This is a genomic window from Corynebacterium sp. TUM25015 (genome assembly GCF_056393505.1).
This window is the reverse complement of sequence record NZ_CM150783.1, coordinates 692058-807400: the sequence shown is the minus strand read 5'-3', so window position 1 is coordinate 807400 and position 115343 is coordinate 692058. Positions and strand designations below refer to the sequence as shown.

The following is a 115343-nucleotide window of genomic DNA, read 5'->3' as shown; positions in this document are numbered from 1 at the left end:
CATCACCACAGCAGCTTCTGCACCCATCACGGCGATCTGCGCAGTCGGCCAGACCAGGTTTATGTCCGCGCCCAGGTTCTTCGAACCCATCACGGCATAACCACCACCGAAGGCCTTGCGCACCACCACGGTCACCTTCGGCACCGTGGCCTCCACCGTGGCAAAGCCCAGCTTTGCGCCGCGGTGAATCAGGCCGGCCTTTTCCTGCTCCACGCCCGGCATGTATCCGGGTGTGTCCACGACCCACACGAGGGGGACATTGTAGGCGTCACAAATACGGATAAAGCGCGCAGCCTTATCCGCAGCGTCGGCGTCCAAGCAACCGGCCAGTTCCATCGGCTGGTTGGCCACGACACCCACCGCATGGCCATCGATACGGGCGAAAGCCGTGACGACATTGGAACCGTAGTCGCCTTGGACCTCCAGCACATTGTCATCATCGAAGATGCGGGTGAGCACCTCCATGATGTCGTAACCCGCGTTCGGGTCATCCGGAATGATGTCGTTGAGCTCAAAGTCGCGCTCGGTCAGCTCGTCATTCGGCGCCCAGAACTCCGGGGTCTCGTCAAAGGTGCTGGCAGGTAGGAAATCCAGCAGATCCTTGACGTAGTTGAAGGCATCCTCTTCGCTGCTTGCGACGTAGGAAACATTGCCGTTGCGGGCTTGTTGACGCGCACCGCCGAGCTCTTCCATCGAGATCTTCTCGCCCGTCACTGATTCGATGACGGCTGGGCCAGTGACGAACATCTGCGTGCGACCTTCGACGGCCACCACGAAGTCGGTGGTCACGGGCGCATACACCGCGCCACCAGCTGAAGGGCCTAGCAGGATGGAGATCTGTGGGGACTGGCCACTTAGAGGTAGCTGTCGGCGCGAGATCTCGGAGTACATTGCCAGGGACATCACGGCATCCTGAATACGTGCACCACCGGAATCGTTGATGCCGATGACGGGGCAGCCGATGCGAATGGCCATGTCCATGACCTCGCAGACCTTCTTACCGAAGGTCTCACCCACAGAGCCGCCATATACCGTCTTATCGTGGGCATATACCGCGACGGTGCGTCCGCCAACCCGGCCATAGCCGGTGACCACGCCATCGCCGTAGGGAGCATCCTCTTCGCCTGGAGTGCGCCCCAGCGCCCCGATTTCCACGAACGTGCCCTCGTCGAGAAGCGCGTTGATGCGCTGGCGGGGAGTCGTCAATCCCGCCTTGTCGCGCCTGGCCTTTGCTTTCTCGGAGCCCGGATCCTGCGCCTGTTCCAGCCTGCGGTGCAGTTCCGCCAGCTTTTCGGCGGTAGCGCCGGTGGCTTCGGTGCCGTTTGCGGCGGTTGCTCCCTCATCGGCAGCAGTCACAGTGAAAGTCCCTTCGTGTTCGACAAGCCCTCTAAAGGAGCTATCTCGTTATTCGCCGTCTGCGTTTCAGCTCTAGGTCGGCGCTGGACCGACTAAGCGCCGTCCTCAATATGTGTGGCGATCACGCGTCCCACTTTAGAGATCTCTGGCTCGTCCACAATAGCTAGGTGGTCGCCACGCAGCTGAATGATCTCCAGGTCCTCGACGATCGCGCCCCAGCCACCGTCTGCGGCAATCTCGACGTACGCTGGCTCGAGCTCGATCGCACCGTCGTGCATCCGCTCCGCGCGGAACAGCGTGACCGGCGCTTTCACGTCGGCCCATGCACCGAAGTCCAGGGATTCCAGGATGCGATTATCCACGAAGCTGGCGCGCTGGTGCTCAAGAACGCCCGCGGGCAACCCCATACCCTTCGCTTCCGGCGATGCCAGGAACTGCTGGAAGAGTTGCATCATCACGCCCTCGCCCTGCTGATCCAGCAGTTCGTGCGGAACCTCTAACGGCAGACCATACGTCTTTTGGGCAAAGGCCGCATAGCGATCCCACCGCGCGTGCATTTCTTCCTTAGTATCCGGAGCGGGGTTCTTTGGCTGCACGGTATCCAGCAGCACAATCCGCTGGATCTCCACGCTCGGCTCCCCCGCGGCAGCACGCTTACCTAACTGGTGAGCGACTTCATAAGCCAGGGCACCACCGAAGCTCCAACCGCCCAACACGACCGGCTGGCCGTCGGCTAGCTCGATGATCTCCTCCAGGTAGGAGGCCGCACGATCAGCCAGCTCGCCTTCCAGACGCTCCACGCCGTACACCGGAACGTCCTCCGGCAGGCGGCGCATCAGGGGCGCATACACAACAGAGGATCCGCCTGCCGGGTGGAACAGGAACACCGCAGGTCGAGTACTGCCCTCAGGGCGTGCACGCAGGACACGGATATTGCCCTCGACTTCGCTTTCCAGGCTGCTGCGCACCTTCTCACTCAGCGGTTCCAAAGTGTCGGCGGCCAGTACATCTTCCGCGCTGACCTTTGCACCCGAACGCTCGGAAAGACGTTCCGCGATGCCACGAGCCTGTTCCTCGTCGATACTCGGTAGCTCACTAGTCACGCCCGGAGCAGCCTTGCCGGTTACCTTTGCCCAGGTAGCGAAGACAAGTCGCTCGCTGGCGTCGCGCGGCGCTACGCCACCGCCCGTCGCGGTGTAATCGGTCGCTGCGTCACTGTCGTTGTCTCTGCCGTCGCTGTCTTCACCATTGTTATTGGCGACGCCACCTTCTCCGCCGGCAGCCTTGTCAGCAGTACCGGCAGCAGCATCCTCACCCGAGTGACGTTCCGCGATCATCTGCTCTACAAGCGCAATCACGTCGTCCACCGAACCATCGCGCAGTGCCTGAACCTGCAGTGGAGGCAGATCGAAATCGTATTCCACGCGGTTCTTAATACGCATGCCCATCAGGGAATCGAGCCCCAGATCGATCAACGGCAGCTCACCAGGCAGGTCCTCAATGTCATAACCCATGGATTCGGAGACAATCGCGCGCAGGCGATCACCGGCGGACTCGCCGGAATTCGGATCCCAGCGATCCGCAGTCTCATCGACCTCCGGGAGTGTGTTGCCTGCGCTCTCCTTTGCCAGTGCCTGGGCTGCGGGAGCTGCCGGCGCCTCGCCGGAATCGGCGGTTCCTGGCGCCTTGGTGGCGTCCATTCCAATACCCTCAGCTACACCACCAAGAGTGGCGATGAATACCTCCGCAACCAGCGGCATTGCCTGCGCACCGGGCGCATCGGCAGCATAGATCGACAGCGACCAACCGCCCAACGAACCGGAGGCGATGGTCGTGAGCTGGCCGGCAGTCGGCAACGGGGCGTGGTCGCGGGTGGCGGCTACGGTGGCCTGTCCTGCATCGCCACCGGTCAGCGCCTCAGCCGCGGCCTCGGCCAGCAGCGCAATGCTGGGCACGTCCTCGGCGGGCACGCTGAAGACCACACGACCGTCGGGCAGGTTCACGCGGGTGCCCGGCAAGTCCACAGCGGGCCCGGAGGAGGGGCGGGCGCTGGTCCAGTGGCGCTGCAGGTTCCATTGCGTACCCGGCACCTTCGGCAGCGGGCTACGCGCACCGGCCTTAACCGTCGCCAGATCCTGCGGGGTACGGGACCCAGCGGCCAGGGCCTTCAGGTTGAGATCCGCGCCTTGCACATAAAGCTCCGCGAGGGTGGATAGCAAGGTCTGGGACACTGGCTCCTTGCGCTTGAGCAGGAACAATAGCTTGGAATCGCTGGCGTTGTGGGCGAAGGAGTTATTCATCAAAGGCATTAGCGCCACCGGGTTCGGGGAGAACTCGATAAAGGTGCGATAACCATCGTCGAACTGCTTACCGGTTGCCTCAGAGAACCAGACCGGCTGGCGCGTGCAGCGCAGGAAGTACTCGGCGTCGTGAACGACCTCGCCCGGGGTGTACACACGGCCACGATCCACGGTGGAGTACAGAGGCGTGTGGATGGGCTGCGGATCCAGGTCGCTGATCTCGTAGTGCAGCTCGCCCAGGATCGGATCCAGCATCGAGGTATGCCCCGCGCCCTTTACCTTCAGCAGGCGGGCAAACTTGCCCTCGCCTTCCAGGTATTCGACGAGCTTCTGCACCGGCTCGGCGGGCCCACCGACGGTGGTCATGCCCGGCGCGGTGTACACAGCAGGCTCTACCTGGGAGTATTCCGGGTGTTCGGCGGTAAAGGTGGCTAGCTCCTCTACTCCGAACTCGACAACCGCCATGGCGCCCTGCTTGTCCTCTGGGAGGAGGCGCTCGCCCTCGCCCATAAGGCGGGCACGGTGGCAAGCGGTTCGTACGGCCTCTTCGGCGGTGATTCCGCCCACGGCGTAGGCCGCTGCGATCTCACCCATCGACTGGCCGACAACAGCGGCGGGCTTCGTGCCCAGCGCTCGCATTAGGTCATTCAGCGCAATCTGGACGCAGGTGATGCCCACCTGGGCGCGCTCAGTGTCGTAGTTCTGTTCATCGTCCAGCACCATGTCGGTGAAAGACCAGCCGGATTCGGCCAGCACGACCTTATCCAGCTCATCCAGGCGCGCGGCGAAGAACTCAGATAGCTCGTACAAATCCTTGGCCATCTTGCGGAACTGGGAACCGAAGCCGGAGAACACCCACACCGGGCCGTTGGCCGACGGAGAGTCAGCTGTCTTAGCCGTCGCGTTCTGCTTACCTGCAGCGATGCGCTGTAGCCCGGCGATGGCCTCCCCGACCGTCGCTGCGGAAACCACGCCACGAGAGCGGCCATGATTGTGGCCTGCCAGCGCCATGGCCACCCCACGAAGCTGCTCTGGCTCGGCAAAGGATTCCTGGTTCTGCTCCAGGTACTCGGCCAGCGCTGCGGCGGCTTCGCGGCGTCGGGAAGGCAGCAAACCACTCACAGGCAGCAGAACGCGCGGGGCCTCACCCGCTGCGTCTGCATGGTCTAGACCGATCGGAGCAACGCCGACGGTGCCCGCGGTGCTGCCCACGCCCGCCGCCGCTTCCTCTTCTAGGTCCGGTGCGGCGATCACGACGTGCGCATTTGTACCGCCGAAGCCAAAACCGGACACGCCTGCAACGGCGCGGCCGGAATACTCTGGCCATTCGCGCGGATCCTCCACGACTTCCAAGTGCTCGCGGTCAAAGTCAATATAGGGGTTTGGCCCCGTGTAGTTCAGGCTCGGCGGCAGCACACCCTCGCGCATTGCCATCACGACCTTCATTACGCCCGCGACACCCGCGGCAGCCTCCGTGTGTCCGAAGTTCGTCTTCGCACTTCCCAGCAGCAGAGGTTCAGCAATGTCGCGTTCGCGCCCCAAAACGGTACCCAACGCAGTTGCTTCAATCGGGTCGCCCAGGATCGTTCCGGTGCCGTGGGCTTCCACATAGTCCACGGACTGCGGGGCGATCCGTGCATCGGCGTATGCACTGCGCAGCACGTCGACCTGTGCATCCGGGTTCGGGGCGGTCAGGCCGTTGGAACGTCCATCGGAGTTCACCGCCGAGCCCTTAATCACAGCCAGCACGTCATCGCCATCGCGGCGCGCATCCTCCAGTCGCTTCAGCACGACCACACCAGCGCCGTCGGAACGCACAATCCCGTCCGCGTCATCACTGAACGCACGAATACCACCCGTCGGGCTGAGCACTCCAAGCTCGGAAAACGCCACCGTTGCAAAGGGACTGCATAGGAGGTTGACGCCACCCGCTACAGCAACATCAGACTCACCATCGCGTAAGGAGCGCACCGCCTGGTGAATTGCTACTAGCGACGACGAGCAGGCCGTATCCATTGCCACGGAAGGCCCCCGGAAATCGAAGGCATAGGACACGCGGTTAGCGATGATGGAACTGGAATTACCCGTCAGGGCATAAGGGTGCGCCTCCGCCGGGTCGGCGGAGATCAACATGCCGTAGTCGTTATTGGTGTTACCCATGAACACGCCGACCTGCTTACCGCGCAGCTGGTTGGCAGGGATATGTGCATCTTCCAATGCCTCCCACGTCAGCTGTAGGATCATGCGCTGCTGCGGATCCATATTCGCAGCCTCCAATGGAGACAGGCCGAAGAATTCCGCGTCGAAGGAGGCAATATCTTCGATATAGCCACCGGTCAGCTGTGCTTGCTCCATGCGGCGCGTCATTTCCGGATCACGGGAATACTCCGACCAGCGACCGGCGGGCAGTTCGCCCACGCCGGAGCGGTAGCTGGAGAACATCTCCCACATCTCATCCGCATTCTCGGCGCCGGGGTAGCGGCCAGCCATGCCAACCACGGCAATATCGCGCTGGCCAAGCGGCAATGGCCCGCCTGCGGCGGAAGCACCGGTTACGGAGCCTGCGGCGTCGCTACCCACAACCGCACCAGTACCGCGACCATTCATCAGGTGCTCTGCCAGTGCGGCGATGGTGTTGAACTCGTAGGCAATCGTGGCGTCTAGGTGGGCGCCAAGCAGGCGCTCAAGGTCACCGGAGAGGACGACGACATCGCGAGAGGATAAGCCGAAATCCTGCATTGAACGCTCATCGGCGATCTCCGTGGCGTCCAGACCAGTGGTATCCGCGACCCAGGTGCGTAACCAGTCCCGCATCTGTTGGATCGTTGCGGGGCGAGAGTGCTGGTCCGCCGAGGGGGCGTCCTGCTGGTTGTCTGCCATGGAAAGTCGCCGATTCCTTTCGTACCTAATGCCTTCGATAAGGCTTAGTGTGGGTCGTGAGTGAGTCCTAACGTAGCGCCATATTTTAACGCGCCGAAGTCGCTTTATGGATTAAGCGTCCAGCGTGCCCTCCAGATACGCCTTCGCTGCCACGCGGCGGGCGATCTTGTTGGCGGAGGAACGCGGCAAAGCGCCCGGCGCGATGATGCGCACATCCGAGGGCTGCACGCCGTGGGTGGCAGTGACGGCAGCGCGCATAGCCTCAATAGCCTCCGCGTCGTCCGCCTCCGTGGCCTCCGGGTCGCGCTCGGCGATGATGACTAGCCCCTCAACGGATTCCCCGTCGGCACCTGCGCCCACCGTTCCAGCGTCCCCGGCCTGCACGGCAAAAGCGGCGATGACGGCCGGGGCGGTCTGCTCCGTCGCCTCGTCTGCGGTGGCCTCGATGTCCTGGGGGTAGTGGTTACGACCAGCGACGATGATGAGGTCTTTCAGGCGACCAGTGATAAATAGGTGCCCGTCCACAATGACGGCCAGGTCGCCAGTGCGCATCCACTTGTCCTCCGGGACATCGGCTGCACGGCTACCGGACTCCAGCCGGTTGGCCATAGGCAGGTGGTTGCGGAAAGTCTCCTCGGTCTCCTCAGGACGGTTCAGATAACCCGCGGCCATGTTGTCGCCGTGTACCCAGATCTCGCCCACCTGGCCATCGGCAAGTTCCTTGCCCGACTCCGGATCCACAATGGCGATTGCCTGCGGTTCGCACACCTGGCCGAGGGAAACTAGGGAGAGGCTGTCTGTGTCGTCCTCCGAGCCCTCCACTACCGTGCCCGCGGACAACTCATCGCGCTTGAACCACTTCGTCAGCGGACGCTCATCGGTCTGTGGGGTGGTGACGATCAGGGTTGCCTCGGCCAGTCCATAGGACGGGCGCATTGCTTCCCTCTTGAGCCCATAAGGGGCGAAGGTATCCAGGAATTTCTGTACGGAGCTGTGGTGCACTGGTTCCGAGCCATTGATGATGCCATCGATGGTGGACAGGTCGACTTCACCCAAGTCGGCGACCTTTGCCGGGTCGGCATAGCGCACTGCCAGCTCCAACGCGAAGTTGGGAACGACGGTGTAGACGTTCTCGTCCTCGCTTTTCCGGTTAAGCTGACGAACCCAGCGGGCCGGATCTTGGATGAAGTCGCGTGGGGACATCAGATCAAAGGGCAGCCCCAGGATGATGACGAACGCAGACAGGATCACGCCCATGTCATGGTGTAACGGTAGCCAGGTCACCAGACGTAGCGGGGACTTCAGGTTCACGGCTTTAAAGATCTGCAACACATTAGTGACGATCGACTTGTGCGTAAGCACCACGCCCGCCGGGGTACGGGTGGAGCCGGAGGTGTACTGCAAGAAGGCTTCTTCACTGGACTTTGGAGCCAGTGACGGATCCGCCATGATGGCGGCCATCGGGTTGACCCAGTCTTCCGCCAGTGCATCCGGCAGGGCGTCAATCGTCAGCACGCGCGGGCGTTCGGTGGCGGGAATGGAGGCAAAGTGCTTGCGCACTGCCGTGGCGGAGCGCTTGTTCGTCAGTACAACGGTCGGCTCAGAGGAACCCAGCACAGCTGTCAGGTGACCGGTGTGACCCGGCTCGTTCGGATCGTAGAGCGGAACCGGCACCATGCGGGCGTACATGGCGCCAAGGAAGGCGTACATGTACTCAGGGGAGTTATTCGCCAAAATGGCCACACGGTCGCCGGGCTTGGCGATCTGCTGCAGGCGTACGCACACAGCCTTGATGCGAGTATTGACCTGCGCGCGGGTAATCTCATGCACCTTGCCCTCGCGCGATTCGGAGAAGTCCCAGTAGCGGATCAACACGTTTTCTGCTGTACCGTCCATCTGCGCCATGGTGTACAGCATCTCGCACATGCCGGAAAGGGTCATCTGATCAGGGACGTTGATGTTGCCCTGCTCGTCATAAAACTGCCCCATTGCTGCAGTGATATCCACGTGGTCTCCTCTACTTGTTATCTACTTGCTGTCCGCTTGTCGTTCGCTTGTTGTCCGCTTGCTTTAACTAGTTTCTCGCTAGTCGCATAGCTCTAACGCAATAAGCATTTAGTTTTACTTGTAAAACACATCGTACCGGCAGGCAGGATCGTTACCCTGCAAATTCGAACTGCCGTGTCACGGTTGCCCCCGCACCGAAACGCCAGCAAGCGCTAACGCGACCAAGGCACCACAGTCGCGGGGTGCCGAGCTACTTCCCCAGCCGCTCGTTAATCAGGCCGCGAGCCCAACCCACGATATGCTGCGGCACGGTCTGCCCCTCCACGACCTTTCCATTCGTCGCATACTCAGCGTGCACCGCGTTGGCGGCCACCAAATCCTTGGCTCGGACGATAGCGTTGCCCAGATTCGCTGGGGCGTCACAAATAAGATCGGCAGGGGCACAGTAGTTGTTCACTCGATCGTTGAGTTCGCCAAAGCCATCCGGCCGCGGGCCGCGCATCGTCGCCCCGGGGACGATCCCCTGGATAAGACCGCTTACCGGGTTCAGTGCGATCTCCGCACCCGTCCCGCGAATCCCCTTCGCACCCACAAGGTTGCCCTTGTCGAGCTCCTGGCGACCATCAGCGATCAGCGATACACCCAAAACAGAATTGGCCGGAACCGAGCCACGCCCATTGCCGATCTCTCCCGCCAAATCACCAGCGATCACAGCACCCTGGCTAAAGCCGACAAGCACAAAGGACGTTGCTGGGCAGGCCTTATGAGTTGCGCGCAGCTCCTCCCTCATCCGGCCGAAGCCTTCATTGCGCGAATCGTCATAGCTCTTCTCACCCTGCGCATTCATATTGCGGAACTGGGCAGTGTAAGGCAGAGTCCATACCTTCACCTTGCTGGGGTCGAACTCATCAGCCAGCGGGCGGGTGACGTTCAGCAGCAGCGACCGCGGATGTGAGTGAGGCGCCAACGGGTCGTCATTGGGCGACGACTCCCAAGTACCCGGCGCAGCCAGTACTTCGACATCCACGCAACCGGGCGGGTTCTGCGCCTCCGAGCTAGGCGGCGGCGTCGGCTTCCCCGGCTTAGGACCGCCGGAGCCGTCATTTGTAAGCAGCCAATTCCCCACGCCCACGACAATGAGCGCAAGGACGACCAGAGCAGCAAGGATCGTTAAGACCTTTTTCATAACTTCCTAGTTGTAAGGCAAGTCGGTTAATGGGATACAAGTGACCATTAACAATACGCTGATTTCGCAGCCTCGCGGATTGCGTCTTCGGCCTTCTTCGGGTCTCCGTCGATCACGCCATTAGTCTGCAATTGGCCTGCAGCTAGCGGAGTGTAGACGTCCTCCTTGCCGCCGCCTTCCGCGGTGCAGTGCGCGTGACCAGCGGCAATAACCTGGTCCTCCAGGCCACCGATGTCTGCTGCATCATCAGCCTTTGCCAGGTCGACACCGCCGTCCTTCAAGCGCTTCAGGAAGTCCTTGTCTTTATCGCTGCGCTGCGTGCCAGACGGGATTTCATCTACCTCATCAACGGCGCCATCATGTGCCGGTGCGCCACCGCCCTCAGCAGCGGACGACGGGGCGTCGCTACTGTCCGAAGAGTCAGAATCATCGTCCTTAGACTTGTCTGACTTGTCCGACTCATCAGACTCTCCAGACTTTGCAGTCTCCGAGGTGGACTCCGTCACCGAAGGTACCGTTGTCGAGTCAGCTGAGTTATCGACCGTCTCATCACCACCGCAGGCCGTCAAAGTGCTGAGCGACAGCAGCGCCGCGCATGCAGCACCGGCGATTGCAGTTGCCTTCCTATTCTTTGTGACGCCCACAGTTAGCGCACCTCAACGCGTCCGTTGACTTCGCGGATCTCGCCGTGCTGGAACTTGATCTGGGTTCCGCCCGCCGGGATGTCCTCGTGGTCGCTGGTCGGGTAGCCGAGCTTGCCCTGCTCCCAGCCGTTCTTACCCCACTCGTCGAACACGTTTCCGTAGTAGATCACGTGCGCGCCGGTGGTCGGGGACCAGTAGATGTTGCCGTGCTCGAACTGAGTGAAGCGACCGCCCTTGATGGCCAGTTCGCCACTGGTCGGGTTGCCCAGCTTGGAGGTCACGCCGCCCAGCTGCAGGTACTTCTCAGCGATCTTGCCCTGGACGTAGTTGGTCTTGTTGTCCTTGTTGCGAACGATGACGCCGTTCTGGAACTTCTGCATGTAGCTGTCGCCGACCTTCTCAACGTCTGCGATCGGGAAGCCCAGCGGGCCGTTCTCCCACTTGGTCTTGCCCCACTCGTCGATGAAGTCCTTCGGTACTGCGAAGGCGCCGGTCTCTGCGGTCCAGTAGATCGCGCCGTTCTCGAAGGAGGTGAAGCGGCCGCGGCCACCAGCGATGACGTGTTCCTCGGAGGTCGGGTAGCCCAGCCAGGACTCCGGGCCGTTCATGGAAGCGTAGCGGGCGCCGATGCGGCCCCATACGAAGTGGGCACCGGTCTTCGGGGACCAGTAGGCGCGGCCACCGCGGAAGTCCTGTACCTTGCCGCCATCCTTAGCGTCGTACTCGTTGGAGATGCAGGCACCCATGTTCGGGACCTTCTTAATGTTCTCCGCAATAGCACCGCCGACCTTGCACCTTGCACCTCGGTCAGCTTCCGGAATGCCCAGAGCGTCCGCGATGTGCGGCCATGCCTGAATCATCTCGTACTGCCAGTACGGCCAGTCGTGAGTACCCGAGGGGCGGAAAGCAGTGATCGGCTTGATGCCGGCCTTCTTGGCACGCTTCACGAAAGTCTCGGTGGTCATGCGGGACATTGCCTCCAGGCCGAAGCCTGCCATGTTGGCGGGCAGGCCGGGGATGGAGCCCGGCTTGTCATACTTACCCGCGTTGCCGTTACCCGCAGAGACATAAACGGTCATGTCCTTTAGAGCGTCCACACCCAGCTTCGGGTCGTGGTCGATCCAGTCCTGTGAGCCGTAATCGCCCCACATCTTCCTTGCGTCGTAGCCGTTGCCGTCCTTAGTGGCGTAGGCGATAGCTTCCGGCATGCCATAGGAGGTCGTGTCCAGGTAGCCAGAGAAGGAACCTACGAACTTCCACATCTTCGGGAAGCGCTCAGCCAGGTTCATTGCGGCGGTGCCGCCCATGGAAAGGCCAGTGATCGCGCGGTCTTCGTTGGCACGCCAACCCTCGCGCAGCACAGCGGGCAGCTCCTTGGTCAGGAAGGTCTCCCACTTGTAGTGCTTGCCATTATCCGGCTCCTGCCAGTCGGTGTAGAAGGAGGACTCGCCGCCGACGGGCAGGACCACGTTGACGTTACGGTCGGCGTACTGGGAGGCGATGTTGGTGGACAGGGTCCAGCCGGACTCGTCCTCTCGGGCGCGCAGGCCGTCCAGAGCCCAAACGGTCGGGAACTTACGGTCTGGCTGGGAGTACCAGTCGCGAGCCAGCAGAATCTGTACCTTGATCGGCTTGCCCGGCATTGCGGCGGAATTGATATAGACATTGGCCCAGCGCTCAGTGATCCACTCGACGCGATCCACACTGACGCCTTCCGGCAGGCCCTGCAGGTTCTGCTCGGTGACCTGGCGCGGCGTACGCTTCGGAATGCTGTCCGGGTCCAGGTAGCTCGTGCCGGAGCCCGGGCCCATCGAGCCGCCAAGCGGGCTCTGAGCAGTAACGGATGGCATCAGTGGCATTGCCAGTGCAACGGAAAGCGGCAGAGCCAGGAGGGCCGTACTCTTACGGCCAAGGATGCTGCTGTTCTTGCTACCGGTCTTGCTGCTGGCGGAGCGAGTGCGACGGGAGAGGTTCGCTGCAAGGCGCATAGTCTTTATTCTTTCTGTTGCTTCTTCTGAGTGTGTTGAATTGTGGTCTGGCTAGGTCGGGCGCGCTTCAGCGCTACTTCTAGCCTGTGTTGGCCGTGATTAGCCGTGTGAGGTTTGAAGTGCTGTTTTCAGCGAGTGCGGCCGGAGCAGGTTCCCCTCCTGCTTCGACTTCACCGATCGCTTTTGTGGCCATTCTCTATTCACGTTTTCGTCTATCGCGATCTGTGGGGGTTCTACTTTTTGATTTGTAGCTGGCACCCACAGTTTCGCTGCTAGCACGTGAGCAATTATGGCAAGCAAAAGCGTTTTCACATGGACAACACGCGGAACATTTAAAGTTTTACTTTAGGGTTAGCCTAGCATGTTGCCATTGTTGCTCATGTGGCTCTTGTGATTCTTTCTTTTGACGCCACCACGCATCCGCCGCACCCGAATGTCGTTAAAGCGGGAATCTGTTACAGCCAATCATTTTCACCACCATAAAACCGCAGGTCAGCACGTTGAGCCAATCGCATACACACTGTGCAGGCGTGGCACTTTCCCGTTCTAGCGATATTCCCCCTTTTACCCCGCTCAACACCCCACCCATACATACAAACCCAGGCATACAAAAAAGCCACCCCCAAAGGCACCTGACCTTAAAGGTCAGCACCTCAGGCGGCGGCTTTAAATAGCGCCTGTAGGTAACTCCAGGCTATGCACCCAGTGCGCGCAGGATGTGCGGGCGAGCCTTGGACAGCTCCGCATCCCAGTAAGGCCATGCGTGCAGGCCGGTCATTGGGTAGCTCACGACCGGGCGTGCGCCAACTGCACGGGCAGCCATCTCAAACTTCGCAGTGGACGTACGTGCCATCCACTCCAAGCCGATGCCCGCTGCAACGCCCCGCGGGTTCTCCAGGAACTTCTCGCCACGAGACGGCACACCACCGGAAGCAGCCAGGTACAGCGGCATACCGCTGAAACGACCAGCCTGAACCGTCGGGTCATTGCGGAAACGGCGCGGATCAACCGGGCTGCCCCACATGTCCCAGATGTTGGCACCCTTAGCAGCATCATTCATTGCGTACTGGATTCCGGCGTACATACCCGGCCAAGTCGGGTTCAGGTAACCAGACAGGGAGGTAGCCTGCTTGAACTGATTACGGTGCCATGCCGCCAGGTTCATCGCAGCGGTACCGCCCATGGACAGACCAACAATGGAGTTGCGGGTCGGGCTCACGCCGAAGTTGCGCTGCAGGTAGCCCGGCAGCTCGCGAGTCAGGAAGGTCTCCCAACGCGGCTTCTTCGGACCACCAGTGCCGCGGTACGGCCCCATCCAGTCCGTGTAGAACTGCGCCTGACCACCGACCGGCATAACCAGGGTCACGTTGTCGTTGACGAACTTCTTTACAGCATTACCGGACCAAACCCATGCGTTGTAGTCCTGGCGTGCGCGCAGACCATCCAGCATGTAGACGCCAGCGCTACCACCACGGGAAGCAGGCTTGATCTGCACCTGGATCTTCTGGCCCATTGCCGGGGAGTAAACCCAGCAGTTCTGCAGGTAGTACTTGTGCTTGCTCCAGTGGCAGCCCGGACGCAGGTAGCCACGGTTATCAGCTGCAGCCGAAGGAGCCGTGACCACTGCCATACCCAGCGCAGTGGCAACTGCAACCAGGAAGGCGGTGAGCTTGGCTCCCAGACCCTTAGTCTTCATAGTCGTGTTCATGTAGTCCTAAACAGTCGCGAAACAACAGTCTTGAAACGAAAAAATCACGGAGCCAGAGGGCGACCCCGAAACCTAAGATGGGTGTACGTTACCAAATCTTTACGTTCTCCCTCAAAGTAATAATCGATTCCCGCCCCCAAAGCGCTACATCTTCCGAATCTCTTTTTCTCCCCCTTCTCCCCCATGCTCCTGAGTCACACAGAGCACATCTGCCGCAGGATGTCACCGAATTTTACCCCTGAATGTGTTAAACGCCGACTGCCCGCGGCGGACAAGTCGGCGTCAAAAAACCTAAAGAAGTACCTAGAACAGCGGCACGATGTACACCGCCATCGCCACGCAGAACAGCCATGCCAGTGCCAGCAGCTGCAGAGTGCGATCCTCCAGAGCGATCTCATCCGGGGCGCCACCCTCACCGCGGTCAACATCAGCCGCGTAGCGCAGAATCGCGATCGTAAACGGCACCATCGAGACCTGGTACCACACAGCCGCCACGCCAGACTCCACCGTCTGCGCCAGACCAAAGCCCCATAGCGCGTAGCTCAGCACCACTGCGGTGGCGGCCAAAGTCCAGACAAAGCGCAGGTAGGTCGGGGTGTAGCTCTCCAGCGACTTGCGGATCTTCGCGCCCGAACGCAGAGAAAGCTTCAGCTCCGCATAGCGCTTACCTGCAGCCATGAACAGGGAACCAAACGCCGCGACCAGCAGGAACCACTGCGACAACAGAATCGCCGCCGCCACGCCACCGGCCATCGCGCGCAGCATAAATCCGGAGCTCACCAGCGCAATATCGATCACCGGCTGGTGCTTCCAGCCGAAGCAATAACCCAGCTGCAGCGCAATATACACAGCCACCACGATCGCCAGGTTCGTACCCGACGAGGCCAGCAGCGAGCCGCCGATCGCCGCGATGATCAGCACCACTGACATCGCATACGCCAGCCCCACCGGCAGCACGCCTGCTGCAATCGGGCGGAAGCGCTTGGTCGGGTGCGCGCGGTCTGCCTCCACGTCGCGGGCATCGTTGATCAGGTAGATGGAGCTGGCCGCCAGGCAGAAAGCCACAAAGGCGATCAGCACATCCAGCAGAACGCGGGTGTGGAAGAGCATGTCGCCACCGGCAGCTGCAGGAGCCGCGATCACCAGGACATTCTTCACCCACTGCTTCGGGCGCAGAGCTTTAATCATCGCCTCCGGCAGATTGCGCGGCGGGCGCAACTTCTTCGTGTCGGTGGCGGTGCTGGTCGCCTGGTTCGGATCTTCCAGCCCGGACGTGTGCGGCTCCGCGCCGATCAGCGGCTCTGGTCGGCCTTCGCTACGCTGTTCGCTCACTGGCTTTTCTCCTCACTGTTCTTCTTTGTGACGCCCCCACGTCCCCCATCGACAACCCTGCGCACGGCAATGGCCGTGGCAGCACCGATGCAACTTCCGAGAGCTACGTCAGAGGGATAGTGTACGCCCAACACCATGCGGGACAGCGCCATCGCTGGGATACCAACCAGGGCTAGCGCCCCTGTGTGGTTGTTCGCCGACTGGGCAAAGGCCACGAGGGCCGCGGTGGAGCTGGTCGCGTGCGACGAGGGGAAGCTCAACTTCGAGGGTGTTCCGACGCCGATCTTAATCCGCGGATCATGCGGGCGTGGACGGCGGACGATGCGCTTGAGCACCACGCTTGCCGCATGGGCGATAAAGGCGCTGACACCCATGGTCAGCCAGCCGCGGCGTTCCGGGCCATCGGCGGGCTTGTTTCGGACAGTGGCCAGGCTGTACCCTAGGGCAGCGGTGCCCATCCAGCCGAGGGCGTGCTCGCCGAAATGGCTCATCCCCCGAGCGACTGGGAGAACTCCCGGCTTATCAGTCAGCTGCTTCTGCAGCGCAACCAGGAGTTCGGATTCGCCCAGTGGGTCGCCGCTTACGCGTGTGGAGCTCATTGTCTTTGCGATGTCCTTAGCTTTTGTCGCGGGGGTTGGGTTATTCGAGTTTGGGTTGGTCGGGCCTGCCTAGGCTTGCTCGGTGGCAGCGGGCTCGGGCTCGAAGATCTGCGCCCAGCCCTCTTGGCTGGTCAGGTACGGGTGGGCCGCACGATAAGCATTGCGCAGTTCGTCAAAGCGGTCATAAACCTGCTTTTCCAGGCGCGCAAACTCCTTGACCAGTGCCAACATCTGACCGCGGTCACGCTTGCGGTAGAACACGCCCTTGCCATCAGCAGTGGTCACGGTCGCGCCGTCGATGCGGGAAAGGCTGAACCAACGAGCCTCGACAGGGGGGAGGTTCACCTGCGGTGCGTGGTGGTGACGGGCATCGGCAGGCTTGGCGTTGTTCAACAGCCCCTTGGCGAGCGTGACGATTTTCGCCTTCTTGCTCAGCGGAATGCGCGTCAGGTCCGCCGGGCCGCCCGTTGCTGGGGGCAGCTCCGTGGCGGAAGGGACGACCACCGCATCGGAGTAGTTCTTGCGCAGCTTCGCGATGCGCGGCAGGGAGGTATCCAGAATGTCGAAAAGCTGATCCGGGCCGGCCAGGAAGTCCTTCATCGCCTCAATATGCAGGGCGACGGTGGAGTATTCCAGGCACAGCAGGTGCTTGGCTGCAGCCTTGGCCAGGGAAGTCAGCAGGCCACGCGGGGAGCCCTCCAGCTGCATAGCTGCCACGATCAGGCGATTGCGGATGTGGAAATAAGCCTGCCAGTCGATAGCATCGTCCTTGTTTGCCCAGGCCATGTGCCAAATTGCAATGCCCGGCCAGGAGGCCGTGGGGAAGCCAGCGTCCTTTGCGCGCAGGCCGTACTCGGCGTCATCCCACTTGATAAAGAGCGGCAGGGGCTGGCCAATACGATCAGCGACAAAGCGCGGGATCAGGCACATCCACCAGCCGTTGTAATCAACGTCAATGCGGCGGTGCAGATCCTTGGAATTCTCCGCATTGTTTGGGGTGCCGTAGCCCTTGTTGATCACGTCCCGGGCCACAGGCGCGATGGGCTGACCTGCCGCATTGTGGGCAGTGCCATCGCCCAGGTCGCGGAGCGGGTGGCGGTAAAAATCGTGAGTGTAGTGGGTGTGCGGTGCGGCACCCCACATAAATACGTCGCGGTGGACGACCTCGCCCATGCTGTGCAGGTAGCTGCGCTCCTGGAGGTCCAGCATCTGGCCGCCGATCAGCATCGGAGACTTCGCGTAGCGAGCGGCCGCCAGGGCACGCAATACGCTATCGGGCTCGATGGCGATGTCGTCGTCCATGTACAGGATGTACGGGCTGGTGGTGCCGCGCTCGGGGTGGCGAGCCTCGTACATGATGCGGGAGTAGCCACCGGAGCCGCCGAGGTTGCCCTGGCTGACAATGCGCAGACGGTCGCCGAAGTGCTCCGCAACCTCGTCGAAGTCCGGCTCGTCGGCGGGGTGCTTGTCGCCCTGGTCGGGCATGATGATGGCCTCGATGCGACCGTCAACCTCCGGGTCGGAAGCCAGCGCGTGCAGCGCAGCCACAGCGTCCGTCGGACGGTTGAAGGTCGGGATGCCGATGGTGACGCTTGGCTCGGTGACCGGCAGCGTTTCGCCCTCGAAGGTCTGCTCGCCGGCCTCGACGGTGGCGAACCAACCTGCTGAGTGCAGGCGGGTTTCCTTCTCACAGGTCAGGTCGAACCAAATCCAGCCGCCGTCTTCGAACGGAGCCAGGGAGATGGTGAACTCAGCGATACCGTGGCCGTTTTCGTCGGTTTCGATCTGGGCTCCCTCGATACCAATGCGGGAACCGTCGTACTTGGAGCGGTACAGGTCTACGCGTGCCTCACCGGTGATTTCGATACGAAGCTTGACCTCGTCCAGCTGGGACCAGCGGCGCCAGTAGGAGGCGGGGAAGGCGTTGAAGTAGGTCTCGAAAGAAATCTCACTGCCTGCGGGAAGAATTGCCTCGGTACGGGAAACGGCGTTGACGCGGCCAGGGGTGGTGGCCTCGTTCTCCACGATGTACAGCGAGCGCACATTGCGGGGCTCGCCACGCTTCGGCAGCAGGATGCGCGCCAAGCGGGTGGCGTCGAACTGAGAATCGGACTGGGCTTTCACTGGCTGAGCGTTCATACGCTGAACACAGACCTCCGCATAGGAATTAAAGACATTGGAATATATCCGATTATCCATGAAAGCCGGGCGCAAGGGCTTGCGCGACACAGCCCCAGTTCAGCCCAAGTTGGACTCTTAGCCGAGGAGCGCACGCTTAGCAGCTGATAACTTCACACCTAACATAACACTGTGGGATGTTAAGCGGGAAGCTAGGTGTTATGCTGTCGCTGCACCCTCATCTAGCTGCAGTTTTCCACTCTTTTCCACTATCTACCAGGGTTCTTCCGATCTTCGAGCATTCGATAACGCTGCTTCGGGCTCCGCGCAGGTTCCGTGCGCTCTACCAAACCTTCACCAATCAGAGCATTGACTGCTTTTTGAACAGCTGTCCGGCTCAACTGGGTTTTCCCTACAATTTCGCTAGTCGAAGAAGAGGACCCTTCTTTTAGAATTGCCAGAACATGGTCCCGCGCCGTTGTATACCTCTCCTGGGTAGCAACCCGCCGACGGTGGAATATTATTGTGAAACTACCAAGCCGATTAATGTACTCAGGTTTTGGCATAAGAGCGTCTTCCAAGGACTGATTAATCGTTGCGATACCCGTACCACGATTTTCCGCCACGTGCCCCGCCTGATTCCCTTCACCCGGCAGGGACACTTCCTCCAAGAAACTTGAAATCCGTTGATTACGAGTGGAGCTAACCCCGGGTTCCCCCAAATGACGAACCGTTACACCACCATATAGGCCGCCTGGACTTGTAATCTCTAGCCGATCTATAAACATATTGATCTGCACCTGACTCCCTTGAGCTGATGGCGAGTAATCTCGGTGCATCAGCGCGTTCACTAAAGCCTCACGTACGGCAATTGGCGGATAGTCAGGAAGATCGGTCCGAAACTTTTCACTAATCATGGCCCCAGTGCGCATATTCCGCTTGACTATATCGACACCGGCGTCAACAAGTTCGGGGATAGTCCCCGTCAGCCTTGCACTGTCGAGAAGCCTCAAACCAGTGGTTACGCTACCTTTACTTGCCCCTGGAAAGAGCGCAAATGTAACAGTCAAGCGTGGGAAGAACTCTTGAGGGTAGTCCCCCATGACCAACAAGGCAGCCAAGGTAGCACTCCCATCCTTGGTGATTCTGAGCCTTCTTAGCGCTACTTCACGACCTTCTTTGAAAGTCTTGGGGCGCTGCCGCTGCTGCACCTGCAGATATTCTCCGAGCACCTCTGGATCTAGATCCTCTACAGTGGCCTCGGGAACTGGCCTTTCGTCCCATTTTTGCTGGGTATGCTCTTCGAGAAGCTTGTCGATTTCGTAATTTGAAAGCTTGGTATCCCCCTCCCCCGTACGAATGTAGCTTCCTCCGTATCGGCCTTGATCCGTTACGTAGCAAGGTTTGTCGAAGGGGCTGAATTCCTCCAGTTCCGCCGCGACGATACGGCCTCCTTCAAAAGGAAGCACCGATATTTGCGGTCGCACTGGTGGCGTCACTTGCCTGCAGCGCGTCTCTAGCGCATCCTGCGCTTTGAGAGCATCGAATTTGTCTACTGGAACAAATCCAGCATTTTCGTCAAGCCCGACAATGATGAGACCGCCACCAGCATTAGCAAAGGCACTCAGAGTTTCACGAATACTCTTGCCGACGTTGCCCTTAACCTCAACAGCTTGAGTGTCTGAACCTACCAGGCGTAGATTCGCGACGATTTCCTTCAAAGAACCTTCGTCCATGGTGGCTCCACCTAAATCAACTTCCCACTCATCTTCACACCTAACATAACACTGTGGGATGTTAGGTGGGAAGCTAGGTGTTATGCTTCTCTTCTCATTCAGTGCAAGAATGACAGAACTCGCCGCAAGAAGCCTGCACTGTTTCACATTGGTGAAGCTGTGAACAGATCCTGCGGAGGCAGAATGACTTTGTTTCAGTTCTGTGCATAAAGGGGCGGCGTCAGATCCTGAGATTCCTGGGCTCCGCGCCAGGTAATAACCGCGCCGGCTGTCGCGATCAGGACGATGCCCATCACCATGGACCAAGTGAGCTGGTCTCCGGAAAAAGCCCAGCCCAGGATTGCTCCGATCACAGGATCCAGCGCGAAGAGCGTGCCGACAACCGCCGCCGAGACAATTCCAGCAGCGATCGTATCCACTACATAGGGAACAACGGCGCCGATGAAACCAGAGATGACGATGATGCCCCACATCGAGCCGTCAACATGCGGCACCGCCGGGACAGAGAACGGCGCGAGCACAAGTGCCGCGACAACCACAGACAGCGCCAAATCCGCCATGCCACCACCCTCGGTCTTGCCAACACGGGCTGCAAACAGCGTGTATGCGCCGAAGAAAACCGCACCGACAGCGCCGAATCCAATACCGACGATATCCAGGTCATTGGAGGGCTGCGCGATCAGAGCAACGCCCACGAAAGCGGCGATGGCCCACAGGCGGGAGCGCCACATGGTCAACCCCAGAAAAGACACGACGCAGGGGCCAAGGAAGTCGATAGTGACGGCGACGCCTTGGGGCAGCCGAGCGATGGCTGCATAAACCATCATGTTCATCATGCCAATGGCGATGCCGTAGACCACGATGTTGAGGGCGCGGGTGCGCGTCATGCCAGACAGCTTCGGGCGGAAGATGACCACCATGATGATGGCGGCGGCGGTCATACGCAGGCCCGATACGCCCGGCGCGCCGACCGTTGAAAGCATGTCTGTGACCAGTACCGCCGCGGTTTGGGTGCCGATCGAGCCGATGAGAACCAGGAGGACCGGTGCCACTGGCAGGGTGAGGAACTTGCTCACTCGCCGCGGCGATGGCTCTTGCTGGCTTTCCTTTGTTTGGGTTTTCTCACGCGGCACTCGTGCAATATTAGTGCAGCTTCCTCTAGTTGAGGCAATCGAGATCTAGCAACAAAATAGTAAAGATAGTAAAAATAGTAAAGATAGTAAGAGATAGTAAGGAGGCAAGATGCCGCCCACTCCAGCTCGACCTAAGAACCCCTTCACGGCAACAGTCGGGAAGACGCCGCTGGTGCTTGCGGGACGCAGTGAATACCTCCACGACTTCGATGCCGCCATCCAGGATGGCCCCGGAAGCCATGAACGTATCTCCATCATTACCGGCCCTAGGGGTATCGGCAAGACTGTTTTGTTAAATGAATTCGAAGCGGTCGCGAAGACGCACTCATGGCACGTCATCTCCGAAACCACGACTCGTGGTTTCAACGACCGCATTTGTGACCGTGCCTTCAACCTCCTTCAGGATCTTTCCGACGAGCCCACACGTCGCCTGTCCGGCATCAATCTCTCTTACCTCGGCTTCGAGACCGAAGCTATTCCCTCCTTTACGCCCACACCGACGTTGAGGTCGGTACTCGAAGAGCTTTTCGACCGACAGGCTGAGCTTGACACCCGACTCAACCAAGAACCAGTCGGCCTACTTATCACCCTGGATGAGCTGCACTACGCCCACATGGACGAAATCATTGAGTTCGGGACAACCATTCAACATCTCGTCCGCGAAGACCGGGAGATTGCGATTGCGATGGCTGGCATTCCTGGTGCTGTAAAACCACTTCTTGCCGCTGACGAAGGTCGTAACCCTGTGACCTTCTTGCGTCGCGCGAATAAAATTGAAACCGGAATGGTGCCGATTGAAGAAGTACGCACAGCGCTTGAAAAGACCACCGAACAAGTCGGGGTCTCGTGGACCCTTCAAGCACTCGACAACGCAACCAAGGCGACCGGTGGCTACCCCTTCATGATTCAGCTAGTTGGGCAACACGCTTTCCGTAACTACACCGGCAACGCGATCGACGAAGAAGCAGTATCTCGCGGAGTTGGTGCCGCCCGGAGAAAGCTCGGACAGCTCGTGCACGAGCCTTCGATTGCGGATCTCTCTGAGGTCGACCGGACTTTTCTCATCGCAATGTCGACCGACGATGGCCCCTCTCGCATGTCGGACATCGCGACTCGAATGGGCGTAGATGCGCAGTACGCAGGAAACTACCGCAAACGCCTCATTGATGCAGAGATGATCCGCCCAACAGCCCACGGGTTCGTCGATTACGAGCTGCCATATATGCGCGAGTATCTACGCTCCCACCACGCGACCGATGCAATGGAGCAGTTCTCCATCTGGCCGGAGTAACCTCCAAACCGGCACCTAGTGCCCGCGCTCCTGCTCGATCGCCTGGCCATCGTTGAAGTACGGCGCCAGCTTGTTGTCGTACATCGACAGCGCAGCGCCGATGGCCATGTGCATGTCCAGGTACTGGTAGGTTCCCAGGCGGCCGCCGAACAGCACCTTGTTCTGTGCGGCTTCCTCAGCGGCCAGCTTGCGGTAGGCCTCCAGCTTCTCGCGGTCCTCCGGAGTGTTGATCGGGTAGTACGGCTCGTCGCCCTCCTCCGCGAAGCGGGAGAACTCCTTCATGATGACCGTCTTGTCATTCGGGTACTTGTCGCCCCGCTCCGGGTGGAAGTGGCGGAACTCGTGGATGCGGGTGTAGGGGAACTCGGCATCGTTGTAGTTCATCACCGGGGTGCCCTGGAAATCACCGGTGTTCAGCACCTCGGTCTCGAAGTCGAGGGTGCGCCAGCCCAGGTGGCCTTCGGCGTAGTCGAAGTAGCGGTCCAGCGGGCCGGTGTACACCACGGGCGCGTCCGGGTTGGCTGCGCGGATCTCATCGCGGATCTCGAACCAGTCGGTATCCAGGCGCACCTCGATCTTCTCGTCGGCTGCCATGTTCTCCAGCCACGCGGTGTAGCCTTCCACCGGCAGGCCCTCGTAGGTGTCGTTGAAGTAGCGGTTGTTGAAGGTGTAGCGCACCGGCAGGCGGGAGATGTTGGAAGCGGGCAGGTCCTTCGGGTCGGTCTGCCACTGCTTGGCGGTGTAATCGCGCACAAAAGCCTCGTACAGCGGGCGACCGATCAGGGAAATTCCCTTTTCCTCCAGGTTCTTCGCCTCTGCTGGATCCAGCCCGTCGGTCTGGTCCTTAATCAGCTGGCGTGCCTCATCCGGGCTGTAGTACTTGCCGAAGAACTGGTTGATTAGACCCAGCCCCATCGGGAACTGGTAGGCCGTGCCCTTGTGCATGGCAAACACGCGGTGCTGATAGTCGGTGAAATCGGTGAATTGATTGACGTAATCCCACACGCGCTTGTTGGAGGTGTGGAACAGGTGCGCACCGTACTTGTGGACCTCGATGCCCGTTTCCGGCTCGGCCTCGGAGTATGCATTGCCGCCGATGTGGGCTCGCTTCTCCACCACCAGCACGTTCTTGCCGGCCTGGGTTGCCGCGCGCTCGGCCACGGTGAGGCCGAAGAAGCCGCTGCCGACAACGATGAGGTCGTAGTTCTGTCCGCTGTGTGTCTGCTCAGTCATGTCTGCCAGGGTACCGCGCTCACTCGTGGTTGTTTGGGCACGACGCCACCTCGGTGTGCCGCCCGGCTAAAGGCCTCAAGCTAGCGGTTTTTAAACCCGGCCCAGTCGGGAAGCGTATTCACCCAGTCCGCCAACCAGGGTTCCGCCAAGCTAAGCATTCCGGTGTTCCACATGATCCAGAAGATGCCGGTGAACACCACGGCGCAGCCCAGCAAGAAGATCACTAGAATCAGGGCTTTCATCCCCTTGCCTTGGCGCTTCCAATACTCCTCGGCGCTGTCGTATTTCCGTAGTCCATAGTCCAGCAGCCGGTTAGGCCAGGTCAGTTCGAAGGAGAGCACCCCGATGCCGAAGAAAAGTAGAAACCACCCCGGCCCGGGCGTAGGAATGATGAGGATGCCGACGACCACAAATAGCCAGCCCGCTAGGAGGGTCAGCGGACGAACTAGGAAACCATAGCTGCGCTTTTTCAGCCCCTCGTGATGTACCTGCAGTTCGGAAACTTTCCGACGGACGTTTTCGCTCAGCTTCGACATGGGACTAGAACCACCGCTCAAGTACGGCGGCTACACCGTCCTCATCATTGGTCAGGGTGACTTCATCGGCGATGCCCTTCAAGGACTCCTCGGCATTGCCCATGGCCACCCCGTGGCCGGCCCATGAGAGCATTTCTGTGTCGTTCGGCATGTCCCCAAAAGCGATGGCCTGAGAGGCTTCCACCCCGATCTGTTCCGCTATCCACTCCAACGCGGAGCGCTTGGAGATCCCCGCCGCCGCGACCTCGACCAGCCCACCTTCATAGCTGTATGTCGCTTTCGCTTGGGTGGCGTCAATAAAAGGACTCACCGCGGCGTAGAGTTCGGCAGAGGTACGGCGGGGGTCGCGCACCAGCAGCTTCACCACCGGGGTGGCCGCGAGTTCGTCAATATTCTGTACGGCGTGCTCGGTGGAGTCCCAGGCATGGTCATAGCCGGGAGAGACGGAAAAGAGCTCGTCGGCGCGGTCAAAAGCGCTGGTACCGGCCCGCTCGACGGCGAACCCCACGCCGGGAACAACCTCGGCGAGCTGATCGATAAGTGCCCTCACCAGGGCGGGCTTGAGGGTTGCGGCGTGCAGTATCTGATCCTGGTTGGCGTCATAAATAATGGCGCCATTGGCACAGGCGCAGACGGGACGGACAGGCAGCTGCTCGAAGACGGGCATGAGCCAGCGTGGCGGGCGGCCGGTCGCAAGGGTAAACACGGTGCCCTGGTGCAGCATCGAGTTCACTGCGCGACGCATGCGCTGCGAGACTCGCTCCCTGCTGTTTAGTAGAGTGCCGTCAACGTCGCTGACAACCAGCAACGGGGATTCCTGCATTTCTCCGTCCTATTTTTTGCGTAGGCGCTTAAGGCGCTGACGCAGAGGAACCAAAACCTTGTTAATGCCAGTGGCCTCGTCACGCTCGCGCGCCTCGGACGCTGCCCGGCGTTCAGCTTCGGCCTTCTCCTGGGCGCGCCTTTCCTTGCGGGCGGCAGCGTCTGCACGATCCTGAACGGTGGCGTCTTCCAAGGTAGGGGCACTGCCACCCAGGGCCGCGGGCACCCAGAACTCGCCCTTGGGCATGGAGCCGAAGCGCTCCTCCCAGCGGTCACGGGTAAAGTCCAATTGCTCGACCATGGTCTGGTGCAGAAGCGCAGTGGTGGCCTCCGCATCATCGGTGACTTCGATCGGCTTGCCGACGGTAATCACCAGCTCAGTTTTCTTGGGCTTCCAGATCGGCTTGCGCCCCTTCGTCCACACACGCTGTGAACCCCAGATCGTCAACGGGATCAGGGGCACGTCAGCTGCATGGGCAATGCGGGCTGCACCCTGGCGGAACTCCTTGACCTCGAAGGAACGAGAAATAGTGGCCTCCGGGAAGATACCCACCAAATCACCGGCGCGCAGCTGCTTAATGGCCTGGTCGACTGAGCCTTGTCCATCGGCACGATCCACTGGAATGTGGTGATAAGAGCTCATCAGCATTCCCACACCCTTGACGTCGAAGATCTCCTTCTTCGCCATGAAGCGCACCAGGCGGCCACCGCGTACATGTGCCGGAATGCCACCGTAGGTGAAGTCCCAATAGCCCGTGTGATTCACGGCGATCATGGCGGGACCATCGGCGGGAATATTCTCCGCACCGTAGACCGCGCAATCCAAGTTTTGCATGTAGCGGAACCACAGCTTGGCAATACCGATGGTCGGGAAACCATAGGGGAATTCCTTGGCCTCTTTGTGGCCGGTGGTTACTGGCTGGTAGCCATCGGGAAAGCTGAAGCTATCGAGCAACGACATGGGTGGCGGTTACCTCTCCTGGAAGTCTAAAGCGCTTTAGGCGCCGGATTCTTTAGGCTTCAGAATATCTTTACCAACGAAAGGACGCAGAGCCTTCGGCACCACCACGGAGCCATCGGCCTGCTGGTGGTTCTCCAAAATAGCCACCAGCCAGCGGGTTGTAGCCAGGGTGCCGTTCAGGGTGGCGGCGGTTTGCGCCTTGCCGTCGGCATCACGGTAGCGGGTCTTTAGACGGCGCGCCTGGAAAGTGGTGCAGTTGGAGGTACTGGTCAGCTCGCGATACGTCTGTTGGGTAGGAACCCAAGCCTCCGTGTCGAACTTGCGGGCAGCCGAGGAACCTAGGTCGCCACCGGCGACGTCAATCACGCGGTAGGGCACCTCGATGGCAGCCAGCATCTCGCGTTCCATGGCCAGCAATTGCTGGTGGATTTCGGTGGCCTCCTCCGGCTTGCAATAAACGAACATTTCGACCTTGTCGAACTGGTGCACGCGGATAATGCCGCGGGTGTCCTTGCCATAGGAACCAGCCTCGCGACGGAAGCAGGAAGACCAACCGGCGTAACGCAGCGGACCGTCGGACAGGTCAATGATCTCCTCGGAGTGATAGCCGGCCAGCGCCACCTCAGAGGTGCCAACCAGGTACAAATCATCCTCTTCCAGACGATAAATCTCATCGGCGTGCGCACCCAGGAAACCGGTACCGGACATAACCTCCGGGCGCACCAGCACCGGTGGGATCATCAGCTTAAAACCATGCTCGACAGCCTTCTGGGCAGCCAATTGCAGCATGCCCAACTGCAAAAGAGCACCGTCGCCAGTGAGGAAGTAGAAGCGAGCGCCAGAGACCTTGGTGCCGCGCTTCATGTCGATCAGCCCCAGAGACTCGCCAAGCTCCAGGTGATCCTTTGGCTCGAAGTCGAACTGTGGCGGCTCACCCACCACATCGAGGGTGACAAAGTCATCCTCGCCGCCCGCTGGCGCGCCGTCTTCCACAATGTTGGAAATCTGCATCTGCAGGTCGTTGACGGCCTGCTCAGCCTTCGTCTGCTCCTCCTCCAACTTCTTGACGGAGTCGGCCTTCTTCTTGCCCCCCTCACGCAGAGCCTGCTTTTCCTCGTCAGAGGCAGAGCGCATCTTCTGCCCCATCTCCTTGGAGAAAGCCTTTTGCTCCGCGCGGGCAGCATCGGCGGCACTGATAGCCTCGCGGCGCTGTGCATCGGCTTCCAGCAGCTGGTCAACCAGTGCTGGGTCCTCCCCGCGAGTGCGCTGGGATTCTCGGACTACATCGGGGTTATCGCGCAGAAGCTTCAGATCAATCATGGTGTTTAGCTTAGCGGGTTCGGCTCCGCACTTGTCCGCCTAGTTCCCCCTGAGGCACAACCCCTACTAGACTAGCCTCGAAGTACCTAGCCTCAAGTAGCAGTCGAACCCGAGTCGGATTAGAGCGAGCCTTTCATGACCACCAGCGAAGCGAAGAATCAACGCAGAGCCCGCAGCATCACTGTCGCACTGTTCGCCGCCCTCTGCGGAGGTGTCAGCGCAGCTGCGTTCGCCTTGGTCGCGCCCGAGGGTAGCTCACCTTTGGTTCCCATTACTGATGAGAAGCAGGGCCAGCATGTCGACAACACCACCTTCACCCAGGCCAGCCACGGCGATTGTGTGAATTGGAAGCCCGGCGCGAACGGCGTAAACACCGAGTTCTCCACCGTCAACTGCGAGCAGCCCCACCGCTTCGAGGTCAGCTCCCGCGAAGATCTCAGCCAGTACCCCACAAGCGAGTTTGGCCCGAACGCGAAGCAGCCGGACTTGAAGCGTCAAGAAGAACTAACCAATGAGCTCTGCACCGGCCCCACGATGCAGTACCTCAAGGGAAAGCTCGATCCAGAGGGACGCTACTCAATCTCCCCCATCTTGCCGCCACAGTCCGCCTGGAATGACGGCGACCGCACGATGCTATGCGGTGTGATGGTGCCCGATTCGACCGGGCGTACTACAGAGACCACGGGTTTTGCGGCGAAGCAGGATCAGGCACGCTACTTCGAGAAGGATCGCTGTGTGCGGGTCGATGGCCAGCTGACCAATGAAGTGCCATGTACGGAAAACCACGCCTGGCAGGTAACCTCCGTGGTCAACCTAGGTACACAGTTCCCCGACGCATGGCCAGACCTGAAGAAGCAGAATGAGTTCCTGAATAAGGTCTGCACCAAGGCCGCGCAGGACTACCTCGGTGGCGACGATGCGCTGTACAACTCCACGCTCACACCGTTCTGGAATACGCTCCAGCGCCAGTCCTGGGATGCCGGTTCCCGCACCGTGAATTGTGCGCTTACCTTTGGTCGCCCTGGTGGCGGCTTCGCGGCTCTCAATGGCGACGTGCGCAATAAGTTCACCATCGACGGCAAGGCTCCGGCCACCCCGCCGAAGCGGAATCCGCTGCGCCAGGATGCGAAGCCGGGCGAGGAGACGAAGCCGAGCGCTGCCCCCAGCGCGAACCCGACCCCAGCGCCCTAGGGTTCCTAAAGCCAATGGCCATTGACGTTTCTCCGGAGCGCTTCGAGGACCTCGTTGACTTGGGTTTAAGGCGCATCCCGCGCGAGCTGCTGGATAATGTCAGCAATGTCGCCATCGTCACGGAGGACTATAACCCCGAAAGCCCGCATATTCTGGGGCTTTATGAGGGCATCGCGCTTACTGAGCGCACCTCCGAGTACACCTCCGCCTTGCCGGACAAAATCACGATCTATCGTCATGCTCTAGAGGACATCTGCGATAGCGAGGAAGAGCTTATCGAGCAGGTCGCCATCACCGTCATTCACGAGCTTGGCCATCATTTCGGCATCGACGACGATCGCCTGCACGAACTCGGTTGGGGTTAGCGGCACCCGCCCCTGCCCTAAAGGGTGGCTTCGCCCCACCCCAGGATCTCGAAGGTTCCTTCCAGACTGTCGAGCACACCGGTCTGCGCCGCACTATTTAATGCAGCACTGTTTACTGCCGCGCTGTCTTGTTGGTCGCCCTTATTTTGTGACGCCCCAGGCCGCCCTTCTGCCACATCAGCCAACTCGGCAATGTTGTCTGGTACGCGGAGGGTGATGACATTGCCATTGGCCAGATAGTGCATGAAGGCCCATTCCGGATCCACCCCGCCCAGGAAGCGGGCGACCAGGCGAATCACGGCACCGTGGCTGACCAGGGCAATATCGCTGGGGTTCGCTGCCGTGTGGTTGTCGGCGAGCGCCCGCAGCAGTGTCGCGAGATATTCGCGCAGCACTTCTGCGCCGGAAAGTCCGCCCGGGACTGCTTTATCCACCCGACCGAGCATCCACGTCCCCAGGATGGAGTGATAGGCCTCGTGGGAGTCCTCGTCGTTTTTCATCTCGTATCGTCCGGCAGGAATCTCCGATACCCGTGGTAGGCGCTGGAGTGAAGCCTTAATAGGATCCGCGGCCTTGTCGAGGGCTGTGGCGTCATCCAATGCCTCACCATGTGAGAACTCCGCGGGCACGAGCTCACCGCTGAAAGCACCGGCCACGCCCACGGCGGTCTGCTGTGCACGCGCGGCAAAGGAGGAGGCGATTTTTAAGCGCCCAGTACGTTCGTTGAGCCATCGACCTGCCTCGGCAGCTTGCTGCCATCCCAGGTCGGTGAGGCTGGCGCCCGGCAGTGCAGTGTCCAAAGCATGAATGGCATTGGAGGTTGTCTGGCCGTGCCTAACCAGGAAAAGCCGTGTCGATTGTGCCTGCGCCATTGGCTAGGTGCCCTTTCCGCCGCGTTTAAGTTCCTCGATCCACCTACTGGATTCAGCGTAGTTCGGCGGGGCACTGCCCGCATGACGGCGCAGCGGATAGCTGGAATGCGTTGCAGCCTCTGGCAACGGCTCGGCTGAGGGCCAGCTGCCCAGGAAACGCACCTCCTCAGCGCGGCGGTACAGGCCAGCCAGAGCTTCGGCGACTGCGTCGTCCTCGATATGGCCGACGACGCCGATATGGAAGACATAGTTTCCATTAGCCGCCCCTTCTCCCCTGGCCCCGGTGCGGCGGGGTCGCGAGCCGATGCGAGCCATATCCACCTGTCGGGTGGACAATTCCGCAATAGCATCTAACAAGCTGGAAGGCACATTCGGCAGCCAGAGGATCATGCCGCTACGGTCGTTCCCCGTGCGCGCGGTAGGTTTGCTGGGTTTTCCGACCAGAATGAATCGGGTCTGTGCACCCGCGACATCCGCCACACCCTCCGCCAGTGCATCTAGACCATGAATCTCGCCAGCACGGGCCGGGGCGGCGGCGGCATCAGCCCGCCCGGCCTTGACTGCAGCAGCAGCCGCTCCGTTGCTGGCGGCGGGGACAAAGTCGACGTCCGGCAGATTCTCGGCTACCCAATTGCGCACCTGTGCTTCGGCGACGGGGTGGGTGGTCAGAGTCTTAATATCTCGCAGCTCAGTACCAGGTTGTACCAGGATGGAAAACACGACCGGAACCAAAACCTCGCGGTAGATCTGCAGGGGCGTGCCGTAGGTCAGTGCGTCTTCCGTTTGCGACACCGGACCGTCAACCGAGCTTTCCAACGCCACGCACGCGAAATCGGCTTCTCCGTTACGCACCATGTCCAGCGCCGCCCGTGGCGAGACGACCGGAATTTCAGTGGCGTCCTCCGGCAGCGCACCGAGCTCTTTGAACTGCTTCAGTGCCTGCTCCGTGAAGGTGCCCTCAGGCCCTAAAAAAGCAACGCGTACGGAAGAATCACTCATGCAACGCAGTCTAATGGAGACCCCCGCAGCCTCGGCGAGGGTGTAATCGCGCCTGCGCCTGGCCGCTTCTTCCGCGGGGTATATCCTTGGGAATCAATGAACTGCACCTCCGACATCCTCAGCGAGCAAGGTGGCACTAACACTTTTGCCACCCGCCTCGCCCGTGCCCGGCGCGACACGGGTCTTAACAACGCCCAACTGGGCGTCACCCGTATCTACGACAACCCGCACGGCTATGACTTTCTGCGTGGCCACCCCGGCCTTCCTCTAAGCGGCGAGGAAGTACTAATCAAGGATCTGCAGCAAGTCGCGGGTGAGGTCACGACGATGGGGTCGGTGCACCATAGCTTTGTCGCGGACTATCACGATACGACCGCACACAGGCTACTGGCTGCCGGGGCAACGCTGGTTGGCGCCTCTGCTTCTGCCGAGTTTGGCACCACCGCTTACACCGAGCCGATTGGGATGCCCGAGCCGGTAAATCCGCTGCATCCGGGCATGATGGTCGGCGGCTCCTCCGGCGGCGCAGCGGTGGCTGTCGCCCGTGGATTGGTGAACATCGCCCATGCCACCGATGGTGGTGGCTCCATCCGCATCCCCGCGGCATGCTGTGGCCTGGCGGCGCTCAAGCCCGCCCACAATCACCAATTCGGCACTTTTTCGCCGGTAGCTCAAGGTTTTATCGCCGCGGATCTCCCGACTACCGCCCGTGCCTATGGCCTCCCCGCACCGGACAACAGCACGCTGTACCGTTCTTCGCCGCTGCGTATTGGCTACACGAACCAGCCTTTCCACACTCGTAGTCGCGTCTCCCCCGACATTGCCGCAGCCACCGCCGCAGCCACTGCCCTAGCCACCACCCATCCGCTTGTCGAATCCGTCACGCAGGCGCCCGCTCCCTACCCGCCGGCTACCTTCCAGCTTTTCCGCGAGCTCATCGCCTCCCGCTGTGCGGATCTTCCCGGCAAACTATCGCCGATCACCGCGTGGCTGCGCGAGGAGGGTCGGCAGGTACCGGCATGGCGGCGTCAACAATTAGAAGAACAGATCATCGGCCTCGACCCACAGCGGGTATGGCCTGAGTTCGATATCGTGGCGACCCCGACCCTCGCGTGCGCACCACCAACACCCAGTGCATTTTCGCAGTTCACACCAGTCGATAACTTTTGGGCGCAGACCGCCTGGACTCCCTGGGGCACCTTGTGGAACCTCACGGGCTGGGCCAGCGTCACAGTGCCGCTAGTCTCCCCGGAGCGCGTCCCTGGTCGTTGGCCCATCGCCCTCATGCTGGGCGCGGTGGGCAATCGGGTCAGCGCGGAAACATTGCTCTCGCTGGCGGCCTTTATTATGGACGCCACCTCACAGCTCCCCGTCGACAATCTCAGCGTTGCGGTTCCGGGCGATATCGAGGCATTGGATTTTCGCGCGAAGCCGGACAACCGCCACAGTCACGAACACGGTCACAGCCACAGCCACGGTCACAGTCATGAGCACTAGTACAAGCGACAATCGCACCGCGCTGCGCTGGGAAATCCTGCTTTTACTCGTTGTCACCTTTGGCACTAGCGGACTGCGGGCTATCGCGCGTCTTGTCGAGGCGGTGGTCAGCCCGGAGGCGCTCAACGAGCAGTCGACTACCCTGAACCGCACACAATCGGAACTACCGTGGTTGGATCCGATTCTGCAGCTGCTTTCCAGCGGGGCACTCTTCGCCTGGGGCGGGCTGGCAATGTTTCTGCTCATACGGCACCTGCCTACTCCCGCACTGGTGCGCACCTGGCGTCTAAAAACAGGCGATTGGCTCCACGGTGCGGGCCTGGCTGCGGTCATTGGCCTTCCTGGCCTGGCCTTCTATTTCGCCGCCGTGCACCTTGGGCTCTCCAAGCAGGTCGTTCCCAGTGGTCTGGACGACACATGGTGGCGTTTGCCGCTTCTAGTGGTGAACTCTTGGGCAAACGGTTTCGCGGAGGAACTGGTGGTCGTAGCCTGGCTAAGCACCCGTCTGAGACAGCTGCGCATCAGTTGGCCATGGGTCTTCGCCGCGTCCTCGCTGCTGCGGGGAAGCTATCACCTCTACCAGGGCTATTCCGCCGGAGTGGGCAACATCATCATGGGCGTGGTGTACCTCTGGTACTTCAAGAAGACGGGACGCATTTGGCCGCTAGTGATCGGCCACGGGCTGATCGATACCGTCGCATTCGTAGGCTATGCCACATTCTTCTAACTCAATCCGGCGCCGATTGACCAGTTATTATTGTGCCCATGAATTCTCGCGACAATTTCGGCTCCGGGCGCTCCGGCGAAGGTTCTGGCGCTAACAACCGTGCAAACGGCACGGAGATCGCCCGGGACCGGCACGGCAAGCCCCTTCTGGATCGCTATGGGCGACCCGTGCGTAGGGGCGTCATTCCTCCGAGCGCTACCGAGCCTCCCCGCCGCGAACAACCGAGCAGCCCGGAACAGCCCGAAAAGCCGCACTACCGCCGTGCCGAACCGTTGCCTCCGCGCGACAGCAGCCAGGAATACCAGGGCTACAGAGCCCCCCAGGACTACCAGCCCAGTCCATCCCAGCAACCCCGACAGGGCCAGCCTTTCGGCGACCCGCAGTTCGGTAACTACTCCGGTCGCTCTGCGCGTCCGGGCTCCCGCGAAACCCCACGTCCTTCTCGACGCCCCCGCGGCCGCACCGCCCCGCGCCCCAAAAGGCGCAAGCGTTTCGGCTTCTTCAAGATTGTGGGAATGCTGCTGGCCATCGTTCTCGCGCTGAGCATCGGCGCTGCTGTGTGGGTGGATTCCAAGTTGCAGCGAATTGACGCTTTGCAGGATTATGACGGCCGCCTGGGCGGCACCTCCGGCACGAACTGGCTACTGGTGGGTTCGGACTCCCGCGCGGGGCTGAGCAAGGAAGACGGCGACCGCCTGATGGCCGGCGAGCTGAACGATTCGGTCGGTCGCACTGACACGATCATGGTGGTGCACATTCCTCGCTTCGGCGGACAAGCAACTATGCTCTCGCTGCCGCGCGACAGCTGGGTGGACATCCCCGGAAACGGAAAGAACAAGCTCAACCAGGCCTTTTCCATCGGTGGCCCGGCGCTTCTGCAGCAAACCGTGGAGCAGGCGACGGGTATCCACCTCGACCACTACGCAGAGGTTGGGTTTGGCGGTTTCGCCAATGTCGTTGACGCTGTCGGTGGCGTGGAGATGTGCCTGGATGAGCCGTTGGACGACCCCATGGCAGGCATTAAACTGCAGGCCGGATGCCAGGAGCTCGATGGGCCGACGGCGCTGGGTTATGTACGTTCCCGCTACACCTCTGCGCAGGGCGACCTGGATCGTGTGGAACGCCAGCGCAAGTTCTTGGCTGCGCTGTCGCAGAAAATCAAGTCGCCCGGCACGCTGCTCAACCCGTTTAAGAACCTAAAGGTTGCCGATTCCTTGAGCTCGAACATGAAGGTCAACGAGGGTGACCATGTGTGGCACCTCGCTTCGCTGGGAATGGCTATGGCCGGCGGTGCGAAGCAGGAGACGGTGCCGATCGCGGGCTACGAAGACACGTACGCCGGCAACGTCGCATTGTGGGACGATGCCGGCGCAGAGGAAATGTTTTCTCAGCTCCGATAGTTAGTCGGATAGCCGCTCTTAGCGGATGGTGACCTCGCGGGACTGGATGGTCTGCTTGGCCTTCTGCTCGTCGGCGGTCAGCGGAGTGTCCTTGGCCAGGGCTTCTTCGATCTTCGGATCCAGGGCCTCCAGGCCTTCCTTCCAGGACGCTGCCTCGCGGGTACGATCCAGATCCCACACCGGAACCAGGATGCCGTGGGTGCGGAACACACCGGCGAGCTTGGAGCCCTCACCCAGGTGCAGCTCACCAGCTGCGTGCAGGCGTGCCAGTGCATTGAGCAGCTGCTCTTCGCCCTCCTGGCGCACCCAGCGGATGTGTGCCTTGTCAGAGGGGTCAATCCACCATGCCGCGCCCTTGATGTTCGCGTCGATCCGCTCGGAAGGTAGCACGGAATCGTTGGCACGCTGCAGGGTGGCAGCGATCTGCGGGTTGTTGCGGTTCTCCTCGGTCAGCCACCAACCGAAGTCCTGCGCAACGGTGATGTCCGCCTCGGTGTCCTTGTTCAGGATGTCCTCGAGGGCGGGCTCGGTGCCGTCGGACACGCCAACCTCCAGGGACTGTCCCGGCTCGGCCTGCTTCACCCAGTTCAGGGCATATGCCAGGTCGCGGTTCGGGTTATCGCCCCGGCGCTGGGTCTGCAGCGCAACGAAGGCCTCCCCGCCGTCTTCCTCAGAACGGCGCAGGGCAGCAACAGCACCCGGCAGGACAGTAACGATGGAGATCTTGTGCTCCGCGCCCTTCACATCGGCAACAAAGTGCGCCGAGGGGACGAATTCCTGCAAGGCGATAAGATCGGCCTCCATGGCAAAACCATCGAAGGGGCGGGGATCCTTCTGCAGCTTCGCACGCTCGGCAGCGCGGGCAGCGAGCTTCGCCTGACGGCGGCTCATGCCCTCGGGCAGGTTCTCTTGGTTCTTTTTCTTCTTAGCCACGGTCATTTATTGTACCTGGGCTGCGCTTAAGAAATAGCAGCAGCGCCTGTTTCTTCTACTACGTCGGCTCTGCTCACTGTGCGCACTTTGCCCGCTGTGTTCACTGTGCCCGCTGTGTCTGCTGTGCTTCCCCACCCCAGCTCGTCGTCGCGCCACATCCGTGCCCGCCCTGGGTAATTCGTCGCCAGCCACGTCACGCCCTGTCGCGCGGCCCAGCGCACCTCGTCTTCCTTGTCCGCGGTCCAGACATACGTGCCATCGCCAAAGCGACCGATAATGTCCGGACGAATCCGTCCCCGTGCAACGGACAGGCCGTGGGCGTCGACAACATGCAGTGCCTGAAGCCCCGGATTCAGCATGCGTTGATACTCACGTCGCAGCAAAATGCGGTGGATGGCTGGGTTAATCATCTTAAAACGCACCAGCGACTGGGGGCTGAAGCTAATCAAGTGCACGTGCGCACTATCCGCCAGATGTGCCCGCTGCAGCTCGTAATGCAGGGCGTGTTCGACCTTGGGGCCATAGCGGTTCGGGTGCTTGGTCTCGATGAATAGCTCTTTCTTTAACGACGCCCCGTCCTCCGCGCCCGCATCGCCAACCCTCTGGCTATGCTGCTGCCCGATAGCAGTGCGTGAAGAGTTGATGTCGTTGAAGAATGTCAGAAGCTCGCGCAGGGTCAACACCTGCGCTGGCTCCTCGGGTGTACCGACGTTGAGTTCCCGCAGCTCTGCCAGCGTCATTTCGCTGACTACGCCACTTGACTTCGTTGGTTTTTCCACCGCCACGCGGTCGATGGTGCGGTCGTGCAGGCACACGAGTTCCCCGTCGCGTGTTAGACGGATGTCGCACTCGAAGCCATCGGCGCCCCTCTGCTCGGCCAGTTCGTAGGCTGCCAGGGTGTGTTCTGGGCGTTCCTTGGAGGCTCCGCGGTGGGCGACAATTTTCATACCCTCCATTTTTAGTGCGCCGGAGGGCAACCGGCATCCGCTAACAGCGGAGCGAACGCAAGTTTCATCTGTTGTTTACTTACGCAGCCCCGCCGCTTTCAAGAGCTGAGTTAGCTGACTTACCCGAGCAGTCCAGTTTCCTCCATAACCTTGCGCAACACGGTTGCAGAGTGGTCGAACTTTTCTTTCTCCTCGTCGTTTAGCTGCAGCTCGACCGCGTGGCGCACGCCCTGGCGGTTGATCACGGCGGGAGTGCCGATGTAAATATCCTCGAATCCGTACTCCCCTTCCAGCAACGTGGAGATCGGCAGTACAACGTCCTGGTTGCTGAAGACCGCCTGGGTGATGCGCGCCAGCCCCATACCGATGCCGAAGCTGGTGGAGCCCTTGGCCTGGATAATCTCGTAGGCCGCGTCGCGGGTCTTGACGAAAATCTCGTCTACATCCTCGCCTGCGGATTCACCCATCTTTTCGAGTCGGTGGTGAATCGAGGTGCCTGCCACGGAACCTGCCGACAAAACTGGCAATTCGGTATCGCCGTGCTCGCCGATCACGTAGGCATGCACCGAGGTCGGCGCAAGGCCGAAGTACTGCCCCAGTCCATAACGGAAACGGGCGGTATCCAGGATCGTGCCGGAGCCGATCACGCGGCTGGAATCCAGTCCGGAAAACTTCCACGTTGCGTAGCTCAGGATGTCCACTGGATTGCTGGCAACCAGGAAAATTCCGTCAAAGCCATGCTCCATCACATCGCCGACGATCTTGCGGAAAATGGAGGTGTTCTTGGCAACGAGGTCGAGTCGGGTCTCCCCCGGCTTCTGTGCCGCACCCGCGCAGATGCAGACCATTGCGGCATCGCGGCAGTCTTCGTAGGTGCCGACAGTCACGCGGGTGTTGTGATGGGACCACGGCACTGCGTGGTTCAGGTCCTGTACGTGACCCCAGGTCTTGCGCTCGTCCAGGTCGATAATGGCGAGGTGATCGGCGAGCCCCTGGTTGACCAGGGTGTATGCATAAGCGATACCAACGTCACCCGCGCCGATCAGGACGATCTTGGAGCCGGGGGTTGGTGCTGCGGTGTTGTTGCGGTTAAGTGGTTGTTCTTGCCCAGTAGATGCCGTCAACGTCTTGGCCTTCTTCCTTGCTAGGTGCTGCTGGTTGCTAGTTGGTAGCTGCCGTTTTTTCTGACGCCACCGGCCAGCATAGCGACACGTCCAACCAACCTCACCTCAAAGGTTTCTGAATATTGAACTTTTGGAATACGGCGTCAATAATTAAGAAGTTCATGAGAAAAAACCTTGCAGGAACAGTTTTTTGCCGTCACACTTGTTGTCACAGGCACTTCCAACGTGTGAAAGGATCAAGAGAAACCATGGCTAAGTACGAACTGCCCGAGCTGGATTACGCTTACGACGCTCTGGAGCCCCACATCTCTGGCGAGATTATGGAGCTGCACCACACCAAGCACCACCAGAACTACGTCAATGGCGCTAATGCTGCTCTGGAAAAGCTGGAGGCCGCCCGTAAGGATGGCTCCATCGCTGGCGTAGTTACCGCACTGTCCAAGGATCTGGCCTTCAACCTGGGTGGCCACACCAACCACTCCCTGTTCTGGAAGAACCTGTCCCCGAATGGCGGCGGCGAGCCAACTGGTGAGCTGGCCGAGGCCATTAACCGTGACTTTGGCTCTTTCGAGGCCTTCAAGGATCACTTCTCCGGCGCTGCTCTGGGTCTGCAGGGCTCCGGTTGGGCGGTTCTGGGTTACGACCACATCGCTGGCAACCTGGTTGTTGAGCAGATGACCGATCAGCAGGGTAACCTGTCCATCAACCTGACCCCGCTGCTGCTGCTGGATATGTGGGAGCACGCTTTCTACCTGCAGTACAAGAACGTTAAGGCAGATTACGTCAAGGCTGTCTGGAACGTCTTCAACTGGGATGAGGTTGCCAAGCGCTACGAGGCTGCCAAGAAGTAGCCCGAAGCACTCTACAACTCCATAGCGCTAGAACTACATACATAACTTCATAATTTCCCAACTGAATAAGGCAGGCTCTATATCCGCCGGAGAAAAATTCTGGCAATCGATATGGGGCCTTTTGCATCCCCAGCCATCAAGGTGGGCGGGGTTTCAACTCACTCGACTCCCACATTCTCGCTCACCCAGCTGAGGAAGCATCCACAGCATGGGTCGGTTTTCATGCCTGGCCTATGCAGACAGTCACTCGCACACTTCCAAGATTGGAGAGAACGATGAAGACTCCGACCACCCACCACACTTTTCGCACCCGTCGTACACGTCTGATCGGCACCGCAATCGCCATGTCCGGTCTGCTGCTGGGCACTGCTGCCTGCGGTGATGAGAAGGCGCCCGAGGACGCAGCGGCTCCCGCCGCATCCGCCAACGTCAAGACGTACAACGCCGCAGCCTCCAGCCCCCGCACAGGCAATGGCGCCCACGGAGCTCAGGATTGCCCGATAGATTCGAACGCTCCGGAGATCACTGAAAACATCAGCAAGCTCCCTCATAACCCTTACGGTTGGAAGCTGACGAATCAGACCAACTACAACCCGTGCTCCGATCTCAGCTACGCGCTGATCACTCAGGCAAGGCAGGGTAATGCTCAATTCGCCACGCAGCTGATGCTCTTCCACAAGGGCAAGTACATCGGCATTGCGTCCGACACGATTCAGCAGACTGAGATCCTCCGCACCACCCCCAACTCCGTCAAGGTGCGTATGCGCGACTGGGAGGCATTGCGCGAATCGGGCGAGGCCAATGTCATGGCCGGCAAGTACTTCTCTGATGTCACCTTCCGCTGGGATGGCAGCAAGGTCGTGCCCGAAGGCCGCATCCCGAACCAGAACCTCCCCAAGGAAATCGGAGGCCACTAAGGTACAAACGCTAGCTAGTCACAGCTAGTCACCCAACACCCCGACGGGGCAGCTCACGCCATTAGAGCCGTGGTTGCAATACCCGTCGGGGTGCTTGTGTAGGTACTGCTGATGCTCATCTTCGGCGAGGTAGTAATTACCGTCACCCGCATTAGCCAGCTCAGCGATTTCGGTAGTGATCTCCCCGAAACCCGCATCGGTAAAGCGCTGCTGCCAACCATCGACGGCTCGTTGCACCCGAGCTAACTGCTCAGCATCCTGGGCGTACACGCAAGAGCGATATTGCGTCCCCACGTCATTGCCCTGGCGATCCCCCTGGGTTGGGTCGTGATTCTCGAAGGCGATCTGCAACAGCTGCTCCACGCTCACTACTGCTTCGTCGAACACGATGCGCACCACTTCCGCATGTCCCGTTCGCCCCGTACACACCTCGCGATAGGCCGGGTTAGTAGTGTAGCCACCCGCGTAGCCCACGGAAGTTCCCCACACTCCGTCCACTCCCCAGTACATGCGCTCCACTCCCCAGAAGCAGCCCAATCCGCAGACGATCTGCGCTGGTTTTTGCAGGTTCTCCGCCCAGTAGGCATCCTCTAACCCACTTAGCGGGGTTCCCAGCACCACATTCGGCTGCGGATCCGCCAACACAGGAGTCCGACCGCCCTTTAGTGCGTCCTCCGGGCCGACCCGCTCGGCCCGATACGGCCCTTGGGCGTTGAGCGCCATGATGCGGTCAAAGAAGTTGGTCATGCTCGGATACTCTCCCTCTTGCGCTTCTTACTCTATTGACGCCGCAGTTCCTGTAGCCCCGGCGCGCCCCTTCGCAGCCACGCGCGAACTGTCGAGGTAGCTACGCAGTCATCGGCGTTGTAGCGCTCCAGCTTACGCCGGGCGGCTTGCGCAGTGCCGCGAGATCCGCCGATGGCCTGCTCAAAAAGCTCCACCGCAGCCTTTCCGTTAATGCCGGCCTGACTGAATTCAAAGCCTGCCAACGGGGCCACCGTCTTTAATCCCAGAGAATCCGTGGGCGCCAGTGCTTTCTTCACTAAGCTGAAGCAATCGCACCAGTGTTCTGAGGCGATGAAGGCATTGACTTGCTCCAGCGTTGGCATTGTTACCTGCTGGTTCATCCCATCGATCTTGTAGCGGCGCCCACCATAGCGCTCGGCTGCGTGGCGTAGCCAATAGTTTTCCCCCTGGGCTGCGTACACCCAAACTTGGAAGTTTTTGCCAGCGGCCACCGCGTGGTCTTTGCGTGCTTGCATCCAATGCCAAAACTCCGCAACGTGCTGGCCTTCGTCTCCCTCGCGACTAAAGTCTCCGAAACCGATATAGCGCGAACCGTCGAAGGTTCCCCAGAGGAATGTGCCACGGTTCGGGTGGGCCTCCATATCCACGTCGATCTCCACCCAGTCCCGCAGGCCACCGTCAGTGTTTCGCTTTGCTCCACCCCACAGTTCCGGTAGTTCGAACCAGCGTTCCTGTGGACGGCGAAGTGCAGCCTGCCCGTCCATCCATGCCTGTGCTAACTGCGGATGTTCCCCATTGCCCGAGGCCGCCAGCTGCGGAAGGGTTTCAATCCCCTTCTCTCGCCAGCTGCGGGCTTTATCTCCCGGCAACAACAGACTGATTTCTAGTTCCTGCAGAAGCTGAGCTCGGCAGTGGTTGTGAAACTCGCAAGTCTGGCACTCCTTAATCCGCCGCGGACCGCTCGGAATCGGTTCTTCCAACGCAGCCTGCAATCCGGGGAGGACAGAGGGGGCGTCAAAAAAGAAACAGCGTGGCCTACCGGGCCCGGCGCGGCCGATCAGCGCCACGGTGTCGGCTGCAAAGCCCCACTGCTGGAGCACAACGTGAGCCATGGCGACCTTTTGAGCATCTCCGGCAGCGGCGCGGTGGCGAAAATTGATCGGGACGGGCACTGCTAACCCCAATGCGCCGATGTCCGTTACCCGACAGTCCGCAAGCTGCGTGGACTTCGCGCGGCGCGCCACGGAATGCGAAGATATGGCGACGGGCGTGTACTGCATAAACTCGTCGACCCCCTTGCCGAGGTCGGCGCGGACCAGGAGGTCCAGCTCCACACGAAAAGGTCCTTCGGCCACAACGGGTCGCGTAATCAAACGCACCCCGGAAGCCATCGCTTCCAGAGTTTGTTCAACGGCTGTTTCGGGATCAGCCGGGTCGATATCCACCCGGCTGGGGAATACCTTGTCGCCTATGCGCGGCACATTGGGAAGGCATTGGAAAACCATCTCCCGGCGAATCGTCGCATTGACCTTGTGCTGGATCGCCTCGGTGTAAGCCTCGAGGTCTTGCGGAATGTGGAGACGCGGGGCAGCCTGTTGTGTCTGCTGTTTTTGTTGTGCCTGCGGTTCTTTATGACGCCGAAGTGCCGCACGGTGGCGGCAGCCCACTAGGTCACGGGGGCTGAGCGGCGGAAGTTCTTCAAGCAGGCTCACAATAGTTTCTAAGCCTAGCGCGTCGGCCGGTTGGGTTGCGCGCCTCCCCAGGGTGTCGAAGTACAGTGAAGCGCGTACAGTAAAGATGTTTGTTAAGTAATCTGGTTGAACAGTAAGACAGATCAATTCGCATCGGAGTGACATGGGACTGCTCAGCGGTATGCGCAAGCGCCGTCAGGAAAAGAAGGCCATCCAAAAGGCTGCGAAGGTTCGCGCCAAGGCACAGGTAAAGGCCGACTCTAAGCTAGAAAAGCGCAAGGAAGCCTACCTGCGTAAGACGGCCAAACAGGTGCGCAAGATGGATGCCAAGGAGCTCAAGGCGCAGCGCAAGCACAACGAGAAGATGGCGAAGGCCTCTCTGGAGCAAATCAAGGCCGGTCGTTTTAATTCCAAGAGGGTGCTCCGGGTCGTCGGCGCCGCCCGCGTTGCCGCACCTTTTGCGATCCCGCTGTTCTACCGCAGCGTGACCATGCTGCAGGAGGCCTCGAACGACGCTGCCGCCCGTCGCATGGGCCTGACCCCCAAGGCCAACGCACAATTCCCTGGTGACGGTGGAATGCAGCAGGCACGCATCAAGAAGATCCGCCAGTCCTTGGACAAGAGTGTTCCTGGTGGCTTTGCAAAGGACATCTCCGATCGTCTTGACGACCTGGATAAGGCTATCGAGAACTCAAAGTCCATGGACACGGGTCCGGGTAAGCGCGTGCTGCGCTCCGTCTCCAATGAGCTGGACTTGGTAGAGGCACAGCTCAAGGCCAAGAAAAAGTAGAATCCAGCTTTGGACCCTTGTCCGGCAAAACTCAACTGAGCATGGTTTCATAAGGGTTATGACGAACAACCCTCAGGAACATTCCACTCCGGCTCAGTCCGGGCAATTTACTCGCCGTCAGGTTCTCCAGACTGGCGCCGCCGGTGCAGCTGCAGTTGGCATCGGCACCGTCGCTGCTAATTCCACTGCTTCCGCCGCTCCGCTCGGTTCGTCGAAGCCAGCGGACAAGCCGATCAATATGAAGATGGGCAAGGCGGCCTTCCAGCATGGCGTTGCATCCGGCGACCCTTATCCCGACAGTGTGCTGCTGTGGACCCGCGTGACCTCTAATGAGAACGACTACCCGGGCCTGGAGAAGGGCAACGCCACCACCGTGAAGTGGGAACTTGCCACCGATAGCAAGTTCACCCAGATCGTTACCTCTGGCACCGCGAAGGCAGAACCCTCGCGCGACATGACGGTGAAGGTCGAGGCACGCGGCCTGAAGCCTTACACCGGCTACTTCTACCGCTTCACCACCACCGATGGCCCGCGCAAGGGTCAGACCTCCCCGGTTGGCCAAACCCGCACCGCACCGGCTCGGGGCGCGGACATCTCCGAACTTCGCTTCGCTCTGTTCAGCTGCTCCAACTGGGAGGCTGGCTACTTCAGTGCATACCGCGACATGGCTAAGCGTGGCGATATCGATTACGCCCTGCACGTCGGCGACTACATCTACGAGTACCCGCGCGGTGAGTACACGGGAAAGACCGGTTCGGTTCGCCTGCACGAGCCGGCTAACGAGATCGTCTCCCTGGCTGATTACCGCCAGCGCTACGCGCTACACCACACCGACGCCGACCTGCAGGCTGCGCACGCTGTTTGCCCGTGGATCGTCACCTGGGATGACCACGAGGTCGCAAACGACAACTGGGCGCACGGTGCGGAGAATCACCAGCCCAACAAGGAGCGCGACTTCCACGCCCGCCGCAACAACGCGATGCAGGCATACCTCGAATGGTTGCCGATTCGCGCCACCCCGCTGTCTGAAAAGGGCCACATCTACCGGAACCTATCCTTCGGCAACCTGGTTGAGCTGAACATGCTGGACCTGCGCACCTACCGCAACGAAAAGCCCAGCTTCACCTCCGCTCGCAAGACTGACGACGCCTCCCGCAGCATGCTTGGCTCTGAACAGTTCGGATGGCTGACCAAGAAGCTGTCCACCTCCACGGCCCGCTGGAACTTCATCGGCAACTCCGTAATGTTCAGCCCGGTGCTGATCCCGCCGCTGGATCCGCAGGCCACCAAAGCTGTCACGCAGCTGCTGGGGCTGCCGGAGGAGGGCATGCCATACAACTTTGACCAGTGGGATGGCTACGCCGCAGAACGTCGCCGCGTGATCAAGTACTTGATGGACAACAAGATCCGCAACACCGTGTGGCTCACGGGCGATATTCACTCTTCGTGGGCTAACGATATTCCGGCCGTCCCGGGCACGTACCCGAACGGCGGCACCGCCGGCGTCGAAATCGTCTGCACCTCCGTCACCTCGTCCAACATCGACGACATCCTAAAGTTGCCGGAGGATAACGCTCTGTCCCACACCGTGGAGTACGCGTTTACAAACATGAACCGCCACGTGAAGTACCTGGACTTCGACTCCCACGGCTACACGGTCGTGCGCGTGACGAAGGACGCAGTGGATGCTAACTGGTTGGCTCTCGGACCAGACGGCAAGCTCAAGCCGAATCAGCCGCTGCACTTCGCCAAGGCTGCAAGCACCAAGTGGGGCGAGGGCATCCACACGTCCAATGTACGCATTGACCCGGCTAAGCACTCCGCTCGCTAATCCGAGTTAGGCTGCCTCTTAAATACCCTCAGGTTCACCCCTGGGGGTATTTTTCTATTTATCTCTTTCTTTACGACGCCTCATTTCCAGCATTTTTATCATTAAAATACTAATTCATTTTCATTCCATTGAAATTTGTTGATCTAGCGCTACACTTGTTACTGAAAAACATTGGCCTAGGCCACAAACCCTTTAACTGGAAGGAATATACAGATGGCTCGCCGCGAAATTACCCAGTTCTTCGATGATCTAGACGACACGCCACTTTCCGAGGACGAAGTCAACGTTGTTGACTTCAGCCTCAATGGCATCGATTACACCCTTGATTTGTCCGCTAAGAACCGTGATGCTTTTGACAAGGCTTTGGCTCCCTTTGTCCAGGTTGCACGCCGCAAGACCCGTGGCGGCGCCGCTGGCCGTCGCACGGCAAACCGAAGCGCCAATCCAGAGCGCAACCGTATGATCCGCGAATGGGCACGAGAGAATAACGTGGAAGTCTCCGAGCGAGGCCGCATTTCCGCCGATGTCATCGAGAAGTTCGAAAAGGCGCAGGGCAAGTAAAAAGCGACGATAAATCCCGCTTAAACAGGAGATTCGAGGTTTGTCGAAGTTGGGGCGTCATAAAGCAAAAAAGGCATCTCTCGCGCTCGTAGCAGGGGTCGCACTAGCCTTTAGCGTAAGTGCCTGCGGGGGCGAATCGGGGGACGATTCCCCAACATCCGAATCTTCAACGGAGCGCACCGTCGATCCGGTAAAGGGAACAGATCTTCCTATCGAGGCAGCACCAGAGCATGTGGGTCAAGGCGGCCAAGAGGTGTGCCCCTACCTGAACGGCGAGTGGTTGCAGAACACCAACGGTCAGCGCTTGACCGGCACGGGTACCGACGAACGCTTCGATCCGCCTGCCTGCGTGTTCTGGTCCTACGAAGATTACCCACAGGCCACGGTAATGGTCAGGCACATGCGCACTAATTCGGATGCCATAGCCGTGGTGGATCACGCTGCACCGATCGATTCCACGCTGAAGGCCCTCGAGCCAAAGGGGTGGAGCGGCGGGCGTCGCGGTGGTGACGGCAAGTCCGGCGCGGTGTACGCAGTGTGGAAGGATGAAACGGCGGTCGTGGTGACCACGGCTCAGGAACAGTCCGTGAAGGCTCAGAAGATCGCCGAAGAGACGATCAAGAACCTTAAGCTCTAGGTTCGCTAGATTTCTCTAGGTCTTGTTCTAGTCAGGTTCTAAGTATCGCTGGCGATTCGTAGCAGTCCCTCGGCGACTCCCACGTCAGTCCAGGGCATCATTGGGCCGATCCAGGGGAATACGACTTCCATCAATAGGAAAAAGATCCCCACTAATAGCGCCAAAACGATGAATAGTTTGACCCACCACGGCCCCGGCAGGTTCCGCCATAGCATTGCGTACATTTAGGCTCCCTCCGTCAATTCTTTGGGCATCTTCCCATCCTTCTTGGACTCGGAACGAACGAGAGCCGCGTGGACGATCATGCGCTCCTTATTGGAAAACTGCGGGTGGCAAGTAGTCATCGTCAGCAGTGCAGCATCGTCCGGATGCACCTCAATACGCGACTGGCCGGGAATAGGATTAATGACGTTAATGTCGTTCGGGGTGGTGATATAGCGGCCATTAACACCCGCATATTCACCGCTAGACACTTTCTGCGCCAACTCGGGGGACATACACTTCTCAGCCTCCGACTTGCGATTACCAGGAGCCGCATCGATGGGCAGCACGCGATAAATATTCCAACTTCCTGCGGTTTCCACCACAACGGAATCGCAGGTCTTTAGCAGGCCGAGGTCATTGAAGGGGGAGCCACGGCCCACTCGGTGACCGGCCATGGCGAAGTTTCCAGGCTGACCGGGCGCCTGACTGTCCTGATAGTGCCCGGGTCCCTTGGACAGGTCTCCATCGGCGACCCCCTTGACCACGGAGAAATTGAAATCCGAACCGAAAGAAGGGATAAACAGGCGCGCGAACGCGGTGCCTTCCGCCGGCTCAGTTAATGGGCGGGGGTTCTTCTCGTCCCACTGCTCATCTAACTGGTGGGCAACGGCTGCCTGCTCGCGACCGGATTGGATATCCGTCCAAAAGACGTCCCAGAAACCAAAAAGTAGGGCAACTACACCGAACGTAATAAGAATTTCGCCAAAAACACTAATCGGGTCGAGTCGTGTTTTTGCCTGGCGCCGGTGCTTTCCCATGCGTCACATGGTACTACGTTGAGGCATTATTTCCGGTGTTAGCTACAGGCTCTTTCGTTTCTCCCACGCTTCTCCCCCACCACTCCCACGACACAGCCTATCCCGCAACTACCTGAGGTGGCGGGTAAGCTCGCCTGCATGAAGATAGTCGAGTATCCCGTTGCCCTATTCCTCAAGGCATGGCATTACCTATTCGCCGATCTTTTCGGTTGGGATGCGGCTCAATCTTGGTTGCTGGCACTTGTTCTCATGATCGTCACCGTACGCGGTCTGCTTTTGCCTTTTGTTTATCGGCAGGCTTATTCCAGCCGCATTCTGGTGAACATTCGCCCTAAGGTTTATCGCTTAGAGCAGGAATACAGCGACCATACGCCGGAGACTCGCAAAGAACTGGCCAAGAAGCGGCGTGAACTGCAAAAAGAGCACGAATACCGTTTTTCGGATGGTTGTGTTCCTATGCTTGTGCAGATCCCCGTGCTGTTGGGTCTGTACCGCATGCTTATCCACGTCACCAGTCCGGATCCGGAGGTTAATGCGTCGGTCAATGGCTTCGGCCCGCTGAATGCCGAAGAGGTTCAATCGTTGCTCTCCGCGAAGCTTTTCGACGTACCACTCGCTGCCTATGTGCAGATGTCGGAGTCGCAGTTCGCGGAGATTCATACCACTATGGATCAAGTCTTTTGGGTCGTATTCCCCATGGCCATCTTGGCTGCAGTCTTTACGACCTCCAACTGGGCGTACTCGATGTACCGCAATTACCTCACGGTGGATCACAATTCCGCAATGGCTCGGTGGCTTCTCAAGCTCATGTGGCTCATCGGCCCCATCGTGCTTATCGCCCCGTTCACCATTGCCCTGGGTGCGGTTGGCCCGGTGGCGCTGATGGTCTACTGGGTGGGTAACAACCTATGGACCACCGCGCAGACGATATCCATCCAGCGGATTCTAGACCGCAAGATCCCCTACTCCGAAGAGTTCCTTGAGCACCGCAATTCTATGAAGGAGAAACACGTCGAGCGGAAGAAGGAAAAGAAGCTGGCGCGCAAGTCCAAGAAGAATGGGCAGCCCACCGCGATCGCAGAGCAGGAAAAGCCTGCTGCGGAAGATCAGAAAAACTAGATGTTATAGCTCATCGGCACCGTCAATAGCAGTTGCTTCGCCAGCCCCCGCGCGGTCTCCAGAGGCACAGTATTGCGGGACATTTTGGCGCCGCTCAGGCCACCGTCCATGAAGACCATGAGCTGGTCAGCGAGTGTTTGTGAAGCATAGCCGAAGCGTTCGGTGAGTAGCTCGGCCATCGTGTCACGGCACCAGCGACGGTATTCCATCGCAGCGTCGCGGATACGTTGTTCCGAGTCAGTCTGGGGGCGTGGGTATTCGCTGGCGGCGTTTTGAAAGTGGGAACCACGGAAATTGTTGTCAGGCTCCTGCTGTATGCACAGATCGAAAAAGGCGATGATGCGATCCTCCGGGCTCTCCCGTGGATCCGCCAGTTCGTGCCAGTCAGCTCGCCATTTTTGATCCAGTTCCTGTAGGTATGCCACCACCAGGTTGTCCTTGGAACCGAACAGCGAGTAAAGGCTGGCCTTTGCCACGTCTGCATCGCGCAGGATGCGATCAATACCGATCACACGGATTCCCTGCGTCGTAAACAGGTTCGTGGCGCTGGCCAACAGACGTTGGCGTGGTCCGGGACGATTGCGGCGACTCGATCGCGTCGCTTGTTTCGTGGCCTTCTTAGTTGTTTTCTTCGCCGCAGACTTCTTTGCCGCGGTTTTGGTAGTCGCCTTTTTTGTTGACGCCCCGTCGTGTGCAGCGGCGGAGGAGTCAGTAGAGGTTGCGGAGCCCGCCGTGCGGGAATTTTCCTCTGCGGTTGCCATCTACCTAACTCCTTATCGTAAAGATCGTAAAGATCTATTTGAAAGCTTTGGGGCGCTCGTACCAGCCCCAAGTTTACAAAATCCTGCAAAGCCCGTTGGACTCTACAGGATCTGAATTATATAGCCAGCAATTGCCGGCAATTTTTACTTGTGCTTCTTGTCCTTCGGACGGACAACCATCATTGGGCACGGTGCATACTGCAGCAGGGTGCGGGAGGTTGATCCCAGCAGCATTCCCTTGAAGCCGCCGCGTCCGTGAGAACCGACAATCAACAGCTGAGCATCCTTCGCTGCCTCGGTCAGGGACTGTACTGGACGCTCGCGCTCAACGATCTCCTCGACCTGTACGCTCGGGTACTCCTTGATGAGATCCTTCAGCTCGTCTTCCATCATGTCCTGGCGCTCGACGATCATCCGATCCATCTGGTTCTGGGCGTCCACCAGGCCTACATAGGAAGTGTGGATCTGGTTATCCGTCCAGGAGTGGATTGCGCGCAGCAGGGCGCCACGAGCCTCGGCCTCACGGAAGGCGATCTTCAGAGCTTGGCGGGAAATCTCGGAGCCATCCACGCCGACCACAACCGGGCCGTATTTATTGTCAGCGGTGACGTCGTTGTCCTTGCGCACAACCACTACAGGACAATCAGCGTGGGAAACTACGGCGCTGGAGACAGAACCCATAACCAGGCCAGACAGGCCGCCCAGGCCACGCGATCCCATAACGATCATTTCTGCGGTCTCAGATAGATCCAGCAGAGTATCGATCGGAGCGCCTTCCTTAACCAGGTAGCTGACCTCAATGTCGGAGCTAAAGTCGGTGACGATCTTGCGGGCGTTTTCAATCTTGTCGCCAGCTTCGCTCTCGAGCTCGTCGTACAGCTCCTGCGGCGGAACCATTCCGTCGGCGTACATGAACTGAGGCATGGTATAGGCGCTCACCAGCTTCAGCGGCTGCTTGCGCTTCAGGGCAGTGTTTGCAGCCCAGCGAACGGCCTCGTTGCTGGCGTCAGAGCCATCAACTGCGACGATGATTTCCTTATCGCTCGTGGTAGCCATTGGGGAAACGATCCTTCCTTGCAGGGGGATTTTTCGATTGATCCTCTAACACTTTCCATTATCCTCAAAAGCCCTAATGAATGCAGAAAAGGCGCCCATTTGCCCCTATTCTCGGGACAAGGTGGACACCTTGTGAGTGGAAATTTAAGTAGTCGTGTAGTCGTCGTGTGTTAGTCGTGGCAGTTGCGCGATAGGCGCAAATCTTTTCCTTTAAGGAAAACTAGCCCCGAGTGTTGGGCAGCGGAACGTCGTCAGCAGCGGGTGCGTTGGAGGGAGAGAAGAACTCGAGGAGGGTGCGGAAGATGTTCAGCAGAACACCGCCAAGCTCGCTCTTGAACAGGTTGGTCAGGGAACCGGTAATTGCAGCAATATCCATGCCGGGTAGCATATCGAATTGATGGGACCGTTACCAGTAAAAAAGGGACTCAATCCTACGCGGATTCTTGTTCCCCCAGCTACCGACACGCCGTGGGTGGCAAAAGATTTTTTGTGGCACCTCATTTCCGCCCAACGCCACCGAGCAAAAGATGATAATTTTAGCGCCGTTTTAGAACGCTTCGCCGCTGGCGAAGTACGCCTCGACTCCGGTGAGCCACTCGCGCCCGACGATATTCTGCGCCCCGGTAGTTTTATTAATTTCTATCGTCGCCCTGCACCCGAACGCCCCGTGCCGGGTGAGATCGCGGTGCTTCATCAGGATGCGGATATCGTCGTCGTTGATAAGCCGCCATTTCTCGCCACTCTCCCGCGCGGTCAGCACATTACGGAAACTGCTTTGGTAAAGACACGGGTACAGCTCGGCATTCCGGAGCTTTCCCCCTCCCATCGCCTCGACCGCTTGACCCGTGGGGTGCTGCTAATGACCGCCCGTCCGGAGATCCGGGGTGCCTATCAGACGATGTTCGAGCGCCGTATCCCCCACAAGGTCTACGAGGCACTTACTCCTCTCCCCAAGGAGGCCCCCTTCGACCCTATTGCCCCACTGGCTGCCTGGCGCTCGTGGGATCTTCCGACACCAGAGCATCCGTGGCGGCTGGAGCACAGCATGTCCAAAACGCGCGGGCATCTCAGCACAATCTTGACCGCGGGGCCTCCGAATGCCGTCACGCTTGTTACTGGCCTGCGCACGGAACAGCGCGATGGTCGTGAAGTCTTGGTCTGGCGCCTAGAGCCACGTACCGGCAAAACGCACCAGTTGCGAGTCGTGCTACGTTCTTTGGGCCTGCCGATCATCAACGACCCTTTGTATAGCGATCTTTCGGATGACGCTCTCTTTAGTATGGACGCCCCAACTCCCCGGCCGGTTTACGTGGAAGACGAGGACTTTGCTACCCCCATGGGTCTTATTGCAAAGGAGCTTCACTTCCCCGATCCACTGACCGGTGAACCCCGGACATTTATTAGCCGCTATTAGAGGCGGGGACTCGCGTCAGTCTTCCAGCTCCACTGTTACGCCCCGCAGAATACGAGCCGTATAGAGGGAACCAACTGCCAGCACGATGACGACTAATGCAGAAATGAGAGCATAGGCCTGTGAATAGGCCGTATCGGCTGCAGCGAGGAGGAGGTCTGCCCAGCTTGCCTCTGCAGCATGTGCCAGGTGCACCGCCGAGTGCAGGCTCTCTTGTGCCTCCGCAGGAGCGTCTGTGGGAATGTTAATCAGCAGTGAATAGAAAAATGTCACGAGGCTTCCAAGCACCGCAATTGAGGTTAGTGAACCGAACTCATAGCTAACTTCCTCTACTGCTGAGGCCATTCCCGCTCGGTGGCTCGGCACACCTGAGACCATCGCAATGGAGGCTACCGACATCACAGCGCCGAGCCCCACGCCCATGATGAATTGGCCGCTGAGAAGAAGGGGCGTCGATCCCACAAGACCGTAGAGGCACAGAACTACGCCCCCGAGCGTGGCGACCCCCATTCCTCCGGCTATCAGCCGTCTAATGCCGAGACTGGCTAAGCGCGCTCCTGCGTAGATCGACGTCACCAATGCACCCAATGCAGCAAAGGTCACGTACACGCCCGAACGCAACGGGCTAAGGCCATCGGCGAGCTGCAGCTTCTGAGTGGTGATATATTGCAACCCCGCAAGCGCGAACATCGACAAGGCTGCGCCAAGAACCCCGGAGCGGAAAGCTGGGTAACGGAAGATGTCGAGGGTAATTAGGGGTTGTGCGATTATTTCTTGACGCCGCGCGAAGGCCCATCCGCCGGCGAAGAACAGTACGATAGCAACCCCAATGACTGGCCAGTTCTGTGGGACGTGAGTGCTCTCTTTAATGACGAGAACGGCACTGACGAGGGTAACCATTGCATAGATAGAAGAGACCAGATCCCAGTGCTTGTTGGGATTTGGATTCTCGGATATAGATACAAAAGGCAGAGCCATCAGGGCAGCAAGGACAAGCGGAACGTTGACGAGGAAGCACGATCCCCACCAGAATGCTTCGAGAAGCAATCCGCCGACAATGGGGCCAAGAGCCGCAGAGATGGTGGAAAGGCTCGCCCAGATTCCGATAGCTAGATTAAGCTCTCGGGGATTGGTAAAAGTCAATCGAATGAGCGACAGAGTCGAGGGCATCATAATTGCCGCACCCACTGCCAACAGTGCGCGGCCGAGAATAAGGACGGCGGCACTATAGGAAAAGGCAGCCAAGAAGGATGCCACACCGAAGATAATCAGTCCGGTAATGAACATTCGACGGTGACCGATCTTGTCTCCGAGAGTCCCGGTACCGAGCAAAAGGCCAGCGATGACAACGGGGTAGGCGTTGACAATCCACAGTTGTTGGGTACTGGTTGCGCCAAGGTCCTCGACCAGACTGGGAAGCACCGTATAGAGGATCGTATTGTCGAGCGTGATTATGGTGATGCCTAAGCAAACTACAGCGAGGAGTAGCCAGCGTTGGAGTGGTGAATTTGTAGCTGGCTTATCAGTCATAGTTAAAACTCTACCAATCCGAATTTGGGCATAAAAAAAGGGAGTGTGTGCGAATTAACGCACACACTCCCTTAAATTAAGTTTTAATGCCGGCGGTGACTTACTCTCCCACACCCTCCCAGGTGCAGTACCATCAGCGCAGGTAGGCTTAGCTTCCGGGTTCGGAAAGGGACCGGGCGTGACCCCACCGCTAACAACCACCGACAAACCACAATCAGAACAAAACACACACCCAACCAAACCCCAGGGTTCGCTGGTGTGTAGTGCCGTTCCAGACACTGCATAACAAACGCGAGTACACAACCCATGCGACAATCCGAAATCGTCTTAGCCACAACCACAAACGTGGTTCAATGTGTTGAACATCGGCCAATTAGTACCGGTCACCTCCATCACTCACATGACTTCCAGATCCGGCCTATCAACCCCATAATCTATAGGGAACCTCAAAAGAAACCTCATCTCAGAACAGGCTTCCCGCTTAGATGCTTTCAGCGGTTATCCCTCCCATACGTAGCCAACCAGCCATGCCACGGGCGTGACAACTGGCCCACCAGAGGTATGTCCGTCCCGGTCCTCTCGTACTAGGGACAGCCTTCTTCAAGTTTCAACGCGCACGGCGGATAGAGACCGAACTGTCTCACGACGTTCTAAACCCAGCTCGCGTGCCGCTTTAATGGGCGAACAGCCCAACCCTTGGGACCTACTCCAGCCCCAGGATGCGACGAGCCGACATCGAGGTGCCAAACCATCCCGTCGATATGGACTCTTGGGGAAGATCAGCCTGTTATCCCCGGGGTACCTTTTATCCGTTGAGCGACACCGCTTCCACAAGCCGGTGCCGGATCACTAGTCCCTACTTTCGTACCTGCTCGACCTGTCAGTCTCACAGTCAAGCTCCCTTGTGCACTTACACTCAACACCTGATTGCCAACCAGGCTGAGGGAACCTTTGGGCGCCTCCGTTACACTTTGGGAGGCAACCGCCCCAGTTAAACTACCCACCAGGCACTGTCCCTAACCCGGATCACGGGCCGAGGTTCAGATGCCCAATCCGATCAGAGTGGTATTTCACCAACGACTCCACAACCACTAGCGTGACCGCTTCACAGTCTCCCACCTATCCTACACAAACCGAACCGAACACCAATACCAAGCTATAGTGAAGGTCCCGGGGTCTTTTCGTCCTGCCGCGCGTAACGAGCATCTTTACTCGTACTGCAATTTCACCGGGCCTGTGGTTGAGACAGCAGGGAAGTCGTTACGCCATTCGTGCAGGTCGGAACTTACCCGACAAGGAATTTCGCTACCTTAGGATGGTTATAGTTACCACCGCCGTTTACTGGGGCTTAAATTCTCCGCTTCGGACAAAGCGTCCTAACAGGTCCTCTTAACCTTCCAGCACCGGGCAGGCGTCAGTCCGTATACATCGACTTAAAGTCTTCGCACGGACCTGTGTTTTTAGTAAACAGTCGCTTCCCTCTATTCTCTGCGACCACCACCAGCTCAACACGTCGTTCACCAGTAGTGGCACCCCTTCTCCCGAAGTTACGGGGCCATTTTGCCGAATTCCTTAACCACAGTTCACCCGAACGCCTTAGTATTCTCTACCTGACCACCTGTGTCGGTTTACGGTACGGGCCGTACATGCACTCACTAGAGGCTTTTCTCGACAGCATAGGATCACCAACATCCCCACAACGGGTACGCATCACGCCTCACCCTACATGCAGGACGGATTTACCAATTCCTGCGGGCCACACGCTTACACCACAATCCAATAAGTGGCTTGGCTACCTTCCTGCGTCACCCCATCGCTTGGCTACTACCAGATCAGGTCCTACGCATCCACACACCACACACACAAAGTGCATGCAGCATACTTCAGGGCAGTTAGTATCACTGATTCACCATTGGTCGCACACACACGGGTACGGGAATATCAACCCGTTAACCATCGACTACGCCTGTCGGCCTCGCCTTAGGACCCGACTCACCCTGGGAAGATTAGCTTGACCCAGGAACCCTTAGTCATCCGGCGGATACGTTTCACACGCATCATTCGCTACTCATGCCTGCATTCTCACTCGCATAACCTCCACCACACGGTCACCCGGCAGCTTCAACGATCACACGACGCTCCCCTACCAACCCAACAACAGTTGAGTTCCGCGGTTTCGGCGGTGTACTTGAGCCCCACTACATTGTCGGCGCAGAACCACTCGACCAGTGAGCTATTACGCACTCTTTCAAGGATGGCTGCTTCTAAGCCAACCTCCTGGCTGTCTTCGCGATCCCACATCCTTTTCCACTTAGCACACTCTTAGGGGCCTTAACCGGCGATCTGGGCTGTTTCCCTCTCGACTAACGAAGCTTATCCCCCGCAGTCTCACTGCCGCGCTCTGACTTACCGGCATTCGGAGTTTGGCTGACGTCGCTAAGATGATAGTCCCGCTCAACCAACCAGTAGCTCTACCTCCGGCAAGAAACACACGACGCTGCACCTAAATGCATTTCGGGGAGAACCAGCTATCACGGAGTTTGATTGGCCTTTCACCCCTACCCACAACTCATCCCCTCAGTTTTCAACCTAAGTGGGTTCGCGCCTCCACAGCCTCTTACAGCTGCTTCACACTGGCCATGGGTAGATCACCCCGCTTCGGGTCCAGGACATGCCACTCACAACACCCTCATTAGGATTCGGTTTCCCTACGGCTACCCCACATAACGGGTTAACCTCGCGACATGCCGCTGACTCGCAGGCTCATTCTTCAAAAGGCACGCCATCACCCAAAAGGCTCTGACGGCTTGTAGGCACACGGTTTCAGGTACTATTTCACTCCCCTCCCGGGGTACTTTTCACCATTCCCTCACGGTACTCATACACTATCGGTCACAATAAGTATTCAGGCTTACCGGGCGGTCCCGGCAGATTCACAGCAGATTCCACGAGCCCGCTGCTACTCGGGTATCACATCAACCCCAACACCACATGCTTTCACGTACCGGACTCTCACCGTCTACGGCAGGCCATTCCAAACCACTTCCGCTAACACACAATGCCAAGGCACGGCATGGCAGCACCGCACAACACAACCCCACAACCCCACACACGCAACCCCTGCCAGGTATCACACGCATGCAGTTTAGCCAAAATCCACGTTCGCTCGCCGCTACTAGCAGAATCATTATTATTTTCTTCTCCTACGGGTACTGAGATGTTTCACTTCCCCGCGTTACCACCACACAAACTATGAATTCATCCATGCAGCGACCACACACAACTGTGGCCAGGTTTCCCCATTCGGACACCCTCGGATCAACGCTCGATTGACAACTCCCCGAGGACTATCGCGGCCTTCCACGTCCTTCATCGGCTTATCATGCCCAAGGCATCCACCGTGCGCCCTTCACAGACAACACAAAATACTAAGACACCCACACACCAACAACCCACACCACAACAGTGCAGACCATCAGCGCATGAACACAATGATTTCAAACAAAAATCACAAAAAAGAAGATACTCGCGTCCACTATACAGTTCTCAAACAACACAACACCCAAAACAACACAATCACCACTATCGGCAATCACATCACTTCAAGGCGCTCACACAAAGGAACAAAATAGATTGTCCCAGACACCCAACAGCCATGACAAACCAAAAACTTCGCTAACCCAACCCCACAAAACAGTGCCAACCCCAACACACGCACACTCTTAAACAAACAATGCGACACGATCCAACAACCAACAACCACAACAACGTGGCTGAACCGGTTACCTATTCACCCAGAAAAAAATAAACAAAAATACTCCTTAGAAAGGAGGTGATCCAGCCGCACCTTCCGGTACGGCTACCTTGTTACGACTTCGTCCCAATCGCCAATCCCACCTTCGACAGCTCCCTAACAAGTTTGGGCCACTGGCTTCGGGTGTTACCAACTTTCATGACGTGACGGGCGGTGTGTACAAGGCCCGGGAACGTATTCACCGCAGCGTTGCTGATCTGCGATTACTAGCGACTCCGACTTCATGGAGTCGAGTTGCAGACTCCAATCCGAACTGAGACCGGCTTTAAGGGATTAGCTCCACCTCACGGTATCGCAACCCACTGTACCGACCATTGTAGCATGTGTGAAGCCCTGGACATAAGGGGCATGATGATTTGACGTCATCCCCACCTTCCTCCGAGTTAACCCCGGCAGTCTCTCGCGAGTCCCCACCATAACGTGCTGGCAACACAAGACAAGGGTTGCGCTCGTTGCGGGACTTAACCCAACATCTCACGACACGAGCTGACGACAACCATGCACCACCTGTACACCAGCCACAAGGGAAACTACATCTCTGCAGCGATCCGGTGTATGTCAAGCCCAGGTAAGGTTCTTCGCGTTGCATCGAATTAATCCACATGCTCCGCCGCTTGTGCGGGCCCCCGTCAATTCCTTTGAGTTTTAGCCTTGCGGCCGTACTCCCCAGGCGGGGCGCTTAATGCGTTAGCTACGGCACGGGAATCGTAAATAAAACCCCCACACCTAGCGCCCACCGTTTACGGCATGGACTACCAGGGTATCTAATCCTGTTCGCTACCCATGCTTTCGCTCCTCAGCGTCAGTAACTGCCCAGAGACCTGCCTTCGCCATCGGTGTTCCTCCTGATATCTGCGCATTTCACCGCTACACCAGGAATTCCAGTCTCCCCTACAGCACTCTAGTTATGCCCGTATCGCCTGCACGCCCGAAGTTAAGCCCCGGGATTTCACAGACGACGCGACAAACCACCTACGAGCTCTTTACGCCCAGTAATTCCGGACAACGCTCGCACCCTACGTATTACCGCGGCTGCTGGCACGTAGTTAGCCGGTGCTTCTTATCCAGGTACCGTCACCAAAAAGGCTTCTTCCCTAGCGAAAGGAGTTTACAACCCGAAGGCCTTCATCCCCCACGCGGCGTCGCTGCATCAGGCTTGCGCCCATTGTGCAATATTCCCCACTGCTGCCTCCCGTAGGAGTCTGGGCCGTGTCTCAGTCCCAATGTGGCCGTACACCCTCTCAGGCCGGCTACCCGTCGTCGCCTTGGTAGGCCATTACCCCACCAACAAGCTGATAGGCCGCGGGCTCATCTTGCACCGAAAAACTTTCCACCACACACACTAAAGCATGGTCCTATCCGGTATTAGACCCAGTTTCCCAGGCTTATCCCGAAGTGCAAGGCAGATCACCCACGTGTTACTCACCCGTTCGCCACTCGAGTACCTCTGCAAGCAGAGGCCTTTCCGTTCGACTTGCATGTGTTAAGCACGCCGCCAGCGTTCGTCCTGAGCCAGGATCAAACTCTCCATAAAAATGTCATCAGACACAGGCGAGCCTGAAAACCAGGCAAACAAAAAACAAAATTACTGACAAAAGAATTGAAAAAAGGATAAATAAATCACATCAACCAACACCAACAAAACATCGCTGGTCATTGACCGACACAACATACATCCACCACTTCAAACAAAACCATCATCAGCCCAACGCACACCCACAAAAAAGAGGCACGCTGGGATACGCACATTACATAACGTGGAGACGTTAACACCACGCTGGCGTAACCACCATCAACCCATAATCCATATGAGCCAACGAGAAGCTGAAACAAGTCACAAAGCAAAAGACATACAATGCATCAGAATCAACACAAAGGTTGGTCAACAAAGTATCTAAACTTGGTTCATCACGCTATTGAGTTCTCAAACAACCTACGCACACAACAAACAACACCACATCAACAGTGGCAGCCACGTTGCGACGGATTACGAGTGTAAAGCAACCGTGAATCAAAAGCAAATTCCCGGTAAACAACCCGTTGCACTCGCACACAACAAAAGACTGTTTTTACAGCTAAAGTGATTAGCCAGACACGCTCATCAAAGGCTTGCTGCAAGCTACTCACTCACAGCGCCGTGTCGCGCTGACTCGAATAAATGTACACACACCCAAACACAAACACAAACAACCAGGTCAACGCCGTTTTCTTCTTATCTTTACCGCGCACACCTAAGGGGTCACTTTAAGCTTTCGCATTCAACCCCAGGTTCTCGTTGATTGACTCATTGGCCGTATCGAAACGCTTAATCCCCCGGCTCAATACCGCCAGCATGAGTAGCAGTATGACCGCCAGCGCCACAGTGATTACTCCGACTAGGCCGACACCGTTCCCCGCAGCTTCTATGTCGGCACCGACAAAAATTGCTAGCCCACTCACCGCACCGGAGACGACAAAGCAGAACAGAACGATCATTACCCACTTCAGCCACCCGCTGAACCGATTATTGACCCAAAAGCTCGCTATAGCTACCAACTCGACCAGTATCGCTACGATCATGGCAGATAGAACGGCCAGCGCCAGCTCCTCTCCACCCAGATGCACTTCTAAGTTGCTGGAGCTAGGAAATAGAAAGTGAACCAGCAGAAACTCTGCTACGCCAATAAGCATCAGCAGGGCAATGCTAGGCAGCCAAACAAGCAGCCGACGTGTTACTTGTGCATACCAGCGTTGTCGATCACCTGAAAAGACTAGCCATTTGCACAGATTTACATTCAGTGTCTCCCCAAAGTATGCCGCTAATACCAGCAGGGTCATCGCACCCGGGTACAGCCACATCGCCCCACTCGGAGAGAACCCCGTTGCACACCACCCGATCATTCCGATCGTCATCGCCACCAGCATGACCAAGTGGAACAACACCATGTGCCTGTCAATGCGCCAGGTGCTGAAGTAGTCAAGCACGGTAGGGCTAGGGCTAGAGCTATTGACCTTCTTTTCTTCCTGACGCCACCTAGTTTCCACGTGCAACACTCCTTCAAGCGCACCGAGGGGAACTACGGAAAACCTCTTTGCTATCCCTCCGGCTTCACCAACAGTGTTGGCCTCATCGGTAGCCTCCGCCGTGGTGCGCTCGACCACTTCACTGTTATCGCCCGCACGCACCACGCCACTGATGATGCAGGCCAGGTTCACGGCCACAACGGTTGCAAGCAGTATCCAGAATGACGGGGTTTGCCAGTTGATCGCTCGCGTCAGAACGTAGCAAGCGACCAACACGCAGCAGACTATTGCGGACACAACCGGCATCAGAATGAGGTAATTGCGGCGGATGTCCGCCTCTCCCATTCCTAACGCCCGCAGTTGTGATTTATCCCAGACAGTCGTACTCGGCTGAAGGCCCAGGGCAAGCCCGAACATTAAGTAGATACCGAATTGCATTGCGTTGAGCTGCTCCCCACCACTAACAAAGAAGATGAGGGGAATCGTAAAAGCAAAGCTAAAGCCGAAACTGCTGGCGTTGGCCAGCAGCTGGCGCATGGCAAGCCTCCAATGCGTCCGCCGCGGCAGGGGTTGGTAGGCGGTTTTCTTTTTTGCGGATTCAACCGTTGATTGTGGGGAAGGCGTTAGCGGGGAAAGCATTGGGATCAGAACTCCCTTCCGGTGAGCGCCAACACAGCCTGCTCCAGATCCGCACCGACTACGCGCACGCCACTACCTTCGATTCGGGAGGAAAGATCCTGGACGCTGTTTATACAGTCAGCACTGTCGGTCCTCAGCCTGTGAGTGTCGAGCACCACGCGGCGCAGCCCGGAGGATGTGGCGTCACTAAGTACGGAACTAGCAGCCCCAACCTCGCCGAGCGTGGCTTCGACAGCCATGGCGGAACCAGAGAGGATCGCAATGCGCTCGGTGATGGATTCGAGGGTGCCTACGCCGGTGATGCGCCCCTTGTCGAGAAGGACAACGGAATCAAGGATGCGGGCTGCGTCGTCTACGTGATGCGTCGAGAGAATGAATGTTCGCGGGTTACGTTCAACGTCTTGCAGAAGGTGCCTATAGAACAGCTCGCGGTTTTGCACATCAAGTCCCAGGTACGGCTCGTCCAGAAGGGTGATGGGACACTGTGCCGCCAGGCCAATAACGATCGAAACCAAGGACTTCTGGCCGCGCGAGAGTTTGGCTAGTGTCTTGCGCGTATCAATGTCGAAGTCTTCACAGAGCTGATTGGCGTAATGCTTATCCCACGTCTCCCAGCGTGCAGCGGCCACGCTGAGTAACTGCTTGACCTTAATTTCCGTAGGCCAGGGCACATCTGGGCCAGCGAGGATGAGGCGACTCAGCACGGCGGGGTTATCGAAGACAGGCTGGCCGCCGATGAAGATCTCTCCTTTTATTCTTAGCTGGCCGGCGATGGCACGCAAAAGGGTGGTTTTGCCTGCACCGTTCCGTCCGATCAAGCCATATACGCGGCCTCCTGCGAGGTGAGAGGTTGCACCATCGAGAGCGCGGGTGGTCCCGAGCTTGCGGCGGACATCTCGCAGCTCGATATCGGGAGCGGAGACAGTAGTTCTGCCGGTGGGTTGAGCGCCGTTCATTCGTACAGTCCTCTACTTTCTGCGACTTTGTCCATGAGGGTTTTGAGTTGTGTGCGATTCATGCCCAATTTGGCGGCTTCATCCACGAGGGGAACCAGATAGCTGGCTGCGAAGGCCTCCTTGCGCAAAGCCAGAACTGTCTCGCGAGCGCCGTGTTCCACGAACATGCCGACACCGCGACGCTTAGATAAAACGCCCTGATCGACGAGCAGCGACAATCCTTTTCTGGCGGTGGCGGGGTTGATGCTGTGAAACTCTGCGAGTTCGTTTGTCGAGGGGGCGCGTTCACCTTCAGGAAGTGACCCATCCACAATCGCATCCGCAATGAGGTCTGCGACCTGCTGGAAAAGCGGTGTTGATGATTCGTCCACGGGGCACCTTCTTCGATGAGCGTCTAAACAAGTCCCCAGCTTTCATTCAGAGATAACACCTTTGGTTAGCTGGTTGGTTACTTGTGTAACTAACCATACAACAGAGTTTTCAGGCATGCTAGAGGGAAAGAACAAACTACTAACGAAACGAAAAGAGCAATGAACAATGTTGGAAAGAACACAGGTCTATGTCGACACGTCTTACCTGCTTGCGAGCTTTTATAACTCCTGGGACACAGGCGCCCGCGCCCAGTTAGAAATCGACCTTCCGGAGGTCGTCTCCGTACTTGGACAGATGATCCAAGACCAGCTGAAACAGCCCATTCACCGGCAGTTTTGGTACGACGGCATTCCCGACTCCGGACCACACCGCTACCAACGTTCCCTCCGCAGTGAACCGGGCGTGCAACTGCGCGCTGGCCAGCTCATTGAATGGGGCGACCGTCGCACACAAAAAGCAGTCGACACGCGGCTTGTGGCGGATCTCGTTATCGCTGCGATGAAGCGTCAGGTTTCGGATATCGTGCTTGTTTCTGGCGACGCCGACATGCTGCCCGGCGTCGAAGAGGCTGTCGCCGCGGGCATCCGTGTGCACCTCTATGGCTTCGGCTGGGATTCCATGTCCTCCGCTCTGCGATTCGCCTGCGATACAACGACGATCTTGGATCCCCGCGAGGACTTCCGGGACACGATGCGCCTGCAAATCTTGGAAGGCCCACTGCCCGCCGGCGAGCAACCAGAGCAGCCCGAAGAAAAGCCATTGGGCGATGCAGAAGCACCAGCGGACTCCAGCCCCTGCGTGCTTACCTCCGCAGACGTTCCCGGCGACAACGCCAGCACAGGCGACGGTACTAACGCAAAGGACGACACGCGCGATAACGAAGAGGAAGGTGCCAGCGACACCCCCAGCGCGGAAAACCCCACTGAGGAGACCGGGAACAAACCTGGAGAGGAAGGCACAGACCAACCTCCCGCACAACAGATTCCGGCGCCCGTGCGCAGTGGCCCCGCCGCCACTTCGCGTGGCGCCGCCACCCACTCAACGTCTGCTCCTTCGCCGACCCCTACTCCGAACTCCATGCCGGAGCGAACCCCAGAACCAGAGCGGGACAGTTCAACTGATAAGGCGGAGAAGCCGGAGGCGGTGGCGTCACCAGAAAAGACAGCGGACGAAGCACCGAAGCCAAAGCCGCGCCCGAACCCCGGCATGATGGCGCGACACCGCAAACTGCGTAGCCGCTACGTTCCCCTACCGAATGAGGTGTGGGCAACGGCGGGCGAACAAAGCCCCTCGGATATCGGCCAGCAGTACGCCGTGTGGTGGTTTGACAACGTGGCCAACGAGGAGCAGCGCGACAATGCCCACCTGCTCTCTGGCGGTGGCTTGCCCCCGGAAATCGATCGGCCGCTATTGCAATTCGCCTGCGAGACGCTCCACGAATACACGCTTTCCGAAGCTCAGCGCGTAGGCCTGCGCGACGGATTCCACTCCGGCATTAGGGCAATCATGCTGCGCTAAAACGGTGGGGCAACAGGGATTGTCCGGGGTGTGTGTAAAAATGAAACAATGAGCTCAAGTTCTGTTCCGCGGGCCGACCGGACAGTACCGTTTACCAAGGACGCACTGTCGGCGCGCCAAACTCTCTTACGCTTGGCCATCACCGGCATGCTTGCTTTCGCTGGAGCCACCGTGGGGTGGTTCATCATGGCGAAGACGAACTTCCCTGCGTTTACAAGCAGTTTTGTACTGCGGGGCCTTACGACGGCCGCAATTGTCATCGTGGTCGTACTAACCGGCCTGGCCTGCTATTGGTGGACTTATCCAACAAAGTGGATGGTCGGCAAGCACGCCAATAAGGAGGCATCTCGCGGCACGGATCGTCCTGAGCTACGCCCCTGGGCCTCTATAGTGTTGCAGCTGGTGATGTACCTCGCCCCTGCTGTTCTTGTACTGGCAGCTTTGGGAATCCCGCTAGCAGCAACGCAGCTTTACCTCGGTGGCATCAGCGTGGACCAAGCGTTTCGTACGCAGTTCCTTACACGCATGACGGACCACCTGGGCTGGGAGGACATGGCATACCTGGATCAGCCCTCGTTCTATCCGGGACTGTGGTTCTTTAGCGGAGGACTTTTCGCCCGCACGTTCGGCCTCGCCGGCTGGGTCGCAATGCAGCCCTGGGCACTGATCACTATGGCCATGTCGGCCAGTATGTTGGTGCCAGTGTGGCAGCGCATCTGTGGGTCCTTGCCGATCGCTGCCGCATTGGCACTGGTCACTGTCACGGTGACGCTAACCGTGGGTGGCGATGAACCCTACGCCGCGATCGTGGCAATGGGCATGGCACCGGCGTTTATTATCGCCCGGCGCGCACTACACGGCGGTCGCTTCGCATTGGTTGGATCCATCCTGTACCTCGGGCTATCGGCCAACCTCTACACGCTGTACACCGCCATTTCCGCATTGACGGTAATAGTGCTGGCCGTGGCCGGTGCCGTCACCGCTCGCGCACTAAAGCCACTTATCAGACTGGTGATGATCGGTATGGGTTCCATGGCTATTGCGCTATTGGGATGGGCGCCATACCTTTGGGCACTTCTTACCCAACCCCACGGGCCTACGGGCACCGCACAGCACTACCTGCCGGAAGTCGCTACACAGGTGCCGACTCCCTTCTTCGAATCCGTCGCCATCGGCATTCTTTCGCTTATCGCGCTGATGTGGTTCGTACTCCGCCGTAAAGACGGTGATGTTCGCGCCCTGACCTACGGGCTCATCGTGTGCTACGCATGGGTTGTGTTGTCACTGCTTGTGACGGTATTCGGCACCACGCTTCTGGGATTCCGCGTGGCAGTCCCCATCAGCATCATCCTTGCTGTGGCCGGCGTGCTTGCCATCGCGGATATGCGACTGGTGTACATGCCGCAGATGCTGTCACCAGAGTTCCGGAAGGCCGGGGGCACAGTTTCGATAAGCCGCGTGTTGGTCATCGTGATGGCCATCTGTGGCATTCACTACGCCACGCAGATTCCTACCGCCCACGAAAGCTATATCGACACGGCCTATACAGATACCGACGGCGACGGAAAGCGCGGCGATAAACTCCCGGGCGACTCCGCCGTGTACTACCAAAAGGTGGATCAAGTTCTTTCCGAAGAGCTCGGTGGCCGGGCGGATAAAGTGCTGCTCACAGACGAGAAGAGCTTCATGGCCTACTACCCCTACCACGGTTACCAGGCCTTTACCGCACACTACGCCAACCCACTGGGAGAATTCGCCCGCCGTAACGAGGAGATCGAACGCTGGGCGAAAATCACCAAACCCGAGGACTTGCTGGCAGCTATGAACGAGGCAGAAAAGGCTCATGGCTGGAAGGCTCCAGATGCACTATTGGTACGCGGGCAGCTGGATCTTGCTGACGACAAGGAAAAGGAGACTAACAAGGCGGAGGCTAAGAACGAGGCAATTGATGCCGATCGGGTCGACCGCCCGCTTCCAAAGGTGAAGGGGGCCGGAAATGGCACATTCACCTATTTGGTAGCGGATGACCTTTATCCCAACCAGCCGAATGTACGTTTCCGCCCCATCGAATTCGAAGCGAGCGCTTTTGCTCGGGGCTGGAATCTGCACCAGGTGGGGCCGTTCGTCATCGCAGTACGCCAACGTTAAACGCCTCGCTTAGACACTGAGATGTGGGCGTCGAACCGCAGACCACTTCCTGAGGGGCGCCACAGAACATCATTTTCGTAACATTAATTGACTGAAGTCCCAGAAATCAGGCCGTTTGAGTTCTACGTTCGCTCCTTTGTGTCCTACAATTACCTGTTGTGTCTAAAGTTCAGCAGCCAACAGGGAAACTAAAGTTAGCGTCCATCGTCTCGGGCCTCATCGGCTTATTCATGTTCCTTTCTTTGCCTTTCCTGCCTGTAAACCAGGTGCAGACCTCTTTTAACTGGCCTCAGGACGAAGAACTCACATCTGTCCAGGCGCCACTGATCTCCTATGTCCCCCAAGACGTAGACATCACGGTGCCCATCAAGCAGATCCGAGATCTGGACAATGGAGCGACAAACATCCTGTCGACCCTGCCACCAGAGTCCACTGAAGCTACACTGCGTGGCCTTTTCGTTCGCTCCACAGACGACAGCCTTGACGTCGTCGTGCGAAACATCGTGCCACTAACCATCAATAAGGATGCCCTGAAGCAGCTGCCGGATGACGCCAAGCTGCACATCACCTCGGACTACGAGACCACCCACGCCTGGGTTCCCGACGCGGAAAAATCCCTGGACTACCCGCTCGATTCCACCATCAATGACGATGTCCGCCCGGCTTTGACTGGTATCTACACGGACATCAAGAACACCGAGAAGAACTCGCAGGACACAATCGGCGCTGATTTCCAGGCACGTGTCACCGTTGATTCGCGCTTTACGTCCTCCCCCTCGGTCATCAAATATCTGGCCATCTTCGTAGGCATCGTCGCCACCGCGATTTCGCTGTACTGCCTATACCGCATCGACATCCTAGATAAGCGCACTACCTCCCGCCGCTTGTTCCACCGCAACTGGTGGAAGCCTCGCCCGCTGGACGGCGTAGTGGGGTTCATCCTGCTGGCCTGGTACTTTGTTGGCGCCAATACCTCGGACGACGGCTACCTGCTGACTATGGCCAAGGTATCCGGCGAATCCGGCTACATGGCCAACTACTACCGCTGGTTCGGCGTGCCGGAGTCTCCTTTCGGCTCCCCGTTCTATGACCTACTTGCACTGATGACGCACGTCAGCAGCGCCTCCATTTGGATGCGCCTGCCTTCGCTTATCGCAGGAATCGTCACGTGGCTCATACTTTCCCGCGAGGTCATGCCGCGCCTTGGCACCAAAATCAACCAGCGCAAGGTCGCCCATTGGACCATGGCCGCCACTTTCCTGCTGTTCTGGATGACGTTCAACAACGGCACACGCCCCGAGCCAATCATCGCCGTACTGTCCCTGCTGGCCTGGGTCTCCTTTGAGCGCGCCATTGCCACACACCGCCTGCTGCCCGCCGCAGTCGGCACGATCATCGCCACTCTGGCTCTGGGCGCCGGCCCGACAGGCCTTATGGCCGTATCGGCGCTGCTGGCTTCCCTGGGTGCCTTGATCCGCATCCTCACTCGCCGCCTTCCGCTGCTGGGCGCTGAAAAGGGCGCCCCCAAGAAGACGGTTTTCGTGGCCATTCTGGCGCAGGTCGCACCTTTCTTGGCCGCGGGCACTGCCATCCTCACAGCCGTTTTCGCTGACCAGACTCTTCGCACCGTCACCGAAGCCATCAAGCTTCGCGGCGAAATCGGTCCATCTATGCACTGGTACGACGAGTTCCGTCGCTACGAGGCGCTCATGGAACAGACCGTCGACGGCAGCTTCCCGCGTCGCTTCACCATGGTCATGCTGTTCTTCTGCATCGGTATTGTCGTGGCTGCCATGCTGCGCAACGGACGCATCGCCGGCGCGGCGAAAAGCCCGTCCACTCGCCTACTGCTGGTCACCCTGGGCACCCTGTTCTTTATGACGTTCACGCCTACCAAGTGGACCCACCACTTCGGCGTGTTCGCCGGTATCGGCGCAGCGCTTACCGCATTGGCCGCGGTGGCCGCATCGCGCTTCGCCCTAGAAACGAGGCGCAACCAGATCCTGTTCTTGGGCTCTACCCTGATGCTGTTCGCCTTCACGCTCGCCGGCCCCAACGGCTGGTGGTACCTCTCCTCGTACGGCGTACCGTGGTGGGACAAGCCCGTACAGATCGCCGGAATCACCATCAGCAGCATGGTGCTCGCTATTTCCGTGGTTGTCCTCATCTGGGGTGCCGTCGTAGGCTTTCTTGTCGACGCCAAGCAGGCGCGCGCTACCAATGCATCCGAAGTCGCGAACATCGAACGAGCTGAGATTAAAAAGGTCAACCGCTTCCGCGGCCTCACGGCCGCTCCGATCGCCGTTCTAACGACCATCACTGTGTTGTTTACTCTGGCCTCCTTGGCAAAGGGAATGGTCAGCCAATGGCCCGCCTATTCCGTTGGCAAGGGCAACGTGATGGCCCTCGCAGGCAAGAGCTGTAATCAGGCCGCCGATGTTCTGGTGGAGACCAACACCAATGAGTCTTTCCTGGAACCCGCCGACGGCACGTCGCTGAAGGACTCCCTATCCAGCGCTGGTGGGCACGGTTTCAAGCCGAACAACATCCCCGCGAAGATTGACTCCAAGTCCAGCGGGGACTCCCAGTCGACCGTTGGTTCGGCCGACCAGTTCAAGAAGGAGAGCTCGGACTCTGCGGATTCCAACACGTCCTCTGATAGCGACGACTCGCAGGCTTCGGCGTCACAAGATAAGGCAACTAAGAAGTCCAAGGGCGAAGAGAGCAGCAGCAACAACGGCAACGATGCCTCCGGCACCACCGGTGGCCTGCACGCTGACAAGGGCGTGAACGGCTCGTATGCTGTGCTGCCGTTCGGAATCGACCCGAACAAGGTGCCGGTTGTGGGCTCGTACACCGAGGGTCTGCAGGTTCCAGCGAACACCACAACCAGCTGGTACAGCCTGCCGAAGGATCGCGATGGCAAGCCTCTGCTGGTGTTCAGCGTGGCCGGTCAGGTCGGACACTTCGACATGGATGGCATCTATAAGTACGGCCAGGAGATCAAGGTCGAGTTTGGTAAGTCCGGCGGATCCAAGAATGCCGAGGACTTCGAGAAGGTCGGCGAGTACATTCCGCTGGATCCCGGCTACGCACCGGAGTGGCGCAACCTGCGCATCCCGATGGATCAGGTGCCGCAGGATGCGGATTCTGTGCGGATCGTCGCCAATGATCCGAACTTGACGCCCGCACAGTGGATCGCCATCACGCCGCCACGAGTGCCCGAGATGGAGTCTCTGAACGACTATGTCGGATCGGAGGCGCCGACACTGCTGGACTGGACCATTGCGTTCCAATTCCCCTGCCAGAAGCCCTACGATCACTGGGCGGGCGTAGCAGAGCCAGCCAAGTTCCGTATTTCCCCTGACCACGACGTGCGCAGCAATCACACGCCAGTGATGGACTACGCCGGTGGTGGATCCTACGGTCTGGTACAGATGACCTCGCAGGCCGAGGAACTGCCGACCTACTTGCAGGACGATTGGCAGCGCGACTGGGGCGTGCTGGATAAGCTGACGGCGTTCCCGAACGCGAACGGTGACACACCGAAGCCCGTAAAGCTCGATACCCAGACAGAAAAGCGCTCCGGGCTCTGGTATAACGGCCCGATGAAGTTCTCGGACTAGAGTCCCGTGGGGGGACGGGCTCCCGAGCCCGGGGGGTTTGCAGTACTAAGGTAGCCAAGAACTCCGAGCGGGCTGAGCGCAGTACTGGGCGCAGACAGCACCGCCACCCAGCACTTACGCGCACAGCCACGCACCTGGCACCGAACGCACGCAGACACAAGGAAGTGCGCATAAGAAAAGCGCCGCCCTGAGCGGGGCGGCGCTTTGGATGCCAACAGCGTGGGAGCTCTACGACTCTCCTATTTAGTCTCCTAGTTAGCTGTTGCCGGAGCTGGCGCAGCGGGCGGAACCGCTGCTGCAGGAGCAGCCGGAGCTGCAGCTGCCTCAGCCGGAACGGGTCCGTCGAGCTGCGCGGACTTAGCGGCGTCAGCAAGATCGGCAAAGGCGTTTGCATCAGGGGCAACCTCGCCGTTCTCCAGCTTGGCGTTCCAGTCAGAAATACCACCGAACTTCTGCAGCAGATCCAGAACCTGACCGATATTCACGGTGCCACCCTGGGCGCCCGCGCCCGGCGCTACGCCCTGAACCAGCTTCAGGATTGCGTCAACCGGCAGCTTCTTGCCACCAGTATTGAACTCCTTCAGGGCACCGGACAGTGCTGTGTAGGCAGTCAGCACTTCCTGGGCGGTCTTCATCGAGCCGGATACCTGTGCGCCCTGGCCCTGGCCACCGGCGGAACCGGCTACCTGCGCGGGATCCATGCCTTGGATCTGTGCTGCACCCTGGGTCAGCAGCGTCTCCGCCGGTACACGACCGCCGATAACGCCCAGCAGCTGCATCATAAAGTCCGAGGCCAGCGGGACGTTCACACCAGTTGCGTGCTCAATCTGGTTAGCAACTGCTGCCTCGCCATCCACGGCAGGGCGCAGAGCATCCATAGCCTGGGAGGCCTGGCCTGCAGCGGAATCTGCGGGCATACCAGAGGCCAAAGCATTCAAGGCGGCGTCATCGCCGTAGTACTTATTTAGATCCACCTGGGTCTGTACACCGTTAACGTTGCCGGAGCCGGAGTACTGCCAGAAGGTCACGTGATCCCAACCGCCTGGGATGTTTTCGGGCAGGGAATCACGGTAGTAAGCCAGCCACAACGGGTACTCAGAGAACTCAGTGGTGTTCGCCATCCGCTGGATCCAGAAGCTGTAGTAGGTGTAGATGATCGGATCGCGGCCGGTCAGGGTCTTGATCTCATCAATCCATTCACGAACCCAGTTCTGCAGCTCAGTCGGGTTCAGACCACCATTTTCTTCCAGGTCCAGTACTGGCGGCAGGGAAGGCTGCACGCCAGTTGCCAGCACGGCAGCGTAGTGGCGGGCCTCACCACGCGGGTCACGGTTACCCGGACGAGCGTAGTGGTAGCTTCCTGGCACGAGGCCGGCCTGCTGTGCCTTCGCGGAGTCTGTGGTGAAGGCCGGGTTGGTGTATCCCGTGCCTTCGGTGGCCTTCACAAAGACGAAGGACTGGCCGGACTGCTTCACAGCGGTCCAGTCGATAGCTGCACCACCGGGGTGCTGGTGAGAAGCGACATCAATGCCGTTCAGAGCCCATGACGGGACGGGAACGACATCGGTGGCGACGAGTGCTGCCACCGTCAAAGCGGAGCCAGCGAGTGCCGTTGCGGTGAGGCGTTGAGGTACGGACGTGCGCGTGGAGCGGCGCCAAGGCAGTGAAATCATGAATCACACCATACCCAAAAGCCACAACTTTCACACTGTCCCCACGGGTAACATGGAGAACACTCTTCACCGCACGAAAGCTTTAGCTACAAAACCCCTGATCAAACCCATATGTGATTTTAATCACACTCGCTGGTATATCGTCACAGCTGGGCAAACACCCCGCTTCTTCCACTGGTTATACTCCCTGCTGGTCCACACGATGAGCCACACCACCAACGCAGCGAGAAGCACCCACACCAGCGCCATCCACACCAACTGGAACCCCGCGGATTCATCCATCCAGCGAACATTCCACGCGAAGTGCGTCAAGAATCCTAGGCCACCCCACAGCACAATCGCCCCCAGCCGCCACAATGCGGAACGCTGCTTTCCCGCCTTTGCGCCGACGTACATTGCCAGGCCAATCCCGTACCCGACCAACGCGCTGAACATCATGTGCTTTGCAGGGCCCGCTACCAGCCGCAGTAAATACATTGATATCGCACCCTGCTGGTCAGAGACAGGATTCATCACGGCCAACATCATGGCGTACATCATGTTCTCAAACACTTCAAAGCCCAAACCGACCAGTAGTCCAGCGACGATGCCATGCCATGGCCGGTTCCACCAGGTGCGCCCCATCCACAGCAACAGCCAAATGCCCAGCCCCTTCGCAATCTCCTCCGGATAGGCACCTGCGAAGCTAGCGGTCACGGAATGCCACCCCAGCTTGTCCACGGTATTAACCACGGGCGGCTGGATCACCGCTGCCGCCAGCACAACCGAAGCCGCTCCGCCCCACAGCAGCGCCAGTACCGTTAATCGCTTCGGCGTGCCTTTAAATATAGGCAGCGCCCAAACACACAACAGCGCCAACGCCAGATGCACCATGCCCATCACAAACACCACACCCAGCGTGGGGCTCACCCTAGAAGGATTATTTCCAATCAGCAGGAACAGTGAGATCCCCAAGCATGGAATCAGAATCAGCCAGTACAAGACCATCCAGGCGTCGCGAAACAATCCCAGCTTTGGACGTTGATGTGGCGCATGTTTGAGGTGAAACTCCAGCGGCACCTCGAACACACGGTAATTTCGCGCCTTAAACATCTATTTCACCCGTGCTTTCTTCCCCATGGTTGCTCTTTGCACTGTCGCTATCCTTTTCCCCGCCAAGGCGCACACCACGCACAAGCTCGCCGATTTCTTCCATCTGTTCTTGTAGTGACGCCGACTTCACCGGCACCTGCACCACCACCATCGGCACCTTGCCATCGGGCTGCAGGCTATGCTCCAGCTCGTTTCCAGGCTCCGTGTCCGCTGCCCCTTCTCTGTCCCCTTTTCCTTCTCCGTCTTTGGTCTTCTTGGCTGCGTCGGGATCGCGTACAAACGCAACTCCCACGTATTTCTGGTCTCCCCGCGAATAGCTCTGAGTCACGCGCAGCTGTTTGACCTCCGCCTTTTCTAATGTGGCTCGATCCTCCGCGGAAAGCTTGTTCATCACATCAGTCGACTTCAATTCCACGCCGTCCTGGAAAATAATGGCGCGAACAGCACGGTTGATCGCGTGCTCAACGTTCTCGGCGTCCCCCTTCACGTCCACTCCCGAAAACCCAGTCACGCCATAGTCTTCCCCATCGCAATCCAGCTCCATTACTCCAGGGCGCCCCAGGCCAGCGGAATCATGGCACTCTTCGAGCGTCGAAAACCGCAGCGGCCACTCTGAATAAGTAAGCACCGAGTCCGCCATCCCGTCCGCGACTGTTAGACCCTGCGGCTCATCTTCCAGGGTGGCATCGGCAATAAAAGCGCTACCGACCAGCAAAAACAGCGCCGCCAAAAGGTACGCGGAATAGGCTCCGCGACGTTTCGGATTAGTCGGCGCAGGACGGTACACCGTGGGTGGGGGTTGCACAGGCTGTCTGGTTGGTATCGGCTGCATCGCCGGCATTGGCTGTGGCATTGGACGATGCGGCGGGCCTAGTGGAGGTCCGGGCGGTGGACCAGGTGGCCGCCCCTGGGGTGCTGAATGATGGAACATACGCAATAGCCTAACTACTACGCACGACACCGCCGTCCGTACCGGCGTCCACAGCGGTGCCTGGCGATGTCTAAGGTGGTGGGCATGACAGAAAACAACGCGCAAGATAACACCCCGTCCGCAGCGATTCCGGACGATATCTCCGAGGCGCCGGAGCAAGGCCAAGCGGGTACAGCCACCCAGCCTTCCCCTGCTCAGGATCTGTACCGCCATGTCAACGGCGCATGGCTCAGTACTCACAAGATCCCCAGCGATCGTCCCGTGGATGGCACCTTCCACCAACTGCGAGACCGCGCTGAGCAAGAGGTTCGCCAGATCGTCGAGACCGCAGCTAGCAATGAGCCGAACGGTCGGGTAGGCGCACTGTATTCCTCTTTTATGGACGTTCAAGGCATCGCCGCCGCCGGACTTAATGGCCTGCGCAAGCCTTTGGGTCTAATTAGTGACGCCACCTCAGTGCGCGACCTCGCCGAGGTACTCGGCAGGCTTGACGTGGAAGGCACCGGAGGTGTTGTCGGATATTGGATCGAAAAGGATTCCAGCCAGGACATTGAGCGTGCCTACCTGGTGCAAACGGGCTTGGGTCTACCGGACGAGGCCTACTACCGCGAAGAGCAGCACGCAGCTACCCGCGAGGCATACCGGGAGTTCGTCGAAGACATCTTGCAGCTGGTCAGCGAACTAGAACTGCCAGGCAAGTACGCCGACGCCGGTGTTACCGCGGCAGCCGATGCCATCTGTGCCTTCGAAACCGAGCTCGCACGCGGACACTGGGATAACGTGACCAGCCGCGATGCCGAGAAAACCTACAACCCGACCAAGGTGGATGACCTGCCGACGGGATTCCCCTTCCGCGAGTGGCTTGCGGCCACGGGCGTGGATCCGCAGAGCCCGGGCGGCTCCACCATCGTCGTGTGCCAGCCCAGCTACCTGGAGCACGTGGCTGCGATGGCCACCGGCGAGGGCGATAAACCAGAGGTCAGTGGTCTCGACGAGTGGAAGCTCTGGGCATATTGGCGAGTCATCCTCAGCAACGCGGCCTACCTGCCGACGGAAGTGAACCTGCGGAACTGGGAGTTTTACGGTCGCACGCTCTCCGGGGCTACGGAGCAGCGGGCGCGGTGGAAGCGTGGCGTCGGACTGGTCGAAGGCGCCGTGGGCGAAGAGGTCGGCAAGAAGTTCGTCGCCCAGCACTTCCCACCTGAGCACAAGCAGAAGATGCTAGAGCTGGTGGACTACCTGATCGCCGCCTACCGCGAGCGCATTAGCGAACTGGCGTGGATGACCCCCGCCACCCGCGAGAAGGCTTTGGCCAAGCTGGACAAGTTCCAGGCGAAGATCGGCTACCCAGACAAATGGCGAGACTTCAGTGGCCTGGAGTTCGGCTCGACCGGTGCGGACCTGTTGGCAAATGTTTGGGCGGCCAGCCGCTTTAACCACAACTACGAGGTAGAGAAGCTGGGCAAGCCCAGTGATAACGAAACCTGGTTCGCCACCCCACAGACGGTTAACGCCTTCTACAACCCGGTGAAAAACGACATCACCTTTCCCGCAGCGATCCTGCGCCCGCCATTCTTCGACCCGGCGGCGGATATGGCCGGTAACTTCGGCGCCATCGGTGCGGTGATCGGCCATGAGATCGGACACGGTTTCGACGACCAGGGTTCCAAGTACGACGGCGACGGCAATCTAAACTCCTGGTGGACCGAGGAGGATCGGGAGGCCTTCACCGCTCTGACCGACAAGCTGGTCGCGCAGTACGACGGCCTGGTTCCGACTGGTCTGCGCCAGCGCGGCATTACCGAGCACAAGGTCAACGGCAGCTTTACCCTCGGCGAAAACATTGGCGACCTGGGCGGACTGGGCATCGCCATCGTTGCCCTGCGGCGCTATCTCGCCGACCAAGGCCAGACGTTTGAGACTGCAGAAAAGCTGCCGGTGGACGGACTGTTAGATGCTGAAGGCAACCCGGATACCACCGAATACTCTGCTCTGCAGCGAGTGTTCCTGCGCTGGGCCCGGATCTGGCAGACCGCTATCCGCCCGCAGATGGCGGCGCAGTACGCCTCCATTGATCCGCATTCCCCCGCGGAGTTCCGCTGCAACGTGGTCTCCAGCAATATTGCGGAGTTCTACGAAGCCTTCGATGTGCGCGAAGGCGATAGCATGTGGCTCGCCGAGGACGAGCGCGTCTGCATCTGGTAGCGCGCTAGAACGCCTGGAAGTTCTCCGGGGCCAGCAGATCCGGCTCGTGCGCGTCCTCGTCCGGGACGAACTCCTCGATCTCGCAGAGGTTCACCAGCGCACCGGTCGCGTCCTCGATGGTGGCCATGCGGCCAAACTCGGACTCCCAGGGTTCGCGGATCACCTTTCCACCCAACTCGGGCGTGCGAGCGACCGCTTCATCCACCTCGGCCACACCCAGATACACGGTCCACATGCCGGGCACGTCCAGCGCGGAGGTATCCCACAAACCGGCTACGGCGGCGCCATCGAATTCACCGGTGGCGTAGCGGAAGTCGGCGTCGGAACCAGTAACCTTCACATCCCACCCCGCGAGTTCGTGATAGAACTCCAACGTCGGATCCCAGTTCTGCGCCACCATCAGCTCAAACCATACCGGGGTTCCGGGCTCGCCGGCAGCGATCAGCGCATGTTCGTCGGCGGGATTACGCAGCCCCACGGTCGCCCCCGACGGGTCAATCAGAATGGCCATCTCTCCGCGCTCACCCAGATCTTTTGGCTCCAGCACGGATTTGGCGCCGGCCTCTACAGCCTTGTCATGAGCCTGCTGGACGTCCGGGGTGTACAGCAACATCCCCCATAGAGACTGATTGCCCTCCGGGATCTGCGCGATGCCAGCCACCGGCATGCCCTGCTTCTTTGCCACGGAGTAGCCCTCGGTCGGGTGCTCGAACTCCCACCCCAGCAGCTCGCCATAAAATTTCCGCGCCGCGGCTGCGTCGGTGCTGGCCAAATCCAGCCACAGGGGCATTCCGGGCTGGGCAATCATCGCAGGCATTGTTCCTCCACTGCTTTCTTTTTCTGGTGTCTTTCTATTGACGCCGATTCGTCCTCCGGCGCCTCAGGCTCTTAAGCCCTAGATCGCGTTGTCCTCCCGGACATCCTCCAGGCGGACATTGCGCCACTTCTCCGGGTCGAAGTCATCGTCCGCGGTGTCTTCGTCGAAGAACTCGCCGAGATCATCGTCATTCTCGCCGCTCAAAGGTGAATCAGCGCTGGCTGCACTGGCAACGACCGCCCCTGCCAGCACTTCTCCGGTTTCTCCGTCGACCAGGGTCACCTCGTCGCCCGGATGCAGCGCCTTACCTCGGCGAGTGTCGACCTCGCCATTAACCTGTACAGCGCCTGCGGCGATGGCCTCCTTGGCCTCCCCGCCGGTCTCCACCAGGTTGGCTAGCTTGATGAACTGCCCCAACTTGATCTCGGAATCACGAATGCTGACCAAAGGAAACTCCATGCGCTTTAGTCTAGCGACCTTCAGACCCCCACCAGCAGGCGCACGCCCTCCAAGGCTAGGAACGCGCCCAACACCATAAACAAAACCCCGGCCACCATCTCGATGAATGGATTTATGCGCTGGATCTTCTCTGCCCCTGCGGCCACCGCTAAAGCAAAGCCACAAAACCACAGCAGACCCACAAGAGTCATCAGCACCAGCACGATCAATCGATCCAACAGCGTAGCTTCTACGGGGATAAACTGCGCGAACACCGAGCCGAAGAACAGCAACGCCTTGGGGTTGGATAGGTTCGTTGCCAAACCCAGGCGCCAGGAGGCAAAATCCCCCAGCGGCGCCAGCGCAGTACCCTGCGGTCCACGGTCACCGGACTCCCCGGTGGGGGCGTCATAAGAAGAGACAGCAGGTAGTGCCGCACGGCTGCGCCAGTCCGCATGGCCGGAACGGAAGGCACCTTGGCCCATGTACACCAGGAAACAGCCGCCGAACAGGTACAACGCGGTCAGCATCCACGGGAAGGCGGCGATCAACGCAGCCAGGCCCAGCATCGTCACCACGGGCCACAGCACATTGCCCGTACAGATCCCCAGGGCGGCGAACACCGCCGAGCGGCGCGACCGGGCACCTAAACGAATGAGCTGCACGGTGTCCGGGCCTGGCACAGTAATGGCCAGCACCCAGGCACCGAGCAGCCCTAGATAAGCGGCAAGGCTCAAGCCTGCATCGCCACGTCAGTCGGGTTGATCGGGCGCGGCAGTGCGGTTTCGCCCATCAGCACGCGGTCTAGTTCCGCAGCGGCGGAACGGCCCTCGGAAATGCCCCAGACGATCAGCGACTGGCCACGGCCCGCATCGCCGGCGACGAATACCGGGATGTCCGCGAACTCCGCGTTGGTGGTCTGAGCACGGAAGGTGCCATCGCGCTCCAGGCGCCCACGGTCGTTGACCTTCAGCCCAAGATCCTTAACAACCGGGGTCTCTTCGACGGAGACAAAGCCCATTGCCAGCAGCACCAGGTCCGCATCCATCTCAAAGTCAGACTCCGGGATGTTCTCCAGGCCATTTTCTCCGAAGCGGCATTCGGCGCCCTTCAGGCCGGTGACCTTCTCGCCATCGCCGGTGATCTCGACGGTGTTGATGGAGTAACGGCGGATGCCAAGTTCGTCGCCTGGCTGGCGCTCGGCCAGGCCCAGGGCGGCGATCTCGTCTGCGGACTCGTTGCCGGTCACGCGGTATTCGCCCTCTTCGTGGGCAGACGCCACGCGCCAGATACGCGGATAGGTCGGCCACGGGGTGGAGGCACCACGGGTCTTCGGCGGCTTCGGGGTGATATCGAACTGGGAGACCTCAATGGCACCCTGGCGCAGGGCGGTACCGAAGCAGTCGGTACCGGTATCGCCACCGCCGATGATGACCACGCGCTTCCCCTTTGCGTTGATGGTGGACTCCTCGCGGTCGCCTTCACAGACCTTGTTGGCCTCTGGCAGGTACTCCATTGCCTGGTAGACGCCCTTCAGGTCCCGGCCGGTCACCGGCAGGTCGCGGCCCACGGTGGAGCCGATGGCAACGATCACGCCGTCGAACTCCTCGAGCTCCTCGCCGGTGGGCGACGTGTTCACGATGAACTTCGTGCCCTCAGCTTCCATCTGCTCCAGGCGGCGGTCGATCCACTTCTTTTCCATCTTGTACTCGGGCACGCCGTAGCGCATCAGGCCACCAATACGGTCGGCACGCTCGAAGACAGTGACATCGTGACCTGCGCGGGTCAGCTGCTGGGCTGCAGCCAGGCCGGAGGGGCCGGAGCCAACTACGGCCACACGCTGGCCGGTCTTGAAGCTGGGCTTGATCGGCTTGATCCAGCCCTCCTTCCAGGCGTGCTCGACGATGGTGAATTCAACCGTCTTGATATTCACCGGGTCGTCGCCGATGCCCAGCACACATGCACCTTCGCAGGGCGCGGGGCACAGGCGGCCAGTGAACTCCGGGAAGTTATTGGTGGCGTGCAGGCGGTCGTAGGCCTCGCGCCAATTGCCCTTGCGCACCAGGTCATTCCACTCGGGGATGATATTGCCCAACGGGCAGCCATCGTGGCAGAACGGGATGCCGCAGTCCATGCAGCGGCTAGCTTGGGTCTGCACCTTGTCGTCGGAGAAATCCTCGTAGACTTCATTCCAGTCCAACAGACGCAGCGGGACGGGTCGGTGTGCCGCCGATTCGCGGCGGTGCTTAAGAAATCCGCGTGGATCAGCCATTTAGTTCACTTCCTCCATGATTGCGGCGGCGATGCCGTCCTTGTCGAGCCCCTCAGCTTCGGCGCGCGCGATCGTCTTGAGCACGCGCGCGTAGTCGCGGGGCATGACCTTGATCAGGTCCGCGGCGTTGACCTCCACGGTAGACCCAGTCAGGTCGCGGTGAGTCTGGATCGTCTGTTCGACCCATCGCAGTTCTTCCTCGTCGGTGATCTTTTCGATGTCTACGAGCTCGGTGTTGATTCTGTCTGTGACGCCACTACCGTCATCCAATAGGTAGGCGATACCACCGGACATACCGGCTGCGAAGTTGTTGCCGATCTTGCCCAGGATGATCACACGACCACCCGTCATGTACTCGCAGCCGTGGTTGCCCACGCCTTCGACGACGGCGGTGAGGCCGGAGTTACGTACGCAGAAGCGCTCGCCGACGGTACCGCGGATGAACATCTCACCCTGCACACCGCCGAAGCCCAGCACGTTGCCGGCGATGACATCGGTGGTGATGTCCTCAGCTGCGGCCTCTGCCGCCGGGCGGATGACGATGCGACCGCCGGATAGACCCTTGCCGACGTAGTCGTTGGCGTCACCGTTTAGGGTCAGCGTCATGCCGTGCGTGGCGAAGGCGCCGAAGGAGTTACCTGCGGATCCGGTGAACTGCAGGTTCACGGTGTCCTGTGGCAATCCATCACGGCCCGCTACGCGGGAGATCAGTGAGCCGGTCATGGTGCCGACGGTGCGGTTGACGTTGGTGATCGGGTAGCTGAGTTCGATGGAGGCATCCTCGCCCGCGGCGGCGCGGCGAATCGTATCCTCCGCGTCCTTGCGGATCTGGTTGTCCAGTGCCTTATCCAGCGAGTGATCCTGATCCTTGGTGCGGTGCAGGTCCTGGTGCATGAAGGGGCTTTCGGGCTGGGCGAAGATCGGCTCCAAGTCCAGCTTGCCCGCGGTCTTGTGCTCAACCTCCATGCTGCCGCCGGTGAGACACTCGGAGTGACCCACAGCCTCTTCTAGGGTGCGGAAGCCCAGCTCGGCGAGGTATTCACGTACCTCCTCGGCGATGAACTTGAAGAAGTTCACCACGTGCTCTGCCTGGCCGGTGTAGCGTTTGCGCAGCTCCGGGTTCTGGGTGGCCACGCCCACCGGGCAGGTGTCCAGGTGGCAGACGCGCATCATGATGCAGCCGGATACCACCAGCGGGGCGGTCGCGAAGCCAAACTCCTCGGCGCCCAGCAGGGCTGCCACCATGACGTCGCGACCAGTCTTTAGCTGGCCATCACACTGCACAGTGATGCGGTCGCGCAAACCATTCATCAACAAGGTCTGCTGAGTCTCGGCAAGGCCCAGCTCCCACGGGCCACCTGCGTGCTTCAGGGAGGTCAGCGGGGAGGCACCGGTACCACCATCGTGGCCGGAGATCAGCACCACGTCCGCGTGTGCCTTCGACACACCGGCGGCGACGGTGCCCACGCCCTGCTCAGCGACGAGCTTGACGTGGATGCGCGCATCCGGGTTGGCGTTCTTCAGATCGTGGATCAGCTGAGCCAAGTCCTCGATGGAGTAAATGTCGTGGTGCGGCGGCGGGGAGATGAGGCCCACGCCCGGCGTGGTCACGCGCACTTCGGCGATCCAGGGGTACACCTTGCCCGGTGGCAACTGGCCGCCCTCACCCGGCTTGGCACCCTGGGCCATCTTGATCTGGATATCCGTGCAGTTGTTGAGGTAGTGGCTGGTCACGCCAAAGCGGCCGGAGGCCACCTGCTTGATCGCCGAACGCTTCCAATCGCCATTCGGTTCTGGCTCGAAGCGCGCTGGGTCCTCGCCACCCTCGCCGGAGTTCGACATACCCTTCAGGCGGTTCATCGCAATCGCCAGGGTCTCGTGTGCTTCGGCGGAGATGGAGCCGTAGGACATCGCACCGGTGGCGAAGCGCTTCACGATCTCGCTGACCGGTTCGACTTCCTCAATCGGGATAGAGGGGCGGTTCGACTTGAACTTAAACAGGCCGCGCAGTGTAGCCAGGCGCTCGGACTGCTTGTCGACCTTCTCGGTGTATTCCTTGAAGATACGGTATTGACCAGTGCGGGTTGCGTGCTGCAGCTTGAACACGGTCTCCGGGTTGAACAGGTGGTATTCGCCCTCGCGGCGCCACTTGTACTCACCACCGATCTCCAGCTCGCGGTGTGCCTGCTCCTCAGGGCGAGGCAGGAAGGCCTCGCGGTGGCGCTTTGCCACGTCGTCGGCGATCTCATCCAGGCCGATGCCGGAGATCGGGCTAAATGCTCCGACGAAGTACTCGTCCAGCAGGCTCTGATGCAGTCCAACCACGTCGGCCAGCTGCGAGCCGCGGTAACTTGCTACCGTCGCAATGCCCATCTTGGACATGACCTTTTGGATACCGGTGGTTGCGGCGTTGATGTAGTTTTCTTCGGCCTCTTCAGCACTGACGCCCACTCGTCCGTTGTTCGCCATCTCATGTACAGTCTCGAGCGCCATGTACGGGTTGACGGCATCCGCACCGAAGTTGATGAGCATGGCCAGGTGGTGCACCTCACGAGCCCCACCGGACTCAATCACCAGAGATGCTCGGGTGCGGGTCTTCTCCTGCACCATGTGGTGGTGCACGGCGCTGGCCAGCAGCAGCGACGGAATCGGTGCGTAGCGCTCATCGGATTCGCGGTCGGAGAGGATCAGGATGGTCGCGCCATCGTTGATGGCGTCGGTGACCTGACGACGTACCCGCTTGATAGCCTCGCGCAAACCCTTACCGCCGTGTGCCACGGAGTACAGCCCCGGGATGCGGACGGCCTTGAAGGCGCTGAGATCCACGCCGTTGCTGGCAGCCTCCGCGTTGTCCGCAGCATGCGCCAGGTTAGCCAGCGTCTGGTTACCCAGAATCGGGCTGTCCAGGTGGATCCGGCGGGCAGCGTCAGGACCGGGGTTAAGAACATCCGCCTGCGCACCCAACTGGGTGAACATGCTGGTGACCATCTTCTCGCGGTAGCTATCCAGCGGCGGATTCGTCACCTGTGCGAAACGCTGGGAGAAGAAGTCGAACAGCAGGCGCGGGCGGTTGGACAGGGCAGCAATGGGGGTATCGGTACCCATGGAGCCGATGCCTTCGGCACCCTTGGCGGCCATTGGCAGGAGCAGGGTCTGCAGATCCTCTTCGGTGTAGCCGAAGACGCGCTGGCGCAGCACGATTCGCTCGTGGTTCATGTCGATCGGCTCAGCCTGAGGCAGGTCGGACTCGTGAACCAGGTTTTCCTCTACCCACTGCTGGTAAGGCTGGTTCGCCAGAGCCTGCTTGATTTCCTCATCCTCGACCACGCAGCCGCGGACGGTGTCGACCAAGAACATCTTGCCCGGTTCGACACGGGTGCGCTTGATGATCTCGCTGTCCGGAATGTCCAGCACGCCTGCTTCCGACGCCATGACGACGAGGCCGTCCTTGGTGATCCAGATGCGTCCCGGACGCAGGCCATTGCGGTCGAGGGTGGCGCCGATGAGGGTGCCGTCGGTGAAGGTAATAGCAGCGGGGCCGTCCCAGGCCTCCATAAAGCTGGAGTGGTACTCGTAGAACGCGCGAACCTGCGGGTCGATGTGCGGGTTACGCTCCCAAGCCTGCGGCACCATCATCAATACGGCGTGGGGCAGGCTGCGACCGGCCAGGTGCAGCAGCTCTAGGGCTTCGTCGAAGCGTCCGGTATCCGAACCTTCCGGATCACAGATGGGCAGTACGCGATCCAGGTCGCCCAGTACCTCCGAACGCAGCTGGGATTCGCGGGCGCGCATCCAGTTCTCGTTACCCCGCACGGTGTTGATCTCACCGTTGTGAGCAACCAGACGGTACGGGTGCGCCAGCGGCCAGGACGGGAAGGTGTTGGTGGAGAAGCGGGAGTGCACGATTGCCAGTGCGGACTCCATTCTTTCGTCCTGCAGATCCAGGTAGAACTCCCGCAGCTGCGGGGTGGTCAGCATGCCCTTGTAAACAACCGTGCGTGCGGACAAAGAGGGGAAGTAGACGGTATCTCCACCGGAGCCCTCGCCTGGCCCCTTGCTGCCGAGCTCACGCTCTGCACGCTTGCGGACGAAGAACGCGCGACGGTCGAGTTCAAGCCCTTCCAGGGGCGAACCGTCGGCGTCAACACCAGAGATAAAGAGCTGGTGGAACAGCGGTTCAGCATCGCGTGCAATTGCGCCCAGACTCGAATCGTCGACGGGGACATCGCGCCAGCCGATAAGGTTCAAGCCCTCTTCTTCCACGATGGCTTCCACGGCGCGCACTGCGTCGAGTGCGGCCATGCGGGAGTTCGGGAGGAAGGCGATGCCGGTGGCGTACTGACCGGCGGGCGGCAGGGTGATGTCCTGCTTGGCCATTTCCTCTCGGTAAAAGCGGTCGGGGATTTGGATAAGGATGCCAGCGCCGTCGCCGGTATTCTTCTCCGCTCCGGCTGCTCCGCGGTGGTCCAGGTTCACAAGGGCCTGAATACCCTTGTCCACAATGTCGCGTGTCGCGCGGCCGTGCATGTCAGCCACAAAGGCGACACCACACGCATCATGCTCAAACTGGGGGTCGTAAAGACCCTGGCGTGCAGGGTAGTTTTTCATGATTTACGGCCTAACTCTCGTCACAGGTACTGCAGTTGAATATGCGAATAAAGTTGCAATCGGTTCGCAGTTCTGTTGGTGACGTGGGTCTCCGTCAGAAATCAGCTGTAGTTCCGATCACATCGTTTCGTCATGGGTTATCTAGAGTGCACCGTGCGGTGCGAGCAGACAAAATTAGGTTTGCCTAACTCTTTCTAGCCTCCCAGCTCTTTGTGACCGAAACCACTCTGAACAGCGATGATTGAGTTACATTACTCACATTTTGATACATATTTTAGCCCGCATGGGCTGTATGGTCTTGGTTTCTCAAAAAGCCCCACAACTTTTTGCTTTGTTAGAGATAATTGCCCCCATGACGAACCAGCCTTCCACGAACAACACTGCTGACACAGCTTCTGCTGACTCTTCTGTCCATACCCTTCTGCCCCTTTCTACAGCTCCGGGGGCAACAAGCCTCACCGCCACCCCGGTCGAAGACCCGGCTACGGCGTATAAGACCCTCCTCTCCCCTATCCAGGTCGGCAAGACCACCTTCCGCAACCGCGTCGTCATGGGCTCCATGCACACCGGACTGGAAGACTCCATCGAAGACGTCCCGAAACTCGCAGCCTTCTACGCCGCCCGCGCCGAAGGCGGTGTCGCAGCAATGGTGACCGGTGGCTACCCGCCGGTCATGGAAGGCAATCTGACCCCCTATGGCACCCCGTTCAACACCCCGGACATTGCTGCTGCCCACCGCGAAATCACTGACGCCGTACACGCCGGTGGCGCGAAGATTCTGCTGCAGCTGCTGCATGCAGGCCGATACGGTTATCACCCGATGGCGCAGTCGGCCTCTGCTTCTCAGTCGCCGATCAGCCCCTTCCCCGCCCGGGAGATGACGGCAGAAGAGGTCGAGAAGCTTATTGACGCCTACGCCACCTCCGCTGCCCTCGCAGCCGACGCAGGCTATGACGGCGTGCAGGTTATGGGCTCCGAGGGCTACCTCATTAACCAATTCCTGGCAGAGCGTACGAATCAGCGCACTGACGAGTGGGGTGGTTCGGTGGAGAACCGCCAGCGCTTCCCCGTGGAAATCATCAAAGCCATCCGTGCGAAGGTGCCGGAGGACTTCGTTATCGACTACCGCATCTCCGTGTTGGAACTGGTCGAGGGGGGCCAGAGCCAAGAGGAGATTCTGCAGCTGGCGAAGAAGATCGAAGAGGCCGGCGCGGATATGCTGAGTTCCGGCGTGGGCTGGCACGAGGCACAGATCCCTACGATCGTTACCTCCGTGCCGCGTGGTGCTTTCGCCTGGGCCACGCAGAAAGTGCGCGACCACGTGGACATCCCGGTTGTGGCTTCTAACCGCATTAATACTCCGGAAGTTGCCGAGGCCATTTTGGATGGCTCCTGGGACGGTGGCGATGGCCAGCCAGCTGGCACCCCGCAGGCCGATTTGGTGTCTATGGCTCGTCCCCTGCTGGCAGATCCGGAGTTTGTTAACCGCGCCGCACGCGGGCTAAATACCGAGATCAACCACTGCATTGCCTGCAACCAGGCCTGCTTGGACCATACCTTCGGCAATCAGCGGGCAACCTGCCTGGTTAACCCACGAGCGGCCTACGAGACCGAGCTGGAACTGCTTCCTGCACAGGGCTCCAAGAAAGTCGGTGTTATTGGTGGCGGCGTGGCCGGCCTCTTTGCCGCGGAAGCGCTTGCACTGCGCGGGCACGATGTCACCGTCTTCGAGGCTGCGGACACTCTGGGTGGCCAGTTCAACCTGGCAATGCGCGTGCCCGGAAAGGAGGAGTTCGTTCAGGCTCTGTATGCAGTCGTCAACCGCCTCGAGGGTCTGAAGGTAAACATCTCCACTGGCAAGGCCGTCAGCCCTAAGGAACTGCAGGACGAAGGCTTTGAGGAGATTGTTGTGGCCACCGGCGTGCGTCCGCGTATCCCGGAATTCCCAGGCGTGGCCGAAGGTTTGGAGGGCAAGGTCGACGGCGTGACCGTCGCGACTTACGCCGAGTTGATCTCCGGTGAAAAGACCCCCGGTGAGTACGTGGCCGTTATCGGTGCAGGCGGCATCGGTTACGACGTGGCGGAGTTCTTGCTAGAGGATCGCCAGGGCACCCCGCAGTCGTTGAACTCCTGGAACAGCCAGTGGGGCGTGGTCGAGGCCTCGGATGTCCACGGCAACCTCTCCACCCCCAAGCCTGAACGCCCGCAACGCCGAGTTGTAATGCTGCAGCGAAAGCCGACCCGCATGGGCCGATCGCTGGGCAAGACCACCGGCTGGGTCCACCGTGCAACGGTTGCTATGGGTGGAACGGAACAGATCGTGGGCGTAACCTACGAAAAGATTGATTCCGAGGGTCTGCACATCACCGTGCCAGTGGAGGATCCGCAGGTCACTCTAAAAAAGATCAAGCAGGTTAAATCTGGCACCTTCGAGGGCCGCACCCTGGATCGTGCGGAAAAGCAGGAACTTCTGGAGCAGATCGAACGCGAGACCAAGGAAAACCGCGAGCAGCGAGTGATCAACGTGGACACCGTCGTGCTCTGTACGGGACAGGAATCCATCCGTCCGGAGGGCGCCGAACAAGAAGGCGCTTCGAATGTTCACATCATCGGTGGTGCAGATGTTGCCGCGGAGCTTGACGCCAAGCGTGCCATCCGCCAAGCGGTGGAACTAGCGGCTCGCATTTAGCTGCCGGGCTAGCTTTCCGGCTCCATCACCCGGTCATCAACCATGCCAATCGCCTGCATCGTTGCATAGCACGTCGTGGGGCCCACATATTGGAAACCGCGACGCTTGAGCTCCTTTGCTAGCGCCTTAGACTCTGGCGATGTCGAGGGAATCTCGTCCAACGTCCGTGGCCGCGTGTGCTCGGCTGGGGTAAATGACCACATCAGCACCGGGAGGCCAGGAGCTAGTCTATTTGCTGCACCGCCCAGCACCTCCCGCGCCGGGGAGTCTTCCGGTAGCACCTGATACTCTTCCGCACGCCGGAGCTCCATCGTCGCCCGGGCGTTTTCATATAGAGCCTCGTGCTTGCGGGCATTCCGGATCAAACGCTCGTCCTGCAGGGCGGCACGGCGTTGGGGCTCACTCATTTCAGCGATACGCTGGGCGTCAAAAAGAAAGAACACAGAGCGAAAATCCCGGCGCTTGCGAAGGATCGTGGCCCAGGACAGTCCGGATTGAAAACCTTCGAGGGCGATACGCTCCAGCAGACCGTGTTCGGTGATGACCGGGCGACCCCACTCGTTGTCGTAGTAATCCATCTCAATCTCGCTGCGATACGCCCATGGTGGGCGCGCAACGCCGGATTCGTCCACAAGCTGACCAGTGCTGGTCGTCAGGAGCTGGCGTGTACCGTCCATTAAATTCCTTTCGGATCCCCTTCTCGAACAAGGCGATCTTGGGGGTGGGAAGTATGTGGCAAGTGATTTGCTGTTCGCCTTGGAGCGCTGGTAAAAATTCAACGCTGACAGACATTCATCACTGTAATTCAATCTCGGAACAGGCTCTGTGCGAGCTGGCTTCCACCCCTCCCACAGGGTGAGGTTATCCACATTTCCCCGGACTGTGAATAACCCTTATTTGGGGGTGGAACACGATATCCGTACCTGGCATTACACCCCCAGGAACGGGGATAGTTCCGGCAGGTTGAGACAGTGATACTAAACTTAAAGCAACCCAAAATTTTCGACTCCTACCCCTCCTCGCTTTTTAGGTACTTGTAGGACTCCACACAGTCCTGCATGTATCTCGCAGAGGTTTCGCGCGGCTCACACCACAGAAGTAGAGCCTGGAACTCTGCCGCTTTAACGCCGCACGACCACATGGATACTAAAACCGGAGGAAACGATGGAACGCCATACCGACGCTGGTAACGCAGACCAGCAACGCGATACTGGCACGCTACGAGCTGTCTCTGTCCAGCACGGCGGCTTCGTAGACGCATCGGGCGCACCCGCCGTGAAGATCAACAAAAAGGACGCCCGACCGTCCGTCGAGGCGCCCCTAAAGGAAGAAGCCAAAATCGGCCTCTTCCGTTCCTATTTTTTCATCGGCACGCTGATCTTTATTATCTGCGCGCTGATCATTCTGCTTCTTGTCCTATGGCTCGGCCACGGCCTAGAAAACGAAAGCGCACGCTTCAGTGAAGGTGCGCAATCAGTCTTACGTTTGTTCTAGCACCAGCCTGTCGCCGGTGCCGACTTTAATCCGGGAAGTTCCTACTTCCCTCGCTTGCCCGTAACAAGCCCCACAATGAAGATAAGGAGGCAGGCACCCAGCAGGCAGGTCAGGAAGCTCCAGAACCAGCCACCACTGCCGATACCCAGCAGGCCGAGGACCCAACCGCCCAGGAAGCCACCGATAATACCGACGATGATGTTGAGGAAGAAGCCCATCTGCTCGTCGGTACCCATGATCTTGGAACCGATCCAGCCAGCCAGGCCACCGATAACGACCCACCCGACCATGCCCAGCGGCGGGACGGCAGAGCCTTCTGCAAGCAGGAAAGAATTTGCGGCGAGGATTTCAGTAGTCATACCCCCTACTGTACCGACCCTCACAGTATTTTTCTACGGTTAATCGATATGCTGCGAAGACAACCCACAGGGCTCCCTAACGCAGTTACCGCCACAACGGTGCCCACTACATGGCTGTCCGCGACCTGGTTAATAGCTACGCACGACGTAACGCTTGTGGCTTCCCGCCAGCGCCTCTAGTGCGACCGGCTAGTTAGCCGGCGCCTTAGCTTTCCAGCTGGGGCGCCAGCCAATCTCGGAGCACAACCGCATGGTTGTGCTCTTTTTCTTTCGCGGCATACAGCAGCAGGAGCTCCGGAGCGCCTTCATCGGTCGCCCGCTTCTGGTAGTCGCGCACTTCGGTCAGGGCATCGTCCAGTTCCCCTGCGACTTTCCGTTCCTCCAGCTCCGCCACGTACTTCTCACGGAACTCGGCAAAGCTCAAGCCATTGTGGAACTCTCGGCGCAGGTCGCTGCTGGGCGTTAGTTCTTTCGGCCAGCCGGCCAAATCTAGGCTTTCTTTCTTGACGCCCCTAGGCCACAACCGGTCCACTAAATACAGACCTTGGCGCTGTCGGTCGCGCCAGTTGTACACGCGGTCGATGTCCATGCGGTTTCCTCCTTAGACTTTGAAGCTTTTGAAACATTTGAAGTTTCGAGAGCTCTCCAGCTCGAGCACCAAGATTTTTTTCTGGGGCTCCCCGAGGTTTAGCTTCGGGGCTTACGTTTTAGGAGAAACGTCCGAGGCAGTGCAGCGCTTCGTCGTACATACCCTGCACGACCTCACCGGCGGGCACCTCTGCCCGCAGCAGTTCCACACCCTGCCCCGCGTGCAGCTTCAACTCGCCTGCAAAGTCTCCGCCCTCGGCGCGGGCCACGACCAGTTCCTCGTCGGTAACCTCCCCCGCCTCGGACAAGGGGTGGTACACATCCACGAAAGCATTACGCACAGTACGGGTAGGCCATTGCTCGGTATCCCATTTCTGTGCTTCGGCACGGTCGTAGATATCCGTCAGTACCGTTCGGCTGGCCGTGGCCTTAATCGCAGCCTGCCGCAGTTCCGGCGCGCCGGCAGCCTCTGGGGAAGCCAACAGTGCCGTACCGACCCACGCCGCATCCGCTCCCGCGACCAGGATGGAAGCCACGCCTCGGCCCGTAGCAATGCCACCCGCAACCGCGATCGGCACACCCGGAGCGTTGACCTGCATGTACTCCAACACAATCTGGATCAGTGGCAGGGTGCCGATACGCCCGGTGTGACCGCCAGCATCCGTACCCTGCACACAAATAGCGTCGACTCCCGCCGCGAGTGCTTGGCGGAGCTGCGCCATAGTGTTGATCGGCGCGACGACGGAGATCCCGGCCTCGTGGGCCCGATCCACGTAAGGCTTCGGATCACCGAAGCCGAGGCTCACTACTGTCGGCTTGGCCTCCAGCACCGCGTCGAACTGCGCGGGGTTATCTTCCAGCGCCCAGACCATCAGGCCAATTCCATAAGGCCCGGCTTCTGCGGCGATGCGTGCGTTTTCCAGAATCCACTCGGGTTTAGTGCCCGCGCCTGCGCCAAACATTCCCAGGCCACCAACTCGGCTCACGGCCGCGGCCAGATTGCCGTCTGAGCGCCCCGCCATTGGAGCACCGATGATTGGCTTGTCGATTCCCCAGAGCTTGGTCAGTCGGGTATCGAGGCGTTCAATCATGAAATCTTCCTCCTCATGACGTTGGACTCATGGCCATGGATAATCTGTCCGCCACCACCCTAGTCCTCTTTCTGTGTTATTTCCGAAAACCTCACAGAGTCTCGCGCGTAAGGTGGGAGGCATGGCACAGAAGAACACGCTGAACAAACTTAAGCCCACTTCCACCCTGAAGCCCGCTAAGGATGTCAACACCGCATCCGTCGTCATTACTGGCCTGGTCGGTGGCTGGCTGACAGCCCGCGAGACCGGCATCCGGCCCCTCGGTGGTGTAATTCTGGCCGCTGCCGGCGGTTACGCTGCCCGTTCGTGGAACGCGAAGGCCGGCGCGGGCGTAGCTGCAGGGCTGACTGCCGGATACATCACCGCGTTTGGCCTCTCCCACCCACTCGCCAAGAAGATCGGCCCCTGGCCTGCGGTTCTATCCGTCACCACCGCGGTTGCCGGTGCCGCTTGTGTTCTATCCGACCTGCGTTAAAGGCGCCTACATTTGTGACGCCACCGCCTGGCCCACCACAGCTTGAGCCATCGCCTCCAGCTCCGCCAGATGGGGCTCAATTTCTCCAGTGAACTCGACGGGTTCGGCGACTGTGTCCCATTCCAATCCTGTGAGGATGGAGCGCATCGCCTTCTCCGCGCCTGTCGTGTCGTAGCCTCCGCGGATCCACCAGCTAGTCGGAGTGGCTTTCTTCTCTTCGAGCACGGGCACATACACCGTGTCGAAATAGTGTTTGAGCGCACCGGAGATATAGCCGAAGTTGGCGGTGGTTCCCAAGATGACGGCATCCGCCCCGCGCAGCTCCTCCACGTCCGGTTCTAAGGCTTGCCGTTCTACGATTTCCACGGCAGCACCGTCGAACTCTGTATTCACCTCGTCGGCAGCGGCGCGCGCCGCCGAAAGTACTGTGTCTGCCAACTTCTGAGCTTTTTCAGTCGGGCTGTGGTGGACGACGAGGATTGTTACTGACTTAGCGGTCACAGGGTTTTCGCTCATGACGCCAACGCTACAGATCCTGTGATTCCGCGTGGACTATTCAGGGAAAGGGGGCGTGGGGGCGTCAATAAATAGTTAGGATGAGAAACATGAATGCAGCACCGCTTATCCTTCCGGTTCAGGGCAGGGCGCCAAGGATCCACCGCAGCGCGGTGATCTCCCCTGGCGTGACCATCATTGGGGATGTGGAAATCGGGGCGGATTCCTCGGTGTTCTATGGCTGCGTTCTGCGCGGTGATGTCGGAGCGATCCGCATTGGCACGCGCACAAATGTGCAGGACAACTCGGTGATGCATGTGGAACGCGGACAGCAGTGCGTGCTGGAGGACGATGTGACGATTGGCCACCAGGCTCTGATCCATTCCTCGCACGTAGGAGCGGGCACACTTGTAGGCATGCAATCAGCGCTGCTTTCCGGCTCAGTAATTGGAAGCGGCAGCCTCGTTGCCGCGGGCGCAGTGGTGCTGGAAGGTCAAGAAATTCCCGCCGGATCCCTGGCAGCTGGCCTGCCTGCGAAAGTACGGCGCGAACTCTCCGAGCAAGAGCGAGAAGGGTTCATTGCCCACGCGGCACGCTACGTAGAAACGGCGCGCAACCAGGCAAATCCGGCTGAAGCGCTATCTCTGGAAGACGTGTACTTCGACTAACACGCCACGCACCTATAACAAACTGTGAGGCTCTTAACGCCTTCCCTTTAGGCTCGCCGGGTGAGTCGTTTCGAATTTTATCCCGCTGGTCAATAGACTTATTCGAGTTATGGAACAGGGAAAAACTTCGACGGACGATTCGACCGAACAGTCGAACTCCACAAAAATCAAGAAACCGACGGAGCCCCGCGGCTCGGAGAAAGCTGCTAAAGCGGGCACTTCCGGTAAATCCGGCGCACGTGTTTCCACGATGCGCTACGACATCGAGGGACTGCGTGGCCTAGCCATCGGCCTGGTCGTGATCTTCCACGTTTTTGTTGGCAAGGTCAGCTCTGGTGTGGACGTGTTCCTGTTGCTCGGCGGCATCTTCTTCTTCGGCAGCCAGCTGCGCAATGCACAGAACCCGAAGGGACTCACGTTCCTACAGTCCCTGATTCGTATTATTCGACGCCTCTTCCCACTGCTTGCGGTGGTTGTCGCCAGCGTGCTGGCGGCATCGCTGCTGCTGATGAACCGGCTTGTGCATGTGCAGATGGCAAAGGATGCAGTGGCTGCCCTGGGCTACTACATCAACTGGCAGCTTGCATATTCCGGCCGTGAGTACACCTCCGTTCGCACCACAGTCAGCCCGTTCCAACACCTGTGGTCCATGTCCGCACAGCTGCAGATCTACGTCGGATCTCTCCTGGTAGTGACTCTACTTGCCCTGATTTTCAGGAAGTACGCCCGCCAGGCACTGTTGGTTGTCTTAACTGCTGCCACTGTGCTTTCGTTCGCTTACGCGACGTACTTCCACATGGAAGACCAGACCATCAACTACTACTCCACGCTGAGCCGTTTCTGGGAGATCGGTCTGGGTGGTCTGCTCGGCATGCTGTTGCTGCGCCGCGACGAGAACGGCAATCCTGTCCTGCGCCCCATGGGTCGCTGGACGCGCACCATCATGGGCATTGTGGGTCTGGCCATGATCATCAGCACCGGCCTGTTCCTGGACGGTGCTGACCAGTTCCCCGGCCCGTGGACGCTCGTTCCGCTCATCGGCGCACTGCTGGTTGTACTGGCTGGCCACTCCGGCGAGCCGGTAGGTGTTACTCGACTGCTGCTGACTCGCCCATTCCAATTCTTGGGACGTATCAGCTATGCACTGTATGTCTGGCACTGGCCGATCTTGGTGCTGTGCGTCTACTACTTCAACGTTCCCAAGGTCACGCCTGCCCTCGGCGCAGCGGTGATCGCCGGCAGCGTTGTTTTGGCCTGGATCTCCAACAAGCTAGTGGAGCGTCCGCTACGTCAGGGTAAGAAGCCCGAGCGCAGCTGGATTCTGTTTAGTCCCCGATACTGGGCTAAGTCCCTGTCCGCTTGGCCGAAGGCTGTTTACGCCGTTCTGATTCTGGTTATCGCTGGCGCTGTGGTGGCGTCGCCCCAGTATCTACAACACCGCGAAGATGTAAACAGCGAACAGCTGTGGGATCTAGCCAAGGACAAGGCAATCTACCCGGGTGCGGCAAGCTTCCTGGTGAATGCCCCAGTGCCGGAGAACATGCCGCTGGTTCCGCCACTAGAGGACTTCCACTCCCTCCTGCCGCAGACTCAACCGGATGGGTGCCAGATCGGCTTCGATAGCGATGCGCTGATTCTGAAGAAGAACTACAACCGCTCCGATGAAGAGTGCGCCTATGGCGATATTCACTCCGATAAGACGATCTACGTCATCGGTGGTTCGCACTCCGAGCACTACATTCCGGCACTGGATATCGTGGGTCGTAATCGGCACGTGAAGATGATCCCGCTGCTGAAGATGGGCTGCCCGGTAAACGCCAAGATCACGCGCGTCAATGGCGAAGAGTACCCCTCCTGCATCAGTTGGTCGGAGAAGGTCGTGGACTACATCAAGGAGAATCCGCCGACAGAGGGCATCTTCATGACCGGTACGCGCCCAACTTCGATCGGCGGCGCTGGCCCGGAGCAGGTGCCACAGGAGTACAAAGACCTAGTGCAGAGCTTCACGGACCAGGGCATTCACAGCTGGCTGATGCGCGATAACCCGTGGCAGACCACTGACAAGGGTGCACCTCGCGACATGCGCGCCTGCGTTGCCGAGATGATGGAAGGCAAGCAAGGCGAGGTTGCGGAGAATGAGGACTTCCCCGGCCTGGCCAACCCCGGCCGCCCGAACTTCGACGAGGTGCTGGCCATCAACGCCGAGTGCGGCCAGAGTGTCTGGGATTCCCTGCTGCCTGTGGATCCCTCCATCGAGGCGTACAAGGGTATGGACGTGACCCTCATGGACCTGACGGCCGCGATCTGCCGCGAGGATTGGTGCCCGTCTATCATCGGCAACATGGCGGTCTACCGCGATGCGCACCACTTCAACAACATCTTCGCCGAGACCCTCGCCCCGGAGATGGAAGCGCAGATGTTTGACCCGAACCACAAGATCCCCCCGATGAATGTTGGGCTCATGCCCAAGCAGCCCCAGCCGCCGAACCCGCAGAACCCGCAGAACTAGCAGAACTAGCTGAGGATTAGCGGGGCTAGTCGCCGGATCCTCTAGCTTCTTCGGCTGCCTGCGCCAGCAATGGCGCCCCATTCGCCGCGGTAGTGCGCAGCGACCACGTACACATATCCGTCAGGTCGGTGCGCGCAGGAGAGATCTCCACCATTGGGGTGCCACGCTGAGCCGCGATACTGGGGAGCCCCGCAGCCGGCCACACCACTCCGGACGTTCCGATAATCACCACCAAATCCGCCATCCGCATGGCCTCTTCCGCGGCTTCCCATTCCCGGTGCGGTAGTGGCTCGCCGAACCACACCACGCCTGGGCGCACCGGATTCCCGCACAGCGTGCACGTCGGGGGTGTTGCGCGCTCAATCTGTTCTGTCGGCAGCTCCGGCATTCGCGCGGGCTTGCTACAAATGCTGCAGCGATAGCGAAACAGGCTCCCATGTAAGTGCGCCACATTCTTACTGCCGCCACGCTCGTGCAGGTCATCGATGTTCTGGGTGGTTACGTGTACGGTGACGCCCCCTCGTTCCGCCCACTGACCTATCGCTCGGTGCCCCGCATTTGCGTCGGCGCGGCGGCAAAGCACCGCCCGCCAGAGGTACCAGGCAAGCATGGGCTCGGGATCTTTTGCCCAGGCATCCAAACTGGCCATTGCCTGTGGGTCAACGTGTGACCAAATGCCGGTCTGCGCATCGCGGAAGGTATCCAGCCCAGAGTCGGCGGACATGCCCGCACCGGTGAATACTTCTACATATTTCGCTGCGCGGACTACCGCAACGAGGTCTTCCGGGAGATCCTCTTTTTGCAATGGATGGATCCTCCCGGCGGTGGATTCTGGGCTGGTAATCACTGTGACCATGCCCCCAGGCTAGCGGGATAGTGGGACTGATGACTTCGGAGCGGCAGGGAATTAGAATGCCTGATAGGCTACGGAAAAAATGTGCAGTTCGGGAGGTCATGACTTGAAGAGAATCAATGTAGTCGGAGCCGTTTTGGTTCGCGATGGCAAGGTTCTGGCAGCCCAACGTAGCGCGTCGATGTCGCTTCCCCTCATGTGGGAATTCCCTGGCGGAAAAATTGAGCAGAACGAAACCCCAGTTGAAGCGCTCCGAAGAGAACTTAAGGAAGAACTACTCTGCGATGCAGTCGTAGGAGAACACGTCGAAACGACAGAGTATGAATACGACTTTGGAACCGTTATCCTCAGTACCTACTTTTGCACCCTAAATGGTGCTGATCCGCAGATCACGGAGCACAAGGAGATTCGGTGGGTAGCGGTCGATAATCTCCTCGACCTGGATTGGGCGCCAGCTGACATTCCTGCCGTCCAGAAGATCGTTCACCAGCTCGGCTAAGAGCCAGGCTGAGGGGATGTGACTATATGTCGGTTTTCAGCACTGGCGTGGGGCTAGATACAGCTTTCGGGTACCTAAATCGGCAATTGGAATCTGCTCGAGTATTCAACCCAAAGTTGATCTCAAATACCCCGGACAACGATATGCTGCGTGCGATCAAGCACGAGCTTAAGCGCGCACAGAGCTTCGACTTCTCAATCGCTTTCGTCACCGCTTCTGCTTTGGCGCTACTAAAGCAAGATCTTCTAGATTTCGAAGGTCGTGGCCGAATCATTACCTCGACCTATTTGCAGTTCAACGAACCTGCGGTCTTTAAAGAACTACTGCAGCTTACAAATGTCGAGGTGAGAGTTCTTAAAGATTCGGTCGATGCCTTTCACAGTAAGGGGTATGTCTTTGAGCATGCCGATGGCACGACTGCCATTATCGGCAGCTCCAATCTCACGCGCGGTGCACTGATTAGCAACTCGGAATGGAACCTTCGTTTCTCGGCTATGCCAGACGGCGACATTGCACTTCAGGTTCGCGATGCCATAACTCGGTTGGAAGAACGCTCCGATCCACTGACTACTCAGTGGATTGAAAATTACGAGAAATCTTGGAAGCCAGTTCCTCAACGGAGGCTAATCCTTGGAGAAAAGGACGAGGTCATCCCCGTTGGCCGCATTCAACCCAATGCAATGCAGTCGGAGGCGTTGGGGAGAATCAAACAGATCCGAGAATCGGATGCTCGGCGCGCAATCGTGATCTCAGCGACCGGCACGGGTAAGACGATCCTCGCCGCACTCAGTGTCCGCGAGGCCAAGCCGGAAAGGATGCTGTTCATTGTCCACCGCGAGCAGATTCTGGACAAGGCAATCCTGGAATTCCAAAAGGTCCTAGAAGCCCCGGCAGAAGATTTCGGTAAATACGTCGGTTCCATAAGGCAACAAGACCGTAAGTACGTTTTTGCCAGTGTTCAATCACTCTCGCGTGAAAGGAATCTGCAGGACTTCGACCCTTCGGACTTTGATTTCATCATCGTCGACGAAGTCCACCGTGCAGGCGCTGAAAGCTACTTGCGCATTCTGGAGCACTTTCAACCCGGTTTCCTCCTGGGTCTGACAGCGACGCCAGAACGTACCGACGGCTTTAATGTCTTCGAACTTTTCGATTACAACGTGGCCTACGAAATTCGGCTTCAAAAGGCCCTGGAATCAAAGATGCTTGCGCCGTTCAGCTATTACGGCGTTACAGATTATGTCGATGAACAAGGGAAATCCATCGAGGAGACTAGCTCTCTTTCTCAGCTCCTGTCGACAGACCGAGTGAAGTACCTCTGCGACATGCTGACCACCTACGGACGGGCGGACAAAGTAACGGGGCTCATGTTCTGCTCGTCTCGAAAGGAAGCGATAGAACTCTCTACCCTTCTCAACAGAGAAACGATTTTCGGCCATCGCCTTCGTACCAAGGCGCTTACCGGTAGTGATTCAGCGCAAACACGCAATGCCGTTATCGAAGAACTCGAATCGGGCGATCTGGATTACGTACTGACTGTCGATATATTCAACGAGGGGATCGACATCCCCTCCGTGAACCAAGTGGTCATGCTCCGCAATACCGAATCTGCCATTGTTTTTACGCAACAACTCGGCCGTGGCTTGCGCAAAGCGGTTGGCAAGGATCATCTCCGGGTCATCGATTTCATCGGTAACTACAAAAACAATTTCCTTGTCCCCATCGCTCTTTTTGGCGATAGTTCCCTCAGCAAGGACCTCATCCGCAAGCGGATACGCGATGCCGACGAATCAGGATCAATCGCTGGAATTAGCAGCATTAGCTTCGACAAGATCTCTGAACAACGAATCTTGGAAAGCCTTGCCCAAACCACCCTTGACGCACTCCCCCAGCTGAAGCAATCATTCTCCGACCTGGCGTTCCGCTTAGGACGTCAACCTTGGCGTATCGATTTTGCATTGCACGATACCGTTCAGCCCACAATTATCGCGACCTCGAGGTCAAATAATTATTGGGAATTTTTGATCCGTGTGAAGAAGGAAACCCAACTCCCTACTGCAGACGAGAATGCCTTTCTAACTTTCCTTGACAAGGAACTACTTAACGGCCTCCGACCTCATGAGCTGTTGCTCATAAAACAGCTGCTCAAAAAGGATTGCGTCTCCGTGGAAGAATTCCGAGCGCTTCTAGGGGGTTACAGCCCACAGCAGAAAGCACAAGGGCTGGACTCTATAGCCTTGCAATCAGTAAGCAGGATTCTGGACCTAAGCTTCTTCACTAGCAGCGAAAGGGCCAAATACGGCAAACTTCCCTTAGCCAATTTCGACAACGATTGTTTCACCATCAGCTCGAAACTTCGCGAATGCTATGACTCCTCCCCACTTTTCGCCCGCCATGTGGACGACGTAATCGAAACTGGTCTCCGCACTAACCGCGAGCACTACAAGTCCCAGGGCAACCTGATTTCCGGTAAGCAGTATTCTCGCAAAGATGTATGCCGCATGTTGAACTGGGAAACCAACCAATACTCCACCATGTATGGCTACTCCGCTAATGAAGTCACCAAAACCTGCCCGATTTTCATTACCTACCACAAGGCAGATGACATCTCAGATTCCACAAAATACGAAGATAAATTCGACAGCCCATCAGCAATCAGCTGGTTTACGAAGTCCAACCGGCGCCTAAATAGCAAAATAGAAGCGCGCATCGTTTCCGGGGACTACACCCTGGAGGTATTTGTGAAAAAGGATGACGCAGAGGGAAACGGCTTCCACTACCTCGGACAAGCCCACTCGCGTGATGCCGTGGAGACGACTATTCCAACAGCCAAAAAACCTATGCCCATTGTGAATATGCGCCTCGATCTTATGAACCCTGTTTCACCAGGTTTGTACGAGTACTTCACAAAACACCCCACCACCAAGTGACGTTTTTGAGGGCATAACGCCACCACAGTCCTCTATAGTCGGTGGCATAGGCGCGCCCGCGGGAATGTGGGCGTCACGAGGACAGAGCCACTAAGAGAATCGCAGAAAGGTCAACACACCATGATCGTCACCACCACTAACTCCGTCGAGGGGCACCGCATCGCCCAGTACCTGCGCATCGTCTCGGGCGAGACCGTTGCCGGCATCAACATGTTCAAGGACATCGGCGCGGGCTTCCGCAACCTCACCGGTGGCCGTTCCTCCAGCTACGAGGGCGAGATCCTGCAGGCTCGCGAGACCGCGTTGAAGGAAATGGTGGATCGCGCCCTGGAGATGGGCGCACACGGCATCGTCGGTGTGGATGTGGACTACGAAACCCTGGGTCAGGGTGGCATGGTGATGGTCAGCGCAACCGGCACTGCCGTCACCTTTCAGTAAGGACGTTTAACCCGGTGCGAGCCGGCCTTACACCTGGTCGAGCGGGCGGATCATAATCGATTCGACGTCCATGTGTCGGGGACGATCCGCAATCCAACGAATAGCCTCACCGATGTCTTCGGCCTGCAAGTTTAGTTTGTCGGCGTATACTTCTTCGGCCCGCTCGGCGTCTCCCTTAAAGCGATTCAGGCTGAAGTCCGTGGCAACCCGCCCCGGATCGACCTGGCACACACGCACACCCGTTTCGGCGAACTCCATGCGCATTACGTCGGTCAATGCAGTTTGTCCGAACTTGGCGGCATTGTAGCCCGCGCCACCGCGATATGCGCCGCGACCTGCAACTGAAACAACATTGACCACCTGCGGCGCCTCTGCAACTTTCAACTGATCGAAAAGCGCACGGGTAACCTCCAGCGTGCCCATCACATTCGCCTCAAACATCCAGCGCCAATCCGCCGGGTCAGCTTCGAGAACCGGATCTAGTCCGCGAGCGCCACCCGCATTGTTGACCAGCAGATCCAGCTTGGAGCCCGTCAGCTCAGCCAGGGCGGCGGTGAAATTATCTATTGACGCCTTATCCGTCACATCGAGCGCAAGAGGCGTTGCCTTGCCGCCCTCCTGAGCGATGTCTTGCGCAACTTCCTCGAGCTTTTCTAGGCGACGAGCCGCCAGAATGACGTACCAACCATCTGCAGCTAAAAGCTTCGCAGTAGCTTCGCCAATTCCTGCGCTGGCTCCGGTCACGACAGCGATGCGAGTGTGAGACGGTGGGGTGATCGTGGATGCTGCATTGTTAGTGGTCATAGGCTCCAATGTAGCTGCTAGAAAAGTCCGGGAAAGCGTTATTCCATAACGGGTATTAGGGATTCATTCAACGCAATGCGGGTTTCTAACCTATGCATTAACCTCTTGGATAATAAGTAGCGTATACCGAACTCTAAGGATCTGCCATGTCTAACAGTCACAATGGCGGGGGCTTCCCGGAACCCGGCAACAACCCCCAGAACAACTCTGGCCAAAACTCAAACCAGAACCCATTTGGTCAGCAGCCTCAGGGTGGACAGCAGTACCCGGGAGCACAGAACCAAGGCCAGCAGCCATATGGTCAACAAGGTTATGGGCAACAGGGCCAGCCGGGCTATGGCCAACAGGGCCAGCCAAGTTACGGCCAGCAGGATTATGGGCAACAGGGCCAGCCAGGTCAGCAGGCTCACAATCCTTTCAACTCTCAGCCCTATGGCGCTTATGGCCAGCCAAATAACGCCGGTGGAAACGGCGGCAATGGGAATAGTGGCAAGATCATCGGCATCATCGTCGCCGCGCTTCTTGTCATCGGTCTCGTCATTGGTGGCTATTTCCTACTGAATAAGGACGATGGTGGCGATGACTCGAACACCGCGAAGTCCGAATCCTCCAGTTCGTCGGAAGACACCGGCGAGGAGACGTCTTCCAGCTCTTCCGAGTCCAGCAGTGAGTCGTCTTCCTCTGAGTCTTCTGAGTCCTCGACGTCTTCCACAAAAGAACCGGCAAAGCGTGGCGATATCGGCGGGCCGGATGATTCGATGCTGAAGAAGTACGCCGATGCGATGCCCGCGAAGATGAAGGACATGGTTCAAGACTGCAAGTCCGGAAGCTTTGAGCTTGCACGAGAGAACAACCGCAAGGTCGACGGAATGCGGTGCAACGGCGTTTGGTACACCGCTTGGGAATTCAAGCTCGTCGACTTCGTCAACGATCCCAAGTTCGCAAAGAATGAGATCGACTACCTCAAGAACCATGATGCGCAAATCTGGTCCGATGACCCGAATAACTTCGCGGGATACTTGGAAAGCGATATCACGCCGATTGTCTTCGTCATCAACAAGGACAAGGGAATCGTCATGGAGACCAAGATGCCCCTGAAGAAGAAGGACGATTTGGAAAAGGTCCTGACGGAACTGGGCTACAAGAAGAACTAACGCTTCCGCGTACCCCCGTTGTTTACCCCTATCTCTCTGATGTTCGCCAGCGCGGAACATCGCACGCAGCCAAACGCATTCGACTACTGAACGCGCTGAAAAAGGCGCGACCACAAGGTTGATACGTTTCTATGAGGTCTAAAGGATTTACCCCACATGACGAACAATAACCCCTTCGGTAACACCCCCAATCCGGGTGAGAATAATGGCGACTTTAACCCCTTCGGCAACGGTTCCAACGCGTCGAATGAGACGACCCAGTGGAACCAAAACCAAGCACAGCCACAGAGCTAACAGCCAGGCCAACCCGGCAACTACGGACAGCCCGTTTCTCAGAATGGTTACGGCTCACAAGGCACCCCGGGAAACCAAGGCAACCAAGCTGCGCCCGGCTTTTCCGGCCAGCCGGGGCAGAATCCTTTTGCCGGTAATCAGCACACCGCCTATGGCCAGGCCCCGAGTGGCGGCGGAGGCGGCGGAAAGGTCATTGGCATCATCGCTGCGCTCGTCCTTGTCATCGCCCTAGCAGTAGGTGGCTACTTCTTCGTGACCAAGGATGACGGTTCAAGCGAAGAAAACACCAGCGCACAGGAATCCGAGACCACAACCGCTGAGGAAAATCCGGGTTCAGAAGCAAATTCTGAGGAAACCGGCACCGAAGAGACCAGCAGTTCTTCCAGTAGCTCGTCAAGCAGCTCCAGTGACTCTACGTCGACTGTGGCACAACGCGGCGACATTGGTGGCCCGGACGATTCTCTCACCGAGCCGTACAAGGGCGCAATGCCTTCAAAGATCAACGACCTGATCAGCAGGTGCAAGACTGGTTCTTTCAACCTGCGCTACGACTACAGCTCCAAGCCCAGCCGCGAAGTTAAGGGCTCTAAGTGTAAGGGCGTATCGGGCAGCCCTTGGGCTTATTGGTCGGTGGACTTCGTTGATGACACGGAGTACGCCAACCAGCAGGCAAAGGACCTCAAAGACCACGATGCGACAATTATCAACGATGACCCGAACGCATTCGCGGGTTACATCGAAGAAACCGCCAAGATTTATGTCTTTGTCATCAATAAGGACAAGCACATCACCATGGAGTCTGAACTCTTCGGTGGCGACACCGAAGAAGCTGAGCAGCTGATGGAGCAGCTGGGGTACAAGAAGTGATAAGACTTCTTAGAGTGGCTTGATCCAGCCCTGCTGCACGGCGTACTGGTAGCCGCCAACCGCTGCAGCACCCAGCGCAACTGCGCCAACGATGCCGCCGACCCAGGCTAGGATGCCTGCGATCGGCGGCGCTTCTTTGCCCAAAGAACCTGCCGGGTCAGTGCTACCCAGGGGGAAGGTCTTCAGCAGCCATTCTGCGCCCGGGTTCGCCGACTCCACACTGCTGGCCAACGAACCTTCGTTCGTTGCCTGCGGATTTGTGGGGTTGTGATCCGGGTCGACCGGCTGAGTAATCGGGGCGGTGCTGGAACCCCTGCCCTCCGACGGTGCGATCGCTTGCGCCGGGGCAGCGCCGGCGACGCTGACCGCGCCGAGGGTGATGGTGCTTGCGGTGACTAGTGCGGTAAGGGACTTGGAAGAAGAAAAGATCCTCATAAGTCCAATAGTTTAGAGCTGCTCCAGAGCCTGTGCGATATCTGCGAGCAGATCCTCCAGATCTTCAATACCGATGGAGATGCGAACCAGGTCGCGGGGAACCTCCAGCTGCGACCCTGCCACCGATTGGTGAGTCATAGTCGCCGGGTGTTCCAACAGAGATTCCACTCCGCCCAGCGACTCAGCCAGGCAGATCAACTTGGTGGACTGGCAGAACTTCAACGCTGCCTCCTCCGAGTGGAAACGAACGGAGATCATTCCGCCGAATCCCTTACCCGTGGACTGGCGCTTGGCCACCTCATGGCCCGGATGCTGTGGCAGGCCAGGGTACAAAACGGTCGCTATCTCCGCGCGTTCGTCGAGGTACTCCGCAATGGCCTGTGCATTAGAACAGTGACGATCCATGCGCACACCCAAGGTTTTCAAACCACGGGCATTGAGATAGGCATCGAAAGGCGAGGCGATGGGGCCGGCTCCACCGAGCAGGAACTCCAGATCTTCATCCAGTTTCGCGTCATTGCTTACAATCGCGCCACCCACCACATCGGAGTGTCCGCCAATGTACTTTGTGGTCGAGTGCAGCACCACGTCCGCCCCCAGGTCTAGAGGTCGCTGCAGGTAGGGGCTAAAGAAGGTGTTATCCACGATCAGCTTCGGGCGTGTGGGGGCGTCGCCACCATATTCATCGGCGAGAACATCGGCGATGGCGGTGATGTCGGACACAGCGAGCAGCGGGTTCGTCGGAGTCTCCAACCACACCAGCTTCGTCTGCGGGGTCAGCGCGGCGCGCACTGCCTCTGCGTCGGTGGTGTCCACTACGGTGAAGTCTACGTTCCAGTCCTTGAAAGCGGTCGCAATCAGGCGGTATGTGCCACCGTAGGCGTCGTGTCCCATAATCAAGTGATCGCCGGGGCGTAGCAAAACCCGCAAAAGGTGATCAGTTGCGGCCATGCCAGAGGCATACACCCGGCCGAACTCCCCGCCCTCAAGGGCTGCGATGGTACGGGCAAGCGAGTCCACGGTTGGATTAGCTACTCGTCCGTACTCGTATCCGCCGCGCAGGTTATTCGGCGCGTTCTGGGCGAAGGTGGTGGATGCGTAGATCGGGATATTGATGGAGCCCATGAACTCGTCGGGCTCGTACCCTGCATGGATGGCATCTGTGTTGTGGGCCATGGAAACTCCTCTTCGAACTATCGCTTGTCAGTGCTTAGGTGGCGCTGCGTCTGACGATTCAGCGCGCAATGTTTCAACAAGTATAGACCAAGCAGTCTAGTTTGCGGCAATAATGGATAGATCGAAACTCACAGTCGCGATGCCCGCGCTCTACTAGCAACGCCCCAGTTCGCGCTGAATAGCCTCCTTTTCCGCCGGGGTGACCCACAGCTGATACTCCGCTTTTACCCGCACCTGGGTAGAGACATAAGTGCAGCGGAATCCCTTGTTTTTCGGCAGCCACGTGGCGGCATCACCAGCGCCTTTTTGCATATTGGACGGCCCGTCCACGGCCAGCAGGTTCAACGGATCATTGGCGAACTCCTCGCGCCGTTCCGGCGTGAGCTGCTGCGCTCCTTTCTGCCACGCATCGGCAAGCGCTACCACATGGTCGATCTGCACCGCCTGGCTGGTGTTCTGCCCACGGACAAAATGAATCAGCTGGCCGGTGTAGGGATCCTGCAAGTCCCCACTTTGCACCCGGCAACCCTTCGGAGCTTCCACATTGGCGAGGTCGCGGGCTAGAATATCGTTGCGCTGATCACAACCATTACGGTCGATATCCTTCCAGCGCTGGCCAAATTGGTCGCGACTATAACCCGTCTTCGGCGCACGTCCCTTCACCGCCAACGTCTCCAGAAGGTCGAGCATGTTCTGCTGGTGAAGCGACCGTTCGGGCGTGACCGGTTGCTCTGAGTGTTGCGGCCCTTGCGGTTGTTGTGGTTGTTGCGGCTGCTCCGGCTCGGCTGTCACCGTTTCGGCAGGTTGTTCTATGGGAGCGTGCGAAGTTTGTGACGCTGAACTTGCGCCCTCTAGAAACTCCGCTCCCTCTGCACAACTGCCGAGCAGCAGGCTCACTCCTGCAATTAGCGCCAGTGCGCCACCACTCAACCTATTGCTCATAGTTCATCACGCTAGCAATCGCTCCAGACATACCCGCGTGGTATCCGTCTATAGTTTCGAACTCGCGTGCGACCCGGCGCGAACGTAGTGGCGTCACAAAAAGAGAATACTTTTATACCTGCCCGCGCTGACCGGGCGCGGTAGCATAAACGCATCATGAAACCACTTAAGAAGATTTACCAAGCACAGATGAAAGCAGTTCCAGGCTTCGTCAACAAGATGACGAAGAAGCCGGACCGCATGCGGCGGATGATGAACCTCTGGCCACCACTGCTGTTTTCCGGCATTAAGATGACACGCGTCTCGGACGACTGGTCCTTCGCACGCATCGTGCTGAACCTACGCTGGTGGAACGCGAACATGCACGGAGCAGCATTCGGCGGCACGCTATTTTCCATGACCGACGTGCTGTTCGGCACCCTTATCGCCCGCCGCCTTGGCACCGAATATGAGGCGTGGACGCGCACCGGCACCTTCCAATTCCTCAAGCCAGGCCGCAGCGGGGCATACATGGACGTAGAACTCAGCCGCGAACTGATCGACTGGATTATCGCCACCGTCGAAGAAGATGGTTACTGCAATGTGCCATACACCTCGATCATCTACAACACGGATGGCTCCGTCGTTGGTATCGGCCAACAGGATCTCCACGTGCGCCCTCGCGGCGGCGGAAAGCGCGCCGAGCGCCCCAAGCAGGCTCTGCAGCCACGGGGTCTGGTGCTGGAATCGCTGGCCAACGCCGTAGTATGGCACTGCTTCAAGGATCAGCCGGAGATCCTGACTGTCCTCATGTCCGAGCAGAGGCGCATCCCCGACCCGGAGGAGCAGATGCGCCATGTCGTTAAGGTTGCGCTAGAAAAATCCACCAAGTCCCGGGAGGACTTGGTGGCTCTGGATATTCCCGAAAAATACCTGGACGCTTAGCGCCCGCCCAGGTCGGGCATGTCGCTGGTTATCCCAGCACCTTGCCACAGTTGGGCCATGCGCCGGCACCCTGCTTGGCCAGCACCTTCTCGGCAATCTCGATCTGCTGCGCCTTCGTGGCCTGGTTAGCCGTCGGTGCGTACTTCGTTCCGCCGAAGCCAGCCCAGGTCTGTGCGTTGAACTGCAGTCCACCGTAGTAGCCGTTGCCCGTGTTGATCTTCCAGTTGCCGCCGGACTCGCACTGCGCGACCTGATCCCAGGAGCTGACAGGAGCGGCTTCCGCAGCCGGAGCAGCGGCTGCAGCTGCGGCAGCCGGGGCGGCAATCAGGCCTGCGGCCATACCGATACGGGCAAAAGCGGTCTTCGCGGACTTCTTCATGTAGTCGAACACTCCTTTTTAGGGGACTTTCGTTTAGAGGCAATCTGCCACTGAGTTCGCTAACTTACGCACCCTCCCCGGGGGTACGTCAAACGAAAAAGCCCTAAATCAGCAAAAAATCTCGAATTGATAACGAATACTCAGGTACTCCTCATCAACCTGCGCTATCAACCTGCCTTTGCCCGAAACCTGGCTTTCCGCCCCTGTTCACGACGAAACCCCCGGGACATCCCGGGGTTTGTAGTTCACTGCTCGAGGACTTTTAGCGACGCGGCCCGTACACCGCTGCCGACTCGATGCGTGTCGGCACCACATAGGCAATGGCTGCGGTGCAGACAATGCCTGTCAGCGTGACCAGCGTCCCCCAATCACCGCTGAGCAAGCCACCGGCCAACACCCACGCAATCGCAGCAACGGCGGCTAGCGCGATCACCGCCATGCCAAAGAGATGCTCGTTACCTGTGCCGGAAACTGGAATGTACAGCAGTCCGGCAAGTACGCCGATGACGCCCGCAATCACGCCAGTCAGCACGGCGGGCCCCACGCCCGACGACGCTTCACCTGGGATAAAGCCCACCAAAAGGTCCACGATGAACACCGCAGCAAAGGTGACCGCGGCAGCCAGCACGGCAAGAACGATGAGGTTCATCGCAACCTTCTTGCCGTCGTAACGACCGGCTAGTAGCCCCTCGCGAGGATCTTGCTGTGGTTGGTTGTAGTAGTTCGGGTTGCTGTAGTTCGGGTTACTGTAGTTCTGATTGCTATAGCCCCGGTCATAGTTACCGCCATAGCCACCGTTGCCTTGCGTGTTGAACATGCGCGTCTGATCGTCGTTTCCTTGCGGGTAGGTCACCCGACACTCCTTTCACCGGCGATTTAGGTGGCCAATGTTACCCGAGTGACTATTGGGTAGTCACCTCCTTTATCACCGTGAAGGCTCAAAGGACTATGCACGGCCGGGGAGGCTGGGCGTCACAAAGAAAAAGCGACCACACAGTAGATACAGCAAGTGCCGTAGATACTTGTGCGGCCGCTATCTCACTACGCAACAACGAACATTGCTACGAGGGGTTGGTTTAGTGATCGTCCCAGTGGTCGCCGTGCTGAGCATGGCGGTGGCCGTCGTGGATGTAGTCGACGTGGTCACCGTGCGGAACGGCAACGTGGCCACAGTTAGGGCCGTGCTGGTGGTCGTGCCCCTCGTGGACGTGGTGCTCGGAGGTCTCACACTCGTCGTAGTGGCCATCGTGCTCGCGGTGCAGGTGACCATCGTGTACGTAATCAACGTGATCCTCGTGCGGAACGGCAACGTGGCCGCAGTTCGGACCGTGCTTGTGATCGTGGTCGGCGTGGGTGGTGCAGCTCATTATGAACTCCTTTTATTTGAGGGCAACCATGGAGCCAATTCCTCTTCGCCAGGTGGGCTAGCAGGTCGCTTTGACACTTTCCATGATGCCCCTCACCTGCCATGTTGTCAATACGTTTTCATTAGAGTTTTCAAAAAGTTTTCAATAACCTGCCTGAACTGGGGCACACCGGACGAGACTTTCACGCAGCGCCGAGCCAAACCGCTACATCAAACACCCAAAGACACACGTAGCTGCGTAGGTAGAGTGGCCACGTACAACGTTTGGAGGGAGCGCGAGACCATGGAAAACAACACCACCGACCCGCTCGACGTACTCATTGTCGGCGGCGGATTCGCGGGCACAGCAGCGGGCATCACCCTTGCCCGCGCTCTGCGGCACGTATCAATTGTGGATAACGGCACACCCCGCAACCGCTTCAGTGCACATGCGCACGGGATCTTGGGGCGCGATGGCGCTAACCCCATGGATCTACTAGACCAAGGTCGCAGCGAGTTCACCTCCTTCGGCGGCACCGTGATCCCCGGGGAAGTCACCGCTCTCGAACGAGTTGGCAGCACCTGGGAGGCAACTATCGCACATGGCTCACGCCTCCATGCCAAACAGATTCTCGTGGCAACTGGCATCACTGATGAACTGCCAGATGTTCCGGGACTGGCCGAGCTCTGGGGATCCCGAGTCTTCCACTGTCCTTACTGCCACGGCTACGAGGTTCGCGATCGAAAGCTTGCCGTCATTGGCGGCAAGAACCCTGGGTTCACGGTGCACATGGTGCATCTCATGCGTAAATGGACCGATAGCCTCACGTTCTTCACCAACGGTCTTTCCCTCTCGGAGGTTGACCGTGCGCTGTTCGAAAAGCGTGGTGTTGTTCTTTTGGACGCCCTCGTCTCCGGCATACAACCAGACCCAGAATCGGAATCGGGAGTATTGGTGAGCACTAGCGATGATCCAAGTTCCACGACTCCAGGTGCCATCCACGCCTTCGAGGCTTGCTTTACAGGCCCAGAGTTCCACCCCAACGATCAACTCCTCCTTGCTGCCGGGTGCGAAACCGAAAACGGCTGGGTATTGCGGCAACCCCGAGGCCAGACCTCGGTAGCCGGACTCTGGACCGCAGGCAATGTCACCAGTTCGCCGGATCAGGTTTCACAGGCGATGGGCGCGGGTGTGGCTACTGCGATCGCGATCGATCAGTCCTTATTACACGAGGAGCTAGCACAACTTCAGGAGCAGGTAGATGAATAACGAGCAGCCAAAGCGCATCGCTTTTATTCTTTTCGACGGATTCGAGTTGCTGGATGTCTTTGGCCCCGCTGAAATCTTCGCCAAGGCACCCGGTCTGGAGTTGGAGTTCTCCTCCGTGGACGGAAACAACGTTGCTAGTTCTCAAGGTGTGGAGGTTGTTCCAGACACGGCTTTCAGCACCTTGACCTGCGACACCGTTGTAGTTCCTGGCGGTGAGGGCACGCGAGCTCTTGTGAAGGATTCTGCTTTCCTCACTCAGATCAATTCGATAGCGAGCTCAGCGTCTCTCATCTGTTCAGTATGTACAGGGTCCGCGATCCTGGCTGCGGCCGGTTTATTGGAAGAGTATTCCGCCACCAGCAACAAACGTGCTTTTGACTGGGCCAGCAGCTTCGGCAGAAATGTCGAGTGGAAACGATCAGCTCGCTGGGTTCATGACCGTGATCGTTGGACTTCATCAGGCGTTGCGGCAGGCACAGACATGGCCATTGCATTTGTTTCTCATTACTTCGGCGCCCCCCTTGCCGAGAAGATCGCTTACGACCTTGAAATCCAACCTCATCGCGATGCCGACAACGACCCGTTTGCAGTGTGAGGTTCTACACCCGACCGTCATACACCCGTCGAAAGTCCCCGGGTAACACAAAACACCCCGCCCAGCCAGGATCTGCATATCCCAACCCAGCGGGGTGTTTATTCTGTGGGCGAAGGGGGACTTGAACCCCCACGTCCCGAAGGACACTGGCACCTGAAGCCAGCGCGTCTGCCATTCCGCCACTCGCCCGAGTGACTATGTAGGACACATGGTCTTTACACTGTCTTGCCTGCTAAAACCGCTAAACCTTTAAGGAAAACGATGCTCGCTGGCAACGAAATGAAACTCTAGCACGATGCATGCACGCTTCCAAAAAACACACTTGACCTGCGGGAAAATGCACGCACAACACTATTGCCCTTATAATGGCCAACTAAATGCTCACATTGTAGCTGTTTTCACGCAGATCCACTCCGCTTTGAACTCGCGGCAGCGGAGCAGCGACTGCACTGTACAGCCTGCTATTCCGGCGCCCCACGACCTATAGGTCGATTGGCTTCCACGCCCTGCGCCACAGGCACGGGACAGTACTGGAAAACACAAGACCACATAGGAGGACTACGGACAATGAGCCTATTTGGACGTTTCAAGAAGCTTGACAGCTCGCTTCAGCGCGGGTTGGATAACGGCTTCGCGCGCGTCTTCGGCGGAGAGGTTGTCCCGACCGAGATCGACGAGGTTCTCAAGCAATACGCCGAGGAATCCGTCATGACGGATGCACAGGGGCAGCGCCTAGCCCCAAGCCACTTCCAGGTTCTCGTCAGCACTCGCGACTACGCCAGCCTCACCGAGTCGCGTCCCCGCCTCGCAGAAGAAATGGGCGACCGCCTAAGCCGCTTCATCCGTAACCAAGGCTGGCGCACCAACGAACCAGTCAAGGTGAATCTCGCACCTCATGACGGCCTGCACTCGGGTCAAATGCGCGCAGATGCGCGTTTCGACGTCCCCCGCACCAACGACATCCCAGGAGGAAATGTCGCAATTGGGGAGGCTAATGCGACTGAGCAGGGGGGCGTCAATCCCTTCCGCAATCCAGACGGCGGCTATCAGGATTCCTACCCACAGGCTGGACCACATGAGGGGCACCCGGAGTGGCCATATTCGCAGTCTGAGGAGCGCTCTTTGGTATCGCAGGATTACGACGCCTACAGCCCCAACGACAACCACTCCAACGACGCAAACGCTTCGGACGCTACGGGCGCGAACGGTGCAAGCAAGTCCCTGGGAGATCTAGTGTCCCCGGCGGGCGCCGCAGGACTCGGCGGGGCAGCCGCTGTGCACCACGCCGCACCAGATTTCGCGCGCAACCAACAGGCTGAACAGTACGAAGAAACCAGTGAGCCTGAACCGTCTGGGGAGTCTGAACACTACGAGCAGCACGAGCAGCAAGAACCACAACAGTCACAGAACCAGGGAGACAGCGCCGTGCACTACGGACAGAACCAACACAACCAGCAGGCAGGCGACAGCTTTGAGCGTCCAGCCAGCTACCCGGGCACTGAAGTTATCGTGCAAAGCACCCCCGCTCCGGTACGCGGCGGCGTAGGCGCGGACGGCAACGAGCGCGAGCTCAAGGTCACCCTCACTCTGCATGATGGTTCCGACCGCACCTATGAACTACGCAAGGGCAGCAACATCATCGGACGCGGAAACGGCGTGGATCTTCGCATCCCCGATACGGGCGTCTCCCGTCAGCACGCAGACATCACATGGGATGGGTACGACGCTGTGCTGACGGATCTGCAGTCCACCAACGGCACCTCCGTCAACGGCACTCCGATTGAAAATTGGCTGCTGGCAAGCGGTGACGTTATCTCGCTTGGTCACTCCGAGATCGGCGTCGAGTTCCACTAAAATCCCGCGTTTTTAGAAGCCATTTTCTTTCTCGTCTACTCCTCAGGGGTCATCTAAACTAGGCTATTCACATACACATGTGCCCTTGTCGGACATGTGAGTCCTGGGTCCCTACCTTGTTGAGGAGTTGAAACCGTGCAGACCACACTGCTTTTGCTGGTCAAGATTGGCCTGTTGCTCTTGTTGTGGTTCTTCATCTGGATGACTGTTCGCTCCCTCAAAAAGGATGCAGACCGCACCTCCGGGTTAGCCCCCGCCGGCGGGGCACCTATCGTCGCGGGTTACAACGCTCCGATGAACGAGCCATCATCATCCGGTCACTCCTTCCGGCGTCACAAGTCGCCCACCTCTTTGGAGCTCACTTCCGGCCCACTGGCTGGCACCACGCTCAACCTAAAGGGCTACCAGGACGTTTCGATCGGCCGTTCCCAGTCGTGCACATTGGTTTTGGAGGATGACTTCGCCTCCGGTTCCCATGCCCGGCTGCTCCGCCGGGGCTCGGATTGGTACGTCGAAGACCTCGATTCCCGCAACGGAACCTGGATTGGCAATGAACGCCTAGACCAGCCCGTTAAACTCTCCGCCGGTATGGAAATCCGCATCGGCCAGACCCACGTGAGGATGGATGCATGACCGAGGGCAAGGCCAGGGCTACCGATCGCACTCTAAACTTTGCCGCGTGCTCCGACCGCGGCCTCGTTCGTGGCAATAATGAGGACTCCGCTTATGCGGGTCCACACCTGCTCGCGCTCGCCGACGGCATGGGCGGCCACGCGGCCGGCGAGGTTGCTTCTCAGTTCCTCATTAATGCTCTCAGCCCCCTGGACTCCCCGCTTATCGACGAGTCTGACAACCGTGACCAGTTGGAGAACCTGCTGGCTACTGCCGTCGACGAAGGTAACCAGGACATCGCATCGCACGTAGATGAGCACCCGAACCTGGACGGAATGGGCTGCACTCTGACCTCCATGCTCTTTTGCGAGGATGAAGTTGCCATCTGCCATATCGGCGATTCTCGTGGCTACCGTCTGCGCGATGGCGAGCTTCGCCAGGTGACGAAGGACGACACTTTCGTTCAGTCTCTCGTCGACGAAGGCAAGCTCGCGCCAGAGGACGTCAGCAGTCACCCGCAGCGCTCCCTCATCCTCAAGGCTCTCACTGGACGCCCCGTCGAGCCCACTCTGTGGCGCGAAAAGACACAAATCGGCGATCGCTTCATGCTCTGCTCCGACGGTCTATCCGATCCGGTAAGCCCCGAGACGATCCGCGAAGTCCTCTCCCGTGGCACCCCGGAAAAGGCCGCCCGCAAACTCGTCGAAATGGCACTGCGCGGTGGCGGACCTGACAACGTCACGGTTGTTGTCGCTGATGTTGTTGAGTTTGACGCCCAGTCCAACTCGCCGACCGATCCAGAACTCACTCTGCCATCTCGCCCGGTACTAGCAGGAGCTATCGCGGGCGAGGAGGCAGAAATGCCACGTCCGGATTCTTCAGCAGCTCGCGCAGCGGCAATTCAAGGGCTTTTGACCACGCCAGCGGCGTCACCAAAAAAGGACGCAACAGAAGAAGAGCCTGAACCTGCGACGGCTACACCAGCAGGCAAACGGACTCATCAGAGTCACGGCGAGGACGACGGCGAAGGTGTAGAACCCACCGGCACAGCAAAAACCAAAAAGCCGAAGAAGTCCCGGCGCGGCCTGTGGGTAACGCTCGCAATTGTGTTGGTGGTCATCACGGCCGCAGGTGCGGTGGGGTATGTGACGTACCAGCGCATCAAGGACACGTACTACGTGGCCGAGGAAAACTCACAGCTCAAGTTGATGAACGGTACGGATAGTTCCGTCTTAGGGATCAAACTGAACTCCGTGCACCAAGACATCTGCCTGGACGACAATGGCAAGGCGACCTTCGTCGAGCCCGGTGCAGGCGGCGATTGCCACCCGTTTAAGACTTCCGATCTGACCCCGGCTGCTCAGGGTGCGCTGGCGGATCTGCCGGAGGACTCTTATGACAAAGTCTCCGGCCAGATCACTCGCCTGGCGGAACAAACACTGCCAGTGTGTGTAACGCGCGTGCCGTCTGACAAGCAAACCGACAAGGAAGCTGACAAGAAGGACGATAAGAAGAAGTCCGAGGACAACCAAAAGGACAACAACTCGAAATCTGAGAAACCCACCGAAGCGCCGGAAGACCTCACCACCCCCGGAGTTTCCTGCCGCGAGGTGAACTAACCTATGAAGCTTTTTAGCCGACGTACAGAGGCCGGGCTTTTGCTTCTGGCCGCAATCATTTTGCTGCTCGCCATCGTGGCGCTGGAGATCTCACAGGGCAATGAAATTAGTTCCGAGGTGTTTTACCTCGTCGGCGGATTTTTTGCCACTTTCCTGGTCGCCCACCTCGTGGTGTGCTGGATGGCTCCAGAGGCCGACCAGATCATGCTTCCCATCGCGGCACTCCTCAACGGCATTGGTCTGGTTGTGATTTACCGGCTGGATTTGGGCTCAGGCCTTAGCCTGGCAAAATCCCAAATCATGTGGACCGCCATCGGCGTGGTGCTTTTCTGCCTGGTCATCAGCTTTTTAAGAGATCATCGATCCTTGCAGAACTATTCGTACCTACTGGGTCTTGCGGGTCTGATTTTGATTGCGCTGCCGATCGTGTGGCCCACGTCGTTGAATGCTGATGCAAACGTGTGGATCAGCATCGGACCGTTCTCCATTCAGCCGGGCGAGTTCGCAAAGATCATGCTGCTGCTGTTCTTTGCCACTCTGCTGGTGAATAAGCGCCGCCTCTTCACGGTGGCTGGAAAGTCCTTCCTGGGACTGCAGTTTCCTCGCTTGCGTGACTTGGGGCCGCTGTTTCTAGTGTGGGGCATCGCGCTGATGATCATGGCAGCGCAAAACGACTTTGGGCCCGCGCTGCTGCTATTCGGCACTGTGCTGGGCATGTTGTACATGGCGACAGGCCGCGCCTCCTGGCTGGTGCTGGGTCTGGGGCTAGCTTTCATCGGCGCATTCGGCGTGTACCAGATCTCGGCGAAGATCCAGGATCGCGTCTCTAACTTCGTCGATCCATTGGCGAACTACGATGGCAACGGCTTCCAGCTTTCCCAAGCGCTTTTTGGCATGTCCTTCGGCGGTGTGACCGGCCGCGGGCTCGGCGAGGGCTACCCGAACAACATCCCGGTCGCGCACTCGGACTTCATTCTGGCTGCCATCGGCGAAGAGCTGGGGCTTATCGGCCTGGCTGCTGTGTTGTTGGCCTACATCGTGTTCGTCTCCCGTGGTTTTAATACTGCAATGCGTGCCCGCGATTCCTACGGCAAGCTCGTTGCCGCCGGTTTGTCGCTGACCATCGCCATCCAGATTTTCGTTGTCACCGGCGGCATTTCGCGACTTCTGCCTATGACTGGCCTGACAACACCGTTCCTGTCGCACGGTGGTTCGTCACTGTTGGCGAACTACATACTGTTGGCGATTATTCTGCGTATCTCGCATGACGCCCGCACACCACTGGCCATCAAGGAAGGAGAGGAAGCATGAATCGCTCCATCCGCGCGGTAGCCATCTTTAGCTTCATCCTGGTGATGGCCCTGATCGCAAACCTGACTTATATCCAGGCTTTCCAACAAAAGTCGCTGGCACAGAATCCGCTGAATTCGCGTCAATTCCTTGAGGCTAAGTCAAAGGAGCGCGGCAGCATCATCGCCGGCGACCAGGTGCTGGCTAAGTCCGTGAAGGACTCCGAAGACTTTTATGATCGCGAATACCCCTACATGTCCGCGAAGTACGGATCCGTGATCGGCTACCTGTCGGATCAATACGGCGCTTCGGGCATTGAGTCCTCCCAAAACTCAATCCTGACCGGCGAGGACGACTCGCTATTCGCAACCCGCACGTGGGACATGCTGACGGGCAAGGAACTCGGCGGGGCGAATGTCGAACTGACCCTGAACCCGAAGGTGCAGGAAGTCGCCTACGACCAGCTGGCTAACAAGGGCTATTCGGGTTCCGTGGTGGCACTTCGCCCATCGACGGGCGAGGTGTTGGCAATGGCCAGCACCCCTTCGGCCGACCCGGCTAAGCTTGTCGGCCCGCCTGCTGAAGAGACGAAGGCTAACTTCGAAAACTACGCCAACGATGAGAACGCTCCCCTGTTGAACCGCTCCACTCAGCAGATCCAGCCGCCGGGCTCGACCTTCAAGGTCATCACCACCGCTGCGGCTCTGGAGGAGGGCGACACTCCGGACACAACCGTCACCGCCGCTCCCCAGATCACGCTGCCCGATACGGCCACAACATTGGAGAATTACGGTGGCGCCGCTTGTGGCGGAGGAGGCCAAACCACCCTCCGCGAAGCATTCAAGCGCTCGTGTAACACCGCCTTTGTGGATATTTCCACCCGCCACGGCGCGGACAAATTCAAGGACATCGCCGGCAAGTTCGGTATCGGCGAAAAAGACGACTACCTGGGTCTGCCCGTTGAACCCTCCCGGCTGGGCGACATCCCGGACGGCGCAGCACTGGGTCAGTCCTCCATCGGTCAGCGTGATGTGGCTCTGACTCCGCTGCAAAACGCGGTGATTGCCGCCGCCATCGCCAACGGCGGGGTGCGCATGAAGCCGTACCTCGTTAGCAAAATCACGGGCCGCGATTTGTCCACGCTGCGGACCACCAAGCCGCAGAAGGCTGGCCGTGCGATACCGGAAAAGACAGCAGATACCTTGAAGGAACTCATGGTGGATGCTGAAAACTGGGCCGGCGGGGACGCCACCATCGCGTCGAAGACCGGTACGGCCGAACACGGCGAGGATTCCCGCAACTCGAACCCCCACGCTTGGTACATTGCTTTTTCCACTTCCGCCGATGTCGCCGTCGCCGTTCTAGTGGAAAATGGTGGTGACCGTGGCCGTGCCGCCACCGGCGGTTCACTTGCCGGCCCCATTGGGCGTGCCGTGATCCACGCAGCTGAAAAGGAGCAGCAGTAGCCATGAGCGATTCCCGTCAACCCGACCGCACCGAGATCGAGCGCACGCAACGACTACTGGGCGAACGCTACGAGTTGCAGTGGATCATTGGCCGCGGAGGCATGTCTACGGTGTGGCTGGCTCACGATACGGAAAAACTACGCGACGTCGCCGTTAAGATCCTCAAACCTGAGTACACGGAAAACGAAGAGTTTCGCGCGCGTTTCCGCAATGAGGCCTCCGCCGCTCAGCATCTCTCCAGCCCCAATGTCGTCAATACTTATGACTCCGGTGAGGTCGAGGCTCCAGACAACGGGACGGTGTTCTGCTACATCATCATGGAGTACATCCGTGGCGAGTCCCTTGCCGATGTACTGTCGCGCGAAGCCTCGCTGCCTCAGAATCTGGCGCTTGACGTATTGACGCAAACCGCCGCGGGTCTTAAGGCAATCCATGATGCCGGCCTAGTGCACCGCGACATCAAGCCAGGCAATCTGCTGATCACCTCCGACGGTTTCGTCAAGATCACTGACTTTGGCATCGCCAAGGCAGCTGCCGCCGTACCGCTCACGCGCACAGGCATGGTGGTCGGTACAGCCCAGTACGTTTCCCCCGAACAGGCCCAGGGCGATCAGGTCGGCCCTGCCAGTGACGTATATTCCCTCGGTGTTGTGGGATTCGAAATGCTGGCGGGCTACCGCCCGTTCTCTGGCGATTCCACGGTGTCAGTGGCGATCAAGCATATTTCGGAGACTCCCCCGGAACTGCCGGATACGATCGACCCCAACCTCCGAGAACTCATCAGGGTATGCCTGCGCAAGAATCCACGCACGCGCTACGCAGACGGTGCAGAGCTAGCCGCCGCGACTGTGCTGGTTTCAGAAGGTAAGCAACCCCCGTCTCCTCATAACGTGCCGAACGTCAGCGCCGATCCGCATCCGCTCACCGAGCAATTGGGAGATGTGGCCACCGGCCCGGGCACCCGAGTGCCGTCGGTACCGAACTCCAA

The 115343-nt window shown here is 58.9% G+C and carries 92 protein-coding genes, 1 tRNA gene and 3 rRNA genes (2 of these 96 cut by a window edge); 38 read left to right on the top strand and 58 right to left on the bottom strand.

Annotated features, from left to right (window positions below; genetic code table 11):
• The 12 genes from AC06DS_RS03670 to AC06DS_RS03615 all read right to left on the bottom strand — a co-directional run.
• On the bottom strand, positions 1-1356 hold the 5' portion of the coding sequence (locus tag AC06DS_RS03670) for an acyl-CoA carboxylase subunit beta (RefSeq protein WP_477101026.1). It extends 237 nt beyond the left edge of the window; 1356 of the gene's 1593 nt are visible here — the first part of the coding sequence; its start codon is at positions 1354-1356; its stop codon lies off the left edge, out of view.
• Positions 1357-1448: 92 nt separating this feature from the next.
• On the bottom strand, positions 1449-6536 hold the full coding sequence (pks13, locus tag AC06DS_RS03665) for a polyketide synthase Pks13 (protein WP_477101025.1): 5088 nt from the start codon (positions 6534-6536) through the stop codon (positions 1449-1451).
• Positions 6537-6647: 111 nt separating this feature from the next.
• Positions 6648-8543, bottom strand: a complete 1896-nt coding sequence (locus tag AC06DS_RS03660) for a FadD32-like long-chain-fatty-acid--AMP ligase (RefSeq protein ID WP_477101024.1) — start codon at positions 8541-8543, stop codon at positions 6648-6650.
• 250 nt (positions 8544-8793) lie between these two features.
• Positions 8794-9729, bottom strand: a complete 936-nt coding sequence (locus AC06DS_RS03655; protein ID WP_477101023.1) for a cutinase family protein — start codon at positions 9727-9729, stop codon at positions 8794-8796.
• 47 nt (positions 9730-9776) lie between these two features.
• Positions 9777-10373, bottom strand: a complete 597-nt coding sequence (locus AC06DS_RS03650) for a hypothetical protein (protein ID WP_477101022.1) — start codon at positions 10371-10373, stop codon at positions 9777-9779.
• Between the two features lie 2 nt (positions 10374-10375).
• A complete protein-coding gene (locus tag AC06DS_RS03645) occupies positions 10376-12361 on the bottom strand; it encodes an alpha/beta hydrolase-fold protein (RefSeq protein ID WP_477101021.1) in 1986 nt (661 codons plus the stop codon).
• A gap of 694 nt (positions 12362-13055) precedes the next feature.
• Complete coding sequence (locus tag AC06DS_RS03640) at positions 13056-14069, bottom strand: alpha/beta hydrolase (RefSeq protein ID WP_293790481.1); 1014 nt, start codon at positions 14067-14069, stop codon at positions 13056-13058.
• Positions 14070-14372: 303 nt separating this feature from the next.
• Positions 14373-15401, bottom strand: a complete 1029-nt coding sequence (locus AC06DS_RS03635; RefSeq protein WP_448306835.1) for a decaprenyl-phosphate phosphoribosyltransferase — start codon at positions 15399-15401, stop codon at positions 14373-14375.
• Entirely contained in the window at positions 15398-16000 is a 603-nt protein-coding gene (locus AC06DS_RS03630) for a phosphatase PAP2 family protein (RefSeq protein WP_477101020.1), read from the bottom strand. The genes AC06DS_RS03635 and AC06DS_RS03630 overlap by 4 nt, the downstream gene beginning before the upstream one ends.
• Before the next feature lie 69 nt (positions 16001-16069).
• Positions 16070-18139 carry a glycosyltransferase gene (locus AC06DS_RS03625; RefSeq protein ID WP_477101019.1) on the bottom strand — a complete coding sequence of 690 codons (2070 nt, stop codon included), beginning with the start codon at positions 18137-18139 and terminating at the stop codon, positions 16070-16072.
• Positions 18140-18387: 248 nt separating this feature from the next.
• A complete protein-coding gene (locus AC06DS_RS03620; RefSeq protein WP_477101018.1) occupies positions 18388-19854 on the bottom strand; it encodes an ATP-binding protein in 1467 nt (488 codons plus the stop codon).
• 194 nt (positions 19855-20048) lie between these two features.
• Positions 20049-20987: an EamA family transporter gene (locus AC06DS_RS03615; protein WP_477101017.1), complete on the bottom strand. Its 939-nt coding sequence runs from the start codon at positions 20985-20987 to the stop codon at positions 20049-20051.
• Between the two features lie 109 nt (positions 20988-21096).
• Here AC06DS_RS03615 and AC06DS_RS03610 point away from each other — a divergent pair, with 109 nt between their 5' ends.
• On the top strand, positions 21097-22278 hold the full coding sequence (locus AC06DS_RS03610; protein ID WP_477101016.1) for an AAA family ATPase: 1182 nt from the start codon (positions 21097-21099) through the stop codon (positions 22276-22278).
• A gap of 15 nt (positions 22279-22293) precedes the next feature.
• Here the strand turns inward: AC06DS_RS03610 and glf are convergent, their stop codons facing one another.
• The 5 genes from glf to serS form a co-directional block, all read right to left on the bottom strand.
• A complete protein-coding gene (glf, locus tag AC06DS_RS03605) occupies positions 22294-23511 on the bottom strand; it encodes a UDP-galactopyranose mutase (protein ID WP_477101015.1) in 1218 nt (405 codons plus the stop codon).
• 80 nt (positions 23512-23591) lie between these two features.
• Positions 23592-24047 (bottom strand): TIGR02611 family protein, encoded by a 456-nt coding sequence (locus tag AC06DS_RS03600; protein ID WP_293790451.1) that lies wholly within the window; start codon positions 24045-24047, stop codon positions 23592-23594.
• Positions 24048-24051: 4 nt separating this feature from the next.
• On the bottom strand, positions 24052-24870 hold the full coding sequence (locus AC06DS_RS03595) for an HAD family hydrolase (RefSeq protein WP_477101014.1): 819 nt from the start codon (positions 24868-24870) through the stop codon (positions 24052-24054).
• A 9-nt stretch (positions 24871-24879) separates the two neighbouring features.
• Positions 24880-25830: a lysophospholipid acyltransferase family protein gene (locus AC06DS_RS03590; RefSeq protein ID WP_477101013.1), complete on the bottom strand. Its 951-nt coding sequence runs from the start codon at positions 25828-25830 to the stop codon at positions 24880-24882.
• A gap of 36 nt (positions 25831-25866) precedes the next feature.
• Positions 25867-27150, bottom strand: a complete 1284-nt coding sequence (gene serS, locus AC06DS_RS03585; protein ID WP_293790442.1) for a serine--tRNA ligase — start codon at positions 27148-27150, stop codon at positions 25867-25869.
• A gap of 135 nt (positions 27151-27285) precedes the next feature.
• On the opposite strand from serS, the gene AC06DS_RS03580 reads away from it, so the two are divergent.
• Together AC06DS_RS03580 and AC06DS_RS03575 are read left to right on the top strand one after the other, a co-directional pair.
• A complete protein-coding gene (locus AC06DS_RS03580; protein ID WP_477101012.1) occupies positions 27286-28341 on the top strand; it encodes a septum formation family protein in 1056 nt (351 codons plus the stop codon).
• 14 nt (positions 28342-28355) lie between these two features.
• Positions 28356-28706: a metallopeptidase family protein gene (locus AC06DS_RS03575; RefSeq protein WP_293790437.1), complete on the top strand. Its 351-nt coding sequence runs from the start codon at positions 28356-28358 to the stop codon at positions 28704-28706.
• Positions 28707-28723: 17 nt separating this feature from the next.
• Here AC06DS_RS03575 and AC06DS_RS03570 read toward each other — a convergent pair whose 3' ends face one another.
• Together AC06DS_RS03570 and pheA are read right to left on the bottom strand one after the other, a co-directional pair.
• Positions 28724-29578, bottom strand: a complete 855-nt coding sequence (locus AC06DS_RS03570) for a histidine phosphatase family protein (RefSeq protein WP_293790435.1) — start codon at positions 29576-29578, stop codon at positions 28724-28726.
• A gap of 3 nt (positions 29579-29581) precedes the next feature.
• Entirely contained in the window at positions 29582-30577 is a 996-nt protein-coding gene (gene pheA / locus AC06DS_RS03565; RefSeq protein ID WP_477101011.1) for a prephenate dehydratase, read from the bottom strand.
• 96 nt (positions 30578-30673) lie between these two features.
• On the opposite strand from pheA, the gene AC06DS_RS03560 reads away from it, so the two are divergent.
• The 3 genes from AC06DS_RS03560 to AC06DS_RS03550 are packed head-to-tail and all read left to right on the top strand — an operon-like array spanning position 30674 to position 34201.
• Positions 30674-32074, top strand: coding sequence for an amidase family protein (locus AC06DS_RS03560; protein ID WP_477101010.1), 1401 nt, complete (start codon positions 30674-30676; stop codon positions 32072-32074).
• Positions 32064-32801 (top strand): CPBP family intramembrane glutamic endopeptidase, encoded by a 738-nt coding sequence (locus tag AC06DS_RS03555; protein WP_476727736.1) that lies wholly within the window; start codon positions 32064-32066, stop codon positions 32799-32801. The genes AC06DS_RS03560 and AC06DS_RS03555 overlap by 11 nt, the downstream gene beginning before the upstream one ends.
• A gap of 38 nt (positions 32802-32839) precedes the next feature.
• Entirely contained in the window at positions 32840-34201 is a 1362-nt protein-coding gene (locus AC06DS_RS03550; protein ID WP_293790426.1) for an LCP family protein, read from the top strand.
• Positions 34202-34219: 18 nt separating this feature from the next.
• Here AC06DS_RS03550 and AC06DS_RS03545 read toward each other — a convergent pair whose 3' ends face one another.
• From AC06DS_RS03545 to AC06DS_RS03535, 3 genes are all read right to left on the bottom strand, one after another.
• Positions 34220-35140: a DUF5926 family protein gene (locus AC06DS_RS03545; RefSeq protein ID WP_477101009.1), complete on the bottom strand. Its 921-nt coding sequence runs from the start codon at positions 35138-35140 to the stop codon at positions 34220-34222.
• A 20-nt stretch (positions 35141-35160) separates the two neighbouring features.
• A complete protein-coding gene (locus AC06DS_RS03540) occupies positions 35161-36081 on the bottom strand; it encodes a glycerophosphodiester phosphodiesterase (protein ID WP_477101008.1) in 921 nt (306 codons plus the stop codon).
• A 119-nt stretch (positions 36082-36200) separates the two neighbouring features.
• On the bottom strand, positions 36201-37205 hold the full coding sequence (locus AC06DS_RS03535) for an L-lactate dehydrogenase (RefSeq protein WP_448306807.1): 1005 nt from the start codon (positions 37203-37205) through the stop codon (positions 36201-36203).
• A gap of 248 nt (positions 37206-37453) precedes the next feature.
• On the opposite strand from AC06DS_RS03535, the gene AC06DS_RS03530 reads away from it, so the two are divergent.
• Together AC06DS_RS03530 and AC06DS_RS03525 are read left to right on the top strand one after the other, a co-directional pair.
• Positions 37454-38056 carry a superoxide dismutase gene (locus tag AC06DS_RS03530; RefSeq protein ID WP_239388110.1) on the top strand — a complete coding sequence of 201 codons (603 nt, stop codon included), beginning with the start codon at positions 37454-37456 and terminating at the stop codon, positions 38054-38056.
• A 275-nt stretch (positions 38057-38331) separates the two neighbouring features.
• On the top strand, positions 38332-38973 hold the full coding sequence (locus AC06DS_RS03525) for an LppP/LprE family lipoprotein (protein WP_239388109.1): 642 nt from the start codon (positions 38332-38334) through the stop codon (positions 38971-38973).
• Between the two features lie 24 nt (positions 38974-38997).
• Here AC06DS_RS03525 and msrA read toward each other — a convergent pair whose 3' ends face one another.
• On the bottom strand, positions 38998-39720 hold the full coding sequence (msrA, locus tag AC06DS_RS03520) for a peptide-methionine (S)-S-oxide reductase MsrA (RefSeq protein ID WP_476727733.1): 723 nt from the start codon (positions 39718-39720) through the stop codon (positions 38998-39000).
• A gap of 32 nt (positions 39721-39752) precedes the next feature.
• Positions 39753-41432, bottom strand: a complete 1680-nt coding sequence (locus AC06DS_RS03515) for a TM0106 family RecB-like putative nuclease (protein WP_477101007.1) — start codon at positions 41430-41432, stop codon at positions 39753-39755.
• Between the two features lie 142 nt (positions 41433-41574).
• On the opposite strand from AC06DS_RS03515, the gene AC06DS_RS03510 reads away from it, so the two are divergent.
• The 4 genes from AC06DS_RS03510 (at position 41575) to AC06DS_RS03495 (ending at position 45230) form a co-directional block, all read left to right on the top strand.
• The gene (locus tag AC06DS_RS03510) at positions 41575-42201 is read left to right on the top strand and encodes a DUF6474 family protein (RefSeq protein WP_448306799.1); all 627 of its coding nucleotides are present in this window, start codon (positions 41575-41577) and stop codon (positions 42199-42201) included.
• A gap of 58 nt (positions 42202-42259) precedes the next feature.
• Positions 42260-44032: an alkaline phosphatase D family protein gene (locus AC06DS_RS03505; RefSeq protein WP_477101006.1), complete on the top strand. Its 1773-nt coding sequence runs from the start codon at positions 42260-42262 to the stop codon at positions 44030-44032.
• 213 nt (positions 44033-44245) lie between these two features.
• On the top strand, positions 44246-44593 hold the full coding sequence (locus tag AC06DS_RS03500; RefSeq protein WP_473963972.1) for a histone-like nucleoid-structuring protein Lsr2: 348 nt from the start codon (positions 44246-44248) through the stop codon (positions 44591-44593).
• A 49-nt stretch (positions 44594-44642) separates the two neighbouring features.
• Positions 44643-45230, top strand: coding sequence for a DUF2020 domain-containing protein (locus AC06DS_RS03495; protein ID WP_448307149.1), 588 nt, complete (start codon positions 44643-44645; stop codon positions 45228-45230).
• A 38-nt stretch (positions 45231-45268) separates the two neighbouring features.
• Here AC06DS_RS03495 and AC06DS_RS03490 read toward each other — a convergent pair whose 3' ends face one another.
• Together AC06DS_RS03490 and AC06DS_RS03485 are read right to left on the bottom strand one after the other, a co-directional pair.
• Entirely contained in the window at positions 45269-45454 is a 186-nt protein-coding gene (locus AC06DS_RS03490; RefSeq protein WP_293790394.1) for a hypothetical protein, read from the bottom strand.
• Complete coding sequence (locus tag AC06DS_RS03485; protein ID WP_293790391.1) at positions 45455-46252, bottom strand: class E sortase; 798 nt, start codon at positions 46250-46252, stop codon at positions 45455-45457.
• A gap of 138 nt (positions 46253-46390) precedes the next feature.
• Here AC06DS_RS03485 and yidC point away from each other — a divergent pair, with 138 nt between their 5' ends.
• Positions 46391-47371, top strand: coding sequence for a membrane protein insertase YidC (yidC, locus tag AC06DS_RS03480; protein ID WP_477101005.1), 981 nt, complete (start codon positions 46391-46393; stop codon positions 47369-47371).
• Here the strand turns inward: yidC and AC06DS_RS03475 are convergent.
• The 3 genes from AC06DS_RS03475 to AC06DS_RS03465 form a co-directional block, all read right to left on the bottom strand.
• A complete protein-coding gene (locus AC06DS_RS03475; protein WP_473963968.1) occupies positions 47368-48132 on the bottom strand; it encodes a TetR/AcrR family transcriptional regulator in 765 nt (254 codons plus the stop codon). The genes yidC and AC06DS_RS03475 overlap by 4 nt on opposite strands.
• Positions 48133-48276: 144 nt before the next feature.
• A complete protein-coding gene (locus AC06DS_RS03470; RefSeq protein ID WP_477101004.1) occupies positions 48277-49188 on the bottom strand; it encodes a universal stress protein in 912 nt (303 codons plus the stop codon).
• A gap of 220 nt (positions 49189-49408) precedes the next feature.
• The gene (locus AC06DS_RS03465; protein ID WP_448306787.1) at positions 49409-49564 is read right to left on the bottom strand and encodes a hypothetical protein; all 156 of its coding nucleotides are present in this window, start codon (positions 49562-49564) and stop codon (positions 49409-49411) included.
• Between the two features lie 21 nt (positions 49565-49585).
• Here AC06DS_RS03465 and AC06DS_RS03460 point away from each other — a divergent pair, with 21 nt between their 5' ends.
• A complete protein-coding gene (locus AC06DS_RS03460) occupies positions 49586-50602 on the top strand; it encodes a pseudouridine synthase (protein WP_477101003.1) in 1017 nt (338 codons plus the stop codon).
• A gap of 15 nt (positions 50603-50617) precedes the next feature.
• Here AC06DS_RS03460 and AC06DS_RS03455 read toward each other — a convergent pair whose 3' ends face one another.
• The 7 genes from AC06DS_RS03455 to AC06DS_RS03425 all read right to left on the bottom strand — a co-directional run bounded on the left by AC06DS_RS03455 (position 50618) and on the right by AC06DS_RS03425 (position 60912).
• Positions 50618-52129: an MFS transporter gene (locus tag AC06DS_RS03455; RefSeq protein WP_477101002.1), complete on the bottom strand. Its 1512-nt coding sequence runs from the start codon at positions 52127-52129 to the stop codon at positions 50618-50620.
• A gap of 87 nt (positions 52130-52216) precedes the next feature.
• Positions 52217-52334 (bottom strand): 5S ribosomal RNA (gene rrf / locus AC06DS_RS03450).
• A gap of 147 nt (positions 52335-52481) precedes the next feature.
• A 23S ribosomal RNA gene (locus tag AC06DS_RS03445) occupies positions 52482-55552 on the bottom strand.
• A 402-nt stretch (positions 55553-55954) separates the two neighbouring features.
• Positions 55955-57477 (bottom strand): 16S ribosomal RNA (locus tag AC06DS_RS03440).
• The 16S, 23S and 5S rRNA genes sit together here, the layout of an rRNA operon.
• Positions 57478-58187: 710 nt before the next feature.
• Entirely contained in the window at positions 58188-59483 is a 1296-nt protein-coding gene (locus AC06DS_RS03435) for an ABC transporter permease (protein WP_477101001.1), read from the bottom strand.
• A 107-nt stretch (positions 59484-59590) separates the two neighbouring features.
• Positions 59591-60541 (bottom strand): ATP-binding cassette domain-containing protein, encoded by a 951-nt coding sequence (locus AC06DS_RS03430; protein WP_477101000.1) that lies wholly within the window; start codon positions 60539-60541, stop codon positions 59591-59593.
• Positions 60538-60912, bottom strand: coding sequence for a GntR family transcriptional regulator (locus tag AC06DS_RS03425; RefSeq protein WP_293791666.1), 375 nt, complete (start codon positions 60910-60912; stop codon positions 60538-60540). Before AC06DS_RS03425 ends, AC06DS_RS03430 begins: the two co-directional genes overlap by 4 nt.
• Positions 60913-61078: 166 nt before the next feature.
• On the opposite strand from AC06DS_RS03425, the gene AC06DS_RS03420 reads away from it, so the two are divergent.
• The 3 genes from AC06DS_RS03420 to AC06DS_RS03410 all read left to right on the top strand — a co-directional run bounded on the left by AC06DS_RS03420 (position 61079) and on the right by AC06DS_RS03410 (position 68205).
• Positions 61079-62431, top strand: coding sequence for an NYN domain-containing protein (locus tag AC06DS_RS03420; protein ID WP_477100999.1), 1353 nt, complete (start codon positions 61079-61081; stop codon positions 62429-62431).
• A 48-nt stretch (positions 62432-62479) separates the two neighbouring features.
• The gene (locus AC06DS_RS03415; protein ID WP_477100998.1) at positions 62480-64579 is read left to right on the top strand and encodes a galactan 5-O-arabinofuranosyltransferase; all 2100 of its coding nucleotides are present in this window, start codon (positions 62480-62482) and stop codon (positions 64577-64579) included.
• Positions 64580-64737: 158 nt separating this feature from the next.
• Positions 64738-68205: an arabinosyltransferase domain-containing protein gene (locus AC06DS_RS03410; protein ID WP_477100997.1), complete on the top strand. Its 3468-nt coding sequence runs from the start codon at positions 64738-64740 to the stop codon at positions 68203-68205.
• Positions 68206-68456: 251 nt separating this feature from the next.
• Here the strand turns inward: AC06DS_RS03410 and AC06DS_RS03405 are convergent, their stop codons facing one another.
• From AC06DS_RS03405 to AC06DS_RS03395, 3 genes are all read right to left on the bottom strand, one after another.
• Positions 68457-69878 carry a glycoside hydrolase family 25 protein gene (locus tag AC06DS_RS03405; protein WP_473964065.1) on the bottom strand — a complete coding sequence of 474 codons (1422 nt, stop codon included), beginning with the start codon at positions 69876-69878 and terminating at the stop codon, positions 68457-68459.
• Between the two features lie 123 nt (positions 69879-70001).
• The gene (locus AC06DS_RS03400; RefSeq protein WP_477100996.1) at positions 70002-70787 is read right to left on the bottom strand and encodes a PrsW family intramembrane metalloprotease; all 786 of its coding nucleotides are present in this window, start codon (positions 70785-70787) and stop codon (positions 70002-70004) included.
• A gap of 175 nt (positions 70788-70962) precedes the next feature.
• Complete coding sequence (locus tag AC06DS_RS03395) at positions 70963-71775, bottom strand: hypothetical protein (protein ID WP_477100995.1); 813 nt, start codon at positions 71773-71775, stop codon at positions 70963-70965.
• 210 nt (positions 71776-71985) lie between these two features.
• On the opposite strand from AC06DS_RS03395, the gene AC06DS_RS03390 reads away from it, so the two are divergent.
• Complete coding sequence (locus AC06DS_RS03390) at positions 71986-74106, top strand: M13 family metallopeptidase (RefSeq protein ID WP_477100994.1); 2121 nt, start codon at positions 71986-71988, stop codon at positions 74104-74106.
• A 4-nt stretch (positions 74107-74110) separates the two neighbouring features.
• Here the strand turns inward: AC06DS_RS03390 and AC06DS_RS03385 are convergent, their stop codons facing one another.
• The 5 genes from AC06DS_RS03385 to gltB form a co-directional block, all read right to left on the bottom strand.
• Positions 74111-74923 (bottom strand): VOC family protein, encoded by an 813-nt coding sequence (locus AC06DS_RS03385; RefSeq protein ID WP_448307960.1) that lies wholly within the window; start codon positions 74921-74923, stop codon positions 74111-74113.
• 78 nt (positions 74924-75001) lie between these two features.
• Positions 75002-75382: an RNA-binding S4 domain-containing protein gene (locus tag AC06DS_RS03380; RefSeq protein ID WP_293791678.1), complete on the bottom strand. Its 381-nt coding sequence runs from the start codon at positions 75380-75382 to the stop codon at positions 75002-75004.
• Between the two features lie 20 nt (positions 75383-75402).
• On the bottom strand, positions 75403-76098 hold the full coding sequence (locus tag AC06DS_RS03375) for a LysE family translocator (protein WP_293791679.1): 696 nt from the start codon (positions 76096-76098) through the stop codon (positions 75403-75405).
• Positions 76095-77633 (bottom strand): glutamate synthase subunit beta, encoded by a 1539-nt coding sequence (locus tag AC06DS_RS03370; RefSeq protein ID WP_293791680.1) that lies wholly within the window; start codon positions 77631-77633, stop codon positions 76095-76097. Before AC06DS_RS03370 ends, AC06DS_RS03375 begins: the two co-directional genes overlap by 4 nt.
• Positions 77634-82241, bottom strand: a complete 4608-nt coding sequence (gene gltB / locus AC06DS_RS03365; RefSeq protein ID WP_477100993.1) for a glutamate synthase large subunit — start codon at positions 82239-82241, stop codon at positions 77634-77636.
• A gap of 352 nt (positions 82242-82593) precedes the next feature.
• On the opposite strand from gltB, the gene AC06DS_RS03360 reads away from it, so the two are divergent.
• Positions 82594-84930 carry a 2,4-dienoyl-CoA reductase FMN-binding domain-containing protein gene (locus tag AC06DS_RS03360; protein WP_477100992.1) on the top strand — a complete coding sequence of 779 codons (2337 nt, stop codon included), beginning with the start codon at positions 82594-82596 and terminating at the stop codon, positions 84928-84930.
• Between the two features lie 8 nt (positions 84931-84938).
• Here the strand turns inward: AC06DS_RS03360 and AC06DS_RS03355 are convergent, their stop codons facing one another.
• Positions 84939-85607, bottom strand: a complete 669-nt coding sequence (locus AC06DS_RS03355; protein WP_473964071.1) for a DNA-3-methyladenine glycosylase I — start codon at positions 85605-85607, stop codon at positions 84939-84941.
• Between the two features lie 487 nt (positions 85608-86094).
• Here AC06DS_RS03355 and AC06DS_RS03350 point away from each other — a divergent pair, with 487 nt between their 5' ends.
• Positions 86095-86424 carry a hypothetical protein gene (locus tag AC06DS_RS03350; protein ID WP_473964072.1) on the top strand — a complete coding sequence of 110 codons (330 nt, stop codon included), beginning with the start codon at positions 86095-86097 and terminating at the stop codon, positions 86422-86424.
• A 41-nt stretch (positions 86425-86465) separates the two neighbouring features.
• Here the strand turns inward: AC06DS_RS03350 and AC06DS_RS03345 are convergent, their stop codons facing one another.
• The 3 genes from AC06DS_RS03345 to AC06DS_RS03335 form a co-directional block, all read right to left on the bottom strand.
• On the bottom strand, positions 86466-86783 hold the full coding sequence (locus tag AC06DS_RS03345) for a GlsB/YeaQ/YmgE family stress response membrane protein (RefSeq protein ID WP_476728165.1): 318 nt from the start codon (positions 86781-86783) through the stop codon (positions 86466-86468).
• Positions 86784-86988: 205 nt separating this feature from the next.
• Complete coding sequence (locus AC06DS_RS03340) at positions 86989-87372, bottom strand: DUF488 domain-containing protein (RefSeq protein WP_476728166.1); 384 nt, start codon at positions 87370-87372, stop codon at positions 86989-86991.
• A gap of 118 nt (positions 87373-87490) precedes the next feature.
• Positions 87491-88462, bottom strand: a complete 972-nt coding sequence (locus AC06DS_RS03335) for an NAD(P)H-dependent flavin oxidoreductase (protein WP_477100991.1) — start codon at positions 88460-88462, stop codon at positions 87491-87493.
• A gap of 121 nt (positions 88463-88583) precedes the next feature.
• Here AC06DS_RS03335 and AC06DS_RS03330 point away from each other — a divergent pair, with 121 nt between their 5' ends.
• Entirely contained in the window at positions 88584-88937 is a 354-nt protein-coding gene (locus AC06DS_RS03330; protein ID WP_477100990.1) for a hypothetical protein, read from the top strand.
• A gap of 6 nt (positions 88938-88943) precedes the next feature.
• On the opposite strand, the gene AC06DS_RS03325 is transcribed toward AC06DS_RS03330, so the two are convergent.
• Positions 88944-89453, bottom strand: coding sequence for an NAD(P)H-dependent oxidoreductase (locus tag AC06DS_RS03325; protein ID WP_477100989.1), 510 nt, complete (start codon positions 89451-89453; stop codon positions 88944-88946).
• Between the two features lie 89 nt (positions 89454-89542).
• On the opposite strand from AC06DS_RS03325, the gene AC06DS_RS03320 reads away from it, so the two are divergent.
• Positions 89543-90100, top strand: coding sequence for a gamma carbonic anhydrase family protein (locus AC06DS_RS03320; protein WP_477100988.1), 558 nt, complete (start codon positions 89543-89545; stop codon positions 90098-90100).
• A gap of 109 nt (positions 90101-90209) precedes the next feature.
• Positions 90210-92609: an acyltransferase family protein gene (locus tag AC06DS_RS03315; RefSeq protein WP_477100987.1), complete on the top strand. Its 2400-nt coding sequence runs from the start codon at positions 90210-90212 to the stop codon at positions 92607-92609.
• A 25-nt stretch (positions 92610-92634) separates the two neighbouring features.
• On the opposite strand, the gene AC06DS_RS03310 is transcribed toward AC06DS_RS03315, so the two are convergent.
• Entirely contained in the window at positions 92635-93333 is a 699-nt protein-coding gene (locus tag AC06DS_RS03310) for an NAD-dependent deacylase (protein WP_477101173.1), read from the bottom strand.
• 235 nt (positions 93334-93568) lie between these two features.
• On the opposite strand from AC06DS_RS03310, the gene AC06DS_RS03305 reads away from it, so the two are divergent.
• The 3 genes from AC06DS_RS03305 to AC06DS_RS03295 all read left to right on the top strand — a co-directional run bounded on the left by AC06DS_RS03305 (position 93569) and on the right by AC06DS_RS03295 (position 97329).
• Positions 93569-93961 (top strand): (deoxy)nucleoside triphosphate pyrophosphohydrolase, encoded by a 393-nt coding sequence (locus tag AC06DS_RS03305; RefSeq protein WP_477100986.1) that lies wholly within the window; start codon positions 93569-93571, stop codon positions 93959-93961.
• 26 nt (positions 93962-93987) lie between these two features.
• The gene (locus AC06DS_RS03300) at positions 93988-96891 is read left to right on the top strand and encodes a DEAD/DEAH box helicase (protein ID WP_477100985.1); all 2904 of its coding nucleotides are present in this window, start codon (positions 93988-93990) and stop codon (positions 96889-96891) included.
• 120 nt (positions 96892-97011) lie between these two features.
• Positions 97012-97329, top strand: coding sequence for a YbjQ family protein (locus AC06DS_RS03295; RefSeq protein WP_448307946.1), 318 nt, complete (start codon positions 97012-97014; stop codon positions 97327-97329).
• Between the two features lie 27 nt (positions 97330-97356).
• Here AC06DS_RS03295 and AC06DS_RS03290 read toward each other — a convergent pair whose 3' ends face one another.
• Positions 97357-98133, bottom strand: a complete 777-nt coding sequence (locus tag AC06DS_RS03290; protein WP_477100984.1) for an SDR family oxidoreductase — start codon at positions 98131-98133, stop codon at positions 97357-97359.
• A gap of 146 nt (positions 98134-98279) precedes the next feature.
• Between AC06DS_RS03290 and AC06DS_RS03285 the strand changes: the two genes are divergently transcribed.
• From AC06DS_RS03285 to AC06DS_RS03275, 3 genes are all read left to right on the top strand, one after another.
• Positions 98280-99287, top strand: a complete 1008-nt coding sequence (locus AC06DS_RS03285; protein ID WP_477100983.1) for a hypothetical protein — start codon at positions 98280-98282, stop codon at positions 99285-99287.
• Between the two features lie 156 nt (positions 99288-99443).
• Positions 99444-99581: a hypothetical protein gene (locus tag AC06DS_RS03280; RefSeq protein WP_477100982.1), complete on the top strand. Its 138-nt coding sequence runs from the start codon at positions 99444-99446 to the stop codon at positions 99579-99581.
• A 252-nt stretch (positions 99582-99833) separates the two neighbouring features.
• A complete protein-coding gene (locus AC06DS_RS03275; RefSeq protein WP_477100981.1) occupies positions 99834-100448 on the top strand; it encodes a hypothetical protein in 615 nt (204 codons plus the stop codon).
• Between the two features lie 9 nt (positions 100449-100457).
• Here the strand turns inward: AC06DS_RS03275 and AC06DS_RS03270 are convergent, their stop codons facing one another.
• The 3 genes from AC06DS_RS03270 to AC06DS_RS03260 form a co-directional block, all read right to left on the bottom strand.
• Positions 100458-100883 (bottom strand): hypothetical protein, encoded by a 426-nt coding sequence (locus AC06DS_RS03270; RefSeq protein WP_293791706.1) that lies wholly within the window; start codon positions 100881-100883, stop codon positions 100458-100460.
• A 12-nt stretch (positions 100884-100895) separates the two neighbouring features.
• Positions 100896-102059: a cystathionine gamma-synthase gene (locus AC06DS_RS03265; protein ID WP_477100980.1), complete on the bottom strand. Its 1164-nt coding sequence runs from the start codon at positions 102057-102059 to the stop codon at positions 100896-100898.
• 153 nt (positions 102060-102212) lie between these two features.
• Positions 102213-103001 carry an HNH endonuclease family protein gene (locus tag AC06DS_RS03260; protein ID WP_477100979.1) on the bottom strand — a complete coding sequence of 263 codons (789 nt, stop codon included), beginning with the start codon at positions 102999-103001 and terminating at the stop codon, positions 102213-102215.
• Between the two features lie 156 nt (positions 103002-103157).
• Here AC06DS_RS03260 and AC06DS_RS03255 point away from each other — a divergent pair, with 156 nt between their 5' ends.
• Positions 103158-103925, top strand: coding sequence for a PaaI family thioesterase (locus tag AC06DS_RS03255; protein WP_448307940.1), 768 nt, complete (start codon positions 103158-103160; stop codon positions 103923-103925).
• Between the two features lie 28 nt (positions 103926-103953).
• Here the strand turns inward: AC06DS_RS03255 and AC06DS_RS03250 are convergent, their stop codons facing one another.
• The 3 genes from AC06DS_RS03250 to AC06DS_RS03240 all read right to left on the bottom strand — a co-directional run bounded on the left by AC06DS_RS03250 (position 103954) and on the right by AC06DS_RS03240 (position 105671).
• Positions 103954-104304: a transglycosylase family protein gene (locus AC06DS_RS03250; RefSeq protein WP_477100978.1), complete on the bottom strand. Its 351-nt coding sequence runs from the start codon at positions 104302-104304 to the stop codon at positions 103954-103956.
• A 262-nt stretch (positions 104305-104566) separates the two neighbouring features.
• Entirely contained in the window at positions 104567-105157 is a 591-nt protein-coding gene (locus AC06DS_RS03245) for a hypothetical protein (protein ID WP_293791711.1), read from the bottom strand.
• Between the two features lie 223 nt (positions 105158-105380).
• Positions 105381-105671, bottom strand: coding sequence for a hypothetical protein (locus AC06DS_RS03240; protein ID WP_293791712.1), 291 nt, complete (start codon positions 105669-105671; stop codon positions 105381-105383).
• Positions 105672-105953: 282 nt separating this feature from the next.
• On the opposite strand from AC06DS_RS03240, the gene AC06DS_RS03235 reads away from it, so the two are divergent.
• A complete protein-coding gene (locus tag AC06DS_RS03235) occupies positions 105954-106919 on the top strand; it encodes an NAD(P)/FAD-dependent oxidoreductase (protein ID WP_477100977.1) in 966 nt (321 codons plus the stop codon).
• Positions 106912-107514 (top strand): DJ-1/PfpI family protein, encoded by a 603-nt coding sequence (locus AC06DS_RS03230; RefSeq protein ID WP_477100976.1) that lies wholly within the window; start codon positions 106912-106914, stop codon positions 107512-107514. Before AC06DS_RS03235 ends, AC06DS_RS03230 begins: the two co-directional genes overlap by 8 nt.
• A 106-nt stretch (positions 107515-107620) precedes the next feature.
• On the opposite strand, the gene AC06DS_RS03225 is transcribed toward AC06DS_RS03230, so the two are convergent.
• Positions 107621-107703 (bottom strand) — tRNA-Leu (locus AC06DS_RS03225).
• A gap of 378 nt (positions 107704-108081) precedes the next feature.
• On the opposite strand from AC06DS_RS03225, the gene AC06DS_RS03220 reads away from it, so the two are divergent.
• The 6 genes from AC06DS_RS03220 to AC06DS_RS03195 form a co-directional block, all read left to right on the top strand.
• Positions 108082-109368 carry a DUF3662 and FHA domain-containing protein gene (locus AC06DS_RS03220; protein ID WP_293791718.1) on the top strand — a complete coding sequence of 429 codons (1287 nt, stop codon included), beginning with the start codon at positions 108082-108084 and terminating at the stop codon, positions 109366-109368.
• 135 nt (positions 109369-109503) lie between these two features.
• Complete coding sequence (locus AC06DS_RS03215; protein ID WP_293791719.1) at positions 109504-110001, top strand: FHA domain-containing protein FhaB/FipA; 498 nt, start codon at positions 109504-109506, stop codon at positions 109999-110001.
• Complete coding sequence (locus tag AC06DS_RS03210; protein ID WP_477100975.1) at positions 109998-111599, top strand: PP2C family protein-serine/threonine phosphatase; 1602 nt, start codon at positions 109998-110000, stop codon at positions 111597-111599. Before AC06DS_RS03215 ends, AC06DS_RS03210 begins: the two co-directional genes overlap by 4 nt.
• A 3-nt stretch (positions 111600-111602) precedes the next feature.
• On the top strand, positions 111603-112910 hold the full coding sequence (locus AC06DS_RS03205; protein WP_293791722.1) for an FtsW/RodA/SpoVE family cell cycle protein: 1308 nt from the start codon (positions 111603-111605) through the stop codon (positions 112908-112910).
• Positions 112907-114355: a penicillin-binding transpeptidase domain-containing protein gene (locus AC06DS_RS03200; protein ID WP_477100974.1), complete on the top strand. Its 1449-nt coding sequence runs from the start codon at positions 112907-112909 to the stop codon at positions 114353-114355. Before AC06DS_RS03205 ends, AC06DS_RS03200 begins: the two co-directional genes overlap by 4 nt.
• 2 nt (positions 114356-114357) lie before the next feature.
• Positions 114358-115343, top strand: partial view of a protein kinase domain-containing protein gene (locus tag AC06DS_RS03195; protein WP_476728180.1) — the 5' portion only. 673 nt of this gene lie beyond the right edge of the window; 986 of the gene's 1659 nt are visible here — the first part of the coding sequence; the start codon lies at positions 114358-114360; its stop codon lies off the right edge, out of view.

Bases quoted from the DNA above. Each gene is read 5' to 3' on its own strand.
- pks13 (WP_477101025.1), bottom strand. From the start codon at position 6,536: ATGGCAGACAACCAGCAGGACGCCCCCTCGGCGGACCAGCACTCTCGC.
- AC06DS_RS03655 (WP_477101023.1), bottom strand. From the start codon at position 9,729: ATGAAAAAGGTCTTAACGATCCTTGCTGCTCTGGTCGTCCTTGCGCTC.
- AC06DS_RS03645 (WP_477101021.1), bottom strand. From the start codon at position 12,361: ATGCGCCTTGCAGCGAACCTCTCCCGTCGCACTCGCTCCGCCAGCAGC.
- AC06DS_RS03640 (WP_293790481.1), bottom strand. From the start codon at position 14,069: ATGAACACGACTATGAAGACTAAGGGTCTGGGAGCCAAGCTCACCGCC.
- AC06DS_RS03630 (WP_477101020.1), bottom strand. From the start codon at position 16,000: ATGAGCTCCACACGCGTAAGCGGCGACCCACTGGGCGAATCCGAACTC.
- AC06DS_RS03625 (WP_477101019.1), bottom strand. From the start codon at position 18,139: ATGAACGCTCAGCCAGTGAAAGCCCAGTCCGATTCTCAGTTCGACGCC.
- AC06DS_RS03620 (WP_477101018.1), bottom strand. From the start codon at position 19,854: ATGGACGAAGGTTCTTTGAAGGAAATCGTCGCGAATCTACGCCTGGTA.
- AC06DS_RS03610 (WP_477101016.1), top strand. From the start codon at position 21,097: ATGCCGCCCACTCCAGCTCGACCTAAGAACCCCTTCACGGCAACAGTC.
- glf (WP_477101015.1), bottom strand. From the start codon at position 23,511: ATGACTGAGCAGACACACAGCGGACAGAACTACGACCTCATCGTTGTC.
- AC06DS_RS03600 (WP_293790451.1), bottom strand. From the start codon at position 24,047: ATGTCGAAGCTGAGCGAAAACGTCCGTCGGAAAGTTTCCGAACTGCAG.
- AC06DS_RS03595 (WP_477101014.1), bottom strand. From the start codon at position 24,870: ATGCAGGAATCCCCGTTGCTGGTTGTCAGCGACGTTGACGGCACTCTA.
- AC06DS_RS03590 (WP_477101013.1), bottom strand. From the start codon at position 25,830: ATGTCGTTGCTCGATAGCTTCAGCTTTCCCGATGGCTACCAGCCAGTA.
- serS (WP_293790442.1), bottom strand. From the start codon at position 27,150: ATGATTGATCTGAAGCTTCTGCGCGATAACCCCGATGTAGTCCGAGAA.
- AC06DS_RS03580 (WP_477101012.1), top strand. From the start codon at position 27,286: ATGACCACCAGCGAAGCGAAGAATCAACGCAGAGCCCGCAGCATCACT.
- AC06DS_RS03575 (WP_293790437.1), top strand. From the start codon at position 28,356: ATGGCCATTGACGTTTCTCCGGAGCGCTTCGAGGACCTCGTTGACTTG.
- AC06DS_RS03570 (WP_293790435.1), bottom strand. From the start codon at position 29,578: ATGGCGCAGGCACAATCGACACGGCTTTTCCTGGTTAGGCACGGCCAG.
- pheA (WP_477101011.1), bottom strand. From the start codon at position 30,577: ATGAGTGATTCTTCCGTACGCGTTGCTTTTTTAGGGCCTGAGGGCACC.
- AC06DS_RS03560 (WP_477101010.1), top strand. From the start codon at position 30,674: ATGAACTGCACCTCCGACATCCTCAGCGAGCAAGGTGGCACTAACACT.
- AC06DS_RS03555 (WP_476727736.1), top strand. From the start codon at position 32,064: ATGAGCACTAGTACAAGCGACAATCGCACCGCGCTGCGCTGGGAAATC.
- AC06DS_RS03550 (WP_293790426.1), top strand. From the start codon at position 32,840: ATGAATTCTCGCGACAATTTCGGCTCCGGGCGCTCCGGCGAAGGTTCT.
- AC06DS_RS03545 (WP_477101009.1), bottom strand. From the start codon at position 35,140: ATGACCGTGGCTAAGAAGAAAAAGAACCAAGAGAACCTGCCCGAGGGC.
- AC06DS_RS03540 (WP_477101008.1), bottom strand. From the start codon at position 36,081: ATGAAAATTGTCGCCCACCGCGGAGCCTCCAAGGAACGCCCAGAACAC.
- AC06DS_RS03530 (WP_239388110.1), top strand. From the start codon at position 37,454: ATGGCTAAGTACGAACTGCCCGAGCTGGATTACGCTTACGACGCTCTG.
- AC06DS_RS03525 (WP_239388109.1), top strand. From the start codon at position 38,332: ATGAAGACTCCGACCACCCACCACACTTTTCGCACCCGTCGTACACGT.
- msrA (WP_476727733.1), bottom strand. From the start codon at position 39,720: ATGACCAACTTCTTTGACCGCATCATGGCGCTCAACGCCCAAGGGCCG.
- AC06DS_RS03510 (WP_448306799.1), top strand. From the start codon at position 41,575: ATGGGACTGCTCAGCGGTATGCGCAAGCGCCGTCAGGAAAAGAAGGCC.
- AC06DS_RS03505 (WP_477101006.1), top strand. From the start codon at position 42,260: ATGACGAACAACCCTCAGGAACATTCCACTCCGGCTCAGTCCGGGCAA.
- AC06DS_RS03500 (WP_473963972.1), top strand. From the start codon at position 44,246: ATGGCTCGCCGCGAAATTACCCAGTTCTTCGATGATCTAGACGACACG.
- AC06DS_RS03490 (WP_293790394.1), bottom strand. From the start codon at position 45,454: ATGTACGCAATGCTATGGCGGAACCTGCCGGGGCCGTGGTGGGTCAAA.
- AC06DS_RS03485 (WP_293790391.1), bottom strand. From the start codon at position 46,252: ATGGGAAAGCACCGGCGCCAGGCAAAAACACGACTCGACCCGATTAGT.
- yidC (WP_477101005.1), top strand. From the start codon at position 46,391: ATGAAGATAGTCGAGTATCCCGTTGCCCTATTCCTCAAGGCATGGCAT.
- AC06DS_RS03475 (WP_473963968.1), bottom strand. From the start codon at position 48,132: ATGGCAACCGCAGAGGAAAATTCCCGCACGGCGGGCTCCGCAACCTCT.
- AC06DS_RS03470 (WP_477101004.1), bottom strand. From the start codon at position 49,188: ATGGCTACCACGAGCGATAAGGAAATCATCGTCGCAGTTGATGGCTCT.
- AC06DS_RS03465 (WP_448306787.1), bottom strand. From the start codon at position 49,564: ATGGATATTGCTGCAATTACCGGTTCCCTGACCAACCTGTTCAAGAGC.
- AC06DS_RS03460 (WP_477101003.1), top strand. From the start codon at position 49,586: ATGGGACCGTTACCAGTAAAAAAGGGACTCAATCCTACGCGGATTCTT.
- AC06DS_RS03455 (WP_477101002.1), bottom strand. From the start codon at position 52,129: ATGACTGATAAGCCAGCTACAAATTCACCACTCCAACGCTGGCTACTC.
- AC06DS_RS03435 (WP_477101001.1), bottom strand. From the start codon at position 59,483: ATGCGCCAGCTGCTGGCCAACGCCAGCAGTTTCGGCTTTAGCTTTGCT.
- AC06DS_RS03430 (WP_477101000.1), bottom strand. From the start codon at position 60,541: ATGAACGGCGCTCAACCCACCGGCAGAACTACTGTCTCCGCTCCCGAT.
- AC06DS_RS03420 (WP_477100999.1), top strand. From the start codon at position 61,079: ATGTTGGAAAGAACACAGGTCTATGTCGACACGTCTTACCTGCTTGCG.
- AC06DS_RS03415 (WP_477100998.1), top strand. From the start codon at position 62,480: ATGAGCTCAAGTTCTGTTCCGCGGGCCGACCGGACAGTACCGTTTACC.
- AC06DS_RS03405 (WP_473964065.1), bottom strand. From the start codon at position 69,878: ATGATTTCACTGCCTTGGCGCCGCTCCACGCGCACGTCCGTACCTCAA.
- AC06DS_RS03390 (WP_477100994.1), top strand. From the start codon at position 71,986: ATGACAGAAAACAACGCGCAAGATAACACCCCGTCCGCAGCGATTCCG.
- AC06DS_RS03385 (WP_448307960.1), bottom strand. From the start codon at position 74,923: ATGCCTGCGATGATTGCCCAGCCCGGAATGCCCCTGTGGCTGGATTTG.
- AC06DS_RS03380 (WP_293791678.1), bottom strand. From the start codon at position 75,382: ATGGAGTTTCCTTTGGTCAGCATTCGTGATTCCGAGATCAAGTTGGGG.
- AC06DS_RS03370 (WP_293791680.1), bottom strand. From the start codon at position 77,633: ATGGCTGATCCACGCGGATTTCTTAAGCACCGCCGCGAATCGGCGGCA.
- gltB (WP_477100993.1), bottom strand. From the start codon at position 82,241: ATGAAAAACTACCCTGCACGCCAGGGTCTTTACGACCCCCAGTTTGAG.
- AC06DS_RS03360 (WP_477100992.1), top strand. From the start codon at position 82,594: ATGACGAACCAGCCTTCCACGAACAACACTGCTGACACAGCTTCTGCT.
- AC06DS_RS03355 (WP_473964071.1), bottom strand. From the start codon at position 85,607: ATGGACGGTACACGCCAGCTCCTGACGACCAGCACTGGTCAGCTTGTG.
- AC06DS_RS03350 (WP_473964072.1), top strand. From the start codon at position 86,095: ATGGAACGCCATACCGACGCTGGTAACGCAGACCAGCAACGCGATACT.
- AC06DS_RS03345 (WP_476728165.1), bottom strand. From the start codon at position 86,783: ATGACTACTGAAATCCTCGCCGCAAATTCTTTCCTGCTTGCAGAAGGC.
- AC06DS_RS03340 (WP_476728166.1), bottom strand. From the start codon at position 87,372: ATGGACATCGACCGCGTGTACAACTGGCGCGACCGACAGCGCCAAGGT.
- AC06DS_RS03335 (WP_477100991.1), bottom strand. From the start codon at position 88,462: ATGATTGAACGCCTCGATACCCGACTGACCAAGCTCTGGGGAATCGAC.
- AC06DS_RS03330 (WP_477100990.1), top strand. From the start codon at position 88,584: ATGGCACAGAAGAACACGCTGAACAAACTTAAGCCCACTTCCACCCTG.
- AC06DS_RS03325 (WP_477100989.1), bottom strand. From the start codon at position 89,453: ATGAGCGAAAACCCTGTGACCGCTAAGTCAGTAACAATCCTCGTCGTC.
- AC06DS_RS03320 (WP_477100988.1), top strand. From the start codon at position 89,543: ATGAATGCAGCACCGCTTATCCTTCCGGTTCAGGGCAGGGCGCCAAGG.
- AC06DS_RS03315 (WP_477100987.1), top strand. From the start codon at position 90,210: ATGGAACAGGGAAAAACTTCGACGGACGATTCGACCGAACAGTCGAAC.
- AC06DS_RS03310 (WP_477101173.1), bottom strand. From the start codon at position 93,333: ATGTCCGCCGACTCTGGGCTGGATACCTTCCGCGATGCGCAGACCGGC.
- AC06DS_RS03300 (WP_477100985.1), top strand. From the start codon at position 93,988: ATGTCGGTTTTCAGCACTGGCGTGGGGCTAGATACAGCTTTCGGGTAC.
- AC06DS_RS03295 (WP_448307946.1), top strand. From the start codon at position 97,012: ATGATCGTCACCACCACTAACTCCGTCGAGGGGCACCGCATCGCCCAG.
- AC06DS_RS03290 (WP_477100984.1), bottom strand. From the start codon at position 98,133: ATGACCACTAACAATGCAGCATCCACGATCACCCCACCGTCTCACACT.
- AC06DS_RS03285 (WP_477100983.1), top strand. From the start codon at position 98,280: ATGTCTAACAGTCACAATGGCGGGGGCTTCCCGGAACCCGGCAACAAC.
- AC06DS_RS03280 (WP_477100982.1), top strand. From the start codon at position 99,444: ATGACGAACAATAACCCCTTCGGTAACACCCCCAATCCGGGTGAGAAT.
- AC06DS_RS03270 (WP_293791706.1), bottom strand. From the start codon at position 100,883: ATGAGGATCTTTTCTTCTTCCAAGTCCCTTACCGCACTAGTCACCGCA.
- AC06DS_RS03265 (WP_477100980.1), bottom strand. From the start codon at position 102,059: ATGGCCCACAACACAGATGCCATCCATGCAGGGTACGAGCCCGACGAG.
- AC06DS_RS03260 (WP_477100979.1), bottom strand. From the start codon at position 103,001: ATGAGCAATAGGTTGAGTGGTGGCGCACTGGCGCTAATTGCAGGAGTG.
- AC06DS_RS03255 (WP_448307940.1), top strand. From the start codon at position 103,158: ATGAAACCACTTAAGAAGATTTACCAAGCACAGATGAAAGCAGTTCCA.
- AC06DS_RS03250 (WP_477100978.1), bottom strand. From the start codon at position 104,304: ATGAAGAAGTCCGCGAAGACCGCTTTTGCCCGTATCGGTATGGCCGCA.
- AC06DS_RS03240 (WP_293791712.1), bottom strand. From the start codon at position 105,671: ATGAGCTGCACCACCCACGCCGACCACGATCACAAGCACGGTCCGAAC.
- AC06DS_RS03235 (WP_477100977.1), top strand. From the start codon at position 105,954: ATGGAAAACAACACCACCGACCCGCTCGACGTACTCATTGTCGGCGGC.
- AC06DS_RS03230 (WP_477100976.1), top strand. From the start codon at position 106,912: ATGAATAACGAGCAGCCAAAGCGCATCGCTTTTATTCTTTTCGACGGA.
- AC06DS_RS03220 (WP_293791718.1), top strand. From the start codon at position 108,082: ATGAGCCTATTTGGACGTTTCAAGAAGCTTGACAGCTCGCTTCAGCGC.
- AC06DS_RS03210 (WP_477100975.1), top strand. From the start codon at position 109,998: ATGACCGAGGGCAAGGCCAGGGCTACCGATCGCACTCTAAACTTTGCC.
- AC06DS_RS03205 (WP_293791722.1), top strand. From the start codon at position 111,603: ATGAAGCTTTTTAGCCGACGTACAGAGGCCGGGCTTTTGCTTCTGGCC.
- AC06DS_RS03200 (WP_477100974.1), top strand. From the start codon at position 112,907: ATGAATCGCTCCATCCGCGCGGTAGCCATCTTTAGCTTCATCCTGGTG.